At 63.5% G+C, this 115343-nt stretch carries 90 protein-coding genes and 8 pseudogenes (2 of these 98 running past the window's edge); 48 read left to right on the top strand and 50 right to left on the bottom strand.

The window, feature by feature from the left end; translation table 11 throughout:
- On the bottom strand, positions 1-63 hold the 5' portion of the coding sequence (locus HAP54_RS46205; RefSeq protein ID WP_166298006.1) for a BMP family ABC transporter substrate-binding protein. It extends 1047 nt beyond the left edge of the window; 63 of the gene's 1110 nt are visible here — the first part of the coding sequence; its start codon is at positions 61-63; its stop codon lies off the left edge, out of view.
- Between the two features lie 372 nt (positions 64-435).
- Here HAP54_RS46205 and HAP54_RS46200 point away from each other — a divergent pair, with 372 nt between their 5' ends.
- From HAP54_RS46200 to HAP54_RS46190, 3 genes are all read left to right on the top strand, one after another.
- Complete coding sequence (locus HAP54_RS46200) at positions 436-1719, top strand: allantoate amidohydrolase (protein ID WP_166298005.1); 1284 nt, start codon at positions 436-438, stop codon at positions 1717-1719.
- Positions 1720-1918: 199 nt separating this feature from the next.
- Positions 1919-3145: a PAS domain-containing sensor histidine kinase gene (locus tag HAP54_RS46195; protein ID WP_166298004.1), complete on the top strand. Its 1227-nt coding sequence runs from the start codon at positions 1919-1921 to the stop codon at positions 3143-3145.
- A 147-nt stretch (positions 3146-3292) separates the two neighbouring features.
- On the top strand, positions 3293-3514 hold the full coding sequence (locus HAP54_RS46190) for a hypothetical protein (RefSeq protein ID WP_166298003.1): 222 nt from the start codon (positions 3293-3295) through the stop codon (positions 3512-3514).
- Here the strand turns inward: HAP54_RS46190 and HAP54_RS46185 are convergent.
- On the bottom strand, positions 3462-4433 hold the full coding sequence (locus tag HAP54_RS46185; protein WP_166298002.1) for a LysR family transcriptional regulator: 972 nt from the start codon (positions 4431-4433) through the stop codon (positions 3462-3464). The two genes, HAP54_RS46190 and HAP54_RS46185, sit on opposite strands and share 53 nt — an antisense overlap.
- Positions 4434-4519: 86 nt before the next feature.
- Between HAP54_RS46185 and HAP54_RS46180 the strand changes: the two genes are divergently transcribed.
- Positions 4520-5590: a putative sulfate exporter family transporter gene (locus HAP54_RS46180; protein WP_166298001.1), complete on the top strand. Its 1071-nt coding sequence runs from the start codon at positions 4520-4522 to the stop codon at positions 5588-5590.
- Positions 5591-5664: 74 nt separating this feature from the next.
- Here the strand turns inward: HAP54_RS46180 and HAP54_RS46175 are convergent, their stop codons facing one another.
- Entirely contained in the window at positions 5665-6678 is a 1014-nt protein-coding gene (locus HAP54_RS46175) for a formamidase (RefSeq protein WP_166298000.1), read from the bottom strand.
- A 222-nt stretch (positions 6679-6900) separates the two neighbouring features.
- Between HAP54_RS46175 and HAP54_RS46170 the strand changes: the two genes are divergently transcribed.
- Positions 6901-7578, top strand: coding sequence for a cysteine hydrolase family protein (locus tag HAP54_RS46170; protein ID WP_166297999.1), 678 nt, complete (start codon positions 6901-6903; stop codon positions 7576-7578).
- Between the two features lie 110 nt (positions 7579-7688).
- Here the strand turns inward: HAP54_RS46170 and HAP54_RS46165 are convergent, their stop codons facing one another.
- The 4 genes from HAP54_RS46165 to HAP54_RS46150 all read right to left on the bottom strand — a co-directional run bounded on the left by HAP54_RS46165 (position 7689) and on the right by HAP54_RS46150 (position 10710).
- Positions 7689-8216: a hypothetical protein gene (locus tag HAP54_RS46165; RefSeq protein ID WP_166297998.1), complete on the bottom strand. Its 528-nt coding sequence runs from the start codon at positions 8214-8216 to the stop codon at positions 7689-7691.
- Positions 8217-8326: 110 nt separating this feature from the next.
- A complete protein-coding gene (locus tag HAP54_RS46160) occupies positions 8327-8821 on the bottom strand; it encodes a DUF302 domain-containing protein (RefSeq protein WP_166297997.1) in 495 nt (164 codons plus the stop codon).
- Positions 8822-8872: 51 nt separating this feature from the next.
- A complete protein-coding gene (locus HAP54_RS46155; RefSeq protein ID WP_166307136.1) occupies positions 8873-9748 on the bottom strand; it encodes an alpha/beta fold hydrolase in 876 nt (291 codons plus the stop codon).
- Between the two features lie 191 nt (positions 9749-9939).
- Complete coding sequence (locus HAP54_RS46150; RefSeq protein ID WP_166297996.1) at positions 9940-10710, bottom strand: alpha/beta fold hydrolase; 771 nt, start codon at positions 10708-10710, stop codon at positions 9940-9942.
- A gap of 216 nt (positions 10711-10926) precedes the next feature.
- Here HAP54_RS46150 and HAP54_RS46145 point away from each other — a divergent pair, with 216 nt between their 5' ends.
- Positions 10927-11889 carry an AraC family transcriptional regulator gene (locus HAP54_RS46145; RefSeq protein WP_166297995.1) on the top strand — a complete coding sequence of 321 codons (963 nt, stop codon included), beginning with the start codon at positions 10927-10929 and terminating at the stop codon, positions 11887-11889.
- 217 nt (positions 11890-12106) lie between these two features.
- Here HAP54_RS46145 and HAP54_RS46140 read toward each other — a convergent pair whose 3' ends face one another.
- Both HAP54_RS46140 and HAP54_RS46135 read right to left on the bottom strand, forming a co-directional pair.
- Positions 12107-14065 (bottom strand): serine hydrolase domain-containing protein, encoded by a 1959-nt coding sequence (locus HAP54_RS46140; protein WP_166297994.1) that lies wholly within the window; start codon positions 14063-14065, stop codon positions 12107-12109.
- 104 nt (positions 14066-14169) lie between these two features.
- Positions 14170-14538, bottom strand: a pseudogene (locus tag HAP54_RS46135) (helix-turn-helix domain-containing protein); the annotation flags it as partial.
- A 115-nt stretch (positions 14539-14653) separates the two neighbouring features.
- Here HAP54_RS46135 and HAP54_RS46130 point away from each other — a divergent pair.
- Positions 14654-15997: an IS1380-like element ISBdi2 family transposase gene (locus HAP54_RS46130; protein ID WP_166204320.1), complete on the top strand. Its 1344-nt coding sequence runs from the start codon at positions 14654-14656 to the stop codon at positions 15995-15997.
- Between the two features lie 105 nt (positions 15998-16102).
- Here the strand turns inward: HAP54_RS46130 and HAP54_RS46125 are convergent, their stop codons facing one another.
- The 6 genes from HAP54_RS46125 to HAP54_RS46100 form a co-directional block, all read right to left on the bottom strand.
- Positions 16103-16939 carry a hypothetical protein gene (locus tag HAP54_RS46125; RefSeq protein ID WP_166297992.1) on the bottom strand — a complete coding sequence of 279 codons (837 nt, stop codon included), beginning with the start codon at positions 16937-16939 and terminating at the stop codon, positions 16103-16105.
- Between the two features lie 543 nt (positions 16940-17482).
- Positions 17483-18307 carry a carbohydrate ABC transporter permease gene (locus tag HAP54_RS46120; protein WP_166297991.1) on the bottom strand — a complete coding sequence of 275 codons (825 nt, stop codon included), beginning with the start codon at positions 18305-18307 and terminating at the stop codon, positions 17483-17485.
- The gene (locus HAP54_RS46115; protein WP_224741504.1) at positions 18304-19155 is read right to left on the bottom strand and encodes a carbohydrate ABC transporter permease; all 852 of its coding nucleotides are present in this window, start codon (positions 19153-19155) and stop codon (positions 18304-18306) included. The genes HAP54_RS46120 and HAP54_RS46115 overlap by 4 nt, the downstream gene beginning before the upstream one ends.
- 164 nt (positions 19156-19319) lie before the next feature.
- Positions 19320-20642: an ABC transporter substrate-binding protein gene (locus tag HAP54_RS46110; protein ID WP_166297990.1), complete on the bottom strand. Its 1323-nt coding sequence runs from the start codon at positions 20640-20642 to the stop codon at positions 19320-19322.
- Positions 20643-20692: 50 nt separating this feature from the next.
- Entirely contained in the window at positions 20693-21757 is a 1065-nt protein-coding gene (locus HAP54_RS46105) for an IS630 family transposase (protein ID WP_166204319.1), read from the bottom strand.
- A gap of 121 nt (positions 21758-21878) precedes the next feature.
- Positions 21879-22733 (bottom strand): VOC family protein, encoded by an 855-nt coding sequence (locus HAP54_RS46100; RefSeq protein ID WP_166297989.1) that lies wholly within the window; start codon positions 22731-22733, stop codon positions 21879-21881.
- 135 nt (positions 22734-22868) lie between these two features.
- Between HAP54_RS46100 and HAP54_RS46095 the strand changes: the two genes are divergently transcribed.
- The 4 genes and pseudogenes from HAP54_RS46095 to HAP54_RS46080 all read left to right on the top strand — a co-directional run bounded on the left by HAP54_RS46095 (position 22869) and on the right by HAP54_RS46080 (position 27007).
- Positions 22869-24236 carry an NAD(P)/FAD-dependent oxidoreductase gene (locus HAP54_RS46095; protein ID WP_166307132.1) on the top strand — a complete coding sequence of 456 codons (1368 nt, stop codon included), beginning with the start codon at positions 22869-22871 and terminating at the stop codon, positions 24234-24236.
- A 222-nt stretch (positions 24237-24458) separates the two neighbouring features.
- Positions 24459-24674: pseudogene (locus HAP54_RS46090) on the top strand (6-phosphofructokinase); the annotation flags it as partial.
- Between the two features lie 145 nt (positions 24675-24819).
- Complete coding sequence (locus HAP54_RS46085; RefSeq protein ID WP_312022775.1) at positions 24820-25647, top strand: 6-phosphofructokinase; 828 nt, start codon at positions 24820-24822, stop codon at positions 25645-25647.
- A 214-nt stretch (positions 25648-25861) separates the two neighbouring features.
- The gene (locus HAP54_RS46080; protein ID WP_166297988.1) at positions 25862-27007 is read left to right on the top strand and encodes a fructose-1,6-bisphosphatase; all 1146 of its coding nucleotides are present in this window, start codon (positions 25862-25864) and stop codon (positions 27005-27007) included.
- 16 nt (positions 27008-27023) lie between these two features.
- On the opposite strand, the gene HAP54_RS46075 is transcribed toward HAP54_RS46080, so the two are convergent.
- From HAP54_RS46075 to HAP54_RS46055, 5 genes are all read right to left on the bottom strand, one after another.
- Positions 27024-28649, bottom strand: a complete 1626-nt coding sequence (locus HAP54_RS46075; RefSeq protein ID WP_166297987.1) for an ABC transporter ATP-binding protein — start codon at positions 28647-28649, stop codon at positions 27024-27026.
- Positions 28646-29476: an ABC transporter permease gene (locus HAP54_RS46070; RefSeq protein WP_166297986.1), complete on the bottom strand. Its 831-nt coding sequence runs from the start codon at positions 29474-29476 to the stop codon at positions 28646-28648. The genes HAP54_RS46075 and HAP54_RS46070 overlap by 4 nt, the downstream gene beginning before the upstream one ends.
- Before the next feature lie 2 nt (positions 29477-29478).
- Positions 29479-30450 carry an ABC transporter permease gene (locus HAP54_RS46065; protein WP_166297985.1) on the bottom strand — a complete coding sequence of 324 codons (972 nt, stop codon included), beginning with the start codon at positions 30448-30450 and terminating at the stop codon, positions 29479-29481.
- 106 nt (positions 30451-30556) lie between these two features.
- Positions 30557-31720 (bottom strand): IS4 family transposase, encoded by a 1164-nt coding sequence (locus HAP54_RS46060; RefSeq protein ID WP_166297984.1) that lies wholly within the window; start codon positions 31718-31720, stop codon positions 30557-30559.
- A 277-nt stretch (positions 31721-31997) separates the two neighbouring features.
- On the bottom strand, positions 31998-33611 hold the full coding sequence (locus tag HAP54_RS46055) for an ABC transporter substrate-binding protein (RefSeq protein WP_166297983.1): 1614 nt from the start codon (positions 33609-33611) through the stop codon (positions 31998-32000).
- Positions 33612-34043: 432 nt separating this feature from the next.
- Between HAP54_RS46055 and HAP54_RS46050 the strand changes: the two genes are divergently transcribed.
- Positions 34044-34343: an HU family DNA-binding protein gene (locus HAP54_RS46050; protein ID WP_021077434.1), complete on the top strand. Its 300-nt coding sequence runs from the start codon at positions 34044-34046 to the stop codon at positions 34341-34343.
- Between the two features lie 163 nt (positions 34344-34506).
- Here the strand turns inward: HAP54_RS46050 and HAP54_RS46045 are convergent, their stop codons facing one another.
- The 3 genes from HAP54_RS46045 to HAP54_RS46035 all read right to left on the bottom strand — a co-directional run bounded on the left by HAP54_RS46045 (position 34507) and on the right by HAP54_RS46035 (position 37082).
- A complete protein-coding gene (locus HAP54_RS46045; protein WP_166297982.1) occupies positions 34507-35286 on the bottom strand; it encodes an SDR family oxidoreductase in 780 nt (259 codons plus the stop codon).
- Between the two features lie 331 nt (positions 35287-35617).
- Positions 35618-36604 (bottom strand): ABC transporter substrate-binding protein, encoded by a 987-nt coding sequence (locus HAP54_RS46040; protein ID WP_166297981.1) that lies wholly within the window; start codon positions 36602-36604, stop codon positions 35618-35620.
- A gap of 181 nt (positions 36605-36785) precedes the next feature.
- Positions 36786-37082, bottom strand: coding sequence for a hypothetical protein (locus HAP54_RS46035; protein WP_176422099.1), 297 nt, complete (start codon positions 37080-37082; stop codon positions 36786-36788).
- On the opposite strand from HAP54_RS46035, the gene HAP54_RS46030 reads away from it, so the two are divergent.
- The 9 genes from HAP54_RS46030 (at position 37081) to HAP54_RS45990 (ending at position 47126) form a co-directional block, all read left to right on the top strand.
- On the top strand, positions 37081-38175 hold the full coding sequence (locus HAP54_RS46030) for an ABC transporter substrate-binding protein (protein ID WP_166297980.1): 1095 nt from the start codon (positions 37081-37083) through the stop codon (positions 38173-38175). The two genes, HAP54_RS46035 and HAP54_RS46030, sit on opposite strands and share 2 nt — an antisense overlap.
- Complete coding sequence (locus HAP54_RS46025) at positions 38153-39175, top strand: ABC transporter permease (RefSeq protein WP_166297979.1); 1023 nt, start codon at positions 38153-38155, stop codon at positions 39173-39175. The genes HAP54_RS46030 and HAP54_RS46025 overlap by 23 nt, the downstream gene beginning before the upstream one ends.
- Positions 39169-39966 (top strand): ABC transporter ATP-binding protein, encoded by a 798-nt coding sequence (locus HAP54_RS46020; RefSeq protein ID WP_166297978.1) that lies wholly within the window; start codon positions 39169-39171, stop codon positions 39964-39966. The genes HAP54_RS46025 and HAP54_RS46020 overlap by 7 nt, the downstream gene beginning before the upstream one ends.
- Positions 39960-41132 (top strand): acyl-CoA dehydrogenase family protein, encoded by a 1173-nt coding sequence (locus tag HAP54_RS46015; protein WP_166297977.1) that lies wholly within the window; start codon positions 39960-39962, stop codon positions 41130-41132. The genes HAP54_RS46020 and HAP54_RS46015 overlap by 7 nt, the downstream gene beginning before the upstream one ends.
- A 33-nt stretch (positions 41133-41165) precedes the next feature.
- Positions 41166-42260: an LLM class flavin-dependent oxidoreductase gene (locus HAP54_RS46010; protein WP_166297976.1), complete on the top strand. Its 1095-nt coding sequence runs from the start codon at positions 41166-41168 to the stop codon at positions 42258-42260.
- Positions 42257-43198, top strand: a complete 942-nt coding sequence (locus tag HAP54_RS46005; RefSeq protein ID WP_166297975.1) for an ABC transporter substrate-binding protein — start codon at positions 42257-42259, stop codon at positions 43196-43198. Before HAP54_RS46010 ends, HAP54_RS46005 begins: the two co-directional genes overlap by 4 nt.
- 391 nt (positions 43199-43589) lie before the next feature.
- Positions 43590-44435, top strand: coding sequence for a CmcJ/NvfI family oxidoreductase (locus HAP54_RS46000; RefSeq protein WP_166297974.1), 846 nt, complete (start codon positions 43590-43592; stop codon positions 44433-44435).
- 139 nt (positions 44436-44574) lie between these two features.
- Positions 44575-45678, top strand: a complete 1104-nt coding sequence (locus HAP54_RS45995; RefSeq protein WP_166297973.1) for an ISAs1 family transposase — start codon at positions 44575-44577, stop codon at positions 45676-45678.
- A gap of 212 nt (positions 45679-45890) precedes the next feature.
- Positions 45891-47126: an MFS transporter gene (locus HAP54_RS45990; protein WP_166307130.1), complete on the top strand. Its 1236-nt coding sequence runs from the start codon at positions 45891-45893 to the stop codon at positions 47124-47126.
- Positions 47127-47222: 96 nt separating this feature from the next.
- Here HAP54_RS45990 and HAP54_RS45985 read toward each other — a convergent pair whose 3' ends face one another.
- Genes HAP54_RS45985 through HAP54_RS45970 form a run of 4 tightly spaced genes read right to left on the bottom strand, consistent with a single transcriptional unit; the run spans position 47223 to position 50446 of the window.
- Positions 47223-47987, bottom strand: a complete 765-nt coding sequence (locus tag HAP54_RS45985; RefSeq protein ID WP_166297972.1) for an anti-sigma factor family protein — start codon at positions 47985-47987, stop codon at positions 47223-47225.
- Positions 47984-48511 carry an RNA polymerase sigma factor gene (locus tag HAP54_RS45980; protein WP_166297971.1) on the bottom strand — a complete coding sequence of 176 codons (528 nt, stop codon included), beginning with the start codon at positions 48509-48511 and terminating at the stop codon, positions 47984-47986. Before HAP54_RS45980 ends, HAP54_RS45985 begins: the two co-directional genes overlap by 4 nt.
- Positions 48508-49965, bottom strand: a complete 1458-nt coding sequence (locus tag HAP54_RS45975; RefSeq protein WP_166297970.1) for a YncE family protein — start codon at positions 49963-49965, stop codon at positions 48508-48510. The genes HAP54_RS45980 and HAP54_RS45975 overlap by 4 nt, the downstream gene beginning before the upstream one ends.
- 13 nt (positions 49966-49978) lie before the next feature.
- The gene (locus HAP54_RS45970) at positions 49979-50446 is read right to left on the bottom strand and encodes a DUF305 domain-containing protein (RefSeq protein WP_166297969.1); all 468 of its coding nucleotides are present in this window, start codon (positions 50444-50446) and stop codon (positions 49979-49981) included.
- Positions 50447-50714: 268 nt separating this feature from the next.
- Here HAP54_RS45970 and HAP54_RS45965 point away from each other — a divergent pair, with 268 nt between their 5' ends.
- The 4 genes and pseudogenes from HAP54_RS45965 (at position 50715) to HAP54_RS45950 (ending at position 56288) form a co-directional block, all read left to right on the top strand.
- Positions 50715-52367: a hydantoinase B/oxoprolinase family protein gene (locus HAP54_RS45965; RefSeq protein WP_166297968.1), complete on the top strand. Its 1653-nt coding sequence runs from the start codon at positions 50715-50717 to the stop codon at positions 52365-52367.
- 7 nt (positions 52368-52374) lie between these two features.
- Entirely contained in the window at positions 52375-54414 is a 2040-nt protein-coding gene (locus HAP54_RS45960; protein ID WP_166307128.1) for a hydantoinase/oxoprolinase family protein, read from the top strand.
- Between the two features lie 104 nt (positions 54415-54518).
- A pseudogene (locus HAP54_RS45955) lies at positions 54519-54809 on the top strand (ISAs1 family transposase); the annotation flags it as partial.
- Between the two features lie 246 nt (positions 54810-55055).
- Positions 55056-56288 (top strand): ABC transporter substrate-binding protein, encoded by a 1233-nt coding sequence (locus HAP54_RS45950; protein WP_166297967.1) that lies wholly within the window; start codon positions 55056-55058, stop codon positions 56286-56288.
- A 174-nt stretch (positions 56289-56462) separates the two neighbouring features.
- Here the strand turns inward: HAP54_RS45950 and HAP54_RS45945 are convergent, their stop codons facing one another.
- Positions 56463-57677, bottom strand: coding sequence for a mandelate racemase/muconate lactonizing enzyme family protein (locus HAP54_RS45945; protein ID WP_166297966.1), 1215 nt, complete (start codon positions 57675-57677; stop codon positions 56463-56465).
- Between the two features lie 256 nt (positions 57678-57933).
- Positions 57934-59193 carry an amidohydrolase family protein gene (locus HAP54_RS45940; RefSeq protein ID WP_166297965.1) on the bottom strand — a complete coding sequence of 420 codons (1260 nt, stop codon included), beginning with the start codon at positions 59191-59193 and terminating at the stop codon, positions 57934-57936.
- Between the two features lie 153 nt (positions 59194-59346).
- Here HAP54_RS45940 and HAP54_RS45935 point away from each other — a divergent pair, with 153 nt between their 5' ends.
- Both HAP54_RS45935 and HAP54_RS45930 read left to right on the top strand, forming a co-directional pair.
- A complete protein-coding gene (locus HAP54_RS45935; protein WP_166297964.1) occupies positions 59347-59766 on the top strand; it encodes a nuclear transport factor 2 family protein in 420 nt (139 codons plus the stop codon).
- Between the two features lie 298 nt (positions 59767-60064).
- Positions 60065-62626 (top strand): fused MFS/spermidine synthase, encoded by a 2562-nt coding sequence (locus tag HAP54_RS45930; protein WP_166297963.1) that lies wholly within the window; start codon positions 60065-60067, stop codon positions 62624-62626.
- A 209-nt stretch (positions 62627-62835) separates the two neighbouring features.
- Here the strand turns inward: HAP54_RS45930 and HAP54_RS45925 are convergent, their stop codons facing one another.
- Positions 62836-63594 (bottom strand): GntR family transcriptional regulator, encoded by a 759-nt coding sequence (locus tag HAP54_RS45925; protein WP_166297962.1) that lies wholly within the window; start codon positions 63592-63594, stop codon positions 62836-62838.
- Positions 63595-63796: 202 nt separating this feature from the next.
- Between HAP54_RS45925 and HAP54_RS45920 the strand changes: the two genes are divergently transcribed.
- From HAP54_RS45920 to HAP54_RS45895, 6 genes are all read left to right on the top strand, one after another.
- Positions 63797-64651 (top strand): ABC transporter ATP-binding protein, encoded by an 855-nt coding sequence (locus HAP54_RS45920; protein WP_224741506.1) that lies wholly within the window; start codon positions 63797-63799, stop codon positions 64649-64651.
- Between the two features lie 2 nt (positions 64652-64653).
- Positions 64654-65430 (top strand): ABC transporter permease, encoded by a 777-nt coding sequence (locus HAP54_RS45915; protein WP_166297960.1) that lies wholly within the window; start codon positions 64654-64656, stop codon positions 65428-65430.
- A gap of 45 nt (positions 65431-65475) precedes the next feature.
- Positions 65476-66501 (top strand): ABC transporter substrate-binding protein, encoded by a 1026-nt coding sequence (locus tag HAP54_RS45910; protein WP_166297959.1) that lies wholly within the window; start codon positions 65476-65478, stop codon positions 66499-66501.
- 206 nt (positions 66502-66707) lie between these two features.
- The gene (locus tag HAP54_RS45905) at positions 66708-68150 is read left to right on the top strand and encodes an amidohydrolase family protein (RefSeq protein WP_166297958.1); all 1443 of its coding nucleotides are present in this window, start codon (positions 66708-66710) and stop codon (positions 68148-68150) included.
- Positions 68151-68289: 139 nt separating this feature from the next.
- Positions 68290-71589, top strand: a complete 3300-nt coding sequence (locus HAP54_RS45900; protein WP_166297957.1) for a carboxyl transferase domain-containing protein — start codon at positions 68290-68292, stop codon at positions 71587-71589.
- A gap of 663 nt (positions 71590-72252) precedes the next feature.
- Positions 72253-73382, top strand: a protein-coding gene (locus tag HAP54_RS45895) for an IS3-like element ISRj2 family transposase (protein ID WP_166204126.1) whose coding sequence is annotated in 2 segments (ribosomal slippage) — positions 72253-72505 and positions 72505-73382 — 1131 coding nt in all. Because the reading frame shifts where the segments join, the coding sequence is not laid out codon by codon here.
- Positions 73383-73417: 35 nt separating this feature from the next.
- On the opposite strand, the gene HAP54_RS45890 is transcribed toward HAP54_RS45895, so the two are convergent.
- A protein-coding gene (locus tag HAP54_RS45890) for an IS3 family transposase (protein ID WP_224741997.1) occupies positions 73418-74625 on the bottom strand; the annotation gives its coding sequence in 2 pieces (ribosomal slippage) (positions 73418-74376 and positions 74376-74625; 1209 coding nt in all).
- A 142-nt stretch (positions 74626-74767) separates the two neighbouring features.
- The gene (locus tag HAP54_RS45885; RefSeq protein ID WP_166297956.1) at positions 74768-76402 is read right to left on the bottom strand and encodes a flavin-containing monooxygenase; all 1635 of its coding nucleotides are present in this window, start codon (positions 76400-76402) and stop codon (positions 74768-74770) included.
- 234 nt (positions 76403-76636) lie between these two features.
- Between HAP54_RS45885 and HAP54_RS45880 the strand changes: the two genes are divergently transcribed.
- From HAP54_RS45880 to HAP54_RS45865, 4 genes are all read left to right on the top strand, one after another.
- The gene (locus HAP54_RS45880) at positions 76637-77854 is read left to right on the top strand and encodes a cytochrome P450 (RefSeq protein ID WP_166297955.1); all 1218 of its coding nucleotides are present in this window, start codon (positions 76637-76639) and stop codon (positions 77852-77854) included.
- A gap of 140 nt (positions 77855-77994) precedes the next feature.
- Positions 77995-79587, top strand: coding sequence for a GMC family oxidoreductase (locus HAP54_RS45875; protein WP_166297954.1), 1593 nt, complete (start codon positions 77995-77997; stop codon positions 79585-79587).
- Between the two features lie 7 nt (positions 79588-79594).
- Complete coding sequence (locus HAP54_RS45870; RefSeq protein WP_166297953.1) at positions 79595-80044, top strand: hypothetical protein; 450 nt, start codon at positions 79595-79597, stop codon at positions 80042-80044.
- Positions 80045-80128: 84 nt separating this feature from the next.
- Entirely contained in the window at positions 80129-81151 is a 1023-nt protein-coding gene (locus HAP54_RS45865; protein WP_166297952.1) for a S1C family serine protease, read from the top strand.
- A 182-nt stretch (positions 81152-81333) separates the two neighbouring features.
- On the opposite strand, the gene HAP54_RS45860 is transcribed toward HAP54_RS45865, so the two are convergent.
- Positions 81334-81438, bottom strand: coding sequence for an alpha/beta fold hydrolase (locus HAP54_RS45860; RefSeq protein ID WP_414645925.1), 105 nt, complete (start codon positions 81436-81438; stop codon positions 81334-81336).
- 273 nt (positions 81439-81711) lie between these two features.
- On the opposite strand from HAP54_RS45860, the gene HAP54_RS45855 reads away from it, so the two are divergent.
- On the top strand, positions 81712-82023 hold the full coding sequence (locus HAP54_RS45855; protein ID WP_166297951.1) for a hypothetical protein: 312 nt from the start codon (positions 81712-81714) through the stop codon (positions 82021-82023).
- 257 nt (positions 82024-82280) lie between these two features.
- Positions 82281-82991, top strand: a complete 711-nt coding sequence (locus tag HAP54_RS45850; protein ID WP_224741507.1) for a hypothetical protein — start codon at positions 82281-82283, stop codon at positions 82989-82991.
- A 1253-nt stretch (positions 82992-84244) separates the two neighbouring features.
- Here HAP54_RS45850 and HAP54_RS45845 read toward each other — a convergent pair.
- Positions 84245-84879 (bottom strand): annotated as a pseudogene (locus tag HAP54_RS45845) (tyrosine-type recombinase/integrase).
- A 234-nt stretch (positions 84880-85113) separates the two neighbouring features.
- Between HAP54_RS45845 and HAP54_RS45840 the strand changes: the two are divergent.
- Positions 85114-85587, top strand: coding sequence for a hypothetical protein (locus tag HAP54_RS45840; RefSeq protein WP_210297458.1), 474 nt, complete (start codon positions 85114-85116; stop codon positions 85585-85587).
- Between the two features lie 257 nt (positions 85588-85844).
- Here HAP54_RS45840 and HAP54_RS45835 read toward each other — a convergent pair.
- Positions 85845-86669, bottom strand: a pseudogene (locus tag HAP54_RS45835) (IS5 family transposase); the annotation flags it as partial.
- Between the two features lie 121 nt (positions 86670-86790).
- Between HAP54_RS45835 and HAP54_RS45830 the strand changes: the two are divergent.
- Positions 86791-88134 carry an IS1380-like element ISBdi2 family transposase gene (locus HAP54_RS45830; protein ID WP_166297949.1) on the top strand — a complete coding sequence of 448 codons (1344 nt, stop codon included), beginning with the start codon at positions 86791-86793 and terminating at the stop codon, positions 88132-88134.
- 184 nt (positions 88135-88318) lie between these two features.
- On the opposite strand, the pseudogene HAP54_RS45825 reads toward HAP54_RS45830, so the two are convergent.
- Positions 88319-89031: pseudogene (locus HAP54_RS45825) on the bottom strand (IS5 family transposase).
- Positions 89032-89347: 316 nt separating this feature from the next.
- On the opposite strand from HAP54_RS45825, the gene HAP54_RS45820 reads away from it, so the two are divergent.
- On the top strand, positions 89348-91561 hold the full coding sequence (locus HAP54_RS45820; protein ID WP_166297948.1) for a hypothetical protein: 2214 nt from the start codon (positions 89348-89350) through the stop codon (positions 91559-91561).
- 372 nt (positions 91562-91933) lie between these two features.
- On the opposite strand, the pseudogene HAP54_RS45815 reads toward HAP54_RS45820, so the two are convergent.
- The 4 genes and pseudogenes from HAP54_RS45815 to HAP54_RS45800 all read right to left on the bottom strand — a co-directional run.
- Positions 91934-92479 (bottom strand): annotated as a pseudogene (locus HAP54_RS45815) (IS1380-like element ISNha3 family transposase); the annotation flags it as partial.
- A gap of 177 nt (positions 92480-92656) precedes the next feature.
- Positions 92657-93991, bottom strand: coding sequence for an IS1182 family transposase (locus HAP54_RS45810; RefSeq protein ID WP_166297947.1), 1335 nt, complete (start codon positions 93989-93991; stop codon positions 92657-92659).
- A gap of 118 nt (positions 93992-94109) precedes the next feature.
- Positions 94110-95444 (bottom strand): IS1182 family transposase, encoded by a 1335-nt coding sequence (locus HAP54_RS45805; protein WP_166293900.1) that lies wholly within the window; start codon positions 95442-95444, stop codon positions 94110-94112.
- 63 nt (positions 95445-95507) lie between these two features.
- Positions 95508-96941 (bottom strand): IS701 family transposase, encoded by a 1434-nt coding sequence (locus HAP54_RS45800; RefSeq protein ID WP_166307123.1) that lies wholly within the window; start codon positions 96939-96941, stop codon positions 95508-95510.
- A gap of 90 nt (positions 96942-97031) precedes the next feature.
- On the opposite strand from HAP54_RS45800, the pseudogene HAP54_RS45795 reads away from it, so the two are divergent.
- Positions 97032-97406: pseudogene (locus HAP54_RS45795) on the top strand (DUF72 domain-containing protein); the annotation flags it as partial.
- On the opposite strand, the gene HAP54_RS45790 reads toward HAP54_RS45795, so the two are convergent.
- Genes HAP54_RS45790 through HAP54_RS45775 form a run of 4 tightly spaced genes read right to left on the bottom strand, consistent with a single transcriptional unit; the run spans position 97403 to position 100057 of the window.
- Positions 97403-98128 (bottom strand): hypothetical protein, encoded by a 726-nt coding sequence (locus tag HAP54_RS45790; RefSeq protein WP_166297946.1) that lies wholly within the window; start codon positions 98126-98128, stop codon positions 97403-97405. The pseudogene HAP54_RS45795 and the gene HAP54_RS45790 sit on opposite strands and share 4 nt — an antisense overlap.
- A complete protein-coding gene (locus tag HAP54_RS45785) occupies positions 98125-98520 on the bottom strand; it encodes a phage holin family protein (protein WP_166297945.1) in 396 nt (131 codons plus the stop codon). Before HAP54_RS45785 ends, HAP54_RS45790 begins: the two co-directional genes overlap by 4 nt.
- The gene (locus HAP54_RS45780) at positions 98517-99059 is read right to left on the bottom strand and encodes a hypothetical protein (RefSeq protein ID WP_166297944.1); all 543 of its coding nucleotides are present in this window, start codon (positions 99057-99059) and stop codon (positions 98517-98519) included. Before HAP54_RS45780 ends, HAP54_RS45785 begins: the two co-directional genes overlap by 4 nt.
- Positions 99056-100057, bottom strand: a complete 1002-nt coding sequence (locus HAP54_RS45775) for a DUF3618 domain-containing protein (RefSeq protein WP_166297943.1) — start codon at positions 100055-100057, stop codon at positions 99056-99058. Before HAP54_RS45775 ends, HAP54_RS45780 begins: the two co-directional genes overlap by 4 nt.
- A gap of 608 nt (positions 100058-100665) precedes the next feature.
- Here HAP54_RS45775 and HAP54_RS45770 point away from each other — a divergent pair.
- Positions 100666-102000, top strand: a complete 1335-nt coding sequence (locus HAP54_RS45770) for an IS1182 family transposase (protein WP_166293900.1) — start codon at positions 100666-100668, stop codon at positions 101998-102000.
- A 405-nt stretch (positions 102001-102405) separates the two neighbouring features.
- On the opposite strand, the gene HAP54_RS45765 is transcribed toward HAP54_RS45770, so the two are convergent.
- The 6 genes from HAP54_RS45765 to HAP54_RS45740 all read right to left on the bottom strand — a co-directional run bounded on the left by HAP54_RS45765 (position 102406) and on the right by HAP54_RS45740 (position 111296).
- Entirely contained in the window at positions 102406-103608 is a 1203-nt protein-coding gene (locus tag HAP54_RS45765) for a tyrosine-type recombinase/integrase (protein WP_166297942.1), read from the bottom strand.
- Positions 103609-103805: 197 nt separating this feature from the next.
- Entirely contained in the window at positions 103806-104585 is a 780-nt protein-coding gene (locus HAP54_RS45760) for an alpha/beta fold hydrolase (RefSeq protein ID WP_166297941.1), read from the bottom strand.
- A 3-nt stretch (positions 104586-104588) separates the two neighbouring features.
- The gene (locus tag HAP54_RS45755; RefSeq protein WP_166297940.1) at positions 104589-105884 is read right to left on the bottom strand and encodes an O-acetylhomoserine aminocarboxypropyltransferase; all 1296 of its coding nucleotides are present in this window, start codon (positions 105882-105884) and stop codon (positions 104589-104591) included.
- A gap of 45 nt (positions 105885-105929) precedes the next feature.
- A complete protein-coding gene (pncB, locus tag HAP54_RS45750; protein ID WP_166297939.1) occupies positions 105930-107234 on the bottom strand; it encodes a nicotinate phosphoribosyltransferase in 1305 nt (434 codons plus the stop codon).
- Positions 107235-107295: 61 nt separating this feature from the next.
- On the bottom strand, positions 107296-110808 hold the full coding sequence (locus tag HAP54_RS45745) for a molybdopterin cofactor-binding domain-containing protein (protein ID WP_224741998.1): 3513 nt from the start codon (positions 110806-110808) through the stop codon (positions 107296-107298).
- 20 nt (positions 110809-110828) lie between these two features.
- Positions 110829-111296: a (2Fe-2S)-binding protein gene (locus HAP54_RS45740; protein ID WP_166307116.1), complete on the bottom strand. Its 468-nt coding sequence runs from the start codon at positions 111294-111296 to the stop codon at positions 110829-110831.
- Positions 111297-111572: 276 nt separating this feature from the next.
- Here HAP54_RS45740 and HAP54_RS45735 point away from each other — a divergent pair, with 276 nt between their 5' ends.
- The 4 genes in view from HAP54_RS45735 to HAP54_RS45720 are tightly spaced (at most 27 nt apart) and all read left to right on the top strand, a layout consistent with a single transcriptional unit that may run on beyond the window.
- Entirely contained in the window at positions 111573-113021 is a 1449-nt protein-coding gene (locus HAP54_RS45735; RefSeq protein WP_166297937.1) for a 6-hydroxynicotinate reductase, read from the top strand.
- Entirely contained in the window at positions 113018-113926 is a 909-nt protein-coding gene (locus tag HAP54_RS45730; RefSeq protein WP_166297936.1) for a UPF0280 family protein, read from the top strand. Before HAP54_RS45735 ends, HAP54_RS45730 begins: the two co-directional genes overlap by 4 nt.
- A gap of 20 nt (positions 113927-113946) precedes the next feature.
- On the top strand, positions 113947-114531 hold the full coding sequence (locus HAP54_RS45725; RefSeq protein ID WP_166297935.1) for an amino acid synthesis family protein: 585 nt from the start codon (positions 113947-113949) through the stop codon (positions 114529-114531).
- A gap of 27 nt (positions 114532-114558) precedes the next feature.
- On the top strand, positions 114559-115343 hold the 5' portion of the coding sequence (locus HAP54_RS45720; protein ID WP_166297934.1) for an ABC transporter substrate-binding protein. Its footprint extends 430 nt past the window's final position; only the first 785 of its 1215 coding nucleotides appear in the window; it begins with the start codon at positions 114559-114561; its stop codon lies off the right edge, out of view.

Here is a 115343-nt window from a genome sequence, read left to right as displayed (position 1 = left end):
GCCGAGCGCCACCGCGGCGCTTCCCTGCAATAAATTCCGTCTTGAAATCCTGCCAAAATCCATCGCGTGCTCCCTCCGGCGGGTCCGGCCCGCCTGTCCTTGTCGCAGCCGCCATGACGGCCGCGCTCAGACGGAGTGTCGCAAGCTTCGTGCCAGAGCATGTTTGGCAATCATGATTCGGTAAGCGATTGAATATGAAAAGAAATGGCGACCAGCTTGGGAGGCGTCGGAAGTCGACCAGGGCCGGTCTGCCTATTTTATGAGTGATCACCCGCCGTTGTATGCAATGCCGTTAAGCAGTCGCTAACCGCCGGGCGGCCGCTGCGCTCTCGCTCGGGATCGGCGCACGGCGCCCGATTTGCCGGCTGGTGAATCGGACCGGGCCTGCTACGAGTGAAGCGGCTGCGGTGCCGGGTTGGACTGATGGGAAACAGTATGAGCGAGAAGAAACCGTCCTCGAATCCGTCCTCGAGACCGTCCTTCCTTGGCGACGAGATCGTGGCGCGGATCGACCGGCTCGCCGCGATCTCCGAGACCCCCGAGCATCTGGCGCGCGTCTTCCTCACCGACGAACACCGCAAGGCGGCCGATCTCATCCTGTCCTGGATGCGTCAGGCCGGCATGAGCGCGCATCTCGACGCCATCGGCAATGTCTGCGGCCGCTACGAGGGCGAACGGCCGCACCTGCCGGCCCTGATGCTCGGCTCGCATTATGACACCGTGCGCGACGCCGGCCGATGGGACGGCCCGCTCGGCGTCATCACCGCGATCGCTTGCGTCGCCGATCTGAACCGGCGCGGCAAGCGGCTGCCGTTCGCGATCGAGATCGTGGGTTTTGCCGACGAGGAGGGCGTGCGCTTCGCGTCGACCTTGCTCGGCAGCCGCGCGGTCGCCGGCACGTTCGACGAGAGCGTGCTCAACACGCGCGATCGGGCCGGAACGTCGATGCGCGACGCGCTGATCGCCTTCGGGCTCGATCCCGATCATATCGGCAAGGCGGCGCGCGCCCGCCGCGAGCTGTTCGGCTATGTCGAGCTGCACATCGAACAGGGCCCCGTGCTGGAAGAGAAGGCGCTGCCGGTCGGCGTCGTCACCGCGATTTCAGGCGCGACCCGGCTCGCCGCCAATCTCACCGGCGTCGCCGGCCACGCCGGCACCGTGCCGATGCCGCTGCGGCGTGACGCGCTGGCGGGCGCCGCCGAATGCATCGTTGCGATCGAGACGTTTTGCCGGAGCGACGAAGCCGGCCTGGTCGGCACCGTCGGCTATATCAACGCGATGCCCGGCGCCACCAACGTGATATCAGGCAAGGTGTCCTTTACGATGGACATCCGCTCGCAGAGCGACATGCATCGCAAGCGCGCCGTCGCCGACATCGTGCGGCAGATCGAGGCGATCGCAAAGCGCCGCGAGCTCGCACTGCAGATCGATGTCACCCATGAGAACCGCAGCGTGCCCTGCGCGCCGTGGCTGAAAACCCAGATCGCCGAGGCCGTCGCGGCCGAGGGCCATGCCGTGTTCGAGCTGCCGAGCGGGGCTGGGCATGACGGGATGGCAATGGTCGATGTCGCCGATATCGGCATGATCTTCGTGCGCTGCCGCGGCGGCATCAGCCACAATCCGGCCGAGCACGTCGAGCTCGCCGATGCCGACACCGGCGCGCGGGTGCTGCTGCGCTTCATCGAGAATTTCCGGCCGCGCGACGCGGCGAACAGCTGAAGCTGGCGCGCTTGGCGGTCCCATGTTTGGGACCAGCGCTATCGGTGCCGTATCAGAATGCGCGGTACTTCCGCCTTGATTCCGCCATCGTCCGGTCCGTGCCGAATTTGGACAGGTCCGACCGCTGCTCCCGGCCTGGTTGAGCCTATTTGCGGGCCGCCCGTGAAGCGCTAGACTTGCTTCAACGGGGGGAGAGGACATGAGGTCGTCCGTCGTCCAGGACGTTCAGTTCCCAAAACAACCGGCGCTGCAGCTGATCTATGACACTGCGCCGATCGGTCTTGCCTACCTCTCTCCGGATTGCCGTTACCTTCAGATCAACCAGCGGCTCACCGAGATCTGCGGCATTTCGGTCGAAGGTCATCTCGGCCGTACGGTGCATGATTGCGTGCCCGCACTGGCAACGGCGGTCGAGGGTATCGTCCGGTCGATCATGGAGACCGGAGAGCCCGTGACCGGGGTGGAGGTTTACGGTCAGCGCCCCGGCCACAATGACGAGCGATGCTGGATCACGTATTGGCACCCGCAGCGCGAACCGAACGGCAGCATCGTCGGTGTCAACGTCGCGGCCGAGGAGATCACCGATCGCAAGCGCAGTGAGCGCGAGATCCGTGCCGCCCGTGACGCGGCCGAGAAGGCCTTGCACCATCTGCAGGAGACCCAGGCGTCCCTGATCGAGGCGGAAAAGCTTGCGGCGCTGGGACGGCTGGTGGCGGGTGTCGCGCACGAGATCAACAGCCCGGTCGGCACCAGCCTCACCGTCGCCTCGGTCCTTGAGCAGAAATGCGCCGACTTCGCCGCCGAGGCTGCGCGCGGCAAGCTGAAGCGGTCCAGCCTGAGCGATTTCATCGAGGTTGTCGAAAGCGCGTCGTCACTGCTGGTCGGCAATCTCAAGCGCGCCGCGGATCTGGTGCAATCATTCAAGCAGGTGGCCGTCGATCGAAGCTATTTCGACCGCAGCCGGTTCGATCTCGGCAAGGCGACCGAGCAGGTACTTTCGAACCTGCGGCCGGCCTTGCCGAAGAACAATCTGGCGCTCGAGGTCGATTGCCCGCCCGGTCTTGCGATGAACAGCTATCCCGGCCCCTACGGCCAGGTGCTGACCAATCTGTTCGTCAACGCCTTTCCGGATGGTAAGGGCGGCACCATTGCGATCCGGCTGCGTGCGTCAGGCACAGACCACGTGAAAATCCTGTTCGCCGACGATGGCTGCGGGATGGACCGCGACGTGCTGCGGCAAGCCTTCGACCCATTCTTCACCACGCGCCGCGACATCGGCCGTATTGGGCTCGGCCTCCATATCGTCCACAATATCGTCACCAACCGGCTGGGCGGAGAGCTCCATCTCGACAGTGCCCCGGGCAGGGGGACGAGCGTCCGGATCACGCTGCCACGAGTGGCGCCGCAGCGCGGGACCGACAGTTGACGCCCAAAGGGGGCGTCGAGAAGGAAATACTCCCCGGCCTCCAGGCCGGAAAACGTCCTTCTAACTAACCGCCGCAAAAGGCATTCCACTACCCTTGCTTCTGCCCCCGTCGTCGCGACATTCTCCTGACATTCCAATGGTCACGACATGAGCCAATCCGCATTCGATCCCTTCGGCGAGCCGGTCCCCGCGGTCGATCCTTCGATCGCGAGCCAGGGCGTGTCGAAATGGCTGAAGACCGCAGGCACCAGCGTGTTCTGGGTGCTGGTGGCGGGCATCGTGCTGGCCCGCGCGGTGTATTTCGAGCCCGGCGTGTTCAGCTTCGAGCGTGCCGTTGCCTGGGCGCAGGGTCTGTTCGCCGCGCTTTAGCCGCCGGCATCCGCGGCGCCGTCTTCGCCGCTTGCGTCTCCCGAATGATCCCCTCGAACGCGACCGCCGCCGGCACGTCCAGCCGGCCGGGCGATTTCAGCTGCCAGAGCGTGCGCTCGATGTGGACGCCCTTGATCGGGATAACCCGCAATTTCCCGAGCCTGACCTGATCGTCGATCGTCGCAACAGACACGATGGCGACGCCGACACCTGATGCCACCGCCTGCTTGATCGCCTCGGTGCTGCCGATCTCGAGCGTGCGCTGCGGCTCGACGCGGTGGGCGGCGAGCGCCTGCGCGACCACCTCGCGGGTGCCTGAGCCCGGCTCGCGCACGATCAGGATCTCATCGTTCAGCGAGCGGATGTCGATCGGCGCTTGAACCGCTGCGAAGCGGTGATCGGGAGCCGCGATCAGCGCCATCACGTCGGTGCGCCAGGCTGCGCTGATCAGGTTCTCCTCCTCGACCGGCCCCTCGACCAGGGCGATTTCGATCTCATGCCCCAGCATCAGCGCGGCGATATCGGAGGTGTTGGCGCTCACGACATGCAGGTCGATGCCGGGAAAGGCGCGGTGGAAGACGCCGAGATATTCCGGGATCATGTAGGTCGCGATCGTCGTGCTGGCGCCGATGCGCAGCGAGCCGCTGTCGAGGTTGCGCAGCGCCTGCAACTCGTCCTCGGCGGCGCGCTCGGCCGCGAACAGCGTCTCGGCATGCCGCGCCAGCGCCGCACCCTCCCGGGTCGGGCGCACCCCCTTCGGGGTGCGGTCGAGCAGGCGGCAGCCGACCTGCGGCTCGAAATCCCGCACGCCCTTGGAGATCGCCGGTTGACTGATGTGCAGGAGGTCGGCGGCGCGGGAGAAACTCCCCGTTTTCGCCACGGCCGCGAACAGGCGGAGCAGATGCAGGTTGAGGGACATAACTTCTCTCTATCGGGGCAGTCCGAAAATATATTAGCCAAGTGGCGGGCTCTGGCGCATAAAATCTTCTCCGAAAAGAGGATTCCGTGCCGGAACAAGAACGAGACCAGGGGCAGAAGCAGGGGGCGCTGAAGCGCATTTTCCGGCTCATTCCGGGCATTCTGCTCTGCGGGGTGGTTACGGTCATCTCGCTCGGCATCCAGGCCGCCGAGGAGCGCGTTTTCGACCATCCCTATATCGAGGCGCTGGTGGTCGCGATCCTGCTCGGCATGGCGGTGCGCACCGCCTGGGAGCCCTCGGAGCGATGGCGCTCGGGCATTGCCTTCAGCGCCAAGCAGCTGCTCGAGGTCGCCGTGATGCTGCTCGGCGCGTCGATCAGCTTCGCCGCGATCGTGGCGTCGGGTTATGTTCTGATCGGCGCCATCGCCGTGACCGTCGTGATCATGCTGGCGGTGAGCTATGGCCTCAGCCGCCTGCTCGGGCTCAAGACCAAACTTGCGATCCTGATCGCCTGCGGCAATTCGATCTGCGGCAACTCCGCGATCGCGGCGGTGGCGCCCGTGATCGGGGCCGATGGCGACGACATCGCCTCGTCGATCTCGTTCACCGCCATTCTCGGCGTGCTGATGGTGCTTGGCCTGCCGCTGCTGATCCCGCTGTTGAAGCTGACGGCCACGCAATACGGCATCCTCGCCGGGCTCACGGTCTATGCCGTGCCGCAGGTGCTGGCGGCGACCGTGCCGGCCGGCATCGTCTCGACCCAGATCGGCACGCTGGTGAAGCTGGTACGGGTGTTGATGCTGGGCCCGATCGTGGTCGGCCTCTCGCTGTTCGTGGCGCGGCGGCGCAAGGCCGGTACCGCCAAGGCCGGCAACACAAAGGCGGCGTCGATCAGCCCGTTCAAGCTGGTGCCCTGGTTCATCATCGGCTTCCTGGTGCTGGCCGCGCTGCGCTCGTTCCAGCTCGTGCCCGATATCGCGATTGTGCCGGTCACCAGGACGGCGGCGATCCTCACCGTCGTCTCGATGGCAGCGCTTGGGCTCGGCGTCGACGTGCGCGTGCTCTCGACCGTCGGCGGCCGGGTGACGGCGGCGGTGACGCTGTCGCTGCTGCTGCTGCTGGGCCTCAGCATCGGCCTCGTGCACTTCTTCAAGTAGAGCATGATCCGGAAAAGTGTGTAGCGGTTTTCCGAAAAGATCATGCTCAAATCAAAGAGGTGCCGCCCGGCCGGCTACTCAGCGGCCTTCGCGGTCTTGCCGAACATCCGTGTCGGCGCAGCAAAGCCGCAGGAGTTGCCGTCGGTGATCTTGACCTGATCTTCCCAGGGCAGGCGGAAGCGGCCGGACACCATGTCCTGCATGAATGTGTAGGGGCAATCCATCGCGCCGCCCTTCACCGCGACATAGCCGCGGTGCCAAAGCTGATAGATGTTGTTCTCGACGCCCCAGTTGATCCGCGCCTCGCGTACGAGGTCAGGCCGCACCTCGGCGGTGATGATCTCGTCGGCCCGTCCCGTGGTGCCGTGCGCGATGATGCTGCCGTCGAAATTGACGATCATGCCTTCGCCCATCGAATCGAACGATCCATCCGAGCCGCACATGCAGACATTGGCCGTCACCATCAGGTTCTGGAACGCGTTGGCCTGGTTGGTGAAGCGCCAGCTGTCGCGGATCGGCGCGGTGTAGCCCGCCGTGCGGATCATGATCTCCGCGCCCTTGTAGGCGCATTCGCGCGCCATTTCCGGGAACATGCCGTCATGACAGATGATCAGCGCGATCTTCGCGCCCTTCGGTCCGTCGATCACGGGAATCCCGAGGTCGCCCGGCTCCCACGGCTCGACCGGAATCCACGGATGGAATTTGCGGTAATAGAGCTTGATCTCGCCGTGATCGTCGATGATCAGCCCCGAATTGTAGGGATTGCCGTGCGGGTTGAACTCCATGATGGAGAAGCAGCCCGAGATCTTGTTGTCGATGCAGGCCTTCTTGAAGGCCGCGACTTCAGGCCCGTCGAGCCGGCACATGATCTCCGGATTGGTATCCATCGAGAGCCCGTGCAGCGAATATTCGGGGAACACGACTAGATCCATGGTGCCGAGATTGCGTCGCGCCTTGCCGACCATCCAGACGATGCGCTCGGTCTGCCGTGCCAGATCGGCCTTGGTCGCCACCACGGGCAGTTGCAGCTGCACCAGTCCGATCACCACGCCGTTGGGTGATTTGTTGAGACCGCCAAGTCCATTCATGCCTGTCCTCCCGCTCATTTTGCCGCTTATTTGAAACGCGCTGTCATGTCGCGAACGATCGTCGTCCGGTCGGGCTCCCGCCTGGCAACGAACCAGCTAGCAACGATCATGCCAGCAAGGTCGAACGATGCGCAAATCAAGAAGGCGAGCGCGGCGTCATTGCGCAATGGCATGCGGTTTGCTTAATCAGGTGCGGATCTTCTCGCATTCGGGGCGTGCGTCATGGCGAATTCAAGCGGGACAATCGCGGCAGAGCCGGAGCCGATCACGATCGACTGGAGCAAGACCGCGCTCGTCATCATCGACATGCAGCGCGACTTCATGGAGCCCGGCGGCTTCGGCGAGACGCTCGGCAATGATGTCGGCCAGCTTGCCCGCGCGGTGAAGCCGATCGCCGCCGTCCTTGCGGCGGTGCGCGATGCCGGCTTGCTCGTGGTCCACACCCGCGAGGGTCATCTTCCCGATCTCTCCGACGCGCCGCCCGCGAAGCTCGAGCGCGGCGCGCCGTCGCTCCGGATCGGCGATCCCGGGCCGATGGGACGAATCCTGATCCGCGGCGAAGCGGGGCACGACATCATCCCTGAGCTCTATCCGCTCGACAGCGAGATCGTGATCGACAAGCCCGGCAAGGGCGCGTTCTACGCCACCGAGTTCGGCGACGTCCTGCAGAAATACGGCATCGAGAATCTGCTGGTGTGCGGCGTCACCACCGAAGTCTGCGTCAACACCACGGTGCGCGAGGCCAATGACCGCGGCTATCGCTGCGTCGTGGTCTCCGACGGCTGCGCGTCCTACTTCCCGGAATTCCACGAGATGGGCCTGAAGATGATCAAGGCCCAGGGCGGCATTTTCGGCTGGGTCGCCGATTCAGCCGCGGTGCTGGAGGCGCTCGCTGCCTAGAGCACGATGAGATGGGATGCGGACTCATTAATGCGTGAAGACAGTCCCGGGTCGTTGCGTTCAGTGCGGAAGAATGCGAGGCGTTGTGCCGAACAGTTGAGGCCTCGCGCCTAGCCCTTCGCGGCGGGTACGGGCGGCACAGGCAGAATGATTTCGGAAGCGACCTTCCAGTCGTTCCCAACGCGAAGCCAATTGATGATCATTAGAAACGGCCTGGCTGTACCATCCTGCCCCGCATAAGAGACCGTGATGTTCATCGGCACGTAGGACTCGGCGACGTCGCGCGTCAGGCCGACAATCCTGAGCTTCGAATAATCCGGCGCGAGCACGACCGGACCGGAGCTACCGATATCATGCAGCTTTTGATCAACCGCCTCGTTGCCCCAAAAGCCGGCCCAATTCCCTTCGGACTGGATCGCGCTCTTAGCCACCAATAGGGTCGAGGGCGATTGCCAGAACATCCCATGCAGAGCCTTGAAATCGTGGTTGTTGGCCAACTGCATCAGCCTGCCGAACTTCGATCTAATCGCGCTGAGGGTCACAGCATCCAGCGGCTCTTTCCTGACGGCGGGAGCAGACGCGACAGTCCCGGTGGCAAGAGCCGAGGCAGTGAGAGTGACAAGAAGTGTCTTGTACATGCAGGAATTTCCCTTCGCACGTCTTGCTCGCGTCATGACAACACCCGCCGCGTTCCGCGGGTTGGTATGAGTTACCCACTTCCACCGGCCGAAAACGTCATCAGGACGTTTTAGCTTGCACATTCGCGTAGCAAGGCTGTGATTTTCGCATCGAGATTTCGGGCGACGGCAAGGGCTTCCGAGCTGCCATAACGCAGCAGATAACTCTCCATTTTGTCATAAGAGACGTGCACGCCATCGGGACGCTCATCGATGAGCACAGTGACTGGAGCGTAGGATCCAGCATCGGGCACGTGCTTGACCATTTCTTTCATGATGAGTGGATTGCCGATCACAAGCCGTATGATCTTGGGCGTCTTGGATCCGGTTTCGCGACGTAGAATGTCGCCCAGGTCAAATTCCATGAAGAGCATAAGGTCCGTTCGGCCGAGGCCGCTTTGTACAACGCGCTCCAAATCCGGGAAGGATTTTGTCGCCCTCGTCTCCTTGAAAAATTCGACCATATTGGGTTGCCCGACCGCCGACTTGAGCGCGGCCACAACAGCGTCGAATGGTTTTGAGCTCGTGAGGCTGAAACGCTCCACCTCGACTTTGGCGATTGTCATTTGTTCTCCGTAACAACGCTCATGGATAAAGTGCCTCTCATGCGCCGGGTGTCATGCAGCCGCGGGCTGTGCATCGAGGAAGGTCCGGACGTGGCTGACGAACATCTCGTGGTGCTGAAACAGGGCGCCGTGCCCTGAATCGGGATAGAGGACCAGTTGAGCGTTGCTGAGTTCCTTGAACATTTCGTAGGCGTTGTTCGCGGGCAGCATGGTGTCGTGGCTGCCGCTGACCACAAGAGCGGGCTGACGGATGGCGCGCAGAATGGCGTGCTCGGGATCGGGTGTGGCGCACCAGGTGATCAGCGCCTTGGCCTGCGGATCGGTGACCGCGCTGCCGTTATCGGTGTCCCGATCGTCCTTACGCACCTTCGTCCGCTTCAGGAAGGCTAAGCCGGACGACCGGCTGGCGGACGAATTTGTGAAGAACAGCGGCAGACGGGGGTCCGGCGCATCGGTTTGCGAAAACGCTTCCCGCAGAACCGCCAGCAGGTGTTCCTCTCCGCCTTTCGGCGCGGTACCGACGAGGATGAGCTTGCGCACGAGCCGTCCGTGCTCGGCGGCGATCTGCTGGGCGATGCAGCCGCCGAGGGAAAAGCCCAGCAGGTCGACCTCAGAAAGACCGAGCAGATTGATGAAGGCGACTGCATCTCTTGCCATCGCTGCGATATTGTCGGGCGTTTGGCCGCTCGAGCGACCGACCCCGGCGTTGTCGAATGCGATTACAGGGCGATCGGTGGCGAGAGCGTTGACGACAGCGGGATCCCATGCATCGATGTTGCCCGAGAAGTGCTGCAGGAGAACAAGCGGCGTTCCGGTAGCGGGGCCGAGGCGGCGATAGGCGAAGCGGATTCCGTGGCCTTCGATGTAGAGGGTCGGCGCCGTCTCGAGCGTGGCGGCGTCCTGGCGCGCGATGTCGGGTTGAGTCATGTCATCCTCCGGATGCTTGGCATAAAATATTCGAGTGGGGGACCGGTGCGACGCAGCGACCGAGACCTTCCTTCGGGAGTCGCTGGCGCTTCCGCGGCCTTGGCTGGTTTTCGCCGTCGCGGTCCGATGAGTACTGAATTCTCTGAGCGAGCGTGCGCACTCCCGGCGCGACAGCGCCGGGAGCGGTACCGTCACTTCGAGAGCGCGGCCTTTTCGATGACCTCGGCAACTTGCTTCGCATGGACGACGAGCGAGGCATGGCTGCCGGCGACTTCCGTGGTCTGAGCCTTCATCCTGGCTGCGAACGACTTCTGGGCCTCGGGCGCGAGGACTTTGTCCTTCGTGCTGATGACATAGAACGTCGGCTTGTCGTGCCAGGCCGCAATGTCGACGGGGGCTTCGAACGCAACGTGATTCAACGGAAGCTGCGAGTTGGCCAGGTGCTCAGCGATTTCCGGAGGAAGGTCGGCCGCGACGGCTGACGGAAACACCTTGGGATCGATGTACAAATTGCCCTTCGCGTCGGGATGGATCGCATTGCCGCCTTCGGTCGGCGGGCCGGCCTTTGCCAGCGACGCCAGGGATTCGCCGACCTCCGGCGCGAAGGCGGAAACATAGACCAGCGCCGAAACCTTGGGATCGTTGCCGGCTTCCGTGATCACCACGCCGCCCCATGAATGGCCGACGAGAACGGTCCTGCCGTCCTGCTTCGCAAGCGCCTGTTTGGTGGCATCGACATCAGCGGCGAGCGAGGTGAGCGGATTTTCCACGAGCGTGACGCTGTAGCCCTTCTTCGTGAGAATATCGGCAACGGGCTGCCAGCTCGTCTGGTCCACGAAGGCGCCGTGCACGAGCACGATGTTGTGGGCTGTTCCCTTGGGCAGTTCGGCGGAATGGGCGGTGCCGACCAAGGTCGATCCGGCCAGGAGTGCGGTGGCGGCTGAGAGGAGGATATTTCGCATTGATTGTTCCTGTTGGCATGTCGGACGAACACTGTCCGGGGGACTGGACAGGCGTTTCCCAGCAAGGTCGCGGTTCTTCCATCTGCCGTTGGCTAAATGGTTGCCGTACGTGATGTCGGCCCGCCGCGACGTGACCTATTCCGCCGGCCGTTCGGACGATAGAGATCAATCGTCCGGATGTTGTGTCCTATCGTCCACCGGTCTAATCTCGGCGACATGGATATCCTCGCCCAAGTGCTCGATCGCGTTCGTCTCAGCGGGACGCTGCTCTTTCACTTCGAGCTCGGCCATCCCTGGCATCTTGAGTTGCCGGCGCGCCCCTACGCCCTGTTTCACTATCTCAGCCAGGGCTCGGCGACCTTCGCGCTCGAACAGGGAGAGGAAATCCAGATGACCGAGGGCGAGTTTGTCGTCATCACACGCGGAGAGCCCCACGTCTTTTATTCGGATCGCCGGGCCGAGCCGTTGCGGATTATGGATATCGATCGATCGTCGCCGCGTCTTGGCGTCGTTCGTCACGGCGGCCGTGCAAAGCCGCTCTCGACCATGATTTGCGGAAATTTCACGGTGTCACGGCCATTGTTTGGTAGCGTGCTGGAGCTACTTCCGCCCGTGCTCCTGCTGAAGCCGACGGCGGACGGTGGTTGGCTTGAAGCAATCTTGCGCCGCATGGTCAGCGAGTCCGCACTCGAACGTCCTGGCCAACGCGTCGCGCTTTCACGACTGACGGAAGTGCTCTTTGTCGAGGTGCTCCGAAACTGGATCGCGTCTCTCAGCCCCGGACAAGGCGGCTGGCTCGGGGCCATATCTGATCCGCATATCGGACCGGCGCTCAAGCTGATTCACGAAAACCCGGAGCGCCCCTGGACCCTGAGCGACCTTGGCCACCGCGTGGGGCTCGGCCGCTCGGTATTTTCCGCGCGCTTCACCAGGCTCGTCGGCCAGTCCATGCACCGCTATGTGATCGAACGCCGGATGGCGGAAGCAGCGTTCCTGCTGGAAACCAGCGACGAGCCGATCGCACGAATTGCGGGCCGGGTCGGTTACGAGACAGCGGCGGCGTTTTCGAAGCTGTTCCACCGGCATCACGGCCTATCGCCTGGCCGGTACCGAGCGGCTCGACGATCTGACGGCGGAGGAAGGCAAGGGGACGTTCAGGAAGCAGAAGTTGCCGAATGACCTTGGCCAAGATGTACGCTCATGGCCCCATAGATGACGGTCTGGATGACCCCTGAGAAATCGGCTCTCCGAAGAGAACCGGAAGTCCCTAGGTTCGGTCGCTATCGGCGGCTTTTGACCCTGAGCGGAAGTCGGGACCGCCACCATCTCGGGCCGCCGGACACCTGATGTTCGAGCAACGCAAGCTCCCGCCAATTTCATCAGCTGTCAGTGTGCCTTATTGTGCGAGTACGCCGCGTTGCTCCCATGGTCCCGGATTGAGAACCGCGCCGTTGACTTTGCCGGCTGCGTCTCTGACGAAGGCGATCCGCGTGTGATCGCCACTCTCGACCTGGAGTTCATCCTTTGAGCGGACCGCCACGGGCGTCGGCTGACCCTTGTCGAAATCGAGGATTGACCATTGGCCTGTTGCCTCGACGACGAGCTTGCCGTCTACGACACTGACTTGAAGCGCGACACTCTGCGCAGGAACCGCCTCCCGGGCAAAGGCAACAACGAGCGGACCGCTCTGCGTCGCGCGGATGATCTCGAACTTGATCGCGGCGTTGACCGGACCTGAAATCCGACGAAAGGCCGCCTCCAAGGTCAGGCCCTTGATCGACTTGTTGTCGATCGCTGTGATGAGATCTCCCGCCATGACGCCTGCTTTCGCGGCAGGGCCGGTGTCGGCCAATTTGATCACCCTGAGGCCATCGGTGCCCGCGATAACGGACTCAAGACCGGTCCAACCATTGCCGTCGGCGACCGAGGTCTGCCTGTCCAGCGAACTTGCAGACCCGCCGAAAACGTAACGTCCGACATATTCGGCGAGCGCGCCGGCATTTCCTTGCCCGGAGGCAACCGGCGCCGGCGCTTCAGGCACATTCAGCGCCGCATAGGGTAGGCGACGGATGGCGTCGAAATAGAAGCCGTTCTCACTGTGCTCGCTCCGCTGCATCATCATGATCAGGATCAGCTTCTGTGCCGGATCGATCGAGAAGAACGTGCCCCAGCTTCCCTGCCAGTTGAAGCTTCCGACTGCGCCCGGAATGTAGCTGAAATCGGGGCTGGTGCGGACTGCGAAACCGAGCCCCCAGCCCGTACCGAAGGCCGGACCGACTTCATGCCCCGCAATGTACATTTTGGGTGGCAGCGAATTCGTCGTCATCAGCCTGACCGTTTCGGGCTTCAAGATACGCACGCCGTCAAGCTCGCCGCCGTTGAGCAGCATCTGGCAGAAGCGCAGAAAATCAGGAACCGTGGAGACGATGCCTCCGCCGCCCGAGAAGAACGTCTGCGGCTTGCCGACGTCGCTATTCGCGAAAGGGGGTTGGGGCTGCGGCCCCGGCACGGCGACGAGACGGGCAAGCTTGTCCTGCGGTACCGAGAAGCCGCTATCGACCATATGCAGCGGCGCGAAGAGGCGGCTTTGCAGAAACTGATCGAAGGGCTGTCCCGACACGACTTCAATGACGCGGCCGAGCACGTCGTAGCCGATGGCATATTCCCAGACTTCGCCCGGCTGGTGCAGAAGCGGCAGGGCGCCGAGGCTCGCGACGAAGTCCGCGATAGGCTTGTCGCGCCGGAACGGCGCCCTGGCGCCGTACAGTACGTGAATCGCGGCATTCTCAAATCCGGGATCGGCGTAGTCCGGCGAAGCATAAACGAGGCCGGACGTATTGCGCAGCAGGTCCCGGATCGTCATCGCACGCTTCGCCGGTTCAAAAATATTCCGCGCAACATCCGAGAGGATCGAATCCCCGGTGACCGGATCCTTTTTGACGACCTGCATATCCCTGAGCTCCGGCAGATACTGGGCCACGGGAGCATCAAGGTCGAGCTTGCCTTCATCGACCAGTATCATGGTGGCGACGCTGGTGATTTGCTTGGACATCGATCCGATGCGAAAGATCGAATCCGGCCGCATCGGCATTTTCTTGTCGTGGTCCTCGAAGCCGGTGGCTTGCAAATAGGCGAGCTTGCCGCCCCGAGCGATCCCCACGACAAAACCGGAAGGATCGCCTTTTTCGCTCTGCGCTTCGAACCAGGAGGTCATGCGCGCCAATCGCCGCGCCGAAAAGCCGAGCGCGCCCGGGTCGCCGACAGTCTGCAAATCGTCGGCAAGCGCCGCCCCTGCCGGACAGAGTGTAAGCGCCGCCAGCACGGCCAATAGAACGACAAACCGCTGATTTCGCATGGGGAGCCCCGTTGGCGCAACTACTGCGAGGAAGGATCGCCATCAGTCTGTCGAATGTTTTCGATTCCTTCTCGCCGAATCCCGCAAACCGGCTGGCCGATTCCTCAACTCGACTGGCCGATCTTCAATCGATCGTTTACCGGGGCCGCATTTCCCGCCATGGCGAGGCGGCGAAATTCAGTTGGGGTTAAATTTGTCGCGGCCTTGAAGGCGCGGTTGAACGGCCCGATCGACTGGAAACCTGTGTCCATGGCAATTGTCAGCACCGGGACTTCTACTTGTTCGGGGTCGACCAGCGCTGCCTTGGCTTCCCCGATCCGGTAATGATTGAGAAACGCATTGAAATTGCGGTAGCCGAGGCCCTCATTGATGAGCTGCCGCAACCGGTAGTCCGGCACGCCCAACTCGGCGGATAGCAATCCAATCGTCAATCGCTCACGCCGGTAGATACGCTCGACGGTCATTAGCCCGTCTTATTCGTCAGAGTGCGCCTGAGAGGCTGGCGAGCGTGGTGTAAAGCGCTGATGCGGCGTAGGATTCGGTTGCAAAGCCAACCCCATCACCTCAACCGCGAACGCCAGGCCCGCCATGACCGATGATACGATTCTGCCCTTCTCGTTTCCAGCCGTTCACGCCAAGAAAGTCACAGCTGCCTTCGATGGCGGTCGGCTGACCTCGAACGGGGGCGTGATGCTTCTGGCGATGGCCGAGCGGCGTCTCGGCTTGGCCGACAATTTGGCCCGGGTGTTCCCGGATCGGCGCGATCCGACGCGGGTCGTGCACAGCCTTGTCGATATGTTCCGCGCGCGCATGTTCGCGATCTGCTGCGGCTACGAGGACGCCGACGACCTCGATCATCTGCGGTCCGATCCCGCATTCAAGCTGGCCTGCGGACGGCTGCCGGACACGGGTCGCGATCTGTGTTCCCAACCGACGCTGTCGCGGCTGGAGAATGCTCCGCGCCTGCGCGACGTGATCCGACTGACCTACACTTTGGTCGACGCATGGATGGATAGCTACCCGCGCGAGCCGGCATCCGTCACGCTCGACATCGATGATACCTGCGATGTCGTCCACGGCCATCAGCAGCTCTCGCTGTTCAACGCTCATTATGACGAACGCTGCTTCCTGCCGATCCACGTCTACGACACGGAGAAGAGCCGGCCCGTGGCGGTCGTGCTGCGGCCCGGCAAGACGCCGGGCGGCGTCGAGGTGCGTGCCCATCTGCGCCGCCTGATACGGCATATCCGGACGCGGTGGCACAACACGCGAATCACGTTCCGTGGCGACGGGCACTATGCCCGGCCGGAGGCCATGGCGTGGTGCGAGACCAACGGCATCGACTACATCTTCGGTCTGTCCGGCACCAAGCCGCTCGCCAGAAAACTCGACGAGGCCGCCGACGACATCCGCACGCGACGCGCCATCGAGAACCTGCCGGTTCTGCGTGGCTATACCGAGACGCGCCACAAGGCCAAGTCCTGGGATCGCGAACGGCGTACCGTCGCCCGTATTGAGGCGACGATGCTCGGCCTCGACATCCGTTTCGTCGTCACCAGCCTCGATGTCGGCTCGGCCGAGTGGATCTACGACAGCCTGTATTGCGCGCGCGGCCAAGCCGAGAATCTGATCAAGCTGCATAAGACACAGCTCGCCTCCGATCGCACCAGCTGCCGTTCGGCGCTCGCCAATCAAGTCCGCCTCGTTCTCCACACCGCCGCTTATTGGCTGATGCTGACCGTGCGCGACGCGATTCCCAAAGCCCGGGAATTGGCCACAGCCGAGTTCGCGACGCTGCGTCTTCGTCTCTTGAAACTCGCTGCCCGTGTGGTCGAGACCACGAGCCGCATTCGCCTTGCGTTTGCCGCGGCCTGTCCCGAAGCCGACCTGATCCGCGGCTTGCCAGGCGCGCTGCTGCCGCTCGGTCCTTGACCGGCGGGGCGTCCGCCCCCCGTTCGCCCAACCTACACCTCAAGCGCGTTGCAAAGTACGGGTCGGTCAGGCGGTGAAAAGCCGAAGGCAATCCCGCGCGCCTCGTCAGAGCAGATGTGCGGCCACATCAATCGGACTAAAAAAAGCACTCTCACGAATAGGACGGGTTAGCTGTTCCAACCGGCGCAAGAGAGCCGGTTCAATCGTGGCAGGCTTGCTCTGATCGTCAGACGCCTTGGCTGGCGCGCCGAAGCGGACATTTGTCGCGGGCAGCAGGATCGAACCTCCTCGCGTCCCCGCTTCTAGCAGATTCCATGCGCTCAAGCCGACCAACACGAACAGAGCGAGAACGTTGGCGACGCTAGTCATGGAAAAAGTGGGATTCGAGGGCTGCTGCAAGAAGCTCAAGTAAGAGTTGAGAACGATTTGGGCCGACGCCCCTATCAATACGACCAGCCGGAGCCCACGCCGGCCCTGCATCAGGTCCGCCGGCCAGGTGACAAGCGCCTGCGCTACCGCCAACAACGTTAGGCCGAGAGAGGTGAACGACAGCGTGCGTTCGATCGCAAGCTCGAGCGCGGCCGATCGTGTGATGCCGCTGGCGTCCAGCCATTGCGCGACGACGACGGCTGCCCACAAGACGCCATGCCAGAACCGCGGGACGAAATCATCGTCGAAGGCAGCACGCGCCCATAGCCAGAACACAACACAGTTCGCGCTGGACAACGCCAGTAGCAATAGGCCCCACCACGCAAACGGCCGCGGGAATGTCGGCGTCGAGCAGATCATCGAAGCCGCGGCGCCGATCGCGAGCGCGGCTCCCAGCAGTGCGGCAGTGCTGTCACGGCGATCGCGCAGCGCCAGGGCTGCGATCAGCAGACACAGTGCGACGACGGCGCCCCGTAACCCTAGATCGACCGACATCAAACCGTTGGTGCCCACGATCGGAAATACTCCGAATGCCATTGTTGAGCCGCGTAGGCTCGCTCATACGCCCTGGGCGCAACTGATGTCGAGTCGTCAGATAATCTCGAAGCGGCTACGAACTGAAAGAGCCCCGATCCGGCTCAGAAGTTGATGTCCGAAAGCCAGCTCGCAATGGCCACTTCGGGTTTTGGCCCGGCTCGGACCTTCCGCGATGTGCGCCTTTGGGCAGCTGTTGGAGGATGAGCGGACATCACACTGCGCCTTTCTCGGCTTCCCATTTTATGAGTACACGACCTGGGCTGCGGCCGCGAATAAGGCGCGTTCCCTCTCCCGCCTGCGGCGTGGAAGCGTCAGTTGCAGAAGCCCCCAAATGCCATATGCGATAGCCTTGGGGCGACGGGACGTTTGCGCAATTTCGGAATATTAGAAGAATGCCCCTGAGTTGCCCGACCTGTCAAGTTGCTTGGTCGAACGCTGGCCGCCGCCGGCTACTTTGCATGGGGTTGTTTTCGATATTTTGCCAGCGCCCCCCGCGGCGGCCCCATAACTCATATTGCTCTAGCCGCCTTTCACCGCGCCCGCGGTGAGCCCGGCGACGATCTGCCGTTGCGCCAGCACGGTGAGCAGCAGCACCGGCGCGGTCACGATCAGCGCGGCGGCGGCGAGCGGGCCCCAGCTCAGCTGGTCGAACGAGATCATGTTGTAGACCGCGACCGGCAGCGTGCGGGTCTCGCGCCCGGCCAGCACGATGCCGAACACAAAATTGTTCCAGGAAAAGATCACAGCGAGGATGAAGGCGACCGCGAGCCCGGGCCTGGCGATCGGCAGCGCGACATGGCGGAACACCTGCCAGCGCGTGGCGCCGTCGATCAGCGCGGCTTCCTCCAGCTCCAGCGGCGTGGTCTCGAAATAGCCGATCATGATCCAGATCACGATCGGCACCGTGACCACGAGATGGATGATGATCTGCGGCACCAGCGTGCCGAGCAGGCCGAGCCACTGGAACAGCAGGAACAGCGGGATCAGGTAGGACAGGCCCGGCGTGATGCGCGCGATCAGGATCACGATCGCCGACTTATGTGCGGCCATCCGCGCAATGCCGTAGCCGGCGGGCACGCCGACCAGCATCGCAAGGCCCGTGGCGCAGCCGGTGACAACAAGGCTGTTGGTGAAATAGGTCAGGAAGCGGTTGGAGGCGAACACGTCGGCGTAGTTCTTCCAGGCGAAATGCTCCGGGATGAACACCGGCGGATAGGAGGCGTTGTCGATCTCGAATTTCAGCGACAGCGAGGCCATCCAGAGGAAGAACAGGATCGCCGGCGAGACGATGACGAACACCGACAGCCACAGCCCGATCCGGCCCAGAATCTGACGCGGGTTCATGCGCCGTCTCCGAGCTCTGATGTCCACAGCATGCGCTTGCGTAAGTAAAGCAGCAGCGCTGCCAGCGCGACGATCAGAAGGAAGAACACCACCGCAATCGCCGAGCCGTAGCCGAGGTCGTAATAGACGAAGGCGACGCTGTAGAGATAGACGTTGATGGTTTCCGACGCCGAGCCCGGGCCGCCCTGCGTGATCGCGAAGATGATGTCGAAGCTTTTCACCGCATCGATCATGCGGATCATGCCGGCGATGAACAGGAACGGCATGATCAAAGGCAGCGTGATGAAGCGGAACACCTGCCAGAAATTGGCGCCGTCGATCTGCGCGCTCTCATAGGGCTCGGTCGGGATCGCGGCGAGGCCGCCGAGCACGATCAGCATCACCAGCGGCGTCCATTGCCAGGTCTCGACCAGCACCAGCGACGGGATCACGGTCGCCGGGTTGAACACCCAGAGCTGCGGCGGCAGGCCGACCAGCGACAGCAGGTAGTTCAGCACGCCAAGCTGCGGGTGGAACATCATGGTCCACACCAGCGCGATCGCCACCGGTGTCGCCATCATCGGCATGATGAAGATGCCGCGCCAGAAGCCGCGCGCGGCGAATTTCTGGTGAAACACCACCGCCGCCAGCGTGCCGAACACCAGCGGCAGCAGCACCGACAGCGCCGTGTAGGACAGCGTGTGCCCGACCGCCTCGACGAAGCGCGGATCGGTCGGCAGCCGCAAATAATTGGCGAGGCCGACGAAGATGGTAGGCGAACCGACCTTCCACTCCTGCATGCTCATCCAGATCGTGAACACCCATGGAAAGATGATCACCGCCAGCACCACGACGAGCGCCGGAATCACGAACGGCCAGTAGGACGGCGGACGCCATTCACGCGCCGGCGCGGCATCTCCAGAGCCTCCGGCTCTGGAGTCTTGCTTTGACGCGTTTTCTTCACGCGAACCGGTACCCACTTCGCTTGAAAACGCTTTGGCCTCCGCCGCCGACTCAGCCTGTGTCACCACGCTCACGCTTTTTCGCTGCGCTCCAGGATCGGGCGGAATTGCTCGTGCGCCTTCTTCAGCTCGGTGGCGGGATCGGCGCCCGACAGCGTCGCGGTCAGCGCCGCACCGACGATGTCGCGGAATTCGGCGACCGGGATGATGACGGGCAGGCCGAGCTTCGAGATCTTGGCGGAGTCGATCACCGATTGCAGCCATTCCTTGGTCTTCACGCCCTTGGCGACCTCTGCATCGTCGACGATGGAGTTGCGGAACGGCACGCCGCCGCCGGCTTGCAGCAGGCGGGCGCCTTGTCCCCGCGAGACCACCCATTGGCAGAGCAGATAGGCGGCTTCCTTGTTCTTGCTCGCCGCGGCGATGCCGATGCCGTCGCCATAGGTCGAGGAGAACTTGCCCTTGGGGCCGGCGGGCACCAACGTGTAGCCGACCTTGCCGACGACGCGCGAGGCGGCGGGATCTTCCAGCGGCGGCGCCCAGCCGTCGGCATCGATCCACATCGCCGAGCGTCCCTGCGTGAACGAGGCCATCGACTCCATCCAGTTGAAGCCGGCGACGCCGGGCGGCGCGGATTTCGTCAGCAGCCGCTGATAGAGCTTTGTCGCCTCGATCGCCTCGGGGCCATCGGTCAAAATGTTGCCCTTGGCATCGAGGAATTCGCCGCCAAAGTTCAGATAGAAGTTGGTCCACATCGCCATGTTGGCGTTGCGCAGGCCGCGGCCGACGAAGCCATAGATGCCTTCCTTCGGATCGGTCAGCTTCTCGGCGGCGACCGCCATCTCCTCCAGCGTCTTGGGGACCTCGACGCCCTTCTTCTGGAACAACTCCTTGTTGTAGTAGAGGATGAAATAGTCGACCGACCACGGCAGCGAGAACATCTGGCCCTTGTCGTTGCGCGCATATTGCAGGCCGGCCGCGGAGAAATCGCTTTCGGCGAGATCAGGCGGCGTGAGGCTCGGGTCCTTGAGATAGCCGCTCATATCGGCGAGCCAGCCGCCCTTCTCGAACTGCCGCTTCTGCACGTGATGGCTCAAATGAACGACATCGAAGCTCGGCTTGCCCGAGGACAGCTCGATCACGCATTTCTGGCGCTGCTGCTGCTCGGGAATCTGCTCCGACTCGACCTTGATACCGGAAAGCTCGGTGAATTCCTTGATGTACTTCTGCAGATTGTCGCCGCGCGGCCCCTTGGCGAGGATCACCTCGAGCGTGGTGCCGGAATATTTCTTCCAGTTGACCTCGGCGCGGGCTGGAAATCCGGTCAATCCAACCGCGCCGGCGGCGGCGGTGCCGGCCAGCATCTGCCGGCGCGAGATCAGGTGATACGACATGTTTCTCTCCCAGGACGGTTCTTGTTTGGGAGGGATACTAGTACCCAGAATCAGAGCTGAGTGATACGGCGGCCTTTGAAACGGCGTTGACGGACCTTTTTCTTGGTCCAGACGAAGGGCTCGGCTCTGTCGTTGTATGCGTTGACGTAGGCATCGATGTGCTCCTGAAGCTGCGTGAGGCTTGTGAAGGAGGTGCCGCTGAGCGACTGCCCCTGCAAGATCGAAAACCATACCTCGACCTGATTGAGCCAAGACGCACTTGTCGGCGTGAAATGAAATTGCACGTTGGGGTGGGCCTTGAGCCAATGCTCGTTCTTCTTGTGGGTGTTGAGGTTGTCGAGGATGACGTGAAGCTTCCGGTTCGGAAAAGCCGCGGTGACGCTGTTCATGAAGTCGAGAAACTCGACGCGGCGTCGGCGTTTTGAATGCGCCGCGATGATCTTTCCGGTGGCGACTTCGAGCGCCGCAAACAATGTTGTGGTGCCATGCCGCTTGTAATCGTGGCTCTGGCCGGTCAAGGCGCGGCCATTGGGCAACTTCAGATAACCCTGCGCTCGCTCCAAAGCCTGGATCGAGGGCTTCTCGTCCACGCACAGCACAATGGCCTTCGCGGGCGGGGCGACATAGAGGCCGACAACATCGGCGGCTTTGGCCGTAAAGTTCGGGTCGTTGCTCTCACACCAGGACTTACGAGCCGCGAGGTCAATCTTGTGGCTGCGCAGGAACCGCCAGACATATTGGACGTCAACATCGCCCAGCGCCCCGGCCAGCAGGGGCCCGGTCCAGCGTGCGAACCCGTCCGGCGGCGGCTTGTCCAGCAGCTTCAGAATCCGCTTGTCGGTGGCCTTCGTATAGATTGGCTGCTTGCCCGGTCGCGGCTTGTCTTGCAGCCCTTCAAGGCCTTGGTCGGCATAGCGATGCCGCCAAAGGCTGACAATCCGCGGCTGGACCCCAACTTCCTTGGCGATCGACCGAGTGCTGCGTCCATCCGCCGCCAACAGAACTATCCGCGCCCGCTTCAAATCGCGCTGCAACGTCACCGGGGAGCGGCAACACGCCTCAAGCACCTTGCGATCTTTCCTCGAAAGGTGGACTTCTCTTGCTTCGGGTATCATCCCGACCTTGAATCACGACTCACGCTTTAAGAACAGTAGGTACTAGCGTGTGAAGTTCGTCTGCCTAGTCCCCACATGCGCGGCGCTCTCGCATGCCGCTGCGCCGCGCATGGTATGGCAGCTATGCCTTGACGAAGGCGAGCAGGGTGCCGTTGCCGGCGGCCGGCGGGACGGTGATGCTGCTGCCGCTCTTCACGCCGGTTGCGGCCAGTGCTTTCTCGGTCGCCGCCAGGTCGGCCGCGATCACGAGGCCGGCGCCGCCGCGCTCAGGCAGCCCATCCAGCGATACGCCGGGGTAGCGCTTGCCGAGTTGATCCCTGGTCAGGAACACGAAGTCAGCGCGGTCGCCGCCGGATGGCACCGCAACGGCGCCGTCGGCATCGTGCCTGACTGCGATATCGATCATCTTGGAGAGATGCGCGGCATCGGTCGCGGGATCGGGCGAGACGATCAGCACCTGCTTGAGGCGTTTTGCCCCATTGGCGTGCGTCATCAATTCGGGAATCCACACCGTCTCGCGCGTCTTGTGCTGGCAGGCGAAGATGCGGACGCCGCCCGGCGCTTCCGCGGTCGGCCACTGGAAGGTGCGGAATTTCGCCGCGGAGACGGTGCCGTTCGGCAGCGTCACCGGGCGTTCGAAATCGGTCGGCCCGATCGGCGTGTAGCCGCGGGCGCGGATCTCCTCGGCACCGGCAGCGGAATCCACCGCGGTGAATGCGATGCGTTCGATGCCTTCGCCGCGCTTCTCGAGGAAGGCGCGCGCCGGAGCATTGTGTTCTGTCGGCGTCAGCACGCCGAGCAATTCCATGTAATCGGGATCGAACATGATGGTGTAATTTCCCGATCCCATATGCGCGCTGTGGGTGCCGCGCGGCGACACGGTGAAGCCGAGCCGCTTGTAATTCTCGGCGGCCTTGTCGAGGTCCTTGACCATGACCACGGCGTGATCGATTCCGATGACGTTCTTGAGTGCCACTTCTTGTCTTCCCGGCTGGAATGAGGGATTGGCTTTTGTTTTGACGCGTTTTCTTCACGCGAACCGGTATCCACTTCGCTCGAAAACGCTATAAATCTAACCAGAACGCGCAGGCCCCCGCAAGAAAGGATCATGATGAACAGCAATGCCGTGCGCTGGCCCAATTCGCTCTGGGCAGCAGTGACGCCGCCCGGCCCCGATTGCCCCGAACTGACCGGCGCGCAGCAGGCTGATGTCGTCATCATCGGCGGCGGCTTCACTGGTCTATCGACCGCGCTGCATCTGCGCGAGGCCAATGTCGACGTCGCGATCGTCGAGGCCGCCGAGCCGGGCTGGGGCGCCTCCGGCCGCAACAACGGCCAGGTGATTCCGACGCTGTCACGCCCCGATCCCGATGACATCATTGCCAGGCATGGCGCGGCCGGCGAGCGCTTCGTCGCGATGCTGCGCGACAGTGCCGCTGATCTGTTCGACGTCGTCAGGCGCTACAGCATCGCGGCCGAGCAGGAGCAGGCCGGCTGGGTGCAGCCGGTGCATTCGCTGGGCCGCATCAAGATCGCGGAGCGGCGGGTGCAGCAATGGTCGAAATTCGGCGCGCCGGTCGAACTGCTGTCGCGCGATCAGACCAGGGACATGCTCGGCTCGGATTCGTGGTACGGCGGCTTCTGGAACAGGAGCGGCGGTCACGTCAATCCGCTGGCGCTGGCGCGCGGCCTTGCGCGCACCGTGCTCGGCCTCGGTGCGCGTATCTACGCCCGTTCGCCGGCGCTCAGTTTCGAGCGCCGCGGCGATCGCTGGGTGGTGAAGACCGAGCAGGGCGAAATCTCCGGTCGCGCGCTGGTGGTCGCGACCAATGCCTATAGCGGCGAGTTCGCGAAATCGCTGGTGCCGGAGATCGCAACCGAGGTGATGCCGGTGCTGTCCTGGCAGATGGCGACCCAGCCGCTGTCGGACAATGTTCGCAAGACCATCATCCCCGCCAGGCAGGCGATGTCGGACACCCATGGCGAGCTGTATTTTGCGCGCTACGACGCCCGCAATCGCTTCGTCACCGGCGGCGCCGTGCTCGGCCCGGGAGACAAGACCGGGCGGCTCAAGGCGCGGGTGGCCGAGCGGTTGCAGCTGATATGGCCGCAGATCGGCGACGTCTCCTTCGACTATGTCTGGAACGGCTATGTCGGGATGACGGCGGATTTCCTGCCGCGCATGCACCGGCTCGGACCGAACGCCTATGGCTGGACCGGCTGCAACGGCCGCGCTGTCGCGCTGACGATTCCGCTCGGCCGCGAATTGGCGCGGGCGGTACAGGGCATGCCGGAAAGCGAGCTGGCGCTGCCGTTCACGGAGCCGGTGCAATACATGGCGCATGGATTGCTGCGCAAGCTCGCGCCCTGGATGCTGGTGCTCTATCGGCGCCGCGATGCGCAGGAGCTGATCAAGCGCGATCGCTTCGAATTGCTGCGCTGGGCGGAGTATTTCCTCGCCTCGCGCCGGTCGCGGTGACGCGGATCAACGTCGCGCCAAGCGCGCGAGATATAGAGCATGGAGGGGCCAGCCGCCCGAGATGAGGACTGGTCAGGCAACACCGTGCTCCGAAGAATGGGAGCCCAAACTGGTCCGGTGGAACGCCGCGATCACGAGGATTCCGCCGTTGGCGGATAGCGTTGTGGAAACCCCGACGCGACGCAGGCATTATTGCCATATACCGATTCCTGGGAGGTGGGCATGGCGAGGAAGCGCATTGGTATTCTCACGGGCGGCGGAGACGTCCCCGGCCTTAACGCGGTGATCAAGAGCGTGACTTATCGCGGCAGCGAGGACGACATCGAGGTTGTCGGTCTCCGCCGCGGCTGGGAGGCCCTCACACACCTGAACCTCGACGACCCGGCCAGCAAGTCCCATTACATCATCCCGCTGAACCGCGAAAACACGCGCGTCATCGACCGGCGCGGCGGCACCGTGCTGCACTCGAGCCGCACCAATCCCTCCAAAATGAAGAAGTTGCCCGATCATCTCGCGGGCCACGACTTTCCGGTTTCCCAGAGCACCAAGGGTGGCATCGCAACCACGACGTGGGACCTCACCAGTGAGGTGCTGGCGAATCTCGCGGGGCTCGGTATCAGAACATCTGATCGCCATCGGCGGCGACGATACTCTCAGCTACGCGGACAAGCTCAACGGGCGAGGCGTCAAGATCATTGCCATCCCGAAGACGATGGACAACGACGTTCGCAACACCGAATACTGCATCGGCTTCTCGACCGCGATCACCCGTGCCAGCGATGCCATCCAGCGCCAGCGCACCACCGTCGGCTCGCACGAGCGAATTGGCATTTTCCGCGTCTTTGGTCGCGATGCCGGCTTTACGGCACTCTATACCGCATACGCAACCTCGATCCGATGCGCCATACCGGAGTACAAGGTCAATCTCGACAAACTGATCCAGCTTCTCCTCGATGATAAGCACCGCAACCCAAGCAACTACGCGCTGATCGTGCTCAGCGAGGGCGCCGAGTGGGAGGGCTACAAGGTGCAGGAATTCGGCGAGCCTGACGCCTACGGTCACCGCAGGAAGGCGAGCGTGGCCGAAGCGTTCGCGGACGAGATCAAGCGGCGCACCGGCGAGGAGACCATCGTCTCTGACCTCACCTACGACCTGCGGTCAGGCGATCCGGACTTCATCGACAAGCTTGTGGCGCTGACGTTCGGCAACATGGCTTACGATGCAATCCTGGAAGGCAAGACCGGCCTCATGTCGGCGCTGGTCGAGGGCCGCTACGACCTCGTGCCGATCCCTGACGCCAAGCTCGGGCCGCGCAAATTGGACGTCGCAAGCGCGTACAACACGGAGCGCTACCGTCCTCTCTATTCCAACAAGCGGGGCTTGCCGATCTTTCTCAACCGCGCTTTCTAGCGCGGCAGGTGGTAACCCCATCGAGCATGGCTGGCCATTCCGAATGTGTCGTTGGCGCGCATCGACACAAGCCGGCAGCGGGGCCATAATCCCGCGTGGATCCTGCACAGGGAACCTGTCGCACCACACAACGTTCTTTTTGCGAATGAGCGCGCCGTCGCCGGCGCAGCGAGCGCCGAGGCGAAGGCGCTGAGCTGCGGTCGGAGGGATGCTCATGAAACTCACAATTTCGGTCATCAAGGCTGACATTGGCTCCGTTGGGGGCCATACGAAACCATCTGCGCGCATGATGGCGGCTGTCGAAGGGGAGGTCGCGAAAGCGATCGACAACGGTCTCCTGATCGACGGTTTCGTCCGCCATACCGGCGACGATATTGCGATTATCATGACACACACGCGGGGCGAAGGGAGCTCCGAGGTCCATCAATTCGCCTGGAAGACGTTTCTCGCGGCCACTGCGGTTGCGAAGACCTCCGGGCTCTACGGCGCCGGCCAGGATCTTCTCGTCGACGCCCCTTCCGGAAACGTTCGCGGCGCGGGTCCGGCCGTCGCCGAACTCAGCTTCGACCACAGCCTCTCTGGCGCGAGACCCGCGGAGTCCTTCATGGTGTTCGCCGCCGACAAATGCGGCCCTGGCGCCTACAACCTGCCGCTCTATCTGGCCTTTGCCGATCCCATGTATTGCGCCGGGCTAATGCTGCCCCCGATGATCAAGGGCTTCCGTTTCCATATCATCGATATGGACAACACGGCCGGCGACAGCGTGATCGAACTCGATGCGCCCGCGGACGGCTACCACATTGCGGCGCTGCTTCGCGACAACGAGCGCTTCGGCATTGATCGCATCGTCTCGAAAACCTATGGCGAGGTCGCCGTCGCCGTTTCGGCACAGCGCCTTCACTCCATCGCGGGCAAGTACACCGGCAAGGATGATCCGGTCGCGATCGTCAGGAACCAGGGCATTTTCGCGGCGCCCGAAGAAATCATCTCGCCATTCGCCAAGGCGCACTTCGTGGGCGGCGATGCGCGCGGCTCGCATGTGATGCCGCTCATGCCCGTGCCGCTCAACACCCCGGTGACGGGGATGTACTGCCTGCCGATCGTTTCCTGCGTCGGCTTCTCGGTCGACCGGGACGGGAAGTTTTCGGAGTCTTATACCGATTTCTTTGACAACCTTGCGTGGGACGAGGTCCGCCAGCGCGCCCAGCGCAAGGCGATCGAGATGCGCAGCCAGGGCTGGTCCGGTGCCGCGATGCTACCCTATTCCGAGTTGGAATATGGCGGCTTCCGCGACACGGTATCCGGATTGCTAAAGCGCTTCCGGCTGCGCGAGGAGTCCAAGCCACAAGCGGCGGAGTAGGGCCGCGCGTGCCCGGCTACACGGTTGCGGTGTCGTGCTCGCGCGCGAACGCGCCGCCGGGGATCGCCGCGAGCAGCGCCTGGGTATAGGGATGCTGCGGTTGGCCGAACACCTCGGCCGTCAGCCCTTGCTCGACCACGGCGCCGTCCTTCATCACGGCGACAAGATCGCAGATCTGCGCGGCAACCCGCAAATCGTGGGTGATGAAGATGATAGAGAGGCCAAGCTGCTGGCGCAGCCCGGCAAGCAGCTTCAGCACCTGTGCCTGCACCGAGACGTCGAGCGCCGAGACCGGCTCGTCGGCGACCAGCACGTCCGGCTTCAGCGCCAGCGCCCGCGCAAGCCCGATGCGCTGCCGCTGCCCGCCGGAGAATTCGTGCGGGAAGCGGTCGCCGGCGGATGGGTCGAGGCCGACCAGTTCGAAAAGCTTTCGTGCTTCCGCGATCGCCGTGGTGCGGTCGGTGCCGTGCACGATCGGTCCTTGCGCCACCAGCTCGGCCGCCTTGCGGCGCGGGTTGAGCGAGGCGAACGGATCCTGGAACACCATCTGGATGTAGCGGGTCTCGCGGCGTACTTCCTCGCGCGTCAGCTTCGCCCAATCCTTGCCGTCGAGCACGATCGAACCGGTGTCGGGATCGATCAGCCGCACGATGCAGCGGGCGAGCGTCGATTTGCCCGAGCCAGACTCACCGACGATGCCGAGCGTCGCGCCGCGTGGCAAATGCAGCGAGACGTTCTTGACTGCTTCGGTGACCCGCGCGCCGCGGCCGAGGAAGCCGCCGGTGCGGTAGGTTTTGGAGACGCCGTCGATGGTCAGGATATCCTTGCCGGAAAGGATACGCGGCGGCGGCGCCTTCAGCGGCGGAACCGCTGATATGAGTTGCTTCGTATAGGCATGCTGCGGATCGTTCAGCACCTTGTCGGCCGCGCCTTGCTCGACGATCACGCCGTGCTGCATCACCACGACGCGGTCGGCGATCTCTGCGACCACGCCGAAATCATGGGTGATGAACAGCACTGCCGTCTTCTTGCGCTGCTGCAAATCACGGATCAGTTTCAGGATCTGCGCCTGCGTCGTGACGTCGAGCGCGGTGGTCGGCTCATCCGCGATCAGAAGTTTGGGATCGAGCGCCAGCGCCATCGCGATCATGGCGCGCTGGCGCTGGCCGCCGGAGAGCTCGTGCGGGTAGGCTTTTGCGGCGGCCCTGGGATCGGGGATGCGTACGTCCTCGAGCAGCGCTTGCACCCGCGCAGCGATCTCGGCCTTGGACAGGGCGGTGTGGATCGCAAACATCTCGCCGATCTGGTCGCCGATGGTGCGCAGCGGATTGAGCGCCGTCATCGGCTCCTGGAAGATCATCGCAATCCCGGCGCCGCGCACCTCCCGCATCGCGGCGCTATCTGCGGCGCAGAGGTCGCGGCCGTCGAACAGCATCCGGCCCTGTTCGATGGTCACCTCGTTTGGCAGCAGCCGCATGATGGCGTTCGCCATCATCGATTTGCCGGAGCCGGATTCGCCGACCACGCAGAGGATCTCATTCGACGCAATCGACAGGGAAACGTCGGAAAGCGCATGCGGCCGGTCGGCGCCTTTGGGCAGGCGCACCGTCAGTCCGTCGAGCGAAAGGACCGTCTCGTTCATCGGCTCTTCAGCCTCGGATTGAGCGCATCGTTGAGGCCTTGGCCCACCAGCGACACCGCGAGCACGGTGACCAGGATCGCAATGCCGGGGATTGCCGAGACGTACCATTGCACGCGGAGCACATCGCGGCCGAGCCCGATCAGGTTGCCCCAGGAGGCGACGTTGGAATCGGACAGCCGCAGGAACGCCAGCGCGCTTTCCAAGAGGATCGCGACCGCCATCACCACGCTGGCATAGACGATCACAGGTGGCAGTGCGTTGGGCAGGATCTCGCCGAGGATCAGCTGGACGTCCTTCATGCCGAGCGTCTTGCCCGCCTGCACGAATTCGCGGTTGCGCAGTGACAGGAATTCGGCGCGGGTCAGCCGCGCCGGCGCCGGCCACGACACCACGCCGACCGCAATTGTCTCCGTGGTCAGCGTCGAGCCGAACACCGCGACCAGCACCAGCAGCAGCACGAAGTTCGGCAGGGTCTGGAATGCCTCGGTGATCCGCATCAGCACATTGTCGACCCAGCCGCCATAATAGCCGGCGAAGGCGCCGACCAGGATGCCGATCAGGATCGCGATCACGGTGGCGACCCCGCCGATCAGGAGCGAGATCCGCGCGCCGTAAAAGATTTGAGCTGCGATGTCGCGGCCGGAATTGTCGGTGCCGAGCAGGAAGCGTGGGTTGGAAAACGGCCAGACCAGCGGCCGGCCCGCCAAAGCGAGGGGATCCCGCGGATAGAGAATGCCCGCGCTAACAGCCATCGCGATCACGAGCAGCAGCAGGATCAGGCCGATCACCGCGGCCGGGCTGCGGAAGTAGCGTTTCATCGCGTCCATCGTCAGCCCTCCGCCGCGATGCGCGGATCGAGCCGCGCGTAGAGCAGGTCGACGACGAAGTTCACGACGATGACGAGCAGCGCGGACACGAAGACGATGCCGAGCAGGGTGTTGAGGTCGCGCTGCACCACCGATTCATAGGCAAGCCGGCCAAGGCCGGGCAAAGAGAACACGCTCTCCACCACGACCGAGCCGCCGAGCATGGTGCCGGCCTGCAGTCCGATCAGCGTCACCATCGGCAGCAACGCGTTGCGCAGCACGTGGCGGGTGATGACATGTGTCTCGTCGAGCCCCTTGGCGCGGGCGGTGCGGACGAAATCGAGGTTCAGCACCTCCAGCATCGAGGCCCGCATGATGCGCAGATAGATCGCGAGGAAGATCAGCCCGAGCGTCAGCGTCGGCAGCACCAGATGGGCGGCGATATCGAGCACGCCCCGGATTCCGGTCTGCACCGTGCCGATATCCTGGAAGCCGCCGGATGGCAGCCATTGCAGATAGACCGAGAACACCACGATCGCCATCAGCCCGAACCAGAAGGAGGGGGTGGCGTAGAAGATCAGGCCGAGGGTGGAGAGCATGGTATCCGGCCAGCGGTTGACGCCACGCGCGGCGATCACGCCGAACAGCAGGCCGAAGAAGAACGCGAACGACAGCGACGCTGTCATCAGCAGGATGGTCGGCGGCAGCCGTTCCAGGATCACGGTCGCCACCGGCTTGCCGTAGATCGAGGAGAAGCCGAGATCGAGCCGCACCAGCCGCCACAGATAGTTGGCGAGCTGCGCCGGCACCGAGAGGTCGAGCCCGTAGAACTTGCGCAATTCCTTTGCAGTCGCGGCATCGCCGCCGCCCATCTGCGCCATCAGCGCATCGACGGTGTCGCCCGGCGCCAGCTGCAACAGCAGGAACACGCCGATCAGGATCAGGGTCGGGATCGAGGCGGCAAGCCGCCGCCCCGCAAGGCTCAGGATACGCATCGGCTATCTATAACGATTTCGAACGAAGTGGACACGGGGGCGCGTCGGATTGGGCTCTGGCCTCTCGCTTACCTCGCCCCGCTTGCGCAGGGCTGTCCGGGGAAATTCAACCATAGCAGAGTTCCATCTGGTTGAGGGGCGTTCTGCATTTGCGGCGGCTAGGGTTGATTGGCGGAGGCTTGTCGATGCTGGCGAAGGCTCGCCGGGTGAACAGGAACTGGCTGACGAGTTCGGCGAGCCTGAGCGGCAGCATTTTGATGCAGTTGGTCCGCGCGGCAATGCGCAACAGTAGGTAGGCAATCATCGCAGCAAGCACTTGCAGGCGGATTGCATTGTCGTTGGTGCCGAGGAACTTGCGGATGTCGAGGTGCTGCTTGATCCAGCGGAACAGCAGTTCGATCTGCCACCGGCTCTTGTAGAGGGCGGCGATCTCGACGGCCGTTCGGGTCGTATCGTTGGTGAGAAGCGTGATCACGCCGCCGTTCTCCCGCCTGACCTTGATGCGCCGCAGCGGTATCGGCAAACGCGAGTCGCCCTTACTGGTGAGCTTCACCTCGTCGTCGACGATGATCCTGAAGCCGTCCCCCTTGCTGTTGCGGATGGTGCGATGCCTGACCGCGCGTAGCCGGATGCTCGTCTTCGGCCGGGTCACGAAGAAAGCCTTGCTATCATTGATCTTCTGCCACCAGTCGAAACGGCAATATCCCTTGTCGAACACGTAGGTTGTGCCGGCCTGGATCGGAGTCTGGCGACCGATCTCGATATCGTTGACGTTGGCAGCCGTCACCTCGACGCACTTCGGGATATCGCCCTTGGGATCGTAGACCACGTGCAGCTTCATGCCGCGGATGCGGCCGTTCCACACCGCCCAGGTGCAAACTTTGCCAAGCGGGATCGGACTGGCGTCGATCAGGCGCACCATCTCCTTGCCTTCGCCCCGCAACTGCCGGCTTGCCATCGCCGACAATCGTGCAAAGGTTTGCGCAAAAATGCTGGACGGGCGGCGGGTATTGGCATCCGACAGCGTCGAGCGGGACAACCTGCCGGTGCCCAGATGATAGTGATGCTGAGGATTGGCGTTGAAGCCGGTCACCACGGCGCGCAGGCTGTTGTTCCCGCTCAACTGCGCATAGATCAGCGCTACCAGGTGATCCCAGCTCTTGAACGACTTGTCGTAGGCATCCCCGTCCAGACGATCCACAGCCGTCTGAAACTGCCGCCGATTGATCGGTTCAAGCAGCCTACTAAAAATGCTATCGTGAAATCGCATGCTCGGCCTTCTGTGTCTCGACAACCAGAAAAGACCGATTTGCCTCGGTTTTGCCGAGCATGCACCGCGACACAGTGAATCATTCCCCGGACAGCCCTGCCGCTTGCGGGGAGAGGTCGGATCGCATGCAGCGAAGCGAAATGCGATCCGGGTGAGGGGGTACAGGTCTATCGTAGATTAATCCGGCGGAGAGAGCCCCTCACCCTGACCCTCTCCCCGTGAAGAACGGGGAGAGGGAGAAGTGGGCAGTGGGTGCCCCGCCTAGCCGGAAGTGGCCTCAGGCACTGAGCCAAAGATCGTGCCAGCTCGCCGAGCCCCAGCGCGGCGTGTTGGAGTGGTTGCGCGCCTTGGCCGTGATCACGGTGACGAAGATCTGCTCGATCGGCATCCAGACCGGCAGCTCGGTGTTCACCTCCTTGACGAAGTCGGCATAGAGCGCCTTGCGCTTGGCCGGATCGACTTCGGTCGCGGCATCGTCGATGGTCTTGTCGACGGTCTTGTCCTCCCAGCCCCACTGGTTGGTCCACGGCGCGCCCTTGGGCTGGCCGGAGCGGTACCACACCGTGGTCGAGACCGCGGGGTCGTTGCGGTACTGGTGCCAGCCGGTCGCGAGATCGAAGGCGTGCTCGTCATAGACCTGCTTGAGGAAGCCGCCGCCGTCGTTGCGCACGATGTCGACCTGGATGCCGACTTCTCCCAGCGACTGCTGGATGAAGGTCGACCACAGCGAGATGTCCTCGCCCCATGGCGCCGGCAGCAATTTGAGCGAGAAGCGGTTGCCGACGGAGGCCTTGAAGCCGGCCTCGTCGAGCAGCGCGATCGCCTTGGCCTTGTCGTAGGCGTATTGCGGCGTGTTGGGGCCGGGATAGAAGTCGGTCGAGGTCGAGGGGATCGGGCCGGTGCCGAGCTTGGCGAAATCGCCGAGGAAATTGTCGATGAAGAACGGCACGTTGACCGCGTGCGCGATGGCGCGGCGGACACGGATGTCGGACAGCTCCTTGCGGCGGAAGTTGAACTCGATGGTGTTGGTGCGCGCGTTGCCCTCATTGCCCTTGGTCGAGACAATGAAGCGCTTGTCCTTGCCGAGCCGCGCCATGTCCGAGATCGTCAGCCCCGAGAACGGGCTGTAGTGCAACTCGCCGGCCTCCATCTGCGCGGCCGCGGCGGCGCGGTCGGTGATCACCTTCCAGACGATGCGGTCGAGATACGGCGCATTCGGCCGCCAGTAGTCCGGATTGCGGTCGGCGATGATATATTGCCCGCGCTCATATTTGACGAATTTGAACGGGCCGGTGCCGACCGGCGCCAGGTTGGTCGGGTTCTGCCTGATGTCGCCACTCTCATAAAGATGCTTGGCGGAGACATAGCCGAGGTCGGGCAGGGCGCGGAGCAGGAGGTTCAGCGGCATCGGCCGCTCGTAGCGGAAGATCGCGGTCTGCGGGTCGGGCGTATCGACCGCGGTGAGGAAGAGCTGCAGCGTCGATCCGTAATTGAGGATCTTCTTCCACATGTTCATCGCGGTGAACGCGACGTCTTCCGAGGTGAACGGCTTGCCGTCGTGCCAGGTGACGCCCTTGCGCAGCTTGAAGGTGACGGTCTTGCCATCAGGTGCCGCCTCCCAGCTCTCGGCGAGCACGCCGACCGGCTGTCCCTGGGCGTCGAGGTCGACCAGATTCTCCTGAATCTTGCCGCCGATGATGTAGACGCCGGTCGAAGCCTGGATGCTCGGGTTGAGCTGGCGCTGCTCTGCGCCGTAATGGACGTTGAACACGCCGCCCTTGCGCGGTGTTTCCTGCGCGAATGCCCGCATCGGATTGATGACATTGGCCGCAATCGCGGCCGAGGTCAGCAGTGCCGTGCGGCGATTGATCTCAAGGCGGGTCAAATCCATACGCGGGTCTCCAGAACTTACATAAAGGCTTGTATCGGCCGGCCAGCTGGTCGGTCGTGGCGGCCTTTGACGATGTTACGATGGAATGGGAACCCGAGTCATTTTCTAATGCCTCGCCCTTTTGGAGGATCATTTCCGAAACCTGAAGTGGCGTGTCGCAGCGCGTCGCAACCCGAATTGCGCGCCGCATTGTCGCTCCCGGACGCTTCATGATGTGTGCGGTGATTCTCTCGGGGGCCTGTTTCGGGAGCCCCGAAGCCGCGCAAACCCTGTAATTTTAGGGGTCGGAAGCACCTTGACTTGAAAAAACACTGGAAAAATCCCTGATTCGGGGGCTGTCCACAGCGATATTGCTGTGGGGAGTGCAGAAAACACTGTTTTTCTCGGCGTTTTCCGCCATATCGTGCCCATTCCAGAATCAATGGAGCAACCATGGCTACCCAATTGTCGAAGTCGCAAGTGATCGAGAAGATCGCGACCACCACCGAACTCTCCAAGCGCGACGTCAAGAACGTCTTGGACTCGCTTGTCGATGTCGGCCACAAGGAGCTGAAGAAGGCCGGGGTATTCCTCGTCCCCGGCTTCGCGAAGTTCGTTGTGGTCAAGAAGCCTGCGACCAAGGCGCGCAAGGGCACCAACCCCTTCACCGGCGAAGAGATGATGTTCAAGGCCAAGCCGGCCCGGAAGATCGTCCGCGCACGGCCGGTCAAGGCCGCCAAGGACGCGGTTTAAGATGAAAGGCCTCCGGTGACGGAGGCCTTTTGCTTTTGAGCCGTCGCTTCCTGCCGTAGGTTGCCAGCTGCGTTTTCGAGCGAAGTGGACACCGGTTCGCGTGAAGAAAACGCGCCAAAGCAAAATCTGGAGCTTCGGTTCTGATTGAACCGGAACCGGAGCTCTAGACCACCGGCGATCGGCCACCATCGACATTGATGGCGGTACCGGTGATGTAGGAGCCTTGCTCCGAGGCCAGGAAGCAGGCGAGGTTGGCGAACTCCTCTGCCGTGCCGATGCGGCCGAGCGGCGTGCCCTTGGCAAGGCCCTTGGCGAACTCTCCGAAATCCGTGTCCGGCGCCTGGGCGGCATGCCGCTTGACCCATTGATCGCTCATGATCAGGCCGACCAGGAGCGCATTCACCAGGATGTTGTGCTCGCCGCCTTCGTTGGCCATGACCTTGGTCAACGCCATGCCGGCGGCGCGCGACACCGAGGTCGGCGCGGAATTGCCGGCCGGCGCCTTGGCGAAGGTGTTGAGCACGTTGATGATGCGGCCCCATTTGCGCTGCTTCATGCCGCCCCAGACCAGCCGGCTGAATCGGATCGCGGCGAACAGCTTCAGGTCGAGGTCCTCCTGCCAGGCCTCGTCGCTGATGCTCTCGAAGGCCAGCGTGCGTGCCGTGCCGGCATTGTTGACCAGCACGTCGATATTGCCGAGATCGGCGACGATCTGGTCATGGGCTTTGGTGATGTCGGCCGCCTTCGCGACGTCGCAGACGTAATCGCGTACCACGAGGCCGTCCTTGGCAAGAGCCTCGCGCGCCGCGGCGAGATCGGCGGCGCCGCGGGCGAGGATCGCGACCTTGGCGCCGGATTCCGCAAACCGCCGCGCCACCGCGATGCCGATGCCCTTGCTGCCGCCGGTGACCACGGCGACGCGGTGTTTCATTGATAGGTTCATTGTTGTTCTCCCTGGGCATGATCCCGGGGAGAACGCTATCAAACCGACAATGCGACCAACAAGGTCATGCAGAGCAGGTGTGCCGTGACGATTAGTGCGAGATGGAGCGGGCCGGACATCGGATGTCTCCATTGTGGGCGCGGTGAGGCACTCCGTGAGGTGAGCACCGCCGCCTAGACTCCCTCCCCCTGAAAGGGGGAGGGCGGGGTGGGGGTTGCTCGCCACGGATGCTGGCGTCTGCGGAGGCAGGATCCCCACCCGGTTTGCTGCGCAAACCGACCTCCCCTTTTCAAGGGGAGGTGAAGAAAAAGTGTGCTGGTTCAGGCACGCCCTAGTTCGAATTGGCGCCCGCCGTGAAGCTGCGGTCGACGGCCTTGCTGACGTCGAGCGTCTTGCCGATGATGCCGTAGCGTGTGGCGCGATCGGATGCGGCCTGCACTTCCTTCACCACGGCCTCGTCGATTGCGATCGGCGACGTCTTCTGCGCGGTGTAGGCGGCGAGCAGCACGTCCTCCGGCAATTTGGTCAGCTCGGCCGTGTTCTTTGCGTATTCCGCGACATGATCGAGCGACCACAGCCGCGCCTTGTTGAGCCGCTGCACCAGATCCTGCACCGCCGCGCGCTTGGTGGCGATCGCGGTGTCGGAGGCGACGATGAAGGTGATGGTCGGCGTCAGTCCCTCGCCGTCGGCGACGACCCGCGCGTTGTCCTTCAGCGTCGCGTAGGAGATGTAGGGCTCCCACACCGCCCATGCATCGATCGAGCCGGCGAGCAGCGCGATCTTGGCGTCGACCGGCCCGAGCGGCGCGAAGGTCGCGTCCTCGATCCTGCTACCGGCCTTTTCCAATGTCGCATTGATCAGGAACTGGCCCCAGCCGCCCCGCGTGCCGGCGAGCCGCTTGCCCTTCAGATCGGCCGCCGTCTTGATCGGCGAATCCCCGCGCACCAGGATGGCCTGCGTCCGCGCGTCGGAGCGCGTGCCGCCGATCGCCTTGATCGGCGCACCCGACGCATAGACCGTGAGGAACGACAGGTCGCCGGTGTAGCCGACGTCGAGCGCGCCGGCATTGATCGCCTCCAGGATCGGGGCAGCTGCCGGAAATTCCGACCACTCGATCTTGTAGGGCAAATCCTTGGCGAGGCCGGAGATCTCGAGCAGCGAGCGGTTGCCACCCTTCTGGTCGCCGACCCGCAGCACGATCGCGTCAGTCGCGAACGCCGCTGCCGATGTGGACAACGTGATCGCCGCCGCGAACAGCGCGGCCGCGGTGCGGCGGGTGAAGGTAGAAGAAGGGCCCGAGCGGGTCAGTTTGCGCATATGACTTTTCTTTCCGATGCATTCGCTGCGCGGCGGAACGCGCGGCAGCGTTTGATCGAGTCTATGAGCAAGCCGTTCGTCGTCAACGAAACGGAAATCTGAATTCGTCGCCCGCACGGCAAGGATGATCTCGTCAAGCGTGCCGCGCGTAGAAGACATCGCGCATGCGCCCGCAAAACGCTCAAATTTGATGCAGTCGCGGTGACGACGCCGCATGTCGCGCGTCGCGATAACGGCAAAATCCTTTCATCGTTGCGCGATGCGATCGTGGAGATATCAGCTGCCGCGCCGACAACATTCGAAATTCCATTTCATTGACGATGAACTTGTCGCGCCGCATCATTTGCGCGTTGCTTTGAGTGCAATAGCGCCGGAGAAATCCGCTTTTTCTAAAGCCATGAGCTTCGAACGACGGGGCGCGCAGACGACGACGTTTTGCGCGCGGGGCGGAGCCTTGCCGAAATGCAGGAGTGAACATGTCTGTCGACAACAAGAAGACGGTGATGGATCGCCGCACATTGCTGCGTGCAGGTGCTGCCGCGGCCTTTGCCGCGCCGATCGGCGCCTATAGCGCGCAGGCCTTCGCGCCGCGGGCAATCACGCCGGCGATCGACTTCTCGGAATTCCCGATCTGCAAGACCGCCTCCGATGCGCCGCCGCTATCAGGCGCGCCGCGCAAGCTGAAGCTGTCCTGGAACGCCGGCGCGGTCTGCCTCGCGCCGCTGCCGGTCGCGATCGACCATGGCTTTTTCCAGAGGCGGAACCTCGACGTCGAGCTCGTCAACTATTCCGGCTCGACCGACCAGCTGCTGGAGGCGATCGCCACCGGCAAGAGCGACGCCGGCCTCGGCATGGCGCTGCGCTGGCTGAAGCCCTTGGAGCAGGGCTTTGACGTCAAGATCGCCGCCGGCACCCATGGCGGCTGCATGCGCGTCCTGACCCGCACCAGTTCCGGCGTCGACAAGCTCGCCGATCTCAAGGGCAAGATCGTCGCCGTCGGCGATCTCGCCGGGCCCGACAAGAACTTCTTCTCGATCCAGCTTTCCAAGCTCGGGATCGACCCGGTCAAGGATGTCGACTGGCGCGCCTATCCCGGCAACCTGCTCAATGTCGCGGTCGAGAAGGGCGAGGTACAGGCCTTCCTGTCGTCCGATCCGCTGGCCTATCTCTGGCTGAAGGATGCGCAGTACAAGGAGGTCGCCTCCAACCTCGACGGCGAATACCGTGACAAGAGCTGCTGCATTGTCGGCCTGCGCGGCAGTTTGGTACGGGAAGAGCCCCACGTCGCGCGCGCCATTACTCAGGCGCTGCTCGATGCCGCGATGTTCACCTCGCAGAACCCGGACAAGGCGGCAAAATCGTTCCAGCCTTACGCGCCGAAGGCGGCGAGCCTCGCCGATCTCGAGGCGATGGCGCGCTACCACACCCATCACCATCACCCGACCGGCGAGGTGCTGAAGCGCGAGCTCAAGGGCTACGCCGACGATTTGAAATCGGTGCAGGTGTTCAAGCAGAGCACCGACACGGCCAAATTCGCGGAGCGGATCTATGTCGACGTATTCAGTGTCTGATACGACGGCCGCGGCCGCGGCCGCGCCGCGCGCCGCGGTCACGTTCTCGAACCTCTCCGGCAGCTATGGCGTCGGGCTCGCGGCGAGCCTCGTCTGGCTCGCCTTCGGCCTGTCGTGCCTGTATTGGCCTGATGTCGGCGACTGGTCGCGGACCTCGTCGCTCGGCATCGGCGCGATCGTCATCGCGGCCTTCATCCTGTTCGGCACATTTGCCGCCGATTATCTCGGCAGCGCCGGGCAGGCGTTGCGCAAGCGAGCGCCATGGCTGGTGGCCTTCGGCGCGTTCGTGACGCTGTGGGAGGTCGCCACCGCGAAATTCGCCTGGCTGCCGCTGCCGTTCTTCCCGCCGCCGCAGTCGATCCTGGAAGTCTATACCGACGATCTGCCAAAACTGCTCGACAGCGTGTTCGCCTCGATCAAGCTACAGCTCGGCGGCTACGTCATCGGCGCGACGGTCGGCTTTATCACCGGCGTCTCGATCGGTTGGTCCGAGAGGATCGGCTACTGGGTGCATCCGGTGCTGCGCTTCATCGGTCCGCTGCCGGCGACCGCCTGGCTGCCGATCGCCTTCTTCACCTTCCCGTCGAGCTGGAGTGCCTCGACCTTCCTGATCGCGCTTGCCACAGGCTTCCCGGTGACGGTGCTGACCTGGTCGGGCGTGGCGAGCGTCAGCAGTGCCTATTACGACGTCGCCCGCACGCTCGGCGCCAAGCCGTCGTTCCTGGTGCTGAAGGTCGCGATCCCTGCGGCGCTGCCGCACGTGTTCGTCGGCCTGTTCATGGGGCTCGGCTCGTCCTTTGCCGTGCTCGTTGTCGCCGAGATGATCGGCGTCAAGGCCGGGCTCGGCTGGTACCTGCAATGGGCGCAGGGCTGGGCGGCGTATTCCAACATGTATGCCGCGCTGATCGTGATGTCGCTGCTCTGCTCCGGCGCGATCACGCTGTTGTTCCGCACCCGTGATCGCCTGCTGGTCTGGCAGAAAGGCGTCGTCAAATGGTAGTGCAATCCGTCACCGAGGCGATCACCTATCCCGCCGTTGGCGCCGAGCTCGACATCGAAGGTGTCAGCCATGCCTTCGACATCGATGGCGCGACGCTGCCGGTGCTCGACAATGTCAATCTTGCGATCGCGCCGGGCGAGTTCGTCGCGCTGCTCGGTCCGTCCGGCTGTGGCAAGTCGACGTTGCTGCGGCTGGTGGCAGGGCTCGAGAAGCCGCGCAGCGGCACGCTGCGTGAGGATGAAGCTCGCATCACCGGCCCGCATCCGTCACGCGTCGTCGTGTTCCAGGATCCGACGCTGTTTCCGTGGCGCTCGGTCTGGGACAATGTGGCGCTCGGACTTGAGGCGCAGGGCATCCTGAAGGCGCAACGGCACCGGGTCGATGCCGTGATCGAGCTGGTCGGCCTGTCGTCGTTCCGCAACGCCTATCCGCATCAGCTCTCCGGCGGCATGGCACAGCGCGTGGCGCTGGCACGCGCGCTGGTTAACGATCCGAAGATCCTGGTGCTCGACGAGCCGCTCGGCAAGCTCGACTCGCTGACGCGGATCGCGATGCAGTCCGAGCTGGTGGCGCTGTGGCAGCGCAAGGGCTTCACCACGCTGCTGGTCACCCATGATGTCGAGGAGGCGCTGGTGCTCGCCAACCGCGTCATCGTGCTTTCCGACCGGCCGGCGCGGATCAAGGCCGATATCGCTGTCGCTCGGCCGTATCCGCGGCATCGCGGCGATCCTTATCTGGCCGAGCTGCGCAAGCAGATCCTCGGCCTGCTCGGGCTGGAGGCGACATGGTGACGACAGCGGCGAGGGAGTTGCTGCCGGCGAACGAGCCGGAGCATATCGCGCGCGCGTTGCGGCTCGCCGAGGTGTTTGCCGCGCGTGCGCCCGCGCATGATCGTGACGCCAGCTTCCCGTTCGAGAATTTCGTTGACCTTTCGCGCGAAGGCCTGCTGGCGTTGACCGTGCCCGCGGCGCTCGGCGGCGGCGGGGCGGGCGCCCGCGACGCCATCCGCGTGCTCGGCATCATCGGCAAGGCCGACCCGTCGACCGCGTTGGTGCTGTCGATGCATTACATCCAGCATCTGGTGATGGCGCGCAGCACGCGCTGGCCGGGACGGCTGTCGCGCAAGCTCGCCAGGGAGACGGTCGAGGGCGTGGCGCTGATCAACGCGTTGCGCGTCGAGCCCGAGCTCGGCTCGCCCGCGCGCGGCGGCCTGCCGGCGACGACGGCGCGCCGCACCGAAACTGGCTGGCGGCTGACCGGCCGCAAGATCTATTCGACCGGTGCGCCGATCCTGAAATGGTATTCGGTCTGGGCGAAGACCGACGAGCCGGAAACCCGTGTCGGACTGTTTCTGGTTCCCGCCGGGCTTCCCGGAACGCGGATCGAGGAAAGCTGGGATCATCTCGGCCTGCGCGCCAGCGGCAGCCATACCGTGATCTTCGACGACGTGGTGTTTCCGCTGGATTACGAGATCGACGTCCGCAAGCCCGACGACTGGAAGGTTCCTGACGTCACTCATGCGACCGTGCACGCGATCTTCGTCGCCGCGATCTATGACGGCATCGCCCGTGCGGCCCGCGACTGGCTGGTCAAATTCCTCAGGGAGCGGGTGCCCGCTAATCTCGGCGCGCCGCTGGCGACATTGCCGCGCATGCAGGAGGTCGTCGGCGGGATCGAGGCGCGGCTTGCGGTCAATGCCCGCCTGATCGACAGCTTTGCCGCCGATTTCGATAACGGCTTCCAGCTCTCCGCGATCGAGTCTAACATCATCAAGCTGACGGTAACCAATAACGCCGCAGCAGTGGTGGAGGATGCCTTGTCGCTGACCAGCAATCACGGCCTGTCGCGAACCAATCCGCTGGAGCGGCATTACCGTGACGTGCTGTGCGGCCGCGTCCATACCCCGCAAGACGATGCCACCCGTGTCTCCGCCGGACGCTTCGTGCTGGGCGTCTGAAAACAACAGCCAACAACAACGGAGTTCCCCGTCATGCCGGTCGAGTTCATCGGCTTCATCACCAACAACAATGCCTCCGAGACCATCGTCCGCTCCGGCCCGGTGCTCGATCCGCCCTATATCGAGACGGTCGCCAAGGCCCATGAGCTCGCCGGCTTCGATCGCGCGCTGCTGGCGTTCCACTCGACGACGCCCGACGCGCTGCAGGTCGCGCAGCATGTCCTGACCATCACCAAGCAGTTGAAGGTGATGATCGCGCAACGCCCGGGCTTTACCGCGCCGACGCTCTTGGCACGCCAGCTCGCGACGCTGGACCAGTTCTATGGCGGCCGCGTCTCGCTGCACGTCATCACCGGCGGCAACGCCATCGAGCTGCGCCAGGACGGCAACACGCTCGACGACAAGGACGAGCGCTACGCCCGGACCAGCGAATTCCTCGACGTGGTGCGGCTGGAATGGACCAGTGAGAAGCCGTTCAACTACAGCGGCAAGTACTACAACGTCGAGAACGGCTTTTCACAGGTGAAGCCGTTGCAGAAGGGCGGCATCTACACCTTCGTCGGCGGCGGCTCGGACGCCGCAGTCGAGGTCGCGGGCAAGCACGCCGATACCTTCGCGCTGTGGGGCGAATCCTATGCCCAGGTGCGCGACGTCACCGCGCGGGTGCGCACTGCTGCGGCCAGACATGGCCGGCCGACGCCGCGCTTCAGCCTGTCGGTGCGGCCGATCCTGGCCGACACCGAGGAGAAGGCGTGGGTGAAGGCGGAGCACATCCTCGAGCGCGCCACCGCGCTGCAGGACCAGACCGGCTACCGCCGCCCCAATCACGCGACCGATGGCGCCAAGCGGCTGCTGGCGCTCGCCGATCAGGGCACCCGGATCGACAAGCGGCTGTGGACCGAGATCGCAAAGCTCACCGGCGCCAACAGCAACACCACCGCGCTGGTCGGCACGCCCGAGCAGGTCGCCGAGGTGTTCGCCGACTATTACGACCTCGGCGTCAGCCACTTCCTGATCCGCGGCTTTGATCCGCTGGTCGATGCCATCGACTACGGCCGCGAGCTGATCCGGCTGACCCGCAAGCTGATCGAAGCCCGCGACCAGCAACGTGGGATCGCCGCCGAATGATCCGTCTCATTGTCGCGGCGGCGCTTGCGCTCGCCGCCATCGACGCGGCCTTCGCGCAGACCACGCTGCGCGTCGGCGACCAGAAGGGCAATTCACAGGCCGTGATGGAAGCAGCCGGCGTATTGAAGGACGTTCCCTACAAGATCGAATGGAAGGAGTTCGCCGCGGCGGCGCCGCTGCTGGAGGCGCTCGGGGCGGGTGCGATCGACACCGGCCTGGTCGGCGATGCGCCGTTCACCTTTGCCGCCGCCGCGAAAATTCCGGTCAAGGCGATCGCGGCTGTCAGGCAGTCGCGCGACGGGCTCGCGATCGTGGTGCCGGAGAATTCTGCGATCAAGAGTTTTGACGATCTGCGCGGCAAGAAGATCGCAACCGGCCGCGGCTCGATCGGCCATCAGCTGATCCTGGCGGCGCTGGAATCCAAGGGCTGGCAGGCGAGCGACGTGCAGATCGTGTTCCTCGCGCCGTCGGACGCCAAGGTCGCCTATACGCAGGGTTCGGTCGACGCCTGGTCGACCTGGGAGCCCTATGTCAGCCAGGAGGAGGTGCTGTTCAAGTCGCGCCGCGTCATCACGGCCGACGGCATCACGCCCGGCCTCGGCTTCCAGGTCGCAACGCCGGATGCGATCAATAACAAGCGCGCCGAGCTCGAGGATTTCGTGCGTCGCCTCGCGGCCGCGCGGGCCTGGTCGCAGACCAATATCGAGGGGTACGCGGCGACCTGGGGCAAGTTGATGAACATTCCGCCCGCAGTGCCGCTGAATTGGCTGACGCGGGCAAAAATCCGCATCGCGCCGATCGACGACGGCGTGGTGGCCGACGAGCAGAAGACCATCGACCTCTACGACCGCTGGGGCCTGATCCGGCAGAAGGTCAGCGCCGCCGACATCGTCGACCGCTCGTTCGCCGCGGCGGTGGAGAAGGGCGCTGGGCTATAGCGCGGCCGCACAGGCGGTACGCGTGATCACGCACAATTTGCGACGCAGACTGTTCCGTCACCCTGAGGAGCCGCGAAGCGGCGTCTCGAAGGGTCGGCGGCCACGGACGGGGGCCACGCATCCTTCGAGGCTCGCTGCGCTCGCACCTCAGGACGACGTGGTGAGATGCCTGCCGCCGTTTCGCTACACGCTCGCTCCCCGTGAGCAGATACCTCCGCTAACGAAACCGTGATCCCAAAGTATCCATTCGTCGGGCGGCATCTGCCCGATAAGGATTTTCCCCATTCGGCGCCTTCCAAAACCGCAACATTGCTATTTTCGCCCCGGCCTTGCCGCACCCACCGGCGCTGCCAAGATCAAACGGACGAACAATCGAGTCCGGGAGATCACCATGGGCCTTCAACAAACTCGCATCGAGTCGCTGCCGTTTGTGACCGCTGAACTGAACTATCTCGCGCCGACGCCGGGCAAGCCCCGGACCTACGCTTTCGATCCGCCGCCCGGCGAGCCCAAATCCACCGCGCTGCCCGAAGCCCACAATGTTCCGATCTTTGACGGGCGCCTGATTGCCGACAGTTTCTCGCTCGACCGCGAGGGCTTTGCGCTGGTCAAGCATCCGACCAGCGTGAAGGACTATTACGACGACAACGAAGTCCGCAACGTCTACTACCCCGCCGTCGAAGCCTTCCTGAAGGCGACGCTGAAGGCGGACCGCGTCTTCATCTTCGACCATACTGTGCGCAAGCGCGTCGAGGGTGCAGCTGATATCCGCGGCGGCGGACCGCGCCAGCCCGCGACCCGCGTCCATGTCGACCAGACCGCGATCTCCGGCCGCAACCGCGTCTTCGAGCATCTGCCCAATGAAGCCAACGAGCTCGTCAATGGCCGCGTCCAGGTGATCAATCTGTGGCGTCCGATCCGTGGCCCGCTGCGCGATTCACCGCTCGCGATGGCCGACGGCGCCACGGTGGCGCCAGAGGATCTGATCGCCTCCGACCTGATCTATCCGAACCGCAGCGGCGAGACCTATTCGGTGAAGTACAATCCGAACCATCGCTGGTTCTACATTCCCGAGATGACGCCGGACGAGGCGATCTTGCTGAAATGCTACGACTCGGCGACCGACGGCCGCACCCGCTTTGGGCCGCACACGGCGTTTGTCGATCCGACCACGCCGGCGGATGCCGCGCCGCGTGAGAGCATCGAGCTGCGCACGCTGGTGTTCCATAAGCAGTAAGGGCGAAGTGTAACCGCGAGCTAGGTGCGCTCCCTCTCCCGCTTGCGGGCAGGGGAATCGCATATGGGGTTTCGCTGGCTATTGCATTGTAAGGCAACACCGATTCTGAAGACGACTCCCGGATTAAGGAGGGGGTCGGATGAAGAAGTTCAAGACGGCCTTTCGGCGGTTGCCGGACCCGCGCGCGGACAATGCCAGGCACGATCTGTTGGAAGTGCTGTTCATCGCACTGGCGGCGATGCTGTGCGGGGCGGAGTCGTGCTCGGACATGGCGGACTTCGGGCAGTCGAAGGAGGAGCTGTTGCGGCTCTTTCTTCGCCTGGAGCATGGCATCCCAAGCCACGATACATTCAGTCGGGTGTTCCGCCTGCTCAAACCGCAGGCCTTTGAGTGCGCATTTCGTCGCTTCATGGCGGCCTTTGCCAAGGCCAACCGCATCAAGCTGACTGGGGTCGTGGCGGTTGACGGCAAGGCCCTGCGCGGGGCCTACGAACGCGGCGGCAAGGCCACCCCGCTGCACATGGTCAACGTCTTTGCGGTGGATGCCCGCATGGCCTTGGCTCAGCAAAAGGCATCTGGTCGCAACGAGACGGCGGGCGCTCTGGAGGTACTGGACCTTCTGTCGCTGGAAGGCTGCATCGTTACCGCCGATGCGCTGCATTGTACCCGCGCCTTTGCGGCTACGGTGCGCGAGCGCGGCGGCGACTATGTTCTGGCGATCAAGGCCAACCGCGGGCGCTTGTTCACCGCGGTGACCCAACAATTTGCGCGATCGGGCAAGCGCAGCACAGCCGAGCAGATCGACCCTTCCACCCACGATCGACGCGAAGTGCGACGTGCCACAGTCATGCGCAATACCAGTTTGGCGGACCTCTATGGCTTCCCAGGGGCCGCCGCGATAGGGCGCATCACCTCGCGCAGACGCCTGCGGAAGCAGCGCGCCGATGCGCCTGTCGTGCGTCACTATCTCCTGTCCAAATACATCGCTCCCAAGCGGCTGCTCCACGTCACTCGCAGCCATTGGGGCATCGAGAACCAACTCCATTGGGTGCTCGACGTCCATTTTGCCGAGGATAGCAACCGCTCACGCTGCGACCATGCGCCCGAGAACCTTGCCATTCTGCGCAGGCTCGCCCTCAACATCCTGCGAACTCACCCGGATCCAGCCTCCCTGCGGCGCAAAATTAAGCGCGCCGGCTGGGACAATGCCTTCCTCATGGCAGCCCTCAGCCATATGCGATAGCCCTGCGCTTGCGGGGGAGGGTTGGGGTGGGGGCTCTCTCCGCGAGTCGTTCGGTGGAGAGAGCCCCCACCCACATCGCATCTGGCGATGCGATGTGACCTCCCCCGCAAGCGGGAGAGGTAAAGTTGGGCTGCCTCAAAAGTTGGCACCTTGCATCCAATAATGTTACGCCCTCCCGAAAGCGCTCGGGGAAGAGGCGATTCGTGGATGGCGTGGTGACGAAGGAAGAGGCGGGGATCGGTTTCCGCGCCCTGGTTCTTGCGCTTCTGGCGTTGGCCTCCGGCCACATGCTGTCGACGCTGCTGCGCACGATCCCGGCGATCAGCCTCGATCTGATGGCACGGGATTTCAGCACCTCGCCGCAGGCGCTGGCGAGCCTCACCTCGATCTATCATTTCTCCTTTGCTGCCTCGCAAATCCCGGTCGGCGCCGCGATGGACCGTTTTGGCGTGCGGCCGGTCTCGCTCAGCCTGCTTGCCGGTACCGTGGTCGGAACGCTGGTCTCGGCGATTGCGATGGGTCCCGCGAGCTTCGTGTTCGGACAACTGATGCTCGGCGTCGCCACCTCGGGCATGCTGATGTGCCCGATGACGCTTGCGGCCAAGCAGATGTCGGCGGCGAAGTTCGGCCTGTGGTCCGGCCTGATCCTCTCGATCGGCAATATCGGCATGCTGTTGTCGGCGAGCCCGCTGGCCTTCGTGGTCGATCAGTTCGGCTGGCGCGCCGGCTTCTGGGTTTCGGCCGGTTTCGGCATTGCGGTGCTGATCGCGGTGTTCGCGCTGGTGCCGCGGCAGCCGGCAGCGCATGCGGACGATTCCTCGCCGCTGCAGCAGATGGCCGAGGTGCTACGGCTCGGCCTGTCGCGCGGCCTGCGCGGATTGATCGCGTTATCGCTGGTCTCGCTCGGCGCCTCGCTGGTGCTGCGCGGCTTGTGGGGCGGGCCGTGGCTGATGGATGTGAAGGGGTTGAGCCGCATCGAGGCCGGCAATGTGCTCGGCCTGTTCACGCTGGCGATGATCGTTGGACCGGCCTGCATCGGCGCCTTCGATCGCAAGTTCGGGCACCGCCGCGCCATGGTGGCATCAACGCATGCCGTTGCCGCGCTGCTGCTCGTGCTTATGGCGGCCGGCGCGCCGCATTTTCCGCTCTCCAACCTGCTCGGCGTTGCCGTGATGCCGTCGCAATATGATCTGGTGCTGCTGATCCTGATCGGGCTCGCGACCTCGGCGCAGCCGCTGATCTACGGCATGACGCGGCAACTGGTTGACGCCCAGAACACCGGCAAGGCGCTGTCGTCGGTCAATCTCGCCTTCTTCCTCGGCGCGGCGCTGCTGCAATCGAGCACCGCCGGCGTCGCGGCGCTGTTCGGATTGCCGGCGGTGCTGCTGTTCATTGCGGGCGCGCTGGTGATCGGGATCGTGTTGTTCCTGATCTACACCAGGGCCTAGAGCATCGGTTCTGATTGAATCAGGACCGATGCTCTGGTTTTTTGTTTTGACGCGTTTTCTTCACGCGAACCGGTGTCCACTTCGCTCGAAAACGCTTTAGATCGTCTGCGCCTGCTTGCGGATTTCGTCGGCAAGCGGCTTCAAGGCATCGAGCCCGCGCGGCCCCACGAGGCTGTAGCCGGTGCCATCGTCAGCCCAGGACAGGCCGGCCACGTCACCGCCCGAATGCGGGGCCATCGCTGCGTTCTTGTCTGACGTCATCGGACGGGTCAGGACCACAAGCCGGTCGCCGCGATCGTCGTCATACATGAACATCGCCGCAGGGCCGTGCGCGGTCGGCACCACGCGTCCGCCCATGAAGCGATAGCCCGACTTCGTCAGGTCCGGCAGCTTGACCGGCTGACGCAACCGGTTGGAGACCCATTGCACAAGCTCGGCGCTGTCGCGCAGTTCGACCGGCCGCGTGCGATCGGAGGCGTACACCTTGTAGGAATCGCTCGCTTCCTCAGCGAGCGCTGCAATCCCGCCGGCTGGCGCCAGTGTCGCGCCACGGATCACCCAGCCGCCGAGGCCGCCGATCGAGATCATCAGCATGGCCGCGATGGCCCAGCGCCATGACGAGGGACGGCGGCGCCGGCTCTCGATCATCCTGGCGAGGTTGAGCTGCGGCGGCAGCGGCTCCTCGGCAATCGGCAGCAATGCCGATCGCAAAAGGTTACGCTCACCGGAGTAGGCTTCTATTCGCCTGGCCACATCAGGATGCTTCTCCAGATAGGCGCCGACTTCGGCCTCGCGCTCCGGTTCGAGCGCGCGATCCACATAGGCGTGCAGATCGTCTTCGGTAATGGGTCGATTGCTCATGTCCTGTTCCGCAATTGCACGACATTATGTTCCGGATGGCCTGACGTTCCCTCCAGCTCGTGATGCAGCCGCTCGCGGGCGCGCGCCAGGCGCGACATCACCGTGCCGATGGGCACACCCAGCACCTTGGCGGCGTCGGCATAGGACAAGTCCTCGACGCCGACGAGCAGCAGCACTGCACGCTGGTCATGCGGAAGCCTCGCGAGCTTCGCCATGACATCGCGATACATCACCTTATGCTCCTGTTCCGCCTCCTGACCGAATGTATCCTCGTTGGTTTCGTCGATCGCGACATGGACGCCGCGCCCCGTTGCGCGGCGAAACTGGTTGATGGCGAGATTATGCAGGATCGCGAACAGCCACGGGCGCGGATTGTCCGACCGCCGCTGCTCCCAGTGAATGACGGCGCGTTCGAGGCAGTCCTGCACGAGGTCGTCGGCCGCGGCGTGATCGCGGACCAGGGCCCGCGCATACCGCCGCAAAGCGGGTATCAGCGGCTCGACCAGGCGCAGCATGTCGTTCATGGCGTTTGCACCTGGATGACTGCGCCGACCTTGGCCGGTTCGCCTGACGTGATGACGAGATAGCGTCGTTCGGCCTTGGCTGCGCTCTGCACGATCTGGCGGATCGGTCCGGTGACGTTGACGATGGCGGAGCCGGCGGGATTGGTCATGAAGGCTGCCAGGGGCTCCACCGATCCCGTGCCATCGCCATGGTCGGCCAATCCTAGCACGTAGTGCTGCTTGGGTTCGAGCCCGGTGACCGATGCCTGCAGCACCTGGATCAGCCCCTGGTCGAACAGCGAGACGCTGGTCGGTGGCTTGTCGCCCTTGGCGTTCTTCTTCGGCGCGAGTGCGAGGTGGGCGGCCTGGCCGGCGATGCCGAGCGCCTGCAGGTTCTGGCGGTCATCCGGATTCGGCGCGGCGTTCGGCACATAGGCGATCGCCTGGGGTGCCTGGCCGATCGGGATGTTGGCGATCACCTTGTTGGTCGCGGTGTCGATCGCGGCCAACGCATCGGCATTCTCGAGACCAACATAGATCCTTGTGCCGTCGCCGGACGGCCAGACGCCATGCGGGAGATTGCCCACGGGAATGGTCGCGACCTCGGAGAAGTCGTCGGTTCGAAACACCTTGACCTGGTTGGTGCCGCCGATGGTCACATAGGCGAAGGTGCCTTTGGAGGTCTTCGCGAAATTGACGTGATTGGTGATCGGGCCGGTCTCGATGGTCTTGATCGGATTGAACGGCGGCTTGGCGTTGAACACCTGCGTCCTGCCGGTATCCTTCAGCGTGAACCACACCTGCTCGCCATCTGGGGTGGCCGCGATGTTCGGGCAGAACGGGCTTTCCTGCTTCACCTTCGCCACGATCTGGTGATCGGCCACCGAGACCACGTCGGTCTCCGGATTGAACGACGAGCAGATGTAGCCGTACTTGCCGTCCGGCGAGAAGATCTGCATGCCCGGTCCGGCCGGCACCTCGATCCGCATCGTTTCCTTGAACGTCTTTGCGTCGATCACCGAGATGTAGTTCTCGCCGCGCACCGTGACCCAGACTTCGTTGCCATCGGGCGTGAAGAAGGCCTCGTGCGGCGAGCGCCCGACGTAAGTGGTGTGCTTGACCGTGTTGGTTGCTGTGTCGATGAAGGTCACCGAGTTGGAGCCGATCGACACCACCGCAAGGGTTTGATGATCGGGTGAGTAGCCCATGCCGTGAACCAGCACCTGTCCTTTGTAGAGCGGGCTGAAATTGCCGGGCTGCGGATCGCCGAGCCGGATCACGCCGAGCAGCTTGTTGTCGACCGGGTCTGTGACCGACACCGTGTTCGAGAACTGCTCGGCGGCATAGACGCGGTCGTGATGGCTGATCGCAATGTCGGGCGAGGATGCCGCGCCCGGCGCCTGTCCGGCGAAGGCGGAGCTTGATATCGCCAGCACGGTCGTGGCCAGCAGGCACTTCAGGACTTGACGGTTCATCGTTCGAAAACTCCTAGTTCTTCATTCCGTGGGACATGTTCATGTGATCGTGAGCCGCGGCGGGCGCCGGGCTCGGTTGTGTCGGCGCGGGCGCGGATGCCGTCACCGGGTCACCGATCGCAAGTTTCATGGCGTCGATCTCCTGCTGCTGCTCGACGATGATCTCCTGCGCGATCCGGCGCAGTTGCTCGTTCTTGCCGTAGCGGAGCTCGATCACGGCCATGTCGATCGCGCCGTGATGATGCGGCGTCATCATCGCAACAAAGTCGCGATCGATATCGCCGCTCGGCTTGGCGGCCATGTCATTCATCATCTTGGTCATCGCGGCATCGTTTTCCGCGAGGAAGGCGCTCTCCTCAGTCGACTGCGCAGCCTGGGCCGGATGATGGGCGTCTTGCGCGAACGCCGCGGCGGCGACAAAGGCGAGCAGGACGGACGCGCCGAGCGGCGCGAGAGCGGATCTGAAGGATCGAGGAAGCATCTACGTTTACCCTGGGGTTGTCGGGGAAGCCCGAGCGGTCCGGCCGCGGGGCCGGCTCGCATGGGTGGGACGCAGCAGCGTGAGTTCTATTCCGTCGCCCGGTGGTTTCTTCTCGATCACGACTTGCTGATCGACGGATTGACCCGCTGCGACCGAGCCGGCCGGTTTGCGATCGGCAAGCCGCTGGCTATAAGAAGGAATTCCGGTTCCGGCCGGCCGGGTTCCCCGATCCTCCCTGCGCAAGCCCCCAGCGCCAACAAGGGCCAAGATGTCCGCCAAGATCGATCCAATCACACGCTCCGTCGTCCAGCACCGCCTGTCGTCGATCGTGAAGGAGATGGGCGAAGCCATGCTTCGCACCTCCTATTCGCAGATCCTCAATTCCAGCCGCGATTTCTCGCTGGCGATCTGCGACACTGGCGGTCGGCTGATCGCACAGGCCGATCACATCCCGGTGCATGTCGGCGCGTTGCCGTGGGCGACACTCGCGGTCGAGGAACGCTTCAAGGACGTCGCGCCGGGCGATGTCATCCTGCTCAACGATCCCTATCAGGGCGGCAGCCATCTGCCTGATCTCACCGCCTTCGTGCCGGTGTTCGACGGCGGTAAGCGGCTGCTCTGGACCATCGTGCGCGCGCATCAGAGCGACATCGGCGGCGCCACCCACGGCGCCTACAATCCGGCCGCCACCGAGATCTATCAGGAAGGCATTCGCATTCCGCCGATCAAGCTCTACGAGGCCGGCAAGCCGCGCGAGGATCTGCTCGACCTGCTGGCGCTGAACATCCGCAACCCCCGGGAATTCCGCGGCGACCTCGCCGCGATGCTGGGTGCCGCGCATCTCGGCGAGCGTCGCGTGTCAAAGCTGTTCAGCGAGTTCGGCGCCGAGACGGTCGAGGCCGCGATCGAGGCTATTCTCGACGCCACCGAGCAGCAGACCCGCGCCGTGGTGTCCTCCTGGAAGGACGGAGTGTTCTACGGTGAGGCGCTGCTCGACGACGATGGCCACGGCCGCACCGACATCAAGATCGCGGCCAAGGTGACCAAGAAGGGCAGTGACATCGAGGTCGATCTCACCGGCTCCGATCCGCAATCGACCAGTTTCGTGAACTCCTCGCACGCCAACATGCAGGCCGCGGTCGCGATGGCCTTTGCCTATCTGATCGATGCCGACATCCCCAAGAACACCGGCGCGCTGCGGCCGCTCAAGGTGGTGGCGAAGCAGGGCACGATCGTGTGGGCCGATCCCGGCCGTCCCGTGACCTTATGCACCAGCCATCCCTCCAATGAGATCGTCGAAGCGATCATCAAGGCGATGTCGGCCTCCTGTCCGGACCGCGTGATGGGCGGCTGGGGCCGGAGATTCCGCATCGCGATCCAGGGCGAAGACCCGCGTAACGGGCGCAACTTCATCTGGCACATGTTCCAGGCGCGGCCCGGCGGCGGCGCATCGCCCGGCGGCGACGGCTATTCCTCGATCGGCGAGTGGCACTCGGTCGGCGGCCTGAAGTTCGGCAGCATCGAGGTCGCCGAGGTGCGCTTTCCCCTGCATTTCCGCCAGCACGAATTCCGGCCGGACTCCGGCGGCGACGGCCAGCATCGCGGCGGGCTCGGCGTCGCGCTCGACATGGTGCTGGAGACGGCAAAGCCGGCCAAGGGCAACACCGCCGGCGACGGCGCGCGTCACGGTCCCTGTGGCATGCTCGGCGGCAAGGACGGCGAGCCGCATCATTATCGTCTCTTGTCGGATGGCCGCGCGCCGCGCGTCCTGAAGACCAAGGAGGTCGGCATCGAGCTGCGTCCCGGCGATTGCCTTGAGGTCCGCTCGTCCGGTGGCGGCGGCTGGGGGCCATCAGAGAAGCGATCGGCGGAGGCGCGGGCGCGCGACGTCGCGCAGGGTCTGGTTTCGAAGGCGGTATAGGCAAGTGATGTATACGATTGGGGTTGACGTCGGCGGCACCTACACCGACCTGGTTGCCACGGATCAAACGGGACGCACCGTTTTCGCGAAATCACCGTCCACGCCGGCCGATCAGTCGATCGGCGTCATGGCGGGACTGGAAGAGCTGGCGCGTCGGCTCGGCGTGACGCGCGCGGCGATGCTGGCCGCGACCGATCGCCTGGTGCATGGCACGACGGTTGCGACCAACGCGCTGCTGGAACGCAAGGGCGCCAGGGTTGCGCTGTTGACCACCGAGGGCCATCGCGACGTCGTCGAGATGCGCGAAGGGCTGAAGCCGGATCGCTATGATCTGCGTACGCCGCCGCCCGAGCCGCTGGTGCCGCGCGAGCGCCGCTTTGGCGTGCGCGAGCGGCTGAAGGCCGACGGCAGTGCCGCGGTTGCGCTGGATGCCGCAGCCCTCGGCGATGTCATCGCCGAGGTGAAGCGATCGGACGCGAACTCGGTCGCGGTCTGCTTCCTGCACGCTTATCTCAACCCGGCGCATGAGCTCGCTGCGGTCGAGCGGCTCGCCAGCGAGCTGCCCGATGTCAGCGTGTCGCGCTCCAGCGACGTGCTGCCGCAGATCAAGGAATATGAGCGCGTCTCGACCACGATCGTGAATGCCTATGTCGAGCCGACGGTACGGCGCTATCTCACCAATCTCGAGCGCAGCCTGCATGAGGCCGGTTTTGCCGGCTCGCTGTTCGTAGTGCTGTCGCATGGCGGCATGGCGCCGGTGGAAGAGGCCTCGCGGCTCGCTGCGGGCACCGTGCTGTCGGGCCCGGCCGGCGGCATCTCCGGCAGCCGCCGCTGCGCGGAGATGCTTGGGATTCCCGACCTCGTGCCGTTCGACATGGGCGGCACCTCGACCGACATTTCGTTGATCGCAGACGGCGAGGCCTCGCTGTCGGCCGAAGGCATGCTGGCGGGTCAGCGCATCGCGCTGCGCAGCCTCGACATCGCCAGCATCGCGGCCGGCGGCGGCTCGATCGCCGGTGTCGACGGCAGCCGCACGCTGCGGGTCGGGCCGGAGAGCGCAGGCTCGGTTCCGGGGCCGGCCTGCTACGGCAATGGCGGCCTAGCTGCCACCGTCACCGACGCCAATGTCGTGCTCGGCTATCTCGATGCCGCCGCCTTCATGGGCGGCGCGCGCCCGCTCGATCGCGCGGCTTCGGAAGCGGCCGTCGATCGGATCGCCGAAGCGCTGGAGCTGTCGCGGATCGAGGCCGCCGCCGGCATCTACAAGATGATCAATCTGAAGATGGCCGACGGCATCCGCCTGATGACGCTGCGCCGTGGCGTCGATCCGAGGCGCTTCGCGCTCTTGAGCTTTGGCGGCGCCGCCGGGATGCACGCCGCCGAGGTCGCGCGTGAGCTCGAGATCAAGCGCATCATCGTGCCGACGGTTGCTTCGGTGCTGTCGGCCTGGGGCATGCTGACCAGCGATCTGCGTTACGAGGTCAGCCGCACCCACTACGGCGCGGGGCGGATTTCCGCCGGCGAGGTGCGGGCGCTGTTCGCGGGGCTGGAAGAGCAGGCGGCCGGCCGGCTGCGCGACTGGTTCAAGGGCGATATCGCAATCGAGCGCTCGGCCGAGGTGCGCTATGGCGAGCAGGTGTTCGAAATCGACGTGCCGCTCGGCGACCTCGATCTCGGCGCCGCCGACCTTGTGGCGCAGATCGAGGAGCGCTTCCATCGCCGCCACGAGGAACTCTACACCTATGCCTCGCGCGGGCAGGAGGTGGTGTTCGTCAACGCCCGTGTCGCTGCGGTCGGCAAGGTTGCGCGCGGCGGCGGCGATGTCGGCCAGGCTACGTCAGCTGTGCCCTGCGCGCCGCGCGGCAAGCGGCAGGCCTGGCTCAGTGCCTGGCGCGAGGTGCCGGTCTATGCGCTCGACGATCTCAAGCCCGGCCATTCGCTGGCCGGCCCGGCTGTTATCGAGGCCGAAACCACGACGGTTCTGGTCGGCGATGGCGACCGCGTCGCGGTCAACCCGCTCGGCTGGCTCGACATAACATTGCGCTGATCGCCATGCGGGAACTGCGCTCCCTCTCCCGCTTGCGGGCAGGGGAATCGCATATGGGTTTTGGCTAGCTATTGCGTTGGAAGGCAAGAAGGATTCTGAAGACGGTCGTACGTTACTATCTGCTGTCCAGATATATCTCTGCCAAGCGGCTGCTTGACGTCACCCGCAGTCACTGGGCCGTTGAGAACCGGCTGCATTGGGTGCTCGACGTCCATTTTGCCGAGGATCGCAACCGCTCCCGCAAGGACCACGCACCGGAGAATCTCGCCATTCTCCGACGCCTTGCCCTCAACATCCTGCGAGCCCACCCCGATCGCAAGTCCATCAACCTCAAGATCAGACGCGCAGGCTGGGACGAGGCCTTCCTCATGCAGGTTCTCAGCCATATGCGATAGCCCTGCGCTTGCGGGGGAGGGTTGGGGTGGGGGTCTCGCCACGAGTCGGACGGTTTTTATGCGGAGAAAGCCCCCACCCGGATCGCATCTTTGATGCGATCCGACCTCCCCCGCGAGCGGGAGAGGTGAACCGCGCCCTTGGCTTGCTCCGCCATCAACATTTCATTTTCCCGGCATTGCCTTGGGCGATAAGGTCGCGTCCTCGGGAGGGAGCGCCGGCCGTGGCCGGCGTTTGTGGCGATGTTGATGCAAACAAAAAGACAAACCGCGCGTTCGATATTGCTCGTCCTCGCCGCGATGATCGCGGCGGCGCCGCTCGCCGCGCAGCAGGCGCCCGAAGCGGCCGGCAGCGAGATCCGCGTCGGCAACGTCATGCCGTATACCGGGCCGCTCGCTGCGTTCGCCACCATCGGACGGGCGGAAGCGGCCTATTTCGACATGGTCAACGAGCATGGCGGCATCAACGGCCGCAAGGTCAAGTTCGTCTCGGTCGATGACAGCTCCAATCCGAAGACCGCGATGGAGCAGACCCGCGATCTCGTCGAGAAGCAGGATGTGCTCTTGATGTTCGGCTCGTTCGGCACGCCGAGCAACCTCGCCGTGCGAAAATACCTCAACGAGAAAAAGGTCCCGCAGCTGTTCGTCGCCTCCGGTGACGAGGAATGGGCGCATCCGAGGACGTTTCCCTGGACCATGGGCTGGCAGCCGACCTTCCGCGCCGAGGGGCGAATCTACGCCAACTACATCCAGGCCGCCTATCCGTCACGCAAGATCGCGGTGCTGTGGCAGAACGACCAGTTCGGCCGCGATCTGTTCAGGGGATTGCAGGAGGGCCTCGGCGACACCGCCGGCATGATCGTCGCCGATCTTGCCTTCGACGCGTCGGAGACCAGGATCGAGAACCAGCTCGGGATATTGAAGGACTCCGGCGCCGACATCCTGGTGTTCGACGGCGCGCCGGCGATCGCGGCGCGCGCGATCCGCATCGTGGCCGGGATGGATTGGCATCCGGTGTTCATCCTCGACAATGCGTCGGCCTCGATCGCCAGCGCTTTGCAGCCGGCCGGCCTGCAGAATTCGCTCGGCGTGATCTCGACCTCGTTCCTCAAGGACGCCGGCGACGCCTCCTGGAAGGACGATCCGCATATCAAGGCGTGGTCCGACTTCATGGACAGATATTTCCCCGACGGTGGCAAGGACGACATCTACGCCATGTTCGGCTATGCCGCCGCCGATACGCTGCACCAGGTCTTGCGCCAATGCGGCGATGATTTCTCCCGCGAGAACATCATGCGGCAGGCAGCCTCGCTGAAGGACTATCAAAGCCCGATCGCGCTGCCGGGGATCGTGATCAACACCGGGCCGAAGGATTTCCGCCCGATCAAGCAGATGCGGCTGGTGCAGTTCGACGGCAACGCCTGGCAGCCGATCGGCGACGTGGTCGACAGCGCGTTCACGGCTGTCAGGGATGATAATTGAGGCGCGGTGATTGAGGGTTGCGTCGTCCCGGCGAAGGCCGGGACCCATTACCCCAAGTGCTCGTTGTTAGGCGACGCTAGGGCCTCGATCCCTTTCACAACCAACGCCTGTGGTTATGGGTCCCGGCTCCCGTGCGCAATTGCGCACTAGGCCGGGACGACGGCGTGGAGAGAGTTACTTCTTCAACCCATAATTCAACAGCCCGCCCTTGTTCTTCGGCGGATGCGCGCGCAGGCCTTCCTCGTTCGGCTCGGTGCCCCAGCCCGGGCGATCCGGAATCACGAGATGACCGTCGATAAACTCCGGCACGTGGGTGAACAGCTCATGGTCCCAGGCCAGGCGGTCGATATCGGTCTCCATGATCCGCAGGTTCGGCACCGCGGCGCAGAAATGCGCGTTCATCATGGTGCAGAGATGGCCGTAGAAATTATGCGGCGCGACGTTGACCTCGAAATGCTCGGCGGCCGCGGCGATCTTCATTGATTGCCACACTCCGTTCCACGGCGTGTCGATGATCGCGACGTCCATCGCCTGCTCGGTGAAGTAGGGCAGGAATTCGCGTAAGCCCAAGAGCGTCTCGCATGACGAGATCGGGTGCGGGCTCTGGCGGCGGATGTAGCCGAGCGCCTGCGGGTTGAAGGTGTCGATCTCGACCCAGAACATGTCCATCTTCTCGATCGCGCGCAGGATCTTCAGATAGCCTTCGGTCTTGGCGTTGAAGTTGAGGTCGAGCAGGAGATCGACATCCGGCCCCGCGCGGTCGCGGATCGCCTCCAGATGCATGCAGAGATTGCGCAGCACATTGCGGTCGACATTGATCTCGGGCTGGAACGGCGCGCCGAAGCCGGGGCGCCAGCCTATCGGCTTGCCGTCGGTGTAGACGAAGATGTTGGTCTTCATCGCCGAGAATTTCTTCTCGCGCACCTCGGCCCCGATCGCTTTGACGCCGTCGAGATCGGTAATCGCCGGCTTGTACCAGTCGGGATGATTGATGCGCCAGGTCGCGCAATGCGACCAGTAAACCCGCACGCGGTCGCGGATCTTGCCGCCGAGCAAATCGTAGCAGGGCACGCCGAGCGCCTTGGCCTTGACGTCGAGCAGCGCGTTCTCGATGGCCCCGAGCGCCAGCGCCACCACGCCGCCGGCGGCGGGACGCGTCGCGGCAAACAGCTCGACATAGATACGCTCGTGCTCGAACGCGTTCTTGCCGATCACGCGCGCCGACAGCCGCTCGATAGCCGCCGTGACGCCGGGCGCGCCAAAACCCTCGTCATATTCGCTCCAGCCGACCAGCCCGTCTGACGTCGTCACCTTGACGAAGTGATAATTCCGCCAGCCGGCATCGCAGGCGAGCGTTTCGACGCTTTTGATTGTGGCTGATATGCTCATGGTTTCCTGCCCGGCATGTTGTTGGAGTTGAGAGATACCAACAACGGATCGGCGGACGCGTCAATTCGCGCCAGGGCAGGGCGACAATGCGCATAGGTTGGTGCTGCGACATACGATCGCTTGCACGAGCCAGCTCACTCGATCCGTCACCCTGAGGAGGCCGCGCAGCGGCCGTCTCGAAGGGTCGACGGCCCGGCTTTCGCAGTACGGATAGGGCGGGGCCGTGCATCCTTCGAGGCTCGCAAGAGCTCGCGCCTCAGGATGACGGGGAGAGTTTGGTGCCCGGCCGAAACAGCGTCGGCTTTTGCCGTTCGAACCTCTTGCGGCCGCGCCTGAAGCCCAAGAGCACGTCGGGCAGTTCGGCGATCGCGTTGGTTGCGCTGTCGGTGTCGAGCACGACGATGTCGGCGGGGTTGCCGACCGCGATGCCGTAGTCTTTCAAATTCATCAGCCGCGCCGGCAGCTCGGTGACGAGATCGAGGCAGGCATCGAACTCGCCGATCCCGGCATGGGCGGCATTGGCATAAAGATTGGCCATCCGCAGAAGCGATGCATCGCCGAACGGCGTGAAGGGGTTTTGCACATTGTTGGTCGCGACCGAGCACAGCACGCCATCGGCGACCAGCCGGTGCGCGGCGGTCAGGCCGCGCGGCGCGTTGTGGGTGGCGTCGCGTCCCATCAGATAGAGGTCGGTCGCCGGCAGCACGGTGACCGCGACGCCGGACTGCACCAACCGCGCGCTCGCCGCCTTCAGCCGCTCGGGCGGCAACGCGGAGAGTTTTGTCGCGTGCCCGATCGCGACCCGCCCGTGATAGTTGCGCCGCTCGGTCTGCCGGCAGACCTCCTCCATGTGCCACCAGGAGGGATCGAGGTCGAAATCGAGATGCAGGTCGACGTCGATGTCGAACTGCTGCGCCAGGTCAAAGATTCGCGCGATCTGCGCGTTCGGATCGCTGTCGACATAGGGGCAGCCGCCGATCGCCTCGGCGCCGTCGTCGAGCGCCGCGACCAACAGCTCGTCGGTGCCGGGATCGTTGGTCAGGCCTTCCTGCGGGAAGACACAAAGAGAAAGGTCGAGCGCCCAGGCATAGTCGCGCTTCAACGTCTTGACCGCTTCGAAGCCGCGCAGCCCGATCCGCGGGTCGATCTCGACATGGGTCCGCATCCGCGTGGTGCCTGCGGTGATCGCGCGCTCGATCACTTTTGCGCCGCGGGCATAAACGTCCTCGACCGTGAAGTCGCGCTTCATCGCGGCCACCGCGCGAATGGCTTCGGCGACGCCGGCATGGTCGTGGCCGCAGCGGCCGAGCAGGCAGGCCTTGTCGAGATGGATATGGGTGTCGACGAAGCCGGGCAGCGCCAGCCGTCCCTCGAGGTCGATCTCGGCGGCCTCGCAGGAGAGCTGCGGCGCGATCGCGGCGATCCGGCCGTCAGCGATGCCGATATCGACCGTCGACGCGGAGGTGCGCGTCACGGCATGACGGAAGACCAGGTCGAAGGCAGGTTTCGCAATCATCGAGAGCAGATTTCAGGTTGGTCGCAGCCTAGCGGAAGGGCAGGGAAGCGGCAGCACCAGATTGTGTGCAGTTTGTCGGTCAGATTGTCCAAAAAATATGCATACACTTTGGCGACCAGATTGTAGAGTTTTGCGAGTTCCTGGAGACCCGCGATGTCCGTCACCGCCAAAGCCGATGCCCGCCCGCTGTCCGATGCCGAGATCGTCGAAGCCTACTTGACCGCGTCCATGGTCCCCGATCCCGACGCGGCGGCGGCCTATATGAAGCCCGGCACGGTGATTACCTTCACCGGCGAGCGCGAGTTCGACCATCCGCGCGGGCCGACCGGCTTCAATGCCAAACGCTATCGCTGGGTGAAGAAGCGGATGGACCGAATCGACGTCTGCCCGGGCGCAGGCGAGACCGTGGTCTACAGCGTCGGCACGCTCTACGGCGAATGGATCGACGGCACGCCGTTCGAAGGCAACCGCTATGTCGACCGCTTCGTGGTCAGGGGTGGCCAGATCGTCAAGATGGACGTCTGGAACGACAGCGCCGAGCGGATTTTGGTGCAGCGGGGGATCGAGGCGTAGGGGCGGCGAGCGCATTACTCCTTCCCCGTCATCCTGAGGTGGCCGCTTCTTCAGCGGCCCTCGAAGGATCGACGGCCACCAGCGGGGCCGTTCATCCTTCGAGGCTCGCCCAGCGGTGCAAGTGCACCGCAAGGCTCGCACCTCAGGATGACGGGGATAGAGTAGTGGGAACTGCTGGCGCCGCACCACCTTCGCCGGCTTCACCGTCCGCTCTGCACCCGCCTCGTCCACCGCCCCATAAGGCAATATTAACCGCATTTGCCTTACCTGTTCTCCCGTTCAGCGGGAGAGCCGTCCAGTGCGCAATCGTGATGGTGTTCGAGACACCATAAGCCTGAAGAACCGGGTTCTGGTCACGGCGATCTTTCTGGCATCGGGCGCGGCATCCCTGATCCTTCAGGTGCTCTGGTTCAAGCAACTGCAATTCGTGCTGGGAAGTGCCACCGTCTCGGTCAGCGTCACGGTGGCGAGCTTCTTTTTCGGCCTCTCGCTCGGCAGCGCGCTCGGAGGCCGGATCGCCGACACTGTCAGCCGCCCCCTGAAAATTTACGGGTTTCTCGAACTCGCCCTCGCAGTCGTTTCCCTGGCGGTCACCGCGTTCCTGTCGCACTGGTCGACATGGGTGGGCTGGCTGTCGCCGATGCTGGACCTGGAGTCTCCATTCCGGCTGCCGCTGATGGTCGCGCTGTCGCTCGCCATCCTGTCGCTGCCGACGATGTTGATGGGCTCGACCCTGCCGTTCCTCGTAAAATTCCTGACCCGCACGCAAACCGACCTCGCCAATCGCATCGGTCTGCTCTACGGGTTCAACACCCTGGGCGCCGCTATCGGCACGCTGGTTGTCGGCTTTGTCCTGATGGGCCTTTGGGGGATCACAGGATCGAGCCTGGTCGCGGCGGCGCTCTATGTCTGCGTCGGCGGCGTGGCCCTGCTGGTTGCGCGCAGCACAAGTCCGCTGTTGCCGGTCGCGCCAGAAGCGCCGGGGCAAACCGCCGCACCGGAGCACGGCCGGACGTCCACCCTGATCGCGATCTTCGCGTGCTCCGGTTTCGTGTCGATCGCTTATGAAGTCGTCTGGTTCCGCTTCCTGACCAATGTCAGCACGTCAAGTGTTTTCGCCTTCTCGGGCATGCTCGGCGTTTACCTGCTGGGCCTGGTGACCGGTGCGCTGATCTGCGCCAGGCTGCTCGCACCCCGCAAGGATCAATTGCTGCGCTACTTCGCCGTCACGCAGTTGCTGATCGCGGTTGCGGCCACGCTCACCGTCGCAATCCTCGGCAAGGCGCGTACTGTGGGAGCAGTGCTGTCTCCCATCGTGTCGGGCCTGCTCCCGGTCCCGGTGCAGGAGCTTTTGGGCGGTGACGTTTCATTCTTCCTGATCTGCGCCGTTGCCCTGCTGCTGCCGACCACGCTGATCGGCATCAGTTTTCCGCTGGCCAGCGAATTGACCGTGATGCAGATGAGCGCGCTGGGCCGCAGGGTAGGCACGCTCTACGCCTTGAACACGATCGGCGGCGTCCTCGGCTCGCTGGCGGCGGGATTCCTTCTGATTCCCTATCTGGGCAGTCAGGGGGCGCTCACCGCACTGATTGTCCTGAACGTCCTGCTGTTTGCCGCGACGACCGTATCGCAACCGGGTCTTCTGAGAGAAGGCAGCCTGTGGCGGCAAGGGACGATCGCCGCAAGCGTCATCGCCGTAGCGCTGCTGCTCCTCACGCCACACTATCTGGAACGTGTCCTGACTGCGATCGAAGGCGCCGATGTTCTCGAGCTGCGGGAAACCCGGCAAGCGACATTTGCGGTGGTCGAGTATCGCGAAAAGGCGGCGGGGACTTACCAGCAATTGGTGGTGAACTCGAAAAGCTACGCCAACAACCGTCCCGAGGGCAGACGCTACATGGCCGCGATGGGGCACTATCCCATTCTGCTGCACCCCGGCCCGGTTGAAACGGCTGTCGTGATTTGCATCGGGACCGGCACCACGGTTGGTGCGGTCAGCACCCACAAGGAATTAAAATCCATCGACGCGGTCGACCTGGCCTCGACGGTTTTCGAGTTCGCGCCGCATTTCGTGCCGATCAACCAGCAATTCTATCAGAATCCCAGGGTTCATCAGATCGTCGCGGACGGGCGCCACTTCCTGCTCGGGACCAAGGAAACATTTGACGTCATCACCCTCGAGCCACCGCCGCCCCATGACGCCGGCGTCATCAACCTCTACACCGAGGAATTCTATGCGCTGGCAAAGCAGAAGATGCGCCCCGGCGGCGTTCTCGCGCAATGGGTGCCGCTGGATTTCAACCGCGGCATTCTTCCGAAGATGATCCTCAAGGCCATGATGGGCCAGTTCAAGCATGTCTCGCTGTGGTTGCCGTCCAGAATGGAAGGCGTGGCGATCGCTTCCGATGAACCCTTGAACATCGATCCTCGCGCGCTCGCGATGCGGATGTCCGCGCCCGCGGTGGCTGAAGACCTGACCGCAAACGGCCTGCGCTCGCCCGAGGATTTTCTGGCGACATTCATCGCCGCTGATGAAAAACTCGCGGCCTTTGTCGGGGATGTGCCGAGCCTCACGGATGATCGGCCGCGCCTCGAATATTATAACTGGTATCCGCTGAGTTCGATCAGCGTGGACGAATTGAAGCGTCTCCGCGAGCCGGTCGAAGACTATCTTGCCCCTCACTCCATCGACGAGGCTCGTCTCGACGCCGCGCGCACGGTGGCCGACGCGATTCTGGATGAGCACAAAGCCACGGCTGACGGCGACAAATCCGCCGCCCGTGCAGCGCTTCGCCTGGCCGTCAAACTGCAGCCGGACAATTCCTATGTCGGCTTCCTGGACCGCAAGCTGCGCGAGTGAGCAAGCGGCCTCCGGGTGACGACCGCCGAGCGGATTTTGGTGCAGCGGGCGATCGAGGTGTAGGAGGCGCCCACTCTCTCCCCGTCATCCTGAGGTGGCCGCTTCTTCAGCGGCCCTCGAAGGATCGACGGCCACCGGCGAGGCCGTGCATCCTTCGAGGCTCGCAAGGGCTCGCACCTCAGGATGACGGCGATAGAGCGCAGCAGTCGTCAGCGCCGCACCACCTTCGGCAGCTTGACCACCCGATCGCCGGTCACCTCATCCGCGTATGGCGCCAGAATATCCAGCAGATCCCGCCCGCGCTGCGGACTCGGCGCGACCAGCGCGCGAGTGGCGACGGAATCCAGATGGTGGTGCATCAGCTCCATCACCTTGGCGACGTCGCCCTTCACCAGGGCCGCAATGATTGCGCGGTGCTCGTTGATCGCGCATTCGGTTGAATGCGGCCGGCTGTACAGCGACAGCGTCAGGCAGCAGCGATAGGCGACTTCGCTGACATAACGCACCAGGATCGGGCTGTTCGTCATCTGGGCGAGCAGGATGTGGAATTCGGTGGCGAGCCGGATCGAGACCGCGTCGGTGCCGTCGCGGGCGCGATCCTCGGCGTCGACATGGGCGGTGAGTTCGGCGACCTGCGCCTTGGTCAGCTTGCCGGCGAGCTGCCGCACCACCAGCCGCTCCAGCTCGATGCGGATGTCGAAGGCATCGCGCGCCTCCTGCCAGCTCGGCGTCGCCACCACCGCGATGCGGTTGCGGCGCAGCTCGACGAGACCCTCTGCGGCCAATTGCCCGAGCGCATGCCGCGCAATGGTGCGGCTGACGCCGAAACGCTCGCCGAGCGAATCCTCGGGCAGTTTTGCGCCGGGCTCCAGCGCCTGCTCGATGATCGCCCGCCGCAGCGCGCGGCAGATCACGCTGACCTTGTCTGACGATTCAGCCGTCTTGCTGCTGCCGGCGCGTCCCGCCATTGCCGCGAATCCCTCTTCAAAGGTGCTTCGAACGCCTGTTTATCATACCGGCGAAACAATCGGGCGCTCGAATTGCATGCAGTTTTGGCCGCCGATTGCCTAAAAGGAATCCCGCGCTCCGCCTGGAAATCGCGCGATCCCCTTGATTTTCAACGGGGCGGTCGCTGGCATCCAGCTTGCATGCACTTTGCTCGTGATGCGCATGCAACCAAACACCGAATTTGCCGGCGAGCCTGTCGCCGCCGGATCGGCGCCGACCGCGATCGAGCTGTCGGAAGCCTCCGTGACCTTCGGCCGCGGCGCCCGCGCCGTGCCGGCTCTGTCGACAACCACGCTGCGGATCGCCGACGGCGAGTTCGTCGCACTGGTCGGGCCGTCCGGCTGCGGCAAGTCCACCATCCTGCGGCTGGTGTCGGGCCTGGTGCGGCCGACCACCGGCGTCGTCATCGTCGGCGGCCGCGAGGTCGCGGCGCGCGCGATGCGGGTCGGCATGGCGTTCCAGAACCCGACCATGCTGCCGTGGATGACGATCGAAAAGAACATCATGCTGCCGCTGAAGATCGTCGAGCCGTTCCGCTCGCAGTTCCGCCGGCTGCGCAAGACCGAGTTCCGCGACAAGGCCAATGCGCTGCTCGAGCAGGTCGGGCTGAAAGGGTTTGGCGGCCGCTATCCCTGGCAGCTCTCCGGCGGCATGCTCCAGCGCGCCAATCTGTGCCGCGCGCTGATCCACGAGCCGCGCATGCTGCTGCTCGACGAGCCATTCGGCGCGCTCGACCAGTTCACCCGCGAGGAGCTGTGGGGAATCCTGCAAGAGCTCTGGATGACGCACAAGCCGACCGTGCTGCTGGTCACCCATGACCTGCGCGAGGCCGGCTTCCTCGCCAGCCGCATCTGCGTGATGAGCGCACGGCCCGGCCGCGTCCTCGACGACTCCAGCGTCGACTTCGCCCGCCCGCGCACCCTGGCGATGACGTTTGAGCCCGAGTTCGTCGCGCTCAACCAGAAACTCCGCGCCTTCATCGTCGATGCGCGCACCGCTGCGCAAGGGGGAGCCTGACCATGTCCGTGTCAGATATCAGGCAGAAGGCCTGGTCCGCGGCCCTGATCGTGCTGTTCTTCGTCGCCTGGGAGCTGTTCTGCCTGATGACGGGGATGCCGGACCTGGTGCTGCCGCGGCCGTCGCAGATCTTCGTCACGCTGTTCGAGAAATTCCCGATCCTGTGGCCGCACATCATCCAGACCTTGGTGACGACCATGATCGGCTTCGTGCTCGGCGTGGCACTTGGCGTTGCGCTCGGCGCGGTGATCGGCGTGTCAAAGACCGCCTACGACACCTGCTATCCGCTGCTGGTCGGCTTCTCGTCGATCCCGAAGGTCGCTGTGGTGCCGATCTTCGTGCTGTGGTTCGGCTCCGGCACGGTGCCGGCGGTGTTGACCTCGCTGTCGATCTGCTTCTTCCCGATCGTCGTCAACATCGCCACCGGCCTTGCCACCACCGAGCCCGAGCTCGAGGACGTCCTGAAGGCGCTCGGCGCCAGCAAGTTCGACATCCTCTGGAATGTCGGGCTGCCGCGGACGATGCCGTTCTTCTTTGCCTCGCTGAAGGTCGCGGTCTCCTACGCCTTCGTCGGCGCCGTGCTGTCGGAGACCGTCGCCTCGAACCGCGGCATCGGCAATGTGATGATGACCGCGTCCTCCAATTTCAACGTGCCGCTGGTGTTCGCCGGGCTGTTCGTGCTCGCCGGCCTCGGCGTCGCGCTCTACGTCCTGTTCTCGCTGATCGAGGGCCAGGTCACGGGCTGGGCGACGCGCAAGGACAATGTCATCGCCACCTGAAGGTTGTTTCGTCCATCGCCGTTCACTGGAGTTGAGGAGGTCGTCATGCTGAAGACAATAAGCGCTGCGCTCGTGGGGTTGGCTCTGGTCGCGGGAGCGGCGCGTGCCGAGGAAACCACCATCAAGTTCACGCTGGGCTGGAAGACGCAAGGCAGCGATGCGGCGTTCTTCTATGCGAAGGACAACGGGTTCTTCAAGGAGGAGGGCCTCAACGTCGTGATCGACCAGGGCGAGGGCTCCGGTGCGACCGTGACGCGCATCATGTCCGGCGCCTATGACGCCGGCTTCGGCGACGTCAACGCCATCATCCAGAATGCCTCGACCAGACCGCAGGATGCGCCCGTGATGGTCTACATGATGTGGAACCAGCCGCCGTTCGCGATCGTCGCCAAGAACTCGAGCGGCATCAAGTCGATCAAGGATTTCGAGGGCCATACGCTCGGCGGCGCGCAGGGCACGCCGACCACCCGGCTGTTGCCGGTGTTCGCGCACAAGAACGGGCTCGACGGCGAGAAGATCAAGATCTCCAACATGGCGCCGAACCTGCAGGAGCCGATGCTGATCAAGGGCGACATCGATGCCGCGCTGGTCTTCAACATCACGAGCTACTTTAATCTTGTGCTGAACCGCCAGGATCCGGACAAGGACTTCAAATGGTTCTCGTTCGGCGATTACGGGCTCGATCTCTATTCCAATGGCGTGATGGTGTCGCGCAAGCTGATCGCCTCAAACCCGAAGGCGGTGGCCGGCCTGGTGCGCGCCATCAACAAGGGCGCGATCGCGGTCGCCAAGGATCAGAACGCCGGAATGAAGGCTGCGCTCAACTATGACAATCTGATCAATGTCGACGTCGAAAAGCGCCGGCTGCAATATTCCTTCGAGAAGCTGATCGTCTCGCCGGAGATGAAGGACATCGGTGTCGGCGACATCAAGGACGACCGCATGGTGCGCAACATCGGTTTCATCGTCGAAGGCTACCAGCTCGCCCGCGCGCCGACCCCGGCCGAAGTGTTCTCGCGCGAATTCCTGCCGCCGCGCGCGGAGCGCGAGCTGGTGTACACTGCGAATTGACGCAGGTGAGCCAAGCCCCCGTCGCATCGGAAGTATGCTCCCTCTCCCGCTTGCGGGGAGGGCCGGGGTGGGGGCTCTCTCCGCGAGTCACATCGTGGAGAAAGCCCCCACCCGCCGCGCTCTGGCGCGCAAGAGCGCTGCCGAGCGCGTCGACCTCTCCCGCAAGCGGGAGAGGTGAAGCGAGCCCGCGGAGGAGAAGAGAGACCATGACGATGGACGTCACGGCAACCCGCTTGTTCTCCGGTCCTGACCGCGGCATCCGCCATAATGTCGCGCTTCGTCACGACGACGGCGTCATCACCGATATCTCCGAAGCCACGAGCCCGGCGACAGGCCCGCGCTCCCTCATCCTCCCGGCCTTCGTCAACGCCCACGACCACGCCCGCCCGCGGGCATCCAGCTTCGGCGCTGTCGGCATGCCACTGGAGAGCTGGATCCTGCGCACGGTGGTGGGCACGCCGGTCGATCCTTATCTCGCCGCGGCCTCCGCGCTGGGGCGCGCGGCGCAGGCCGGCTGCGCGGCGATGATGGTGCACTACACCCGGCCGAGCGGCATCATGCCGCTGCTCGACGAGACCAGGGCGATTGCGCGGGCCGCCGGCGATGTCGGCATCCGCATCGGCTTTGCGATCGCGGTGCGCGACCAGAACCCGATCGTGTATGGCGACAGCGAACCGGTACTGTCGGCCCTCGACAGCGACGATCGCAAGACGATCGAAAAACTGTTCGTCCGTGGGCCGATGTCGCCGAAGGCCTATATCGAGCTGACCGACGCCATCGCGGCGGCGATCGGTGGGCCGATGGTCGATGTGCAGCTTGGGCTCGCCGGCGTGCAGTGGTGCTCGAAGCCGCTCCTGGAGGCGGTCGCGGACAATTCCGCGCAGACCGGACGCCGCATCCACATGCATCTGCTCGAGACGATCTATCAGCGCGCCTGGGCGGATGAGCATTTTCCTGATGGCATCGTCCGCTATCTCCGCGACATCGGCTTTCTCTCCGAACGGCTGACGCTTGCGCATTGCATCCATGCCCGGCCCGACGAGATCGAGATGATCGCGGCCTCAGGCGCGCGTATCGTCACCAATTTCTCCTCCAATTTGCATCTCCGCTCCGGGCTGGCGCCGATCGCGGCGGCGCACGCTTGCGGCTGCGCGATAGCGGTCGGCGTCGATGGTCTGGCGCTCGATGAGGATGACGATGTGCTGCGCGAGATGCGCCTCGTGCAGATGATGCATGGCGGCCTCGGCTTTCAGCGTACCTGGACCCCGCAGGAATTCTTCGCGCTCGCGATCCGCAATGGCCGCCGCGTCACCGGTGCGCCGGGGACCGGCGAGCTTGCCGTCGGTGCGCCGGCCGATTTCGTCAGCATCGATCTCGACCGTCTCGAGGGCGATCAGATATTGCCGGCCGATCCGCTGGATTTGCTATTCGCGCGCGGCAATGCGTCGCTGGTCCGGGACGTGGTCGTCGACGGACGCACCATCGTCAGCAATGGTCGGTGCGTGGGTGTCGACCTTCCTGCTATCGAGCAGGAACTGCGCGGCCTCTACCGCGCGAGCGCTGCTACATACGCGCATGTGCTGCGCGCATGGCCGCGTCTTTCAGTATCCTTGCAAGACTGGTTCGAGAGACAACTCACCTGCAATTAGGCTGAGAGCATTCGCCTCGCATCGCGCGGCAAGCGCGGTCGGCCTCGCGCGAATTCCGTCAAACGGAAGAAAATTCCACTTGCAACACTTTCGGCGCGCGGCTTCAAGTTCAAACAGAAGCGCAAGGCTGGAATCGATCATGTCCTTCAAGAAATTGCTGATTGCCAACCGCGGTGAGATCGCCATCCGCATCGCCCGTGCCGCGGCCGAGAGCGGCCTTGCCACGGTCGCCATCTATCCCGCCGATGACACGGCCTCGCTGCATGTCCGCGCCGCCGACGATGTCTGCGAGATCCCGGGCCGCGGCGCGCGCGCCTATCTGGACATCGAGGCGGTGATCGCGGCAGCCAAGGCGGCGGGCTGCGATGCGCTGCATCCGGGCTATGGTTTCCTCAGCGAGAACACGGAGCTGGCACGGCGCTGTGCCGAGGAGAAGATCATTTTCGTCGGCCCGTCGCCGGAGGCGCTCGATCTGTTCGGCGACAAGGCCAAGGCAAAGGATCTCGCCAAGAAATACGGCGTGCCTGTTATCGCCGGCACCGCGGGCGCGACCTCGCTCGACGAGGCAAAAGCCTTCTTCACCTCGCTCGGCGCGAACGCCGCCGTGATGATCAAGGCGATCGCCGGCGGCGGCGGGCGCGGTATGCGCGTGGTCGAGGACGCCGCAAAACTCGAGGAGGCCTATGCGCGCTGCCAATCGGAGGCTAAGGCGGCGTTCGGCAATGATGCCGTCTATGTCGAACGGCTGATCCGGAAAGCGCGCCATATCGAGGTGCAGATCATCGGCGATCGCCACGGCGCGATCAGCCATCTCTGGGAGCGCGAATGCACCATCCAGCGCCGCAACCAGAAGCTCATCGAGGTGGCGCCGAGCCCATCGTTAACTGAGAGCCTGCGCGCCCGCATCATCGAGGCGGCAAAGCAGCTCGCGTCGGCCGCCCGCTACGACAATCTCGGCACCTTCGAGTTCCTGGTCGATGACGAGGCCGGGGAGGGGGAGGGCGCCTTCGCCTTCATCGAGGCCAATCCGCGGCTCCAGGTCGAGCACACCGTCACCGAGGCGGTGCTCGGCGTCGATCTCGTGCGGTCGCAGCTCGCGGTCGCCGCCGGCGCCACGCTGGCCTCGCTTGGGCTGGCGCAATCAGCGGTGCCGCTGCCGCGAGGCTATGCCATGCAGCTCCGCGTCAACATGGAGGTGATGGACGAGAAGGGCGTGACGAAGCCAACCGGCGGCACGCTCGCCGTGTTCGACCTGCCGTCCGGCCCCGGCGTCCGCGTCGATACGTTCGGCTATTCCGGCTACCGGACGAGTGCCGCGTTCGACTCGCTGCTGGCAAAAGTCATCGTGCATTCGCCGAGCCAAAAATGGTCCGACGTGGTGCACAAGGCGGCGCGCACTCTGCGCGAATTCCGGATCGGCGGCGTCGCCACCAACATCCCGCTGCTCGGCGCCATCCTGGCGCATCAGAGTTTTGCGCGGAACAAGATCAGCACCAATTTCATCGATACCCATGTGGCGGCGCTGGTCGGCACGGCCAAGGACCTCGCCGCGCCCCTGGTCGAGGTGAGCGAGGCGGCCGCGACCAAGGCCATCGCCACCGAAGCGGCACCCGAGGGCTCGCTGCCGGTGCCCGCGCCGTTGCAGGGCACGATCGTGGCGATCGAGGTTGCGGAAGGCGATCTGGTCCGTCCCGGCCAGCAGATCGCCGTGCTGGAATCGATGAAGATGGAGCATCTCGTTGCTGCGCCACATGGCGGCCGCGTCACGAAGATCGCGGGCGGTCCCGGCGTCACCCTGATGCATGGCGAGCCGATCCTGTTCCTCGAGCCTGCCGAGGTAGACGGCCATCAAGCGGCGGAAGAGGCCGCGATCGATCTCGATCACATCCGCCCTGATCTGGCCGAGCTGATCGCGCGCAAGGCGATCACGCTCGACGAGAACCGCCCGGCCTCGGTGGAGCGCCGCCGCAAGACCAATCAGCGCACCGCGCGCGAAAACATCGCGCAGCTCGTCGATGAGGGCTCGTTCGTCGAATACGGCTCGCTTGCGATCGCGGCGCAGCGCCGCCGCCGCAAGGTCGAGGACCTCATCAAGAACACGCCGGCCGACGGCCTGATCGCCGGTGTCGCCACCGTCAACGCCAGGGATTTTGGGCCCGAAGGCGCGCGCTGCATGGTGATCTCCTACGACTACACCGTGCTGGCCGGTACCCAGGGCCATATGAACCACAAGAAGATCGACCGCATGCTCTCGCTGACCGAGCAGTGGCGGCTTCCGCTGGTGTTCTACGCCGAGGGCGGCGGCGGCCGCCCCGGCGATACCGACCGGCTCGGCATGACCGGCCTCGACGGCCCGTCCTTTGTGCAATTCGCAAAGCTCTCCGGGCTCGTGCCTGTTGTCGGCGTGGTCTCCGGCTATTGCTTCGCCGGCAACGCCGCGATGCTCGGTGTCTGCGACGTCATCATCGCGACGAAGAATGCGTCGATCGGCATGGGAGGCCCCGCGATGATCGAGGGCGGCGGGCTCGGAGTCTATCATCCGGCCGAGGTCGGCCCTGTCTCGTTCCAGTCGCCGAATGGCGTGATCGACATCCTCGTGGAGGACGAGGAAGAGGCGACGGCGGTGGCGCAGAAATATCTGTCCTACTTCCAGGGCGCGGTGAAAGACTGGACCGCGCCGGACCAGCGGCTGCTGCGGGCGATCCCGGAAAATCGGCTGCGGGTCTACGACATCCGCACCGTGATCGATCTGATCGCCGACGAAGGCTCGGTGCTGGAGATCCGGCGCGATTTCGGCGTCGGCATGATCACGGCCTTCATCCGCATCGAAGGCAAGCCGTTCGGCCTGATCGCCAACAATCCAAAACATCTCGGCGGCGCCATCGATGCTGCGGCCGGCGACAAGGCCGCGCGCTTCATGCAGCTCTGCGACGCCTTCGACATCCCGATCGTCTCGCTCTGCGACACACCGGGATTCATGGTCGGGCCCGAGGCCGAGAAGACCGCGATCGTGCGCCATGTCGCGCGGATGTTCGTCACCGGCGCCAGCATCACGGTGCCGCTGTTCGGCGTGGTGCTGCGCAAGGGCTATGGCCTCGGCGCGCAATCGATGATCGGCGGCGGCTTCCACGCCTCGTTCTTCACGGTGGCGTGGCCGACCGGCGAGTTCGGCGGCATGGGTCTCGAAGGCTATGTCCGCCTCGGCTTCCGCAAGGAGATGGAAGCGATCGCGGATCCCCTCGAGCGCGAGAAGTATTTCCAGACCAAGGTCGCCGAGCTCTACGCCAACGGCAAGGCGGTCTCGATCGCCTCGGTCTTGGAGATCGACGAGGTGATCGACCCCGCCGACACCAGGCACTGGATCATGGCCGGCCTGCGCTCGGTGCCGAAGCCGGAGCCTCGGACCCACCGCAAAAGGCCGTGTATCGATGCGTGGTAGCGAAGCTGGATGCGTAGCATGGGTAGAGCGAAGCGAAACCCATCAATTCTTCATCCGCGGCGCAAATGATGGGTATCGCTTCGCTCCACCCATCCTACGGGGGTGAATTCGGATAGCGCGCGTCGTGCGGCACCCCTCTCCCTAACCCTCCCCCGCAAGGGGGGAGGGAACCCTGCCGCCGGTGCGTCCCTCACGCGCCAATCACTGAGTTGCCCGACGTGGCAAAGCACGGATAATCATGTCGCGAGAATGCGAAGCTGTGTCCCCATCCTCATCTGTCATCGCCCGGCTTGACCGGGCGATCCAGTACGCCGCGGCCCCTCGGTCCAAGCACCGCTGCCTCTGGAATACTGGATCACCCGCATGCGCGGGTGATGACACCGAATGCTTGGCTGTTTGACGGTTAAATCAGCTCTAAGCTCTGTCATGCCCGCGCAAAGGCTTCGCCTTTGTCGCTGGAGGTGCGAGCGGAGCGAGCCTCGAAGTGAGCTGCTGCCGGTTTGATGGACACCCGCTTAAGCTAATCCCACCTTGCGCTCGAACTCAACCGGGCTGAGATAGCCGATGGTCGAGTGAGAGCTGGCTCCGCAAATTCGGACAGTAGCTTGAGTGGATTTTCTGCCTGACAGCGGCGAGGATTCTTGCCGCGAATCAGGAGCGAAGATGACGAAGAAGAGCCGCCGGATGCATTCTCCGGCATTCAAGGCGAAGGTTGCTTTGGCTGCGGTCAAAGGCGACAAGACGCTGGCGGAGCTGGCGCAACTGTTTGATGTTCATCCGAACCAGATCACGATCTGGAAAAACCAGCTCCTGGAAGGCGCCGCCGGCGTGTTTGGGCATGACAAGGCGTCGGCCGAGACGCCGGTCGATTTGAAGGCGTTACATGCCAAGATCGGCGAGCTGGCGTTGGAAAACGATTTTTTGTCCGGCGCGCTCACCAAGGCGGGCCTGCTGAGCGCAAAGCGATGATCGACCGCGGTCATGATCTTTCTATCGTGCGCCAGGCGAAGGTCCTGAAGCTGGCTCGCAGCACGGTCTACTATGAACCTCGGCCAGTTTCGGCCGAGGACCTTGCCTTGATGCGTCGGCTCGATGAGCTGCATCTCGATTATCCCTTCGCGGGAGCGCGTATGCAGCGATCGTTGCTGCGGCGGGAGGGCGTATACGCCGGTCGCCGCCACATCGCGACGCTGATGAAGCGCATGGGGATCGAGGCGGTCTATCGTCGCCCGAACACGAGTAAGCCGGCACCGGGTCACAAGATCTACCCGTACCTGTTGCGCGGATTGAAGATCGAGCGGCCCGACCAGGCGTGGGCAATGGACATCACCTACATTCCGATGCGGCGTGGCTTCGTCTATCTCGCGGCGGTCGTCGATGTGTTCAGCCGACGGGTCCTGGCCCATCGCGTCTCGATCACAATGGAGGCGGCCTTCTGCGTCGAAGCGGTCCAGGAGGCGTTGGCGAAGCACGGCAGGCCCGAGATTTTCAACACGGACCAGGGCAGCCAGTTCACCAGCCTCGAGTTCACCGATGTGCTGCTGGACGCGAAGATCGCCATCAGCATGGACGGCAAGGGCGCCTGGCGCGACAACGTGTTTGTCGAGCGGCTCTGGCGCACGGTCAAATACGAAGAAGTTTATCTCCGCGCCTACGACAGCGTGTCCGAGGCGCGAGCGTCAATTGCCAAGTATCTGGCCTTCTACAATCAGGGACGCCCTCACTCGAGCCTTGACGGGCGCACGCCCGACGAGGCTTACTTCGGCACGCAAGCTATGGTGATGGCCGCATGACCGTCGCCGACGATTTTGTCGTCGCTCTGGTCGGGCTACGCCCTCCCGACGCAACGACAAAATCGTAAGGCCCCGCGTTCAGCATAACCCGGCAGGAATCCACTTAAATCCCGCGGGGCGCTGTCCAAACAACCGGCGCCAGCTCTGTGCCTGCGGGTCGTGTTGTAAAATCGTTCGATGTAGTCGAACACATCGGCGCGTGCCTCATCTCTGGTTTGATAAATCTTGTTGGCCGTACGCTCGGTCTTGAGCGAGGAGAAGAAGCTCTCCATCGCCGCGTTGTCCCAGACGTTGCCGGAGCGGCTCATGCTGCAAACGATGCCGTGGTCGGCCATCAGGCGCTGGAACTGCTCGCTGGTGTACTGGCTGCCCTGGTCGGAGTGATGCAACAGCGCATCCGGCTTGCCGCGCCGCCAGACGGCCATCAACAATGCGTCCGTCACGAGCTGTGCCGTCATGGAGGCACTCATCGACCAGCCCACCACGCGGCGTGAGAACAGGTCGATCACCGCTGCGACATAGAGCCAGCCTTCGGCCGTCCAGAGATAGGTGAAGTCGGCGATCCACTTCTGGTTCGGCCGCTCGGCGGCGGACTGCCGGTCAAGGAGGTTCGCCGGTACGGTCTCGAGCTGTCGATCGCCGCTGTCCTTCGGTAAGCGCCGACGTCGCGGCCGCGCCCGCAAGCCTTGCAGGCGCATCAGCCGCTCAATCCGGTGCAGGCCGCAATCCGCCCCGTCGGCGAGCAGGTCACGCCACACCCGGCGTGCGCCATAGGTGCGGTCGCTGGCGGCGAAGCTGGCCTTGACCTTGCCGCCGAGCTCCTCGTCGCTGCGGGATCTGGCGCTGGGAGAGCGGTTCAGCCAGGCATGGAAGCCCGACCGCGACACTCCCAGCGCATCGCATAGCCATGCCACCGGCCAGATCGTCCGGTGCTTCGCGACGAAGGCGAACTTCATGTCGCTTCCTTCGCGAAGTAGGCTGCGGCCTTTTTTAGGATATCCCGCTCGGCCTTCAGCTTGGCGACCTCACGGCGCAGCCGCTCGATCTCCTGCTGCTCCGGCTTCATCTGCCCGTGGCCGGGAAAGGCTTGCGCCGGGTCGGAGCCCAACTCCTTCACCCATTTGCGGAGAACATTCTCATGAACATCCAGGTCACGGCCAGCTTGCGCCACCGACACCCCACGTTCCCGCACCAGCTTGACCGCCTCGACCTTGAACTCGCGGCTGAACTTCCGTCTTTTCATCGCCACCTCCGGCTTCATGAAACACCTAATCTCGGTGTCCATCAAACCGGCAGCAGCTCAAAGGGGGCACGGCCCGGCTGGTGGCCGTGCATCCTTCGAGACGCGCTTCGCGCTCCTCAGGATGACGGGTCTGCGCAGCGAACTACCCCAACCGCAACTCGACATACCCCTGCGCCGCGACCGCGTCGCAGCGTTCGCGATAAGCGGGCGCGCTGCCGCTGTAGCGGGCGACGATGCGGGTCTGCTTGCCCTCGACGTTGCGGTTGATGCCGGTCATCCAGGAATCGACCTCGTTGGACAGCAGGCCTGTGCCGAGCGCCTTGACATGATCGGTCCAGGCGGCGGTGCCCTCGGGCGTGGCGTCGAGCAAGGTCAGGCCTTTCTCCAGCGCGAAGCGAATCAGGCCGGTGACCCAGTCGACGCTGTACTCGATGCTGCGCGGGATGTTGCCGAGCGCGGTGTGTGGGCCCATCAGCATCATCATGCTGGGGAAGCCGTCGACCATCAGCCCGAGATAGGTTTCCGGGCCGTGCGTCCACTTCTCCTTCAGCCGCACGCCGTGCGCGCCGCGAAAATCGATCTTGTCGAAGCTGCCGGTGATAGCGTCGAAGCCGGTGGCGTAGATGATGATGTCGAAGGCGTAGTCCTTGTCGCGCGTCTTAATGCCCTCGGGCGTGATCTGCTCGATCGGCGTCTCCAAGAGGTCGACAAGCTCGACATTGTCGCGGTTGTAGACCTCGTAATAGAAGGTCTCGAGCGGCAGCCGCCTTGTGCCAAAGCCGTGGTTCTTCGGGATCAGCTTCTCGGCGACATCCGGGTTCTTCACGCGCTCACGGATTTTTCGTGCGACAAAATCGCTGATCGTCGCGTTCGCCTTGCGGTCGATCAGGATGTCCCTGAAATTGCCCTGCCAGATGCCGAAGCCGCGCTCGCCATAGAGCTTTTCATAAAACGCCTCGCGCTCGACATCGCTGACCTCGAACGCGCCGCGCGGATCGGGCGTGTGCACGAAGCAGGCGAAGGTCTCCTTGCAGCGCGCGAAGATCTCGGGATAGCCGGCCTTGATCCTGGCTTGCGTCTCGGTATCGATCTCGCCGTTGTGCAGCGGCGCCGCCCAGTTGGCGGTGCGCTGGAACACGGTGAGGTGGCCGACCTCGCCGGCGATGGTCTGGATGGTCTGGATGCCGGTGGCGCCGGTGCCGATCACGGCAACGCGCTTGCCGGTGAAATCCACCTTCTCTTTCGGCCAGCGCGCGGTGTGAAACGACTGGCCCTTGAAATCGTCGCGGCCCTCGATGCGCGGCAGGGTCGGCGTCGACAACGGCCCGATCGCGGTGATCAGGAAGCGGCAGGAGTGGCGCGCGCCGTTCTCCAGCGTGACCTGCCAGCTCCGCGTGTCGTCCTGGTAGATCGCGGCGGTGACGCGGCTCTCGAACTGGATGTCGCGGCGCAAATCGAATTTGTCGGCGACGTAGTTGCAGTAGCGCAAGGTCTCGGGCTGGCCGGCGAAATGCTCCGACCATTCCCATTCCTGCAACAGCTCCTTCGAGAACGAGTAGCCGTAGGAATAGCTCTCGGAATCGAAGCGCGCACCGGGATAACGGTTCCAGTACCAGGTGCCGCCGACGCCGGTGCCGGCCTCGAACACCCGCGTTTTGAGGCCGAGCTCGCGCAGCCGGTACAGCTGGTACATGCCGGACAGCCCGGCGCCGATGATGATGACGTCGTAGTCCAGCGCAGCCGTCTGGGCGGTGTTGTCCTGGCGCAATGCGGCCACCTGTCGTTGCTCCCTGATCGGTTGATTGCCGGCAAGGCTAGCCGGTCTCACCGCTGCCGACAAACATCGAAGAGCGGGGCAGCTATCGGGATTTGCCGGGTGCGTCGGCCTGCGCGCATTCCGCGCGGCGGACGGTCCGCCCCGCGGCTTTACTCGGCCGCGGGATTGCCTCTATCGTCGGCCCGGCAACACGATCGCCCGCCAAGCGGCGACGGAACCAGCGGGAGTGAAGCGATGGGAGAGGCGCTGCGCAGGCCGACGTCGATAGACGTCAGCAACCCCCGGCTTTATCAGGACGACATTTGGCGGCCGCTGTTCGCGCAGCTCCGCCGCGATGATCCCGTGCATTATTGCGAGGCGTCGGCCTACGGCCCGTACTGGTCGGTGACGCGCTACGACGACATTTTTGCGGTCGAGCTGGATCACGACAACTATTCGTCGGAAATCGGCGGGATTCAGGTGGTCGATCAGCTCAAGGGCCAGGAAATCGCAAATTTCATCAGGATGGATCCGCCGGGCCATACGGCGCAGCGCCGCACGGTGGCCCCGATCGTGGCGCCGTCCAACCTCGCCAATTTCGAGCCGCTGATCCGCAAACGCACCTCTGCTGTGCTCGACGCGCTGCCGCGCAACGAGACCTTCGACTGGGTCGAGCGGGTCTCGACCAATCTCACCAACATGATGCTGGCAACCTTGTTCGATTTTCCCTGGGAAGATCGCATGAAGCTGACCTGGTGGTCCGATGTCGCGATCGCCAACGTCGATTCGCCCGACGCTGTCGTGCATTCGGAGCACGAGCGTTTCGAGGAGATGGTCAAGATGGGCGAGTATTTTCGCAAATTATGGGATGCGCGCGCCGACGCGCCGCCCACCTTCGACCTGATCTCGATGCTGGTGCATTCGGAGGCGACGCGAAACCTGCAACCGCGCGAATTCCTCGGCACGCTGGCGCTTCTGATCGTCGGCGGCAACGACACCACGCGGAATTCGATGTCGGCCGGGCTGATGGCGCTGTGCGAGAACCCCACGCAGTTCGAGCTGGTCCGCGCCCGCCGCGAGCTGATCCCGAACCTGGTCTCCGAGACCATCCGCTACCACACGCCGGTCCTGCATATGCGCCGTACCGCCCGCAACGATGTCGAGCTCGCCGGCCGCCGGATCAGGAAGGGCGACAAGGTCGTGATGTGGTACATCTCCGGCAACCGCGACGAAGACAAGATCGAGCGTGCCGATGAATTCATCATCGACCGCGCCAAGCCGCGCCAGCATCTCGCCTTCGGCGCCGGTATCCACCGCTGCGTCGGCGACCGCCTCGCCGAGCAGCAACTCCGCATCCTCTGGGAGGAGGTTTTGGCGCGCGACCTCCGCTTTGAGATCATGGGCCCACCACAAAGGCTCTATTCCAATTTCATCCGCGGTATACGAAGCTTGCCGGTGAGAATCGTGAATTGAATCACGCGCATTGTCATTCCGGGGCGGTCCGCAGGACCGAACCACAGGTGCACAATTGTGCATCGGGGAATCTCGAGATTCCGGGTTCGATGCTGCGCATCGCCCCGGAATGACGGGATCATCAAGAACAAGGAATCGGTATGAACGATCCCGTTGACGTCCTGATCATCGGCGCCGGCGCCTCCGGCGCCGCGGTGGCCTGGAGCCTCGCCGATACCAAGATGCACATCCTCTGCCTCGATCAGGGCGGCTGGATGAATCCTGCCGAATATCCGAGCACCGGGCGCGACTGGGAGGCGAAGTTCTACGGCGAGTGGTCGTCCAGCCCGAACATCCGCAAGCGGCCCGAGGATTACCCTGTTAACGACGACAATTCGCCGATCAAGGTCGTCAACTTCAACGCCGTCGGCGGCTCGACCGTGATGTACACCGCGCACTGGCCGCGGCTGCATCCGTCCGACTTCAAGGTGAAGACGCTCGACGGTGTCGCCGACGACTGGCCGATTGATTACGACGCGCTGACGCCGTTCTTCGAGGAGAACGATCGCATCATGGGCACGTCGGGCCTGTCGGGCGAGTCGCCGCTGTCGCATCCGCCGATGCCGCCGCAGCCGCTCGGGCTGTCAGGCCCGCTGATCGGCAAGGCGATGAACAAGCTCGGCTGGCACTGGTGGCCATCGGACACGACCGTCGCGACGATGGACTATGAGGGCAGGGCGCGCTGCATCAATCTCGGCCATTGCACGCCGGCCTGCGCGCAGGGCGCCAAGTCCTCGACCGACATCACCTATTGGCCGCACGCGATCCGCGCCGGGGTCGAGGTCAAGACTCATTGCCGGGTACGCGAGATCCTGACCAACGAGCACGGCATGGCGTCCGGCGTCGTGTACTACGACAAGGACGGCGTCGAGCAGTTTCAGCCGGCCGAGGTCGTCATCATCGCCTGCAACGGCGTCGGCACGCCGCGGCTGCTGCTGAACTCGGTGTCAGGGAAATTTCCGAACGGGCTGGCGAACTCGTCCGGCCTGGTCGGCAAGAACCTGATGTTCCACCCCTATGCGCAGATTTACGGCTATGTCGAAGAGCCGACCGATTCCAACCGGGCGCCGCCGACCTGCCTGTGGAGCAAGGAGTGGTATGACACGGACCTCTCGCGCGGCTTCGTCCGCGGCTACGGCGTCCAGTTCGTCCGCGGCGCGGGACCGGTATTCGAGGCCGTGACGGGCGAGCAGAAGGGCATTCTGCCCTGGGGTAAGGATCATCACCGCGCGTTCCGCAAGCTGAACGGTCATCGGCTTGGATTCTCGGCGATCTGCGAAGACCTTCCGGAGGAGCACAACCGCGTCACGCTCGATCCCGTGTTGAAGGACAGCCACGGCATTCCCGCGCCCAGGATCGACTACACGATCAGCGAGAACAGCCGGAAGATGATGGACCATGCGCTGGCGCGTGGCCGCGAAGTCCTCGAAGCCGCCGGCGCAACCGATTTCTGCATCAATGCGCCGATCCCGTGGGGCGGCTGGCATCTGCTCGGCACCGCGCGGATGGGCACCGATCCCGCGCGCTCCGTGGTCAACGAATGGGGCCGCTCGCACGACGTGAAGAACCTCTTCATCGTCGACGGCAGCATCTTCGTCACCTCGGGTGGCGTGAACCCGACCTCCACCATCCAGGCCCTCGCGCTCTACATCGCCGACCAGGTGAAGCAGCGCCTCGCCAATCTGTTCGATTGAGACCGTCATGTCCGATACAAAAGAACTGACCGCAGCCCAGCGCGCCGATCTCCGCACCGTCGCCGCGATGATCGTTCCCGCGAGTGAAGAGTACAAGGTACCGGGCGCGGACGATGCCGCGATCCAGGCCGACATGCTGGCAACGCTCGGCCGCGATACTGCGCTGGTCGCGCAGGCGCTGGATCATCTGGCTGATCTCGCCGGCAAGCCGCTCGCCGAGCTCGACGATGCCAGGCGCGACGCGGTGGCGCAGGAGTTTCGTGCCCGCGGCGACGCTGCCGCGGCGACGCTCGTTCGCGTCGTGCTGCAATGCTACTACCGCGACGACCGCGTGTTGCGATCGCTAGGGCTCGATCCGCGCGCGCCGTTTCCCAAGGGGCATGTGCTGCCGGATGGCGACTGGTCGCTGCTCGATCCGGTCAGGGAGCGTGGCGGGACGCTGCGGCGGGCGCCCTAGCCAACAGGGCAGGGCTGCGCGGGGCGTAACCACTTGCGGCGGTGGGAGCCGGTCACCATCTGAGGAGACCAAAGGACTCTCGCCATGCTGGATTTTACCTCAGATGCCGCCGGTGACACGCCGTCATCGCGGGCGGCTGACGCTGCCCGTGATGATGACCGGGTTTTGCTGGATGCCTATTCCAATGCCGTGATCGACGTGACCGAACGCGTCGGCCCGGCCGTGGTCCGCGTCGAAACCGGGCCGAAGCTGCGCAACGCGCGCGAGCGCGGCGGGCTCGGCTCGGGGATCGTGATCTCGCCCGACGGGCTCGTGGTCACCAACAGCCATGTGGTCGGATCGTCGAAGGAAATCCGTCTGCGCGACACGGAGGGCTTCGACACCGACGCCCATGTGCTCGGCGTCGACCCCGACACCGACCTCGCGCTACTGCGGGCCGATGGCGCGCGCGATCTGGCCTATGCCTCGCTCGGCAACTCCAAGACGCTGCGGCGCGGCCAGTTGGTGGTCGCGATCGGCAATCCGCTCGGGTTTGAATCGACGGTGACCGCCGGCGTGGTGTCGGCGCTGGGACGCTCGATCCGCTCGGTCAGCGGGCGCACCATCGAGGACGTGATCCAGACCGACGCCGCGCTCAACCCCGGCAATTCCGGCGGGCCGCTGGTGTCGTCGAAGGGCGAGGTGATCGGGATCAACACCGCGATCATCAATGGCGCGCAGGGCATCTGCTTTGCGGTCGCCAGCAACACCGCGCAGTTCGTGCTGTCGGAGATCATCCGCCACGGCTATGTCCGCCGTGCCTATATCGGCGTCGCAGGGCAAACCGCGCCGGTGCCGCGGCGGCATGCGGTGCTCGCCGGTGTCGATAACAAGATGGGCGCGCTGCTGATGCAGATCGAGCCGGACAGCCCGGCGGCGCGGGCGGCGCTGTTGCCCGGTGACGTCGTGATCAGGCTCGACGGCGTCGAGATCCACGGTGTCGACGATCTGATCCGTGCGCTCGATCACAGCCGGATCGACCGCTCGCTCTCGATGGACGTGCTGCGCCTCGGCCGCCTCCGCGCGATCGACATCCATCCGATCGAGCGCAAGCCGGCGAAGCAGTGACTGCGACGCTATCCACGCGTGAGATGCACCCTCTCCCCTTGTGGGAGAGGGTCGCTTCGCGCAGCGAAGCGGGGTGAGGGGTCTGTCTCCGCGGATAGAGACCCCTCATCCGGCTCGCATCTGTCGATGCGAGCCACCTTCTCCCTCAAGGGGAGAAGGGAAGTGCAGGGCCTCGAGCGCTATTACTGCAGCGCCGCCAGCAGTTCGTCCGGCTGCTCGACCATCATCATGTGGCCCGCGCCCGGTAGCACCACAATACGGGCGTCCGGCGTCGCCGCATCGTCCACCAAACTGCACCTGCGCCGTCCGACGCGTGCCGCAAGCGGCCGCTCGGAAATTCTTTCCGACCGCCTGAGTGGTCGTGCTCTTGCAAAATGTCGGGTCTTGGAGGCGAGGCGGAAATCTTGCGCTCATCCTGAGCTTCACCGGTTGTGACCCGAGGCGGACGTACCGTCTCTGTTGACCCGTGGCGTGTCGCGTCTCGATAGGCTAACCTTGTGAACTTGACCGGACACTTACCCCCCAAAAAAAACCGGCGGGAAAGAAACAAGGCGAGAGGCTTGAGCGCAACAGTCTTCCATATCTGGTTCTATAGAATCTTCTATATCTGGGCTGGAGTATCGGGAATTCTTTATCTACTCGGCCTCATGCTGCGTTACAAAATGCTCCAACATCGGTTTCCTCGCCGAAGCTTGACGTTTTGGGAGTTGTGGAATCTTCCTCGCGCTGATGGCTTCGTGTTTCTAACCGATCCCACGGACTTTGACTTAACCGGCCGTATCTACCGCAAGTGGGTGATCCGCGTAGAGACGCCCTTGTTGATCTGGTTTTCGCTCGGCGCGGCCATCGCTTTTGTCATTCATCCGAAATAGTGTTGCCATGCTAGCGGTGAGCCTGACGCAGCATTGTCGAATGTCGGGATTGGCCGATGGCTTACGATCTGGATGACCATCGAGAAACGTCGGCTCTGCGAAGTGAACCGGAAGTCCCGAGGTTCGATCGCTATCGGCGGCTTTTGACCCGAAGCTCACATTTATGACCGGGCAACTTTGACCTAAGCCATTAACCCGACCAATAGGGTTTTCTCTTATCACGCCGGGAGCGGCGTTTCCTGATCTGGGCTTTGCAAATGAGGGCTCTACTCGCACGGCTGGTGATCGCCTGCGCGGCAGCAGGTCTCTGCATCGACGCAGCAGCAACCGCAGCCGTTCCCTATTCCTTTTCTGATCATCCGTCGCAGGACGGCCGATGCATCGGCGACTATGGCGCAGGCGATATTGATCGCTCAGAGAAAGCTTGTCTGGAACAGATTGGCGAACTGGCCCGACGCGTAGGTCCCGGTTTGCAGTTGACGTTCAGGAACGGGAAGACGCGAATTTATCTGAACGAGGAAGCGAAGTGTCAGAGCAGTGACGCCGATGGCTGCGTCAAATATCAACTGACCGGCTATTATCCCGAGCACGATCTGTTGCTGATCGAAGTCGATTATTGGGAAGGTGTGAGTTGGCGGCTTGTATGGGTGGACACGGGCGATGATACAAGCATCGTTGCACCTCCGCACTATTCTCCCGACAAACGCTGGCTGGCCTCCGTTGCCTCGGGGGAGGGTCCTTCCGGACCTCCCAACGGAATGGATATCGTTCCGAGCAAGCCTAGTTCGTCTTTCAAGGAATGGCACTATCGCACTCCCGACGACGGGCAATGGCTCTACGAATTCATTGGTTGGGACGGGAGTGCCCGGGTCGGCCTTCTTGCATCGTCGTTGGGAGCGCCGCAACGAAGGTCTCCGACCTCTATCGAGCGTCGAAAGGGAGATCGGCATCTGAGAGAGCCACAATAATCGGCGCGTTTCGCAACTTCGGCTGTTGGCCCGAAGCCGCCACCGCCGCGTCCGTCAGGGAACGATCACCACTTTTCCCGGAATGCGATCTGTTTGGCGTGATCGCTGTTCACCACCAGTATGGCCACCGCCACCCCTGATAGAGGCGCCAAGACGACACCAGGGGCGGCCCATATGGATCGATCCGGTCGTCTTCAGGGCGATAGCGATATCGTGGAACAATATAATAGTCCCACGGAGTCGGCCTTATCACGGGCGTCGGGATAACGACCCTCGTTCGTTCATGAACGACTTGTGCCTTCCGCGCCCGGGCTTCAGCACCGGACGCCCCGAGGTTACACAGCACCAGGGCCGCTCCGAGGGTGCACACGACGGTCATAATCTTCATCTTCATGCATCGGCCTCCTAACCTGAGAGTGCAAAAGGACTCAAAGCAAGGCAAGCTAATTCGCTCTTGGCTGGCTTGAATCACCGCTTCTGGCCCCTTGCGGACTTGCGGCAATGCCCGCTGTCGCGCTCCTGTCAGGGCCATGGCAGACGTCCAACACGCATGATCCGAGCCGCCTCGATTTATCAGTACACGCCCCAGCTAGTGGTAGTCGATTATCTCCACGTCCGCCGGACCGGTGTCGGTTCACCGGAATACGACCCGCCATTGGTGATTGATACGAAATCGAGTGCTTACCCGGCAAGTCGCCCTTGCACTGGCATGGTGGGTGAGAATCGCGACGGACAGCATACGCTGTTGTGCAAGTGCTGAAGGCGTTCGCAAGACTTCGGAATAATAGAAGATATCGCTGAGTTGCCCGACGCGTCAAGTCGCTTGTCTGAGTGCCGGCGGCCGCCATGCTACTTTGCATGGGGTTGTTTTCGATATTTTGGGGGCGCTCGCGCTCGAGTGAGTTCTCCAACGTCACCAGCAGCTGTGGCGGCAAAGGGCACTTCGCATGCCGAAGCATCGGAACCGACTGAGGGGTCTCTATCCGCGGAGACAGACCCCTCATCCGGCGCTTCGCGCCACCTTCTCCCACAAGGGGAGAGGGAAATTTCTAGTCGCAGGTCCTTCCTTATTAAATTCAACAGGTTATTAAGGTCGACTGTTAACCGACTATTGTAGGCTGCATATAGGTAGCAAATTCGTTCATCTTTTTTCTTACCCTAGCCGAGGCTTCGAATGAGCGACATACCTCTTCATGGCGGCACAAACCGGCGCTAGGAGGACGGGCAGAGCACGTCCGCTCTGCCCGGGTATTTCAGACATCAACTTGTTCCGCTATTGCCAAGGCGTCATCTACTTCGATGCCGAGGTACCTGAGGGTGCTTTCGATCTTGGTATGCCCAAGCAAAAGCTGGACGGCCCTGAGATTTCCAGTCCGCCGATAGATCAGGGTAGCTTTTGTGCGTCGCAAGGAATGTGTGCCAAACAGCCTCGCATCCAAGCCGACGCTACCGATCCATTCCGATACGAGGCGCGCATATTGGCGGGTGCTTATGTTGGTATCTGGACCGCGGCGCCCCTTGAACAAGAAATCGCCGGGCCTCTTGTGGACGGCCTTTAGATAATCATCGACCGCTTGGCGGGTCTGTTCGCTCAATTCAAACCTGACTGGCCGCCGAGTTTTCCTTTGTCGGACCGTTGCGCGATCCGCCGTGTAGCCGCCGGCAGCGACATCCTCGACCCGGATGGCAACGACGTCACAGCCGCGAAGCTTGCTGTCGATTGCCAGATTGAACATGGCGAGGTCACGAACTCGGCCTTCGTCTGGAGCTTCGTCCGAATGGACCAGACGTGTTTTGGACGCAGCGGCGGCTTTGCCCCGGTCAGCTTGCCCTTGTTCCAAGGCGACGGTTTATGAGGCGTCAGGGTAGCATTCGCTTGATCCAGCATGATCATACTCCTCGGTTACAGAGGAGGAGAGCATGTGCCACTGGTTAGGCATCGTTGATCCGACCAATCTATTTGTTCTTGCGTAGTGATGTATCTTGAGCCATCCGAAAGGTCGCTCATAAAATCATCTTTGAAGGGTCCGCGGCCGTGGTCCGTAGCAAGAATGCCTCGCCAATGTGGAGTGACGTTAAGACCGCACTCCTAGCCTTCGATCGCGCGGGCCTTCAAGGGCTAGTGCAAGACCTCTACACCGCGAGCAAAGAAAACCAGGCATTCTTGCATGCCCGCTTGGGATTGGGTCATGATCAGCTCCAGCCCTTCAAAGCGAGTGTTTCAAGATGGATATCCCCGGACTTAATGAAAGGCGAACCCGTATCAGTTTCAAAAGCCAAGAAGGCGATTGCGGATTACAAAAAAGCCATTGGGCGCCCGGATGGGATGGCGGAGCTGGCGATATTTTATTGCGAGGAGGCGTTCGGATTTCTAGAATCCTGCAGCATAGAAGATGAAAGCTACTTTGCTGCTCTGATCCGCATGTATGAACGGTCCCTCGAATTCGTATTGAGCGTATCTCCTGCCGAGCGCCCCACTTACCTTCAGCGTCTCGACAAGCTCAGATCACGCGCGAACCACGTTGGCTGGGCGGTAGAGGAAGAACTTAATAGCCTTTGGTACGCAGCCGCTCCGGATGAGCATCAAGGTGAATGACGGTCGTTCGGTCGGTCCTGCAATTGATGTGCCCTACAGCCAGCAAGTCCTGACGACGTCCGCTCATCGGGGCAAAGCAGACATCAATCCGACCAACAGACAAGTCGGCTTTTGACCCGTTTCGGACCACGCATCCAAATTCCAGCACCTGAGCACACCCACAACTTCTTGTATCCGCGACGCGCGCGGCGATGTAACCTAGGAGGGAGCTGCCCAAGGCGGGTAATTGCCGAGATCGCTCCTTTTTTAGTCGTCGGTTAAGAAGCCGATTTGAGTGGTGTGCGGTGGCTGGTGACTGAGAAGAAGGCAGCCAGGAAGAGGTACCAAAGAGCCCTTAGCCAGGCGAGGATGCGGCGGAAGTTGTAACCGACGGCGGAGAGGATGACGTTGGCGGCATCACCGGCGCGGCCTTTGAGGTAGCAGCGGCCGAGGTGTCCGTCAGCCTTCAAATGGCCGATCACGGGCTCGATAGCGGAGCGGCGCCGCAGCTGGCGCTTGATAGTGCCGAAGACGCCGCGCTTCTGGCCGGAGATGAAGACGCGGCGCGGGTTCTGTGCGTCATGGCCGCGGTATCCCTTGTCGACAAAGGCGCACTGGATCGCGCAGCCGGTGAGTGTCTCGGTTCGGTCGATGACGTCCCGCAGGGTGTGACCGTCGTAAGGGTTATCGGGCAGCGCCTTGGCGTGCAGCACGAACTGGCCGCCGGGAGCAGGCCGGTTGTTGGTGACGATGGAAGCCTTCACGCCGAACTCGTAAGGCGCGCTGGCCTTGCCCTTGCCGATGCACTCCACCTCGGGGGCATGGAAGGAATACAGCTTCCAGCCGCGCTGGCGCTGCTGCTGCGAGCGGATCTGCGTGGCCCGGCTCAACGGGAGTGCGAACGCCTCTTCGAGCGCATCCTGGCCTTCGATCTTGCGGCGGATGTCGCGGATGATCCGGCCCAGGCGGCTGCGCAGGATGCGCAACTGCCGCTGGTGCCGCTTGAACTGTTTGGCATGGGCGTAGCGTCCCGCCATCATCGCGGTGGCCTTGGCGATCCGAGAATAGGATTGCCGCAGCCGCACTCCGTGCTTCCTCGCTAGCCCGTCTTATTCGTCAGAGTGCGCCTGAGAGGCTGGCGAGCGTGGTGTAAAGCGCTGATGCGGCGTAGGATTCGGTTGCAAAGCCAACCCCATCACCTCAACCGCGAACGCCACGCCCGCCATGACCGACGATACGATTCTGCCCTTCTCGTTTCCAGCCGTTCACGCCAAGAAAGTCACAGCTGCCTTCGATGGCGGTCGGCTGACCTCGAACGGGGGCGTGATGCTTCTGGCGATGGCCGAGCGGCGTCTCGGCTTGGCCGACAATTTGGCCCGGGTGTTCCCGGATCGGCGCGATCCGACGCGGGTCGTGCACAGCCTTGTCGATATGTTCCGCGCGCGCATGTTCGCGATCTGCTGCGGCTACGAGGACGCCGACGACCTCGATCATCTGCGGTCCGATCCCGCATTCAAGCTGGCCTGCGGACGGCTGCCGGACACGGGTCGCGATCTGTGTTCCCAACCGACGCTGTCGCGGCTGGAGAATGCTCCGCGCCTGCGCGACGTGATCCGACTGACCTACACTTTGGTCGACGCATGGATGGATAGCTACCCGCGCGAGCCGGCATCCGTCACGCTCGACATCGATGATACCTGCGATGTCGTCCACGGCCATCAGCAGCTCTCGCTGTTCAACGCTCATTATGACGAACGCTGCTTCCTGCCGATCCACGTCTACGACACGGAGAAGAGCCGGCCCGTGGCGGTCGTGCTGCGGCCCGGCAAGACGCCGGGCGGCGTCGAGGTGCGTGCCCATCTGCGCCGCCTGATACGGCATATCCGGACGCGGTGGCACAACACGCGAATCACGTTCCGTGGCGACGGGCACTATGCCCGGCCGGAGGCCATGGCGTGGTGCGAGACCAACGGCATCGACTACATCTTCGGTCTGTCCGGCACCAAGCCGCTCGCCAGAAAAGTCGACGAGGCCGCCGACGACATCCGCACGCGACGCGCCATCGAGAACCTGCCGGTTCTGCGTGGCTATACCGAGACGCGCCACAAGGCCAAGTCCTGGGATCGCGAACGGCGTACCGTCGCCCGTATTGAGGCGACGATGCTCGGCCTCGACATCCGTTTCGTCGTCACCAGCCTCGATGTCGGCTCGGCCGAGTGGATCTACGACAGCCTGTATTGCGCGCGCGGCCAAGCCGAGAATCTGATCAAGCTGCATAAGACACAGCTCGCCTCCGATCGCACCAGCTGCCGTTCGGCGCTCGCCAATCAAGTCCGCCTCGTTCTCCACACCGCCGCTTATTGGCTGATGCTGACCGTGCGCGACGCGATTCCCAAAGCCCGGGAATTGGCCACAGCCGAGTTCGCGACGCTGCGTCTTCGTCTCTTGAAACTCGCTGCCCGTGTGGTCGAGACCACGAGCCGCATTCGCCTTGCGTTTGCCGCGGCATGTCCCGAAGCCGACCTGATCCGCGGCTTGCCAGGCGCGCTGCTGCCGCTCGGTCCTTGACCGGCGGGGCGTCCGCCCCCCGTTCGCCCAACCTACACCTCAAGCGCGTTGCAAAGTACCGGTCGTCAGGCGGTGAAAAGCCGAAGGCAATCCCGCGCGCCTCGTCAGAGCAGATGTGCGGCCACATCAATCGGACCAAAAAAACGCACTCTCACGAATAGGACGGGCTAGGGCCTGTTTGGATTCATCTTGAATTTATCACAGCGGCGGTGAGATTGATCATGGCTTCGAAGCTGATATCTGTTTTGTCGGCTCGCATGGCGATCCGCTTGAATTCCTTGAGCTTGCAGAAGAAATTTTCGATCAGATGTCGCCATTTGTAGATTTCCGCGTCGATGGCGAGAGGTTTTGCGCGCCGCGGGTGCTGGGAGATGACGACCTTGGCGCCGCGTGCGTCGAGGTCGGCAATGATGGCGTTGCTGTCGAACGCCTTGTCGGCGATCATCGCATCGAAGGTCAGCCCTTCGATCAACGGCGGGACGCCGACCGTGTCGAAGCGCTGTCCTGGCAGCAGCACGAAACGCAAGAGATTGCCGAGCGCGTCGGTCAGTGCCAGGATTTTGGTGGTCATTCCGCCTTTCGAGCGGCCGATCGCCTGGTTTTGCGTCCCCCTTTTGCGCCCTGTCCGTGGCGGTGGACTTTGACGATGGTGGCATCAACCATGACGTACTCCATGTCCGGCTCGTCCGAGACCGCATCAAACATGCGCTTCCAGACGCCCGCCTTGGCCCAGTCGCGGAAGCGCGTGTACACGGTTATCCAGTTGCCGAAGGCGCGCGGCAGATCGCGCCACGGACTGCCCGTGCGCGCAATCCACAGCACGGCTTCGACAAACAGCCGGTTGTTATTGCCGCTCCGGCCGGGATCACCCGGCTTGCCAAGACAAAGCGGCTCCATCTTCGCCCATTGGGCATCAGTCAAAACGAATCGGTCCATCCCAAGCTTGAATCACAACCAAGCCAGGATGAGAATCCGGAATCCAAACAGGCCCTAGCTAATCTCAAACCTTTGAGAAGCGCCTCCTTCGGCTCCCGGTCGATTAAGTTGACGATGCCCCGCTACCTCCAGCAGCACCCCAGACGCCATAGAATTGCAACCCATGGTGAGCTGGGTTTTCCTGTGCATCCGGGGAAAACGCCCTTGGTCAGCTTCTCGTCAGCCAAGCTGTCTATCCAAACAGGCTGCGCATTATGGACCTGATTGGAGGTGGAAGATGGCGGGCATTGTTGGGCCTTCAGGAGCCGACAGCGCATGGGGATCGAGCAGTTCGAGCCCGGAGCCCGGTCCCGCCCCTGGGGAAGGCGGGCAATCTTTCGACAGCGAATTGGAGCGGATGCGCTCCGGACCTCAAGATGGAACCGCGCTCATGAGTGAGCCACCCGCGTCCGGTGTGGCGGTCCGGATGCCCTCGAGTGGCGACGGAATCAAAGCAGCGAAGCAAAAAATGCGCAGCCTGCTTGAGGGTCTTGATGCTTCTAAAAATGCAGTCATGCAAGCCCGGGATCCGTCGGAGATGCAAGAGCGGATCGATCAAGTCGTCAAGGCAGGCTCGGAAGTTCTGGGCTATTACGCGAGCTTTCCCCCGGACATGGCGCGCGAGCTTCTTTCCGACGGTCAGGCTCGCCGAGTCCGCGCCGAAACTATCGCTGCGGGAGACGAATGCAACGCCGTGGCCGCCTGGATTGTCAAGGACCTGGAGGCGAACAGGAGCAAAGCAGCAGCCGTGCTCGGCCGGATGCGAGATGCCGGCGCTCCGCCCGGCCAGCTGGGCCGGGCGGTATCCAGCGTGGCGAAGCATTACGAAGCCTGCTTGGATTGGTGGGGAAAGAAGGTATTGCGCTCGGAGCGGATGCAGTCCGTCTATGCGGCCACCGCCAACTTGCCAAGCGCCACGTCCAAGATGCGGGAGGAGGACGAGGCCGCGCTACGCCAGCGTACCGGCTGGGCACTTAATACGAAGTGCATGTACCTGGAATCGCGCATCGCTCTCGCGCGACTCTTGATCGAGTCGAAGGCGGCCACGTTCGGCCCAGCCGTGAACGACGCCCTCATGGGTGAGGACGGGCGGGTGCGACTGCTTGGGACCTTTATCACGGATTTTTTTCCGGCATTCAACTCGACTTCCGACGCCGTTCTGCGGGGAGCGGCGCTCGACGCAGACCACTGCACCGTTCTGGAAGGAGTCATGGAGCGGCTTTCGGAATTTGCCTCAGGGGTGCACGGCGTCGTTACCAGGCTAAGGGACGCCGGAACGGATGCCGACCTTCCATTGGAACTGTTGGGCCAGATCGCGGAAGGTGCATGGGTCACCGCGGACGACGTCACGCGTCTTTTGCACGTGCAGCCAAAGACGCCCGCCATGATTGAGCCGCCGGCCCGGACTGCCGTAGTGGTTGAGGGGGGTGCGGCGCGGAGGAAGGGGAAAGGCAAGCGCGCCCCGGCCGCAGGCGAGCGAAGTTCGGCGGCCGGGCTGCGCGAGCCGCAGCTCGCCACGCCCGACGCTGCCACGGCCCCAACAGGCAAGGTGATCGTACTCTCGGATTTGGGTACAAAGAAACTCGCGAGCGCGGAGGAGGCAGACGCGAGGGCGTCATCGTCGGCGACTGGGCACCTGGAGATATTGCAAGCTCCGCCCTCCAGGAAAGCACTGAGCGGATTACTCGAGCGAATGGACGAACTTTTGCAGTTCGATCTGCCGGCTCAGCAAAGCGCCGTCTCGCAAGCGCGCCAGATGAAGCCCGAGGACGCCGATCACGTCGTGGATCTCGTCGTTAAGCGACTGCAGACGCAGGCCTCCGAGATTGAGGCCAGTGTAGTCGCGCTGGAGGAGCCTCGCCGACGTGGCCTACTCACGCCTGCGCAAGTGCCGGAAGTGCATGACAAAATAACCCGGCTCAAGGCGATGTTGTCCGAGGTGCAGGGACAGGCGAACTCTTTGAAGACGCGAAAGGCGGCGATCACGATCGATTGCATGAAGACCTACGCGTTTCCGTCCCAGAAGTATCTTGAACAGTTGCGGGCGGCCGGGGAGCTGGCGTCTGTGAATCCACCGCGCGCCTTGAAGGGTGATCCGGGGACACTGTTCGAGATCAAGCTGCAGCCCAAGGCCCTGCGCAATGGCGCGATCCCAAGCCCGATGTGGGTGCACATCCATACCAAGCGGCCGGTACATGCCTGGCAGTTGGCAACGCTGAGCGATGCCGCGTTCGCCGCTTGCCACGTGAAGTCCAATGACCAGCGCGGCTACAATCAGGACTGGCAGAGCGCTCGAGCTGCGACGGGGCGCGAGAACGTCGTGATCCACCGCGGCAAGCTCACGCCGGCGTTCTGTAGGTCCTTGTTGCGCACCGCAGCTGGCAGCCAGCCGTGGTATCCCCTTTCCGAGGCGGAGCACGCGTCGATGCAGTTCGCGCGCCTCGGGATGTAGTTACCTGGGTGTCTCGCGCCGGAGCGCCGCTGTGGTGACACGATCAAGTGGCCGTTATCACCGAGAGGAAATCCCCGATGAGCTCGACGGCGCGAACTCCTCGAACAGATCGACAACGGGGTCCGATTGAAATTCGATCGGGAGCGTCGTGACCACGACTTCCTTTCGCTTGGCAGCTGAACCGTCAAATGCCGGCGATGTGTCGGCTCAAGTCCAGGCACATACGATCAGCGCTCCTGGCCTTCATCTTCGAAAGTGAGTACAGATGAACTTCGTCTCAATGTATCGCGCGCGTCAACAAACGGATAGCGTGGACGCGCAAGATGCCTCTCCGGCCGACTCGTCGGCAGAGGCGGCGGCCTTTCAGCGGGCAGGCAGGAAGCAGCGTTCGTCATAATGAGCGTTGAACAGCGAGAGCTGCTGATGGCCGTGGACGACATCGCAGGTATCATCGATGTCGAGCGTGACGGATGCCGGCTCGCGCGGGTAGCTATCCATCCATGCGTCGACCAAAGTGTAGGTCAGTCGGATCACGTCGCGCAGGCGCGGAGCATTCTCCAGCCGCGACAGCGTCGGTTGGGAACACAGATCGCGACCCGTGTCCGGCAGCCGTCCGCAGGCCAGCTTGAATGCGGGATCGGACCGCAGATGATCGAGGTCGTCGGCGTCCTCGTAGCCGCAGCAGATCGCGAACATGCGCGCGCGGAACATATCGACAAGGCTGTGCACGACCCGCGTCGGATCGCGCCGATCCGGGAACACCCGGGCCAAATTGTCGGCCAAGCCGAGACGCCGCTCGGCCATCGCCAGAAGCATCACGCCCCCGTTCGAGGTCAGCCGACCGCCATCGAAGGCAGCTGTGACTTTCTTGGCGTGAACGGCTGGAAACGAGAAGGGCAGAATCGTATCATCGGTCATGGCGGGCGTGGTGTTCGCGGCTGAAGGTGATGGGGTGGCTTTACAACCGAATCCTACGCCGCATCAGCGCTTTACACCACGCTCGCCAGCCTCTCAGGCGCCCTCTGACGAATAAGGCGGGCTAGGAGCCCGTCCAGATATGTTTTCGTGACGGGCATTTGTTGTAGAGTAGCAGGCTCAGGCTGCGTTTGCGAGGTTGAACAGCTTGAGGAGGTTATGGACGGTGCAGATCATTGTCCACTCGGCGCGCACTTTCTCGATGCCCCGCAACAGGAACTGGCGGAAGCCTCTTGCCTGTTTGATCTGTCCGAACACCGGCTCCACCACTTGCTTTCGCAATCGGTAGGGTGTTTCGAAGCCGCCATCGTCGATCTTCTTTCGCATGGCCTGTGTCAGCGGGCCGCCGACTTTTCCGTTCGCTACTGTCGGGTGCTTGGCGCGTCCGGGCGCGACATAGCCATCGATGCTGCGTGTGTCGAGCGCTTCGAGATTGGCTTCGCTGCAGTAGCCGGAATCCGCTGAGGCCTGCCGCGGCTTGCGGCCAAGATTGCTCTCGATGGCCTCGATCAGGGGCACCAACTGGCCCTGATCGCTGCCGTGCTGGGTCAGTTCTTGCGCGACAATGATCTGGGCATGTGCATCGACGGCCGCCTGGGCATTATAGGCCTGAACGAAGCCATCCTTCGACTTCATGATGCGGCTTTCCGGATCGGTGAAGTTGCGTTGCGCCTTGGGATTGGGTTCCTCCGATGGCAGCGCCGCCGGTTTGCCCGGCTTCTTGCGGCCTTCGGCCTGGCGCTGCTGTTCCTTTTCGGCCTCGATGCGGCGCTCTTCCTCCGCCGCCAGTTTGGCGTCCGCTTCCAGCGCCGCCATCGCTTGCTGGATCTTCGCCAGCCGTTTCTGCTTGTCGACGGTCCAGTCCGGCAGTTCGTCGCTGTTGCCGAAAGTCTCATCCTCCGAGGCATCCGCCGCCTCGGCGGCCGCCAGCATGCGAGCGACCTCGGCCTTCAATTCCGCCTCGCGCTTCTTCATGCGCTCATAACTCATCGCCTTGTGTTTCGACGCGTTCGCCTTGATCTTCGTACCATCCAGCGCGACATGACCGAGCTTGACCAGCCCGGCCGTCTCGCGCAACTTCAGAACCTGCACGAATAGCGCGCCGAGCGCCTTCAAATGTCGCTTGCGAAAGTCGCTGATCGTCCGAAAATCCGGCGCATCCAGCGCCACGATCATCACAAAATCGTTCCGCTCCCGGCAGGCCTTGGCAATCCGACGCGACGAATACAGCCCACTCGCATAGCTATGCAGCAGCAGCGCCACCATCATCCGCGGATCAAACGGCGGCTGCCCAAGCCCGCTCACATAGCTGCCCATGATCTCCCTGAGATCGAGGCTCTCCCGCACCAGATCAACCATAAACCGCGAGACATGGCCTTTCGGCACGAAGTCCTGCACATTCGGCGGCAGAAGCAGCGTCTGATCGATGTTCCAAGGCCGAAAATACTTGCTCATCGCCCAATGTTGAATCAGACCCGACCAGATTTGAACAGCGACTATCCAGACAAGCTCCTAGTCTAGGAGCCCGTCCAGATATGTTTTCGTGACGGGCATTTGTTGTAGAGTAGCAGGCTCAGGCTGCGTTTGCGAGGTTGAACAGCTTGAGGAGGTTATGGACGGTGCAGATCATTGTCCACTCGGCGCGCACTTTCTCGATGCCCCGCAACAGGAACTGGCGGAAGCCTCTTGCCTGTTTGATCTGCCCGAACACCGGCTCCACCACTTGCTTTCGCAATCGGTAGGGTGTTTCGAAGCCGCCATCGTCGATCTTCTTTCGCATGGCCTGTGTCAGCGGGCCGCCGACTTTTCCGTTCGCTACTGTCGGGTGCTTGGCGCGTCCGGGCGCGACATAGCCATCGATGCTGCGTGTGTCGAGCGCTTCGAGATTGGCTTCGCTGCAGTAGCCGGAATCCGCTGAGGCCTGCCGCGGCTTGCGGCCAAGATTGCTCTCGATGGCCTCGATCAGGGGCACCAACTGGCCCTGATCGCTGCCGTGCTGGGTCAGTTCTTGCGCGACAATGATCTGGGCATGTGCATCGACGGCCGCCTGGGCATTATAGGCCTGAACGAAGCCATCCTTCGACTTCATGATGCGGCTTTCCGGATCGGTGAAGTTGCGTTGCGCCTTGGGATTGGGTTCCTCCGATGGCAGCGCCGCCGGTTTGCCCGGCTTCTTGCGGCCTTCGGCCTGGCGCTGCTGTTCCTTTTCGGCCTCGATGCGGCGCTCTTCCTCCGCCGCCAGTTTGGCGTCCGCTTCCAGCGCCGCCATCGCTTGCTGGATCTTCGCCAGCCGTTTCTGCTTGTCGACGGTCCAGTCCGGCAGTTCGTCGCTGTTGCCGAAAGTCTCATCCTCCGAGGCATCCGCCGCCTCGGCGGCCGCCAGCATGCGAGCGACCTCGGCCTTCAATTCCGCCTCGCGCTTCTTCATGCGCTCATAACTCATCGCCTTGTGTTTCGACGCGTTCGCCTTGATCTTCGTACCATCCAGCGCGACATGACCGAGCTTGACCAGCCCGGCCGTCTCGCACAACTTCAGAACCTGCACGAATAGCGCGCCGAGCGCCTTCAAATGTCGCTTGCGAAAGTCGCAGATCGTCCGAAAATCCGGCGCATCCAGCGCCACGATCATCACAAAATCGTTCCGCTCCCGGCAGGCCTTGGCAATCCGACGCGACGAATACAGCCCACTCGCATAGCTATGCAGCAGCAGCGCCACCATCATCCGCGGATCAAACGGCGGCTGCCCAAGCCCGCTCACATAGCTGCCCATGATCTCCCTGAGATCGAGGCTCTCCCGCACCAGATCAACCATAAACCGCGAGACATGGCCTTTCGGCACGAAGTCCTGCACATTCGGCGGCAGAAGCAGCGTCTGATCGATGTTCCAAGGCCGAAAATACTTGCTCATCGCCCAATGTTGAATCAGACCCGACCAGATTTGAACAGCGACTATCCAGACAAGCTCCTAGTCCTACTGCGTCACAAACGATGATCTGTCTAGTGGTCGAACTTGATCGCACAACAAGGACATCTCGACAGCGTTCGGACGAGCCCATGTTCGAGGCGCCGTCGCATCGTCGCGATCGAATTTGGAATGTGACGTTGGGTCCGCAGCGGCAAATCCGCGGGGTCTGTAATCTGCGGGAATGCGATCGAGCAGGATCGGCCGGGCGTGCCGAGTGCCTGAGGGGGGAATCGTCTCCCGCTCGGAGATCAGGAATCCGTAGGCTGCGATGCACATTGTTGCGTGATGATGAAAGCCGCGCCAGCCGCGTCCCTCGAAGTGGCCGAGCCCGACCTCCTGCTTGAGTTCCTGATAGTCGCGTTCGATGCGCCAGCGCAATTTAGCCGTCTCAACGAGAGTCCGGAATGCCACATCCGGCAATGTCGAGAGCCAGTATTTGGTAGGCTGGTCCTCGCCTTTTGGCCATTCGATCAGCAACCATTCCTCCAATCGCCGGGTGGTTTGCCAATAATCACGATGCGCGGCACGGACCCGCACGCGGGCAAAGCGCGAGGTCAGCTTTTCGTTCGTTCCTTGCCGCCACGTGATGGTGCGCCAAGCTTTGGCCGGCAGGCCGATCGCGAGCGCCTTGACGGCGGCCGGCTGATGCTGACGGTTGCGGCGCATCAGTTTCGGTGGACGGCCGCGGCCCGACCATGGCTTCGGCGGCAAGGGACCGGTACCGGGCGCCCATACCGTTGTGCTCGACAGAAGACCCGCCACATAGGTCAATCCCAGCGCCGTGATCTCCGTGCGCAGGTCGCTGTTATTGCCATAGCCCGCGTCCATCAGTACGACACCGCGTGGAAGGCCGCTCGCGCAGGCCCACCGCAACTGCTCCAGCGCGATCTCCGGCTTGGTCCGGAAGCCAACTTCGGCAGGAATGCCCACCTTGCGCCGCCGATCGCAGTCCTCAGTCCATTCCTTCGGAAGATAAAGGCGATAAGCGACAGGCAGGCTGGCGTGGTGGTTGGCAATCGACAGTGACACCGCCACCTGACAATTATCCTGCTTGCCGAGCTGCCCGCAATATTGCCGTGCAACTCCAACTGAATGTCGGCCCTGCTTGGGAAATCCGGTATCGTCGATGATCCAGGCTTCGATGGGGCCCTGGCGTTCAATCGCCGGCAGGACCATCTCACGTACCTTGCCCAGCACCTTCTCATCCGACCAGGCGCCGCTGCCGACGAAATGCAGCAGCGATTGATGCTGGGCGGCCGTCCGTTCCGGAGCTGTCACCGCCGCCATCGACTCCACGCTCTTGCGACCGCCACAGGCCATCAGGCCGACGCAATAGTCGCGCAGCGGCGCCTTCCGATCAGCATGACCGATGACACTGGCAAGCCCTTCCAAATACGTCGCAAATCGCTTCTCGCTCGTCTTGGTGCCACGCCCGCTCATGTCGGCCTCTCGACTGATGGTCCGTGCTTCATCCATCGCTGATTCTGGCCGGCGGTTTTGTGACTCAGTCAGACTAGGGGCCGGCTCAATAACATTGTCGGCCAGCTTGATCCCGCCCGCCGCAACGTCGTGGAATTTCGGCACGCCAGCTGGTGGAATGAAGAGGTTTACCGCGCCTTCCGAGAGGCAGGCATCATCTTCTGCTCTTGCAGTGGGCCGAGACTACCGGACGTACTTATCCGGACCGCGGATGAAGTATATGTCAGGTTGCATGGTCCCAAGCGCTGGTATCGGCACGACTATCCAAAGGAAGAGCTGACGGTGTGGGCCGACAGGATTAAGGCCAGCCGAGCCAAACGAGCCTGGGTCTATTTCAATAACGATAATGACGCCTATGCGCCGAAAAACGCCAGCGCACTGCGGCGCATGTTGCGAAGCTTTGGGCCGCCAACCTCCGCGGCCTAACGCGTCTTTAGATGCTCACGCACCACATTTGCCCCAGTCCGGCCAGTTTCTTGCAACCGCTCGAGAGTTTCGGTGCCGATGTCGTCAGCTTCAGCCTTGAGCGTCTCGGAGGCTTCGCGCACGCTTTGAGCTACCGCTTCCGCCCGAGCATTCAGGTCCTCTTTGACGCTGTCGCTGAGCTCTCCGGCCCAATTGTTTTCGAATTCTGACCCACTGAACGCGCCGGCAACCGCCGCTCCAACCGTCAAACCTATTGCGCCGATCAGAAGCGGTTGTCTCTCGAGCAGCGCCGAGAAGGACGATTGGACCTGTGCGATCGTCTCCTTTCGCGGCAGCGCATCGCCGAGCTTGCCCAAGTTTTCCTGTGCATAGGTAACGCCTTCATCCAACCCCTGCTTGACTGCATCCGCGGCGCTCGACATGGTAGCCGACGCCGTGCTTTTCGCATCGCGCACGGTGTCGCCCAAGTGTTGTGATAATCCGGCTTCCGTTTCCGGAGCGGTCGGCGGACTGCTCGTGAATTTCGGCGCGCTCGGCCGCAGATTGGCTCCAATATCGGCGAGCGGTGCTGTTGCCCCACTCACCGATTTTGCCGCGTTCTTCAGCGTCTCGTTACCCAACAAGAGCCATACCGCACCTCCGCCGATCAGCGCGGCGGCAAGCGGATTTTCCCGAACCGCGTCCCTCAGATTGTCCAGAAAACCTGATTGTGTGCCGCTCATCTCACCATTTCCTTCACACTAATCTTGTCCTTCTCTAGCTGACGCATCGTTTCGCGAGGCGCCAAATTGCGGGCGTCCAGGCGGTTCATGCCGACGGCGAACAACACGCCGGCAACCGCTCCCGCAACGATCGCTGAGACAAGGTATGAACTCGGCTGCGACCAGCCGGCCGCGATCAAGGCTGCTGACAGCGAAAAAAGCGCCATGACGAGCGCGGGAATGACTAGAACGGCGCCCGCGGCGAAGAAGCCTGCAGCGCTGCCGATCTGCTGCACCTTCTCGCCCGCTTCGGCCTTGGCGAGATCAATCTCATTCTGGAAGAGCTTGGCGAACTGCGAGAGCGCCTCGCCGAGGAGGGTCGAAATCGCCTGAAGATCCGATTGAGTGTTCATGATGCATCCTCGCCGCCCGAGGATGTCTGGCTTCCTGACGCCTTGAAGAAGCGTATTGCGGCGAAGCCAGCGAGCACCGACAATCCGAGAAAGGCAGCCGGCTGCCGTTTCGCGAAGTCGGACGCCCCGTCCACGAGATCACGAAAAGTTCCATTGCGGATCTTCTCGGCAGCGTCTTCGACGTAGTCAGCGGCGGAATTGATGCCGCGCGCGGCAAATGGTGCGTCGCTTTCGAAAGCATGGCCGGCTTGCCGAATGTTTCCGGCGAGCCGGGTTACGAAATCTGCCCCGGAGCGCTGCTGCTCCTCGGCCTTGTCCTGGAAGCGATCTGCGGCTCCCTCCGCCACGTCCCGTGCCGCGTCGGCCGCCTCCTTGAACTTGTCACGCGCGGCCTCGGTTGAGGCCCGCAGCGCATCGCCCGCGCGTTGTTTGACGTCGGCGCCTGCTTCGGCGATTTGGTCCTTCAGAGTGTTAGAGGCGGTCGGGTCCTGCGCCTGAGAAGACGCGGCTTGTCGAATATGGGTATCAAATTCGCTCATGACGATTTCTCTTCGGTTCGAGAGGGATTGAATGCCGCCGTCACCATGTCGTCGGCTGCTTCCTTCAGTCTTTCGGACATATCCCGGGTCATCCGGCTGGCGTGTTTGCCAAGATCCGCATCCGATACGCTCTTCGCAGCCGCATCGGCGGCCGACAGTACCGCGTCCTTGGCCGTCACGAATCCCGACTGAGCTGCCTTGCCTGCCGCACGTTTGGCGCCATCGCTCGCCTCGCCGAGTGCGGAAGCTTCAGCCCTTGTGTTGGGAAGGGAGGCCGCAATAATCGCTCCGATCGCGACCCCCACACCGGCGATCAAGGTGGCGTTGTCGTGGAAGACCTGACGCACGGTTTCCGGCGCGGGGGTCGCCTTTTCGCGCGCGGTCGACCGGGCTCGATCGATGCTATCTTTTGCCGTGTCCGAGGCGGTATCGATGCCTGCTTTCACCCGATCGACGGTCTCGGATACCCGGTCTTTCAGGTCGCCGGCGAGCCCGGTCGCGGCGGCTTGGGCTTCGCTCGCCAGGTCGGCGGCCTTTCGCCCCATTGCGGATATCCCATCCGCCGTACCTTTCCCGAAGGATTGAGCGCGTTCGGCGGCATCACCTCCTAATTCCTTGGCCTTTTCGATCGTTGGCGCCGCCGCCTCAATGGCGCGGTTGCGAACGGTCTTCGACGTCAAGGCAAGGCCGGCACCGATCATCAGTAGGGGGAGTGGAAAACCCCGGGCCAGCCGCAGGACGGGCACCGCAACCGCAGTCCCCGCAGCGATGGTCTGCATCGGGTTTTCCATGGCTTGCTGCTTGAGCGAGTCGAGCCAGCCTTGGGTTTTTCGGCCGACGAACTCGGAGACTTCTGACTTAATCCCCTGCGGAGAAACCTTGTAGCGCAGGCCTTCAGCGGTGTCGGTGATTTGCTCTCTCAACCGATCGACGGTCGTCGCGAGCTGCGCGCGGCTCCGCTCGGACGCGCGCCTCAATTCCTCAACGGATCTTGTCATGGCTGTCACCGATCTATCGTTCTTGTTTAAAAGCGAACTCACGTTTTGTTGAATCGTTCCTGCGAGAGGCGGCGGTTTACTGGAGTGCGCTTATCAGGCTTGGCCGCTCGGCGAAAAGACTTCTCGGAGTGGAGGCACATCCGTCCAGATAAATGGCGATGAGCGATAGAGAGCGCGTTGTGACAAAATGCGCCCAGCCCGAGCTCGCGAAACGCTACCGCGTGAATAGCAGCGTGACGATTGCCGGCCACGCCGGTTTTGAGGGCTGCCAGCAAAATGCAAGGGCGGCGACGGGGCCCAGGACGGCATGGGTTTGGATCATGGCGTTGATCTCGGCATGCATTCGATCCAGCGAGTATTACCTGCGCTAAAGAAATTCTCTTCGAGGGCAGTGATAGACGAACGGCGCCGCTCTCTGGGAATTTCACCCTTCCAGCTTGTTGTACGGGTCAATCCACTTGTGCCATCCGGCAAACGCCGACTTATGGCGAGAGCCGCTGTTGTGCTGCGATCTTGGCGAACAGTTCTTCCTTGGTCTTATTGGTCGCTAGGAGCTTGTCTGGATAGTCGCTGTTCAAATCTGGTCGGGTCTGATTCAACATTGGGCGATGAGCAAGTATTTTCGGCCTTGGAACATCGATCAGACGCTGCTTCTGCCGCCGAATGTGCAGGACTTCGTGCCGAAAGGCCATGTCTCGCGGTTTATGGTTGATCTGGTGCGGGAGAGCCTCGATCTCAGGGAGATCATGGGCAGCTATGTGAGCGGGCTTGGGCAGCCGCCGTTTGATCCGCGGATGATGGTGGCGCTGCTGCTGCATAGCTATGCGAGTGGGCTGTATTCGTCGCGTCGGATTGCCAAGGCCTGCCGGGAGCGGAACGATTTTGTGATGATCGTGGCGCTGGATGCGCCGGATTTTCGGACGATCTGCGACTTTCGCAAGCGACATTTGAAGGCGCTCGGCGCGCTATTCGTGCAGGTTCTGAAGTTGTGCGAGACGGCCGGGCTGGTCAAGCTCGGTCATGTCGCGCTGGATGGTACGAAGATCAAGGCGAACGCGTCGAAACACAAGGCGATGAGTTATGAGCGCATGAAGAAGCGCGAGGCGGAATTGAAGGCCGAGGTCGCTCGCATGCTGGCGGCCGCCGAGGCGGCGGATGCCTCGGAGGATGAGACTTTCGGCAACAGCGACGAACTGCCGGACTGGACCGTCGACAAGCAGAAACGGCTGGCGAAGATCCAGCAAGCGATGGCGGCGCTGGAAGCGGACGCCAAACTGGCGGCGGAGGAAGAGCGCCGCATCGAGGCCGAAAAGGAACAGCAGCGCCAGGCCGAAGGCCGCAAGAAGCCGGGCAAACCGGCGGCGCTGCCATCGGAGGAACCCAATCCCAAGGCGCAACGCAACTTCACCGATCCGGAAAGCCGCATCATGAAGTCGAAGGATGGCTTCGTTCAGGCCTATAATGCCCAGGCGGCCGTCGATGCACATGCCCAGATCATTGTCGCGCAAGAACTGACCCAGCACGGCAGCGATCAGGGCCAGTTGGTGCCCCTGATCGAGGCCATCGAGAGCAATCTTGGCCGCAAGCCGCGGCAGGCCTCAGCGGATTCCGGCTACTGCAGCGAAGCCAATCTCGAAGCGCTCGACACACGCAGCATCGATGGCTATGTCGCGCCCGGACGCGCCAAGCACCCGACAGTAGCGAACGGAAAAGTCGGCGGCCCGCTGACACAGGCCATGCGAAAGAAGATCGACGATGGCGGCTTCGAAACACCCTACCGATTGCGAAAGCAAGTGGTGGAGCCGGTGTTCGGGCAGATCAAACAGGCAAGAGGCTTCCGCCAGTTCCTGTTGCGGGGCATCGAGAAAGTGCGCGCCGAGTGGACAATGATCTGCACCGTCCATAACCTCCTCAAGCTGTTCAACCTCGCAAACGCAGCCTGAGCCTGCTACTCTACAACAAATGCCCGTCACGAAAACATATCTGGACGGGCTCCTAGATGCGTTGATCATTCCTAAGCGCACACCAATTGTTGTTACCCGAGTCGTTACCCCAATGGTAAACGTCGAATGACTCAATCTGGGATTATCGAGATTTATTCTGCATTATCAATGATGAGCGCGGAGGGACTCGAGCCCTCGACCCCATGATTAAAAGTCACGAGCGCACCATCCTCAGCGTCTGCGTTGGCGTCAAAATGCGAAAAACTCAGCAAGAGGAAATGTTTTCCCGAACTTGCCCAATAGCGGACTGTGGTGTCGGCGAGAGTGATCCCGAACCCTGTGTGGCAGGTGCAGCAGCATGACGTTACGGTTAGGTCCAGCGAGGGATCTGTCAATGAAAAAGGATCAGGCTGCTTTGCGACGAGCATTGATTTCAAAGAAATTGCCGATGATGCGACTAACATGGGTACCCCACGTTTCTAGAGCTTCTCTGCGTTCGGCGAGGAAATCGTGGCGTTGATAGACGGCTGCAACACCAGAGATCGTGCCTGCTTGGTGATTCAGAATCTTGTCGGCGACGTGTGGGGCTATGCCTAGCCTTGCCATACCAGAGACGCAGGTTCGTCGCAGATCATGCAGCCGCCATTCGGTGACGCCGGAAATCTCATCTATTTCTCGCTTGGCGGAACTGAAGTCCTGAAATGAGATATCTCCCGACCGCGAGAAGACAAACTTACCTGCCTTTTTAGCTCTGGTTAAAACGGCTATGACGGGGTCGGATAGATGCACTTCATGCGGTTTTGCATTTTTCGTGCGGTCAGAAGAAAGCTTCCAGGTTCGCATCTTCAGATCGATCTCATCCCAGGTGCAACGCGCCACCTCCTCTCGGCGCTGGCCGGTCAAGGCCAAGACCTCGACGATGTCGCCATAGGGACCGCCAATCTGTCTTGCTGCGAGGATGACTTGGGCGAGTTCGCCATCGCTCAACACCCGATCCCGCGTCACCTGTTTTGCCGGAAGCGGCACACCGTCGGCGGGTGACCGGTCCAGCACGGCGCGGCCCACACACCAGCGAAAGAAGGTTTTGATCGCCTTTAGTGCCTTGTTGGCGGCGACCGGAGCCCCGCGTTGCTCAATCGTATTAACGACATCAATCACATCACGCTTGCTGATCTCATGAATGCTCCGGCTACCCCATGCCGACCCGGCCTCTCGGCGGAGCATTCGTGAGATCTCCCGCGCAGACCGATTTTGGGAAATGTGCTGGGCAATGAAAGCCTCAAGCAGATCATCAACGCGGTCTGCAACCATCCTTCGGCGGGAGTCCTTCTTCTCCGCGGCGAGGTCGCGACCGTCCAGTTTTGCAGCAAATACCTTCTGGGCGGTCACGCGAGCCTGATTGAGGGTGATCCGGCCGTATGGTCCGATGGTATATTTGCGCAGGCGCGACCCCGCTCCCGCCGTTCGATACAACACGACGAAAACCTTGCGCCCTTTCGGAGTAATCTTGACGCCAAAACCGGGACGCCCGGTGTCCCAATGAACGGTGTCCTTCGATGGAGTGGGCAGAGCGTCAATGACACTCTTGGTCAGCTTCACACGCGGCATTTGATCCCTCGACCGACGATGCTACCTCGAACCAAAATAGGTAGCACCGCATGGGTTACGTTAGGATCAAGCGTGACCGTCCGTCTCGGTTGACGCAAGCAATATCAACGCTGTATCCACCTCCAGGAAACAACTTCCATCCCCAGCAATCTCCTCCCCGAGAACACAAGGGGAGAAGGGAAGGGGGACCGCCGCCGCTATCGCAACGCCGCCAGCAGTTCGTCGGGCTGCTCGACCATCATCATGTGGCCGGCGCCCGCCAGCACCACGGTCCGCGCGTTCGGCGTCGCGGCGGCCAGCGCCTTGCCGGCCTTGGCGGGGGTCATCATGTCGCGCTCGCCGAGGATGAAGGTCGCGGGCACCTTGACCGCGGCCGCGGCGGTCAGCGCGTTCTGGTAGGCGTTGCAGGCGTTGAGGTCGTTGTACAGCACGCCCGGCTTCGCCTCCTGCAGCACCCGCTGCGCGCCCTGGTGCATCCACATCCCCGGCGCGAGGCTGCCGCCGAGCTCGGCCTTGAAGCCGAGGCCCCAGATCGAGACCATGTCGATCGCGTCAGCATCATTGGCCTCGGCGGCCTTCAGCAGGTCGGGGCCGACCGTCATGGTCGCGGCGGTGCCGATCAGCGCGAGACCGGAGACCCTGTCGGGATGCCGCGCCGAGGTCTCGATCGCGATCAGCGACCCCATCGAATGGCCGATCAGCCGGGCCTTCGCTGCGCCGGCCGCGGCAATCAGCGCCGCGATCCAGTCGGCCATCTCGGCGATTGTCTTTAGCGGCTTGCCGGAGGAGCGGCCATGCCCGGGCAGGTCGGGCGCCAGCACGGAATAGCCGTGATGGGCGAACCAGCGGCTGTGCAGCGCCCAGGTCGAGGAATCGAAGCCGGCGCCGTGGATCATCACCACGGCCGGCAGCGATGCATCGAACGGCTTGCCGCCGGTCGCAACAAAGGTGTCGATGCCGTTGACGGAAAGCTGCATGGCTCAGGTCCTTTGCGAGGTGCGCAGCGCCTGGCCGAGATCGTCGATGATGTCCTGCGCGGTCTCGATGCCGACCGAGAGCCGCACCAGCTCCTCGCCGATCCCGGCGGCCTTGAGCTGCTCGGCATCCATCTGCTGATGCGTGGTGCTTGCAGGGTGGATCACCAGCGTCTTGGCGTCGCCGACATTGGCGAGATGGCTGATCAGCTTCAGGGATTCGATGAACTTCTTGCCGGCGGCGCGACCGCCCTTGATGCCGAAGCTGATGATCGAGCCGGCGCCGCGCGGCAACAGCTTCTTCGCCAGCGCGTAGTCCGGATGCGTCTCCAGCGACGGATGCAGCACCCAGTCGACCGCCTTGTTGGCGGCGAGGGCGTCCAGTACCGCATGGGTGTTGCTGACGTGGCGGTCCATGCGGACGCCGAGCGTCTCGATGCCCTGCAACAGCTGGAACGCATTGGTCGGCGACAGGCAGGCGCCGAAATCGCGCAGGCCCTCGGTGCGGGCGCGCATGATGAAGGCGGCCTTGCCGAACTGCTCGTCGAAGACGATGCCGTGATAGCCGGCATAGGGCTCGGTCAGCTGCGGGAATTTGCCGGAGGCGCGCCAGTCGAACCGGCCGCCATCGACAATGACGCCGCCGATGGCAATGCCGTGGCCGCCCATCCATTTGGTCGCCGAATTCATCGTGATGTCGGCGCCGAGCTCGATCGGCTGGCTCAGATAAGGCGTCGCGAAGGTGTTGTCGATCAAGAGCGGAATCTTCGCATCGTGCGCGATCTGGGCGACCGCCGGGATATCGAGCACCTCGAGGCCGGGATTGCCGATGGTTTCGCCGATCACGAGCCGCGTGTTCGGCTTGATCGCGGCGCGGAATTCGTCGAGCGCGCGCGGCTTCACGAACGTGGTGGTGATGCCGAAGCGCGGCAGCGTATGTGCCAAAATGTTGATGGTGCCGCCATAAAGCGAGGCGGAGGCGACGATATGGTCGCCGGCATTGAGCAGGGTTGCGATCGCCAGATGCATCGCGGCCATGCCGCTGGCGGTGCAGATCGCGCCGACGCCGCATTCGAGCGCAGCGATGCGCTCCTCCAGAACCGCGGTGGTCGGGTTCGAGATCCGCGTATAGATGTGGCCGGCGCGTTCCAGGTTGAACAGTGCTGCGGCGTGGTCGGCGTCCTGGAACACGTAGGACGTGGTCTGGTAGATCGGAACCGCGCGCGCGCCGGTCGCGGGATCGGGGCGCTGGCCGGCGTGCAGGCTCAGGGTTTCGAAGGCAGGCGGCTTGGGTGCGGGCATGCGAAACTCGTCAGGTCAGTCGATCGGAGTGATCGGTGCGTTGATTTAGACGTGAACTGCGGTGCGAACACGGCCGACATTGCCGAACACGCGCAAATAGCGCTCGACCTCGGACGGGATGCCGGTCGCCTTCTCCGGATTGTCGGAGAGCTTGACGGCCGGCCGCCCGTCGACCGACGTCACCTTGCAGACGATCGAGATCGGGTCGAGCGCCGCGGTACCGTCGGGCGCGCAGCCGACGAAATCGTTGGTGAGGTTGGTGCCCCAGCCGAAGCTGACGCGCACACGGCCCTTGAAGTGGTGGAACGTCTCCTCGATCGAGCCGACATCCATCGCGTCGGAGAACACCAACAGCTTCTCCTTCGGATCGCGGCCCTTCTGCTTCCACCACTTGATGATGTCTTCGCCGGCCGTGATCGGCGGCGCGCTGTCGGGACGAAAGCCGGTCCAGTCGGCGACCCAGTCGGGCGCATCGCGCAGGAACGGCTTGGTGCCGAACGCGTCGGGCAGGGCGATCAGCAGGTTGCCGCCATAGGTGTGGCGCCACTGATCGAGGATGCGATAGGGCGCCCAGCGCAGCGCCTCGTCGTCGTCGGCAAGTGCCGCAGCCACCATCGGCAGCTCATGCGCGTTGGTGCCGATCGCCTCGAGGTCGTTATCCATCGCGAGCAGCACGTTCGACGTTCCGGTGAAGGAGGGACCGAGGCCTTCCTTCACCGCCTCGACGCACCAGCGTTGCCACAGAAAACCGTGGCGGCGGCGCGTGCCGAAATCGGACAGCCGCAAGCCATCCAGCTTGCGCAGCCGCTCGACCTTGGCCCACAGCTTGGCCTTGGCGCGGGCGTAGAGCACATCGAGCGCGAAGCGGCCGTAGGTCTTGGTCGCCGCGCGCGAGCGCAGCTCATTGAGGATCGCAAGCGCCGGGATCTCCCACATCGTGGTGTGGGTCCACGGCCCGTGGAAATGCAGCTCATACTGGCCGTCGACCTTGTTCAGCTCATATTCGGGCAGGCGGAAGGTCGAGAGCCAGTTGATGAAGTCGGGCGAGAACATCTGGGTCTTGCCGTAGAACGTGTTGCCGGCGAGCCAGATCAATTCCTTCTTGGCGAAGCGGATGGTGCGGGCGTGGTCGAGCTGGGCGCGCAGCTCGCCCTCGTCGATGACCTCGGCGAGCCGGATATGGGTCGAGCGGTTGATCACCGAAAAGGTCGTGCGGGTGTCCGGATAGCATTCCCGGATCATCTGCAGCATCAACAGCTTGTAGAAATCGGTGTCCAGCAGGCTGCGCACGATCGGGTCGAGCCGCCAGCCATGGTTGTAGGTCCGGGTCGCGATATCTGTCACGGTCATGCGGGAACCTTAGCCTGCCGGGCGCCGCCCGCCCAGTGGGTTTTGCCCGGAACATGGCAGGTCAGCGCGCTATGGTCCGCCGTATACGGCCCACGGTTGCGGCGACATCGGTCCAGGCCGGTTTGCCCGGGACAAATTGCCGCCGCAGGAACGTGACGAGCTCGGCGATCTGGCCGTCGCTCATGCTGTCCCTGAAGGCCGGCATGTAGCCGAGATCGGTCACGGCAGGCTTGGCGATGCCGTGCAGGATCACCTGGATCAGATTGTCAGGGACGTCGCTGTGCAGATTGCTGTTGAGCGCCAGCGACGGCCGGCTGCCGAACAGCGGCGGTCCGCCGACCTCATGGCAGACGGCGCAGGCGCCTTGATAGATCCGGCCGCCCGCGGACGCGGCAGTGGTGACGGCGGTGGCGGTTTCGAGCTTGGCTACCAACGCATCGTGAGCCGGCCGATCGGCAGTCTCGTTGAACGAGGCGAGGTAGACCGCCATCGCGCGGATGTCCTGATTGGGCAGTGCGGCGAGCTCCTGCACGACCGGCGCCATCGGTCCCGCGGCAACGCCGTGGAAGCGGGACTCGCCGGTGCGCAGATAGGCGTAAAGCTCGTCCGCGCTCCAGGGCACTGGCGCCTTCGACAGCGACGTCAGCGCCGGCGCCTCCCAGCCCTCGGCGAAGCCGCCGGCGAGATAGGAGGCCTGCCGCTCGGCGCCGAGCGCATTGCGCGGCGAGTGACAGGCGCTGCAATGGCCCAGACTTTCGATCAGATAGGCACCGCGATTCCAGATCTCCGATTTCGATGGATCAGGCTGGAACGTATCAGGCCGATGGAACAGCGCATTCCATCCGGCGAGCAGCGGCCGCAGGTTGAACGGAAATGCCAGCGTGTTCGCCGGCGTCTCGGTGCGCACCGGCGCTTGCGCCATCAGATAGGCATAGAGCGCCTGCAGATCGGCATCATTGGTCTTGGCGAAATGCGTGTACGGAAAAGCCGGATAGAGATGGCGTCCGTCGCGATGAATGCCCTCGCGCATCGCGCGCTCGAAGGCGGGATAGGACCAGGCGCCGATGCCGGTGTCGACGTCGGGCGTGATGTTGGTCGTAGTGATGATGCCGAACGGCGTTTCGAGCGGCCGGCCGCCGGCGTTGGTGACGCCATGTTCCGACGTGTGGCAGACGGCGCAGGCGCCGAGTGCTGCGAGCTGCTTGCCGCGGGCGATCGTTGCGGCGGAATAGACCGCGGCATCGGGCCGGGCAATCGGCGCGATCGCGCGCCAGGGCAGCACAGCTGCGCCGACACCGATGGCCGCGGCGCAGAGCGCGGCAATGCCGGCGAGCACGCCGCCGCGCTTTGCAAACGGATTCTGCCATCTGTTGAGGTCAGCCGTCTGCGCGGGCGGTGGAAGCGGCGCGGGCGCGACGGGTGGCTCGCCGCGCAATCCCTTCAAAATGCGTTCCGGCGTGAACGGCAATTCGCGGAAGCGCACGCCGGTCGCGTCATAGATCGCGTTGGCGATCGCGGCGGCGCTCGGCACCGAGGCGGACTCGCCGACGCCGAGCGGCGGCTGGTCCTGCCGCGGCAGCATCAACACATCGACCTTGGGCAGATCGGGGAATTGGATGATGGGGTAGGCGCCCCATTCCCGCGCCGCCACCGCGCCGCGCTCGAAGGAGACTTCTTCCATCAGCGCGCGGCTGGTCGACTGGATGACGTTGCCTTCGATCTGGTGCCGCACGCCCTCCGGATTGATCAACAATCCGGAATCCTGGCCGGCGACGACGCGCGTCACGCTGACATCGCCCGTCGCTTTGTTGACCGCGACGTCTGCAATCCAAGCCGACCATGCTGCGCCGTAGCCGGGAAACTTGCTGTGCACGTAGAGCGCATAGGCAAAGCCGCGGCCGCGGACGATGTCGCCTTGCGCCTCCGGCGCCTCGCGCACCGGGCGCGGCGTCCAGCCGGCGCGCTCGGCGACTGCGTTGACGAGATCGATCGCGCGCTTGTCCTTCAGATACCGCAGCCGGTATTCGATCGGATCGACCTCGGCTTCAGCGGCCAGCTCGTCGATATAGGATTCATGCGCGAAGGTGTTCGGCAGCGCCGACACACCGCGAAACCAGGAGGCGCGTACGATCGGCGGCATGTCATTGGCGACCACGCGCATATTCTCGTAGTCGTAGGGCGGGATCGCGGTGCGGTCGCCCATCTCGAACACGGCGGCTTCAGGCGCGATCCGTCCGGTGAGCAAGAGCGCCAGCGTCGGCGCGCCGTTCGACGGATAGCGCGTGGAAAAATCGTAACCGGCGACGCTGCCGTCGGCGTTGAGGCCGCCATTGACGTCCATCAGCTGCGCGGTGCCCTTCGGCTCCCACGCATGTTCCTGCTCGCGGGTGAGCTGGACGCGCACCGGGCGGCCGACCGCGCGCGACAGCAGCAGCGCATCAGCGGAGACGTCGTCGGCGCAGTTGCGGCCGTAGCAGCCGGCGGCCTCCATCCTGATCACGTCGATCTCGGATTCCGGCCGCTGGATCAGCAGCGCCAGATCGCTGCGCAGGATGTGCGGGTTCTGGGTGCCGGACCAGACGCGGATCGCGCTCTCGCTATAGTCGGCAACCGCGCAGGACGGGCCGATCGAGCCGTGCATCTGGTAGGGCCAGAGGTAGGTCCGAGGCATCGGCGTGGCCGCTGCCTTGATCGCGGCATCGACATCGCCCTTGTCGATCAACTGGCGCGGCGTCGACGGATTGGCGCGCAGCGCCTTCTCGATGTCGGCAAGATCGGTCAGCGCCGGTCCAGGCTTCCAGCTCACCTTGAGCTGCGCGGCGGCCTTGATCGCGTTCTCCTCGCGCTCGGCGACGACGCCGACGAAATCGCCGATCCGCACCACCGCGAGAAGGCCGGGAATGTCGCGCACCGAGGCGTCATCGACCGCGATCAGGCTGGTGCCGACGAACGGGCCGGCATCGACGCCGGCGTAAGGCGGGCGGACGACGCGGCCGTGCAGCATGCCGGGTACGCGGACGTCGTGGACATAGACGAGCTCGCCGGTGGCCTTCGCCGGCAGGTCGACGCGCGGCACCGACTTGCCGACGACGGAATAGGCGCTGACGGCCTTGACCGGAACGTCGTCGGCGAGCTCGAGCCGGATGGTCTCGTCAGCGATCAATTCGCCATAGCTGACGCTGCGGTTGTCGTGACCGCGGACCAGGCCGTCCTCGATCGTGAGGTCGTCGACTGGCAGTTCGAGCCGCTCCGCCGCGCGCGAAAGCAAAAAGTGCCGCGCCTGCGCCGCGGCCTTGCGCAGGGGAACGGCGGTGATCTGGATGGTTTCGCTTGCGATCGTCGCGCCCTGGTTCGGCACCACGGCGGTGTCGCCGAGGATCACGACAACGCGGGCAAACGACACGTCGAGCTCTTCGGCAACGATCTGCCCGAGTGCGGTGCGGATGCCGGTGCCGAGATCGACATGGCCGTTATAGGCATTGACCGAACCGTCCGCGGTGATGGTGATGAAGGTCTCGAACGCGCCTTCCGCGCCGAGCACCGCGGGGCGAACGACGGACAGCGAGCCGCGCATGCGTTGCTCCGAACCGGCCATCAATCGCGCGCCTCAAGTGTGTGGCCGGCTGCGCGCATGGCCGCGCGGATGATCTCGATATGCGCGCCGCAGCGGCAGAGATTGTAGCGCAGCGCTTCAAGGATCTCGTTCTCAGATGGCGTCGGGTTGCGCGTCAGCAGCGCCTTGGTGGTGATGATCATGCCATTGAGGCAATAGCCGCATTGTGCGGCCTGCTCGCGGATGAACGCATCCTGCACGGGATCGGGATGCTCGCGGCTGCCGAGACCTTCGAGCGTGACGATGCTGCGCCCCGCGCAGCCTTCGATCGGAATCACGCAGGAGCGCGCGGCGACGCCGTCGATCAGCACCGCGCAGGCGCCGCACTCACCGAGCCCGCAGCCATATTTCGGTCCGTTCAATGCGAGGTCGTTGCGCAGCACGTAAAGCAATGCGGTGTCGGGAGCGGCGTCGACATCATGATTCCTGCCGTTCACGGTCAGGCGCATTGCCCCGGTTCTCCCCTGATGTTTGCGCTGCAACGGCAGCGTCAGATCGCGGATGAGGATAACGTTTGTATACAAACGTGCAAGCGGCGGCATGCCGCGCTGCAGCGAGTGCACGCTTTATGAACAGGGTGCGCAAGCGAATGGCAGGGTTTGATTGCAAAGGCCGCTTGACAGGTCCCAAGCTCGCGCGCAGGATCATTCGTATACGAACGATATAGGCGGGGAGGCGGAAGCGCAGTATGATCGACCGTCCCCGCAAGTCCAGGCTTGGTCACGATGGCTGACACAATGACCGTCGCCGCCGGCGACAAGATACGTTGCGATGCCTGTCCGGTGATGTGTTACATCAAGCCGGGCGCGGCCGGCGCCTGCGATCGCTACGCCAACCATGATGGCACGCTGGTGCGCGTCGATCCGCATGTCGTGCTGGAGCGGACGGTGTCGCACGGCGGCAAGCTGGTGCCGTTCCAGGTGAGCGGCGACTGGGACGGCAAGATCGTCCGCCAGCCCGATCTCTTCGTCACCGCGATCGGCGCCGGAACCACCTATCCGGACTACAAGCCTGCCCCCTTCATCGTGTCGTCGGAGGTTGACGGCGTCGACATGGTCACGGTGGTGACCGAAGGCATTTTCTCCTATTGCGGCGTCAAGGTGAAGATCGACACCGACCGCTATCTCGGCCCGGAAACCGCTATTGTCCGCGCGGAGGGCGAGGCGGTCGGCCACGTCACGACCAGCGAATATGGCTCGCAGATGCTCTCGCTCGGCGGCGTGCATCATCTGACCGGCGGCTCCAAGAAGGAAGGCCGCGTCACCTGCGACACGCTGATGGATCTGTCCAACTGCAAGGCGGTGGAGCTTGTGATCGATGGCGGCGCCACCGTCGTGGTGCAGGCCGGCAAGCCGCCGATCGTCAATGGTGTGGCGGAGGAGCGGATGCGGGTCGGCTGCGGCTCGGCGACCATCGGCATGTTCGCCAAGCAATGGCACGGCAAGGTCGATGAGGTCGTGGTGGTCGATGACCACATCACCGGCGTGCTCAGCGAGCATCAGGCCGGCAAGCTGCTCGACATCGCCGATACCGGCATCAAGATGAAGGGCCGGCGCTCGACGCCCGGCCGCTATTTCCAGGTCGCCGATCCCGGCACCGGATGGGGCGGCACCAACATCTCGGATCCGCTGTCGATCCTCGGTCCCTTCAATGCCAAGGAGGCGCGGCCCGGGCTCACCATGCTGATGGTCTCGACCACCGGCGAGCATGCCTCCTACTACGTGCTCGACGAGGCGCTGAAGCCGGTCGAGACCGAGATGCCGGCGGACCTCAAATTTTCGGTCGAGCGCATCCAGGAGAATTGCGAACCGGCGCTGTGCACCGTGCTGTTCATGGGCGGCGCCGGCGGATCGCTGCGCGCCGGCGTCACCGACAACCCGGTGCGGCTGACGCGCTCGGTCAAGGACGCGCTGACGCGGGTGACCAGTGGCGGCGCGCCGGTCTATGTCTGGCCCGGCGGCGGCATCACCTTCATGGTCGATGTCACGCAGATGCCGGCTGGCGCCTTCGGCTATGTGCCGACCCCTGCGCTGGTGGCGCCGATCGAGTTCACGATGCGGCTGTCAGACTACGCGGCGCTCGGCGGCCACATGGATTATGTCCGGCCGCTGTCCTCGTTGCGGGACAGCGCTGAGGTCAGGCCGATGCCGTATCTTCCCGGGCGGCGCGCATGACCAGGCTCCCGCAAATCGCGCTTCTTCCTGACGGCAAGCGGCTGCATTTGCAGGACGGCCCCATTGATCTGGTCGTCGAGGCCAAGGGCAGGGATGCGGACGTGTCGGCCGCCTATCAGGCTGCGGCGGAGCGCTTTACCGGCTTGCTTGACGAACTCTGCATGGAACTCCCTGAGTTGCGCAGCGCGGCCAACCCGAAGCACAATGCGCTGAAAGGCGTCGTCGCGCGGCGGATGCATGCGGCGGTCGCGCCGTTTGCCGCCGGTTGCTTCATCACGCCGATGGCGGCGGTCGCGGGCTCGGTCGCAGAGGAAATCCTTGGCGCGATGCTCGCGGCGGCGACGCTCGACCGCGCCTATGTCAACAATGGCGGCGATATCGCGCTATATCTGGGCGATGGCGAGCAATTCAGTGTCGGCCTGATGGACCGGCCGGACCGCCATGGCGTGATGCGCACCATGACGATAGATAGCGACATGCCGGTCCGCGGCATCGCCACCAGCGGCCGCCACGGCCGCAGCTTCTCGCTCGGCATTGCCGATGCCGTCACCGTGCTGGCGCGCACGGCGTCGCAGGCCGATGCCGCGGCGACCGTGATCGCCAATGCGGTCGATCTGCCGGACCATCCGGCGATCCTGCGCGTTCCGGCGAGCGAGTTGCAGCCAGACAGCGACCTCGGCGCACGGCTGGTGACCCGCGATGTCGGACGTCTGGCGGAACACGAGATCGAGCAGGCGCTCGAGGCGGGGGCGGCGCGGGCGCGCGACCTCCTGATGTCGGGATTGATCGAGGGCGCGGCATTGCGTCTACTGGGCGAAACGCGAATTGTCGGTGCAACTGGTGACGGAGCGCCGGCTGCGCACGCGTTTCAGGGACAAACGACAGACAACACGCTTTTGGCATGACCGGGAGCGAGGCTGATACGATGAGCGCCGTCATTCGCAAGATCGTCACCGTGGTCGAGGAGACCCATTTGGAGATGGGCAAGACCATTGCGCCGCCGACCCGGCGCGCCGCCGCGATCGCGGTGATCGAAAACCCCTTTGCTGGCCGCTATGTCGAGGATCTGTCGCCGCTGATCGCGATTGGCGAGGAGCTTGGCGAACTGCTTTCGAAACGGGCGGTGGCCGCGCTCGGCATCGATGGCGCAAAGGCGCACAGTTACGGCAAGGCCGCCGCCGTCGGCGAGAATGGCGAGCTCGAGCACGCGGCCGCGATCCTGCATCCCAAGATGGGCGCGCCGGTGCGCCAGGTGCTGTCGAAGGGCGCGGCGCTGATCCCGTCGTCGAAGAAGCGCTCAGGCCCCGGCACCACGCTGGACATTCCGCTCGGGCACAAGGACGCTGCCTTCGTGCGCAGCCATTTCGACGGCATGGAGGTGCAGATCAACGACGCGCCGCGGGCCAACGAGATCATGGTCGCGGTCGCGGTGACCGACAGCGGACGGCCGCTGCCGCGGGTCGGCGGGCTGACGGTCGATGAGGTCAAAGGCGAAGACGGATTGCGATAATCTTTTGCAGAACAACTGGAGGACGGGATGCGTGGTTATTTCGTAGGGGCGGGATTGGCGATCGCGGTCGCGACCATGGCAACGAGCGCCATGACAACGCAGGCCTTGGCGCAGAGCGAGATCAAGGTCGGCGAGATCAACTCTTATTCCCTGCTGCCGGCGTTCACCGAGCCCTATCGCAAGGGCTGGCAGCTGGCGGTGGAAGAGATCAACGCGGCCGGCGGCATCAACGGCAAGAAGCTCGTGGTCGTCTCCAAGGATGACGGCGGCAAGCCGGCGGATGCGCAGACTGCGGCGAACGAACTGGTGTCGAGCGAAAACGTCGCGATGCTCACCGGCACGTTCCTCTCCAATATCGGTCTCGCCGTCAGCGATTTTGCAAATCAGAAGAAGGTGTTTTTCCTTGCGGCCGAGCCTTTGACCGATGCGATCACCTGGTCAAAGGGCAACCGCTATACCTTCCGCCTGCGGCCGTCGAACTACATGCAGGCGGCGATGCTGGTCGAGGAAGCCGCAAAACTGCCGGCCAAGCGCTGGGCGACGATCGCGCCGAACTATGAATACGGCCAGTCGGCGGTCGCGGTGTTCAAGAAGCTGATGTCGGAGAAGCGGCCCGACATCCAGTGGGTCGACGAGCAGTGGCCGCCGCAGGGCAAGATCGACGCCGGCCCGGTGGTGCAGGCGGTTGCCGCAGCGAATCCGGAGGCGATCCTCAACGTCACCTTCGGCGCCGACCTCGTCAAGCTCGTGCGCGAGGGCAACACCCGCGGCCTGTTCAAGGATCGCAAGGTCGTCAGCTTCCTGACCGGCGA

This window comes from Bradyrhizobium sp. 2S1, assembly GCF_011516625.5.
Lineage (GTDB): Bacteria > Pseudomonadota > Alphaproteobacteria > Rhizobiales > Xanthobacteraceae > Bradyrhizobium > Bradyrhizobium septentrionale.
The sequence above is the reverse complement of the archived record's forward strand: the minus strand, read 5'-3'. Positions and strand labels throughout refer to the sequence as shown.

Excerpts from the sequence above, each read along its gene's own strand:
- HAP54_RS45900 (WP_166297957.1), top strand. The coding sequence starts at position 68,290 with ATGTCCTTCAAGAAATTGCTGATTGCCAACCGCGGTGAGATCGCCATC.
- HAP54_RS46175 (WP_166298000.1), bottom strand. The coding sequence starts at position 6,678 with ATGAATGGACTTGGCGGTCTCAACAAATCACCCAACGGCGTGGTGATC.
- HAP54_RS45960 (WP_166307128.1), top strand. The coding sequence starts at position 52,375 with ATGTATACGATTGGGGTTGACGTCGGCGGCACCTACACCGACCTGGTT.
- HAP54_RS46155 (WP_166307136.1), bottom strand. The coding sequence starts at position 9,748 with ATGACTCAACCCGACATCGCGCGCCAGGACGCCGCCACGCTCGAGACG.
- HAP54_RS46095 (WP_166307132.1), top strand. The coding sequence starts at position 22,869 with ATGAACAGCAATGCCGTGCGCTGGCCCAATTCGCTCTGGGCAGCAGTG.
- HAP54_RS46005 (WP_166297975.1), top strand. The coding sequence starts at position 42,257 with ATGATCCGTCTCATTGTCGCGGCGGCGCTTGCGCTCGCCGCCATCGAC.
- HAP54_RS46150 (WP_166297996.1), bottom strand. The coding sequence starts at position 10,710 with ATGCGAAATATCCTCCTCTCAGCCGCCACCGCACTCCTGGCCGGATCG.
- HAP54_RS46065 (WP_166297985.1), bottom strand. The coding sequence starts at position 30,450 with ATGCGTATCCTGAGCCTTGCGGGGCGGCGGCTTGCCGCCTCGATCCCG.
- HAP54_RS46105 (WP_166204319.1), bottom strand. The coding sequence starts at position 21,757 with ATGATACCCGAAGCAAGAGAAGTCCACCTTTCGAGGAAAGATCGCAAG.
- HAP54_RS45725 (WP_166297935.1), top strand. The coding sequence starts at position 113,947 with ATGAGCGCCGTCATTCGCAAGATCGTCACCGTGGTCGAGGAGACCCAT.
- HAP54_RS45810 (WP_166297947.1), bottom strand. The coding sequence starts at position 93,991 with ATGAGCAAGTATTTTCGGCCTTGGAACATCGATCAGACGCTGCTTCTG.
- HAP54_RS46075 (WP_166297987.1), bottom strand. The coding sequence starts at position 28,649 with ATGAACGAGACGGTCCTTTCGCTCGACGGACTGACGGTGCGCCTGCCC.
- HAP54_RS45995 (WP_166297973.1), top strand. The coding sequence starts at position 44,575 with ATGAAGAAGTTCAAGACGGCCTTTCGGCGGTTGCCGGACCCGCGCGCG.
- HAP54_RS45940 (WP_166297965.1), bottom strand. The coding sequence starts at position 59,193 with ATGATTGCGAAACCTGCCTTCGACCTGGTCTTCCGTCATGCCGTGACG.
- HAP54_RS45760 (WP_166297941.1), bottom strand. The coding sequence starts at position 104,585 with ATGCAGCTTTCCGTCAACGGCATCGACACCTTTGTTGCGACCGGCGGC.
- HAP54_RS46130 (WP_166204320.1), top strand. The coding sequence starts at position 14,654 with ATGACCGATGATACGATTCTGCCCTTCTCGTTTCCAGCCGTTCACGCC.
- HAP54_RS45830 (WP_166297949.1), top strand. The coding sequence starts at position 86,791 with ATGACCGACGATACGATTCTGCCCTTCTCGTTTCCAGCCGTTCACGCC.
- HAP54_RS46185 (WP_166298002.1), bottom strand. The coding sequence starts at position 4,433 with ATGTCCCTCAACCTGCATCTGCTCCGCCTGTTCGCGGCCGTGGCGAAA.
- HAP54_RS46145 (WP_166297995.1), top strand. The coding sequence starts at position 10,927 with ATGGATATCCTCGCCCAAGTGCTCGATCGCGTTCGTCTCAGCGGGACG.
- HAP54_RS45910 (WP_166297959.1), top strand. The coding sequence starts at position 65,476 with ATGCTGAAGACAATAAGCGCTGCGCTCGTGGGGTTGGCTCTGGTCGCG.
- HAP54_RS45765 (WP_166297942.1), bottom strand. The coding sequence starts at position 103,608 with ATGCCGCGTGTGAAGCTGACCAAGAGTGTCATTGACGCTCTGCCCACT.
- HAP54_RS45935 (WP_166297964.1), top strand. The coding sequence starts at position 59,347 with ATGTCCGTCACCGCCAAAGCCGATGCCCGCCCGCTGTCCGATGCCGAG.
- HAP54_RS46195 (WP_166298004.1), top strand. The coding sequence starts at position 1,919 with ATGAGGTCGTCCGTCGTCCAGGACGTTCAGTTCCCAAAACAACCGGCG.
- HAP54_RS45850 (WP_224741507.1), top strand. The coding sequence starts at position 82,281 with ATGAGGGCTCTACTCGCACGGCTGGTGATCGCCTGCGCGGCAGCAGGT.
- HAP54_RS45775 (WP_166297943.1), bottom strand. The coding sequence starts at position 100,057 with ATGACAAGATCCGTTGAGGAATTGAGGCGCGCGTCCGAGCGGAGCCGC.
- pncB (WP_166297939.1), bottom strand. The coding sequence starts at position 107,234 with ATGACCGTGACAGATATCGCGACCCGGACCTACAACCATGGCTGGCGG.
- HAP54_RS46110 (WP_166297990.1), bottom strand. The coding sequence starts at position 20,642 with ATGTCGTATCACCTGATCTCGCGCCGGCAGATGCTGGCCGGCACCGCC.
- HAP54_RS46055 (WP_166297983.1), bottom strand. The coding sequence starts at position 33,611 with ATGGATTTGACCCGCCTTGAGATCAATCGCCGCACGGCACTGCTGACC.
- HAP54_RS46045 (WP_166297982.1), bottom strand. The coding sequence starts at position 35,286 with ATGAACCTATCAATGAAACACCGCGTCGCCGTGGTCACCGGCGGCAGC.
- HAP54_RS46170 (WP_166297999.1), top strand. The coding sequence starts at position 6,901 with ATGGCGAATTCAAGCGGGACAATCGCGGCAGAGCCGGAGCCGATCACG.
- HAP54_RS46070 (WP_166297986.1), bottom strand. The coding sequence starts at position 29,476 with ATGGACGCGATGAAACGCTACTTCCGCAGCCCGGCCGCGGTGATCGGC.
- HAP54_RS46000 (WP_166297974.1), top strand. The coding sequence starts at position 43,590 with ATGGGCCTTCAACAAACTCGCATCGAGTCGCTGCCGTTTGTGACCGCT.
- HAP54_RS45880 (WP_166297955.1), top strand. The coding sequence starts at position 76,637 with ATGGGAGAGGCGCTGCGCAGGCCGACGTCGATAGACGTCAGCAACCCC.
- HAP54_RS45740 (WP_166307116.1), bottom strand. The coding sequence starts at position 111,296 with ATGCGCCTGACCGTGAACGGCAGGAATCATGATGTCGACGCCGCTCCC.
- HAP54_RS45950 (WP_166297967.1), top strand. The coding sequence starts at position 55,056 with ATGCAAACAAAAAGACAAACCGCGCGTTCGATATTGCTCGTCCTCGCC.
- HAP54_RS45905 (WP_166297958.1), top strand. The coding sequence starts at position 66,708 with ATGACGATGGACGTCACGGCAACCCGCTTGTTCTCCGGTCCTGACCGC.
- HAP54_RS45870 (WP_166297953.1), top strand. The coding sequence starts at position 79,595 with ATGTCCGATACAAAAGAACTGACCGCAGCCCAGCGCGCCGATCTCCGC.
- HAP54_RS46160 (WP_166297997.1), bottom strand. The coding sequence starts at position 8,821 with ATGACAATCGCCAAAGTCGAGGTGGAGCGTTTCAGCCTCACGAGCTCA.
- HAP54_RS46200 (WP_166298005.1), top strand. The coding sequence starts at position 436 with ATGAGCGAGAAGAAACCGTCCTCGAATCCGTCCTCGAGACCGTCCTTC.
- HAP54_RS45945 (WP_166297966.1), bottom strand. The coding sequence starts at position 57,677 with ATGAGCATATCAGCCACAATCAAAAGCGTCGAAACGCTCGCCTGCGAT.
- HAP54_RS45980 (WP_166297971.1), bottom strand. The coding sequence starts at position 48,511 with ATGAACGACATGCTGCGCCTGGTCGAGCCGCTGATACCCGCTTTGCGG.
- HAP54_RS46020 (WP_166297978.1), top strand. The coding sequence starts at position 39,169 with ATGGTAGTGCAATCCGTCACCGAGGCGATCACCTATCCCGCCGTTGGC.
- HAP54_RS46050 (WP_021077434.1), top strand. The coding sequence starts at position 34,044 with ATGGCTACCCAATTGTCGAAGTCGCAAGTGATCGAGAAGATCGCGACC.
- HAP54_RS45820 (WP_166297948.1), top strand. The coding sequence starts at position 89,348 with ATGGCGGGCATTGTTGGGCCTTCAGGAGCCGACAGCGCATGGGGATCG.
- HAP54_RS46040 (WP_166297981.1), bottom strand. The coding sequence starts at position 36,604 with ATGCGCAAACTGACCCGCTCGGGCCCTTCTTCTACCTTCACCCGCCGC.
- HAP54_RS45790 (WP_166297946.1), bottom strand. The coding sequence starts at position 98,128 with ATGAGCGGCACACAATCAGGTTTTCTGGACAATCTGAGGGACGCGGTT.
- HAP54_RS45915 (WP_166297960.1), top strand. The coding sequence starts at position 64,654 with ATGTCCGTGTCAGATATCAGGCAGAAGGCCTGGTCCGCGGCCCTGATC.
- HAP54_RS46190 (WP_166298003.1), top strand. The coding sequence starts at position 3,293 with ATGAGCCAATCCGCATTCGATCCCTTCGGCGAGCCGGTCCCCGCGGTC.
- HAP54_RS45925 (WP_166297962.1), bottom strand. The coding sequence starts at position 63,594 with ATGGCGGGACGCGCCGGCAGCAGCAAGACGGCTGAATCGTCAGACAAG.
- HAP54_RS45780 (WP_166297944.1), bottom strand. The coding sequence starts at position 99,059 with ATGAGCGAATTTGATACCCATATTCGACAAGCCGCGTCTTCTCAGGCG.
- HAP54_RS46015 (WP_166297977.1), top strand. The coding sequence starts at position 39,960 with ATGGTGACGACAGCGGCGAGGGAGTTGCTGCCGGCGAACGAGCCGGAG.
- HAP54_RS45970 (WP_166297969.1), bottom strand. The coding sequence starts at position 50,446 with ATGCTTCCTCGATCCTTCAGATCCGCTCTCGCGCCGCTCGGCGCGTCC.
- HAP54_RS45730 (WP_166297936.1), top strand. The coding sequence starts at position 113,018 with ATGACCAGGCTCCCGCAAATCGCGCTTCTTCCTGACGGCAAGCGGCTG.
- HAP54_RS45865 (WP_166297952.1), top strand. The coding sequence starts at position 80,129 with ATGCTGGATTTTACCTCAGATGCCGCCGGTGACACGCCGTCATCGCGG.
- HAP54_RS45800 (WP_166307123.1), bottom strand. The coding sequence starts at position 96,941 with ATGAGCGGGCGTGGCACCAAGACGAGCGAGAAGCGATTTGCGACGTAT.
- HAP54_RS45785 (WP_166297945.1), bottom strand. The coding sequence starts at position 98,520 with ATGAACACTCAATCGGATCTTCAGGCGATTTCGACCCTCCTCGGCGAG.
- HAP54_RS45920 (WP_224741506.1), top strand. The coding sequence starts at position 63,797 with ATGCAACCAAACACCGAATTTGCCGGCGAGCCTGTCGCCGCCGGATCG.
- HAP54_RS46120 (WP_166297991.1), bottom strand. The coding sequence starts at position 18,307 with ATGAACCCGCGTCAGATTCTGGGCCGGATCGGGCTGTGGCTGTCGGTG.
- HAP54_RS46060 (WP_166297984.1), bottom strand. The coding sequence starts at position 31,720 with ATGCGATTTCACGATAGCATTTTTAGTAGGCTGCTTGAACCGATCAAT.
- HAP54_RS45985 (WP_166297972.1), bottom strand. The coding sequence starts at position 47,987 with ATGAGCAATCGACCCATTACCGAAGACGATCTGCACGCCTATGTGGAT.
- HAP54_RS45875 (WP_166297954.1), top strand. The coding sequence starts at position 77,995 with ATGAACGATCCCGTTGACGTCCTGATCATCGGCGCCGGCGCCTCCGGC.
- HAP54_RS46165 (WP_166297998.1), bottom strand. The coding sequence starts at position 8,216 with ATGTACAAGACACTTCTTGTCACTCTCACTGCCTCGGCTCTTGCCACC.
- HAP54_RS46010 (WP_166297976.1), top strand. The coding sequence starts at position 41,166 with ATGCCGGTCGAGTTCATCGGCTTCATCACCAACAACAATGCCTCCGAG.
- HAP54_RS46025 (WP_166297979.1), top strand. The coding sequence starts at position 38,153 with ATGTCGACGTATTCAGTGTCTGATACGACGGCCGCGGCCGCGGCCGCG.
- HAP54_RS45735 (WP_166297937.1), top strand. The coding sequence starts at position 111,573 with ATGGCTGACACAATGACCGTCGCCGCCGGCGACAAGATACGTTGCGAT.
- HAP54_RS45975 (WP_166297970.1), bottom strand. The coding sequence starts at position 49,965 with ATGAACCGTCAAGTCCTGAAGTGCCTGCTGGCCACGACCGTGCTGGCG.
- HAP54_RS46035 (WP_176422099.1), bottom strand. The coding sequence starts at position 37,082 with ATGTTCACTCCTGCATTTCGGCAAGGCTCCGCCCCGCGCGCAAAACGT.
- HAP54_RS45965 (WP_166297968.1), top strand. The coding sequence starts at position 50,715 with ATGTCCGCCAAGATCGATCCAATCACACGCTCCGTCGTCCAGCACCGC.
- HAP54_RS45745 (WP_224741998.1), bottom strand. The coding sequence starts at position 110,808 with ATGCGCGGCTCGCTGTCCGTCGTTCGCCCCGCGGTGCTCGGCGCGGAA.
- HAP54_RS45755 (WP_166297940.1), bottom strand. The coding sequence starts at position 105,884 with ATGCCCGCACCCAAGCCGCCTGCCTTCGAAACCCTGAGCCTGCACGCC.
- HAP54_RS46030 (WP_166297980.1), top strand. The coding sequence starts at position 37,081 with ATGTCTGTCGACAACAAGAAGACGGTGATGGATCGCCGCACATTGCTG.
- HAP54_RS45770 (WP_166293900.1), top strand. The coding sequence starts at position 100,666 with ATGAGCAAGTATTTTCGGCCTTGGAACATCGATCAGACGCTGCTTCTG.
- HAP54_RS45805 (WP_166293900.1), bottom strand. The coding sequence starts at position 95,444 with ATGAGCAAGTATTTTCGGCCTTGGAACATCGATCAGACGCTGCTTCTG.
- HAP54_RS46140 (WP_166297994.1), bottom strand. The coding sequence starts at position 14,065 with ATGCGAAATCAGCGGTTTGTCGTTCTATTGGCCGTGCTGGCGGCGCTT.
- HAP54_RS46080 (WP_166297988.1), top strand. The coding sequence starts at position 25,862 with ATGAAACTCACAATTTCGGTCATCAAGGCTGACATTGGCTCCGTTGGG.